Annotated in this window: 96 protein-coding genes and 2 pseudogenes (1 of these 98 only partly in view); 76 read left to right on the top strand and 22 right to left on the bottom strand. The window is 62.3% G+C overall.

The annotated features are described in order from the left end of the window. The 20 genes from tssL to ACA062_RS12540 all read left to right on the top strand — a co-directional run. A protein-coding gene (tssL, locus tag ACA062_RS12445) for a type VI secretion system protein TssL, short form (protein ID WP_497456627.1) crosses the window boundary here: on the top strand, positions 1 to 535 show its 3' portion. The gene continues 149 nt to the left of window position 1, outside the view; only the last 535 of its 684 coding nucleotides appear in the window; its start codon lies beyond the left edge, outside the window; its stop codon occupies positions 533 to 535. Positions 536 to 545: 10 nt separating this feature from the next. Beyond that, entirely contained in the window at positions 546 to 2333 is a 1788-nt protein-coding gene (locus tag ACA062_RS12450; protein WP_497456628.1) for an OmpA family protein, read from the top strand. Beyond that, positions 2299 to 2790: an Hcp family type VI secretion system effector gene (locus tag ACA062_RS12455; RefSeq protein ID WP_497456629.1), complete on the top strand. Its 492-nt coding sequence runs from the start codon at positions 2299 to 2301 to the stop codon at positions 2788 to 2790. The genes ACA062_RS12450 and ACA062_RS12455 overlap by 35 nt, the downstream gene beginning before the upstream one ends. Before the next feature lie 152 nt (positions 2791 to 2942). After that, positions 2943 to 5609: a type VI secretion system ATPase TssH gene (gene tssH, locus ACA062_RS12460; RefSeq protein ID WP_497456630.1), complete on the top strand. Its 2667-nt coding sequence runs from the start codon at positions 2943 to 2945 to the stop codon at positions 5607 to 5609. 2 nt (positions 5610 to 5611) lie between these two features. Then, positions 5612 to 7990: a type VI secretion system Vgr family protein gene (locus ACA062_RS12465; protein WP_497456631.1), complete on the top strand. Its 2379-nt coding sequence runs from the start codon at positions 5612 to 5614 to the stop codon at positions 7988 to 7990. 34 nt (positions 7991 to 8024) lie between these two features. Continuing rightward, positions 8025 to 10736: a glycoside hydrolase family 19 protein gene (locus tag ACA062_RS12470; RefSeq protein ID WP_497456632.1), complete on the top strand. Its 2712-nt coding sequence runs from the start codon at positions 8025 to 8027 to the stop codon at positions 10734 to 10736. Further along, positions 10733 to 11521: a hypothetical protein gene (locus ACA062_RS12475; protein ID WP_497456633.1), complete on the top strand. Its 789-nt coding sequence runs from the start codon at positions 10733 to 10735 to the stop codon at positions 11519 to 11521. Before ACA062_RS12470 ends, ACA062_RS12475 begins: the two co-directional genes overlap by 4 nt. Before the next feature lie 187 nt (positions 11522 to 11708). Next, positions 11709 to 11927 (top strand): DUF8812 domain-containing protein, encoded by a 219-nt coding sequence (locus ACA062_RS12480; protein ID WP_497457535.1) that lies wholly within the window; start codon positions 11709 to 11711, stop codon positions 11925 to 11927. Beyond that, on the top strand, positions 11876 to 12037 hold the full coding sequence (locus ACA062_RS12485) for a DUF8812 domain-containing protein (RefSeq protein ID WP_497456634.1): 162 nt from the start codon (positions 11876 to 11878) through the stop codon (positions 12035 to 12037). The genes ACA062_RS12480 and ACA062_RS12485 overlap by 52 nt, the downstream gene beginning before the upstream one ends. Before the next feature lie 18 nt (positions 12038 to 12055). Next, positions 12056 to 12448, top strand: coding sequence for a hypothetical protein (locus tag ACA062_RS12490; protein ID WP_497456635.1), 393 nt, complete (start codon positions 12056 to 12058; stop codon positions 12446 to 12448). A gap of 73 nt (positions 12449 to 12521) precedes the next feature. Beyond that, the gene (locus tag ACA062_RS12495; RefSeq protein ID WP_497456636.1) at positions 12522 to 12695 is read left to right on the top strand and encodes a hypothetical protein; all 174 of its coding nucleotides are present in this window, start codon (positions 12522 to 12524) and stop codon (positions 12693 to 12695) included. Between the two features lie 93 nt (positions 12696 to 12788). Next, positions 12789 to 14015 (top strand): KPHS_23130 family T6SS system protein, encoded by a 1227-nt coding sequence (locus tag ACA062_RS12500; RefSeq protein WP_497456637.1) that lies wholly within the window; start codon positions 12789 to 12791, stop codon positions 14013 to 14015. Between the two features lie 9 nt (positions 14016 to 14024). Next, positions 14025 to 17396: an ImcF-related family protein gene (locus tag ACA062_RS12505; protein ID WP_497456638.1), complete on the top strand. Its 3372-nt coding sequence runs from the start codon at positions 14025 to 14027 to the stop codon at positions 17394 to 17396. Continuing rightward, on the top strand, positions 17393 to 18979 hold the full coding sequence (gene tssA, locus ACA062_RS12510) for a type VI secretion system protein TssA (RefSeq protein ID WP_497456639.1): 1587 nt from the start codon (positions 17393 to 17395) through the stop codon (positions 18977 to 18979). Before ACA062_RS12505 ends, tssA begins: the two co-directional genes overlap by 4 nt. A 23-nt stretch (positions 18980 to 19002) precedes the next feature. Further along, entirely contained in the window at positions 19003 to 20772 is a 1770-nt protein-coding gene (gene tssF, locus ACA062_RS12515) for a type VI secretion system baseplate subunit TssF (protein ID WP_497456640.1), read from the top strand. After that, positions 20736 to 21833 (top strand): type VI secretion system baseplate subunit TssG, encoded by a 1098-nt coding sequence (gene tssG, locus ACA062_RS12520; protein ID WP_497456641.1) that lies wholly within the window; start codon positions 20736 to 20738, stop codon positions 21831 to 21833. The genes tssF and tssG overlap by 37 nt, the downstream gene beginning before the upstream one ends. Then, positions 21814 to 22350 (top strand): type VI secretion system lipoprotein TssJ, encoded by a 537-nt coding sequence (gene tssJ / locus ACA062_RS12525; RefSeq protein WP_497456642.1) that lies wholly within the window; start codon positions 21814 to 21816, stop codon positions 22348 to 22350. The genes tssG and tssJ overlap by 20 nt, the downstream gene beginning before the upstream one ends. 3 nt (positions 22351 to 22353) lie before the next feature. Further along, positions 22354 to 22800, top strand: coding sequence for a type VI secretion system baseplate subunit TssE (gene tssE / locus ACA062_RS12530; protein WP_497456643.1), 447 nt, complete (start codon positions 22354 to 22356; stop codon positions 22798 to 22800). Between the two features lie 15 nt (positions 22801 to 22815). Beyond that, complete coding sequence (locus ACA062_RS12535; RefSeq protein WP_497456644.1) at positions 22816 to 23934, top strand: OmpA family protein; 1119 nt, start codon at positions 22816 to 22818, stop codon at positions 23932 to 23934. 261 nt (positions 23935 to 24195) lie between these two features. Further along, entirely contained in the window at positions 24196 to 24594 is a 399-nt protein-coding gene (locus ACA062_RS12540) for a DUF6124 family protein (RefSeq protein WP_497456645.1), read from the top strand. Here ACA062_RS12540 and ACA062_RS12545 read toward each other — a convergent pair. Continuing rightward, on the bottom strand, positions 24573 to 25610 hold the full coding sequence (locus tag ACA062_RS12545) for an AraC family transcriptional regulator ligand-binding domain-containing protein (protein WP_497456646.1): 1038 nt from the start codon (positions 25608 to 25610) through the stop codon (positions 24573 to 24575). The two genes, ACA062_RS12540 and ACA062_RS12545, sit on opposite strands and share 22 nt — an antisense overlap. 9 nt (positions 25611 to 25619) lie before the next feature. Beyond that, entirely contained in the window at positions 25620 to 26534 is a 915-nt protein-coding gene (locus tag ACA062_RS12550; RefSeq protein WP_497456647.1) for a GGDEF domain-containing protein, read from the bottom strand. A gap of 572 nt (positions 26535 to 27106) precedes the next feature. Here ACA062_RS12550 and ACA062_RS12555 point away from each other — a divergent pair. The 5 genes from ACA062_RS12555 to ACA062_RS12575 all read left to right on the top strand — a co-directional run bounded on the left by ACA062_RS12555 (position 27107) and on the right by ACA062_RS12575 (position 33685). Then, a complete protein-coding gene (locus tag ACA062_RS12555) occupies positions 27107 to 29635 on the top strand; it encodes a TonB-dependent receptor (RefSeq protein WP_497456648.1) in 2529 nt (842 codons plus the stop codon). Between the two features lie 63 nt (positions 29636 to 29698). Then, positions 29699 to 31612, top strand: a complete 1914-nt coding sequence (locus tag ACA062_RS12560) for a phytase (protein ID WP_497456649.1) — start codon at positions 29699 to 29701, stop codon at positions 31610 to 31612. Between the two features lie 96 nt (positions 31613 to 31708). Next, positions 31709 to 32410: a protein TolQ gene (gene tolQ / locus ACA062_RS12565; protein WP_497456650.1), complete on the top strand. Its 702-nt coding sequence runs from the start codon at positions 31709 to 31711 to the stop codon at positions 32408 to 32410. Between the two features lie 13 nt (positions 32411 to 32423). Then, a complete protein-coding gene (gene tolR, locus ACA062_RS12570) occupies positions 32424 to 32870 on the top strand; it encodes a protein TolR (RefSeq protein ID WP_497456651.1) in 447 nt (148 codons plus the stop codon). After that, a complete protein-coding gene (locus ACA062_RS12575; RefSeq protein WP_497456652.1) occupies positions 32867 to 33685 on the top strand; it encodes an energy transducer TonB in 819 nt (272 codons plus the stop codon). The genes tolR and ACA062_RS12575 overlap by 4 nt, the downstream gene beginning before the upstream one ends. 9 nt (positions 33686 to 33694) lie before the next feature. Here the strand turns inward: ACA062_RS12575 and ACA062_RS12580 are convergent, their stop codons facing one another. Both ACA062_RS12580 and ACA062_RS12585 read right to left on the bottom strand, forming a co-directional pair. Then, positions 33695 to 34408, bottom strand: coding sequence for a cupin domain-containing protein (locus ACA062_RS12580; RefSeq protein WP_497456653.1), 714 nt, complete (start codon positions 34406 to 34408; stop codon positions 33695 to 33697). Between the two features lie 55 nt (positions 34409 to 34463). Next, the gene (locus ACA062_RS12585; protein ID WP_497456654.1) at positions 34464 to 35321 is read right to left on the bottom strand and encodes a GNAT family N-acetyltransferase; all 858 of its coding nucleotides are present in this window, start codon (positions 35319 to 35321) and stop codon (positions 34464 to 34466) included. A 242-nt stretch (positions 35322 to 35563) separates the two neighbouring features. On the opposite strand from ACA062_RS12585, the gene ACA062_RS12590 reads away from it, so the two are divergent. From ACA062_RS12590 to ACA062_RS12650, 13 genes are all read left to right on the top strand, one after another. Next, entirely contained in the window at positions 35564 to 37036 is a 1473-nt protein-coding gene (locus ACA062_RS12590) for an aldehyde dehydrogenase family protein (RefSeq protein ID WP_497456655.1), read from the top strand. Between the two features lie 496 nt (positions 37037 to 37532). Beyond that, entirely contained in the window at positions 37533 to 38201 is a 669-nt protein-coding gene (locus ACA062_RS12595; RefSeq protein ID WP_497456656.1) for a haloacid dehalogenase type II, read from the top strand. A gap of 42 nt (positions 38202 to 38243) precedes the next feature. Further along, positions 38244 to 39518, top strand: coding sequence for an NAD(P)/FAD-dependent oxidoreductase (locus ACA062_RS12600; protein ID WP_497456657.1), 1275 nt, complete (start codon positions 38244 to 38246; stop codon positions 39516 to 39518). A 95-nt stretch (positions 39519 to 39613) separates the two neighbouring features. Next, positions 39614 to 41251, top strand: coding sequence for an ABC transporter substrate-binding protein (locus ACA062_RS12605; RefSeq protein ID WP_497456658.1), 1638 nt, complete (start codon positions 39614 to 39616; stop codon positions 41249 to 41251). A 46-nt stretch (positions 41252 to 41297) separates the two neighbouring features. Next, the gene (locus ACA062_RS12610; RefSeq protein ID WP_497456659.1) at positions 41298 to 42254 is read left to right on the top strand and encodes an ABC transporter permease; all 957 of its coding nucleotides are present in this window, start codon (positions 41298 to 41300) and stop codon (positions 42252 to 42254) included. Beyond that, the gene (locus ACA062_RS12615) at positions 42251 to 43126 is read left to right on the top strand and encodes an ABC transporter permease (protein WP_497456660.1); all 876 of its coding nucleotides are present in this window, start codon (positions 42251 to 42253) and stop codon (positions 43124 to 43126) included. Before ACA062_RS12610 ends, ACA062_RS12615 begins: the two co-directional genes overlap by 4 nt. 1 nt (position 43127) lies before the next feature. Continuing rightward, a complete protein-coding gene (locus ACA062_RS12620) occupies positions 43128 to 44969 on the top strand; it encodes an ABC transporter ATP-binding protein (RefSeq protein ID WP_497456661.1) in 1842 nt (613 codons plus the stop codon). After that, positions 44966 to 45274, top strand: coding sequence for a (2Fe-2S)-binding protein (locus ACA062_RS12625; protein ID WP_128870408.1), 309 nt, complete (start codon positions 44966 to 44968; stop codon positions 45272 to 45274). The genes ACA062_RS12620 and ACA062_RS12625 overlap by 4 nt, the downstream gene beginning before the upstream one ends. Continuing rightward, complete coding sequence (locus tag ACA062_RS12630; RefSeq protein ID WP_497456662.1) at positions 45256 to 46647, top strand: FAD/NAD(P)-dependent oxidoreductase; 1392 nt, start codon at positions 45256 to 45258, stop codon at positions 46645 to 46647. Before ACA062_RS12625 ends, ACA062_RS12630 begins: the two co-directional genes overlap by 19 nt. Continuing rightward, positions 46644 to 47798: an NAD(P)/FAD-dependent oxidoreductase gene (locus ACA062_RS12635; RefSeq protein WP_497456663.1), complete on the top strand. Its 1155-nt coding sequence runs from the start codon at positions 46644 to 46646 to the stop codon at positions 47796 to 47798. Before ACA062_RS12630 ends, ACA062_RS12635 begins: the two co-directional genes overlap by 4 nt. Next, entirely contained in the window at positions 47795 to 48952 is a 1158-nt protein-coding gene (gene argE / locus ACA062_RS12640) for an acetylornithine deacetylase (protein WP_497456664.1), read from the top strand. The genes ACA062_RS12635 and argE overlap by 4 nt, the downstream gene beginning before the upstream one ends. Positions 48953 to 49227: 275 nt before the next feature. Continuing rightward, on the top strand, positions 49228 to 50685 hold the full coding sequence (locus ACA062_RS12645) for an NAD-dependent succinate-semialdehyde dehydrogenase (protein ID WP_497456665.1): 1458 nt from the start codon (positions 49228 to 49230) through the stop codon (positions 50683 to 50685). Positions 50686 to 50711: 26 nt separating this feature from the next. Further along, positions 50712 to 51791, top strand: coding sequence for a tartrate dehydrogenase (locus ACA062_RS12650; RefSeq protein WP_497456666.1), 1080 nt, complete (start codon positions 50712 to 50714; stop codon positions 51789 to 51791). A gap of 120 nt (positions 51792 to 51911) precedes the next feature. Here ACA062_RS12650 and ACA062_RS12655 read toward each other — a convergent pair whose 3' ends face one another. Next, entirely contained in the window at positions 51912 to 52838 is a 927-nt protein-coding gene (locus ACA062_RS12655) for a 2-hydroxyacid dehydrogenase (RefSeq protein WP_497456667.1), read from the bottom strand. 274 nt (positions 52839 to 53112) lie between these two features. On the opposite strand from ACA062_RS12655, the gene gabT reads away from it, so the two are divergent. The 6 genes from gabT (at position 53113) to ACA062_RS12685 (ending at position 59598) form a co-directional block, all read left to right on the top strand. Continuing rightward, positions 53113 to 54405 carry a 4-aminobutyrate--2-oxoglutarate transaminase gene (gene gabT, locus ACA062_RS12660; protein ID WP_497456668.1) on the top strand — a complete coding sequence of 431 codons (1293 nt, stop codon included), beginning with the start codon at positions 53113 to 53115 and terminating at the stop codon, positions 54403 to 54405. A 98-nt stretch (positions 54406 to 54503) separates the two neighbouring features. Then, the gene (locus ACA062_RS12665; protein ID WP_497457407.1) at positions 54504 to 55160 is read left to right on the top strand and encodes an HAD family hydrolase; all 657 of its coding nucleotides are present in this window, start codon (positions 54504 to 54506) and stop codon (positions 55158 to 55160) included. A 44-nt stretch (positions 55161 to 55204) separates the two neighbouring features. Then, positions 55205 to 55693, top strand: coding sequence for an Lrp/AsnC family transcriptional regulator (locus ACA062_RS12670; protein ID WP_003174918.1), 489 nt, complete (start codon positions 55205 to 55207; stop codon positions 55691 to 55693). Between the two features lie 481 nt (positions 55694 to 56174). Then, positions 56175 to 56942: a DUF4198 domain-containing protein gene (locus ACA062_RS12675; RefSeq protein ID WP_497456669.1), complete on the top strand. Its 768-nt coding sequence runs from the start codon at positions 56175 to 56177 to the stop codon at positions 56940 to 56942. Between the two features lie 39 nt (positions 56943 to 56981). After that, on the top strand, positions 56982 to 58187 hold the full coding sequence (locus tag ACA062_RS12680) for an acetyltransferase domain-containing protein (RefSeq protein WP_497456670.1): 1206 nt from the start codon (positions 56982 to 56984) through the stop codon (positions 58185 to 58187). 67 nt (positions 58188 to 58254) lie between these two features. Further along, positions 58255 to 59598, top strand: coding sequence for an OprD family porin (locus tag ACA062_RS12685; protein ID WP_497456671.1), 1344 nt, complete (start codon positions 58255 to 58257; stop codon positions 59596 to 59598). A 53-nt stretch (positions 59599 to 59651) separates the two neighbouring features. On the opposite strand, the gene ACA062_RS12690 is transcribed toward ACA062_RS12685, so the two are convergent. The 3 genes from ACA062_RS12690 to ACA062_RS12700 all read right to left on the bottom strand — a co-directional run bounded on the left by ACA062_RS12690 (position 59652) and on the right by ACA062_RS12700 (position 61653). Continuing rightward, positions 59652 to 60065: a VOC family protein gene (locus ACA062_RS12690; RefSeq protein WP_497456672.1), complete on the bottom strand. Its 414-nt coding sequence runs from the start codon at positions 60063 to 60065 to the stop codon at positions 59652 to 59654. Positions 60066 to 60155: 90 nt separating this feature from the next. Beyond that, positions 60156 to 60815, bottom strand: a complete 660-nt coding sequence (locus ACA062_RS12695) for a TetR/AcrR family transcriptional regulator (protein WP_497456673.1) — start codon at positions 60813 to 60815, stop codon at positions 60156 to 60158. After that, positions 60802 to 61653: a 3-hydroxybutyryl-CoA dehydrogenase gene (locus ACA062_RS12700; protein ID WP_497456674.1), complete on the bottom strand. Its 852-nt coding sequence runs from the start codon at positions 61651 to 61653 to the stop codon at positions 60802 to 60804. The genes ACA062_RS12695 and ACA062_RS12700 overlap by 14 nt, the downstream gene beginning before the upstream one ends. Positions 61654 to 61820: 167 nt before the next feature. On the opposite strand from ACA062_RS12700, the gene ACA062_RS12705 reads away from it, so the two are divergent. The 3 genes from ACA062_RS12705 (at position 61821) to ACA062_RS12715 (ending at position 65965) form a co-directional block, all read left to right on the top strand. After that, positions 61821 to 62858, top strand: a complete 1038-nt coding sequence (locus tag ACA062_RS12705; protein ID WP_497456675.1) for an AraC family transcriptional regulator — start codon at positions 61821 to 61823, stop codon at positions 62856 to 62858. A gap of 114 nt (positions 62859 to 62972) precedes the next feature. Beyond that, the gene (locus ACA062_RS12710; protein WP_497456676.1) at positions 62973 to 64103 is read left to right on the top strand and encodes a hypothetical protein; all 1131 of its coding nucleotides are present in this window, start codon (positions 62973 to 62975) and stop codon (positions 64101 to 64103) included. Between the two features lie 47 nt (positions 64104 to 64150). Next, a complete protein-coding gene (locus ACA062_RS12715) occupies positions 64151 to 65965 on the top strand; it encodes an ABC transporter ATP-binding protein (RefSeq protein WP_497456677.1) in 1815 nt (604 codons plus the stop codon). A gap of 3 nt (positions 65966 to 65968) precedes the next feature. Here the strand turns inward: ACA062_RS12715 and ACA062_RS12720 are convergent, their stop codons facing one another. From ACA062_RS12720 to ACA062_RS12735, 4 genes and pseudogenes are all read right to left on the bottom strand, one after another. Next, on the bottom strand, positions 65969 to 66913 hold the full coding sequence (locus tag ACA062_RS12720) for an alpha/beta hydrolase (RefSeq protein ID WP_497456678.1): 945 nt from the start codon (positions 66911 to 66913) through the stop codon (positions 65969 to 65971). Between the two features lie 217 nt (positions 66914 to 67130). Continuing rightward, positions 67131 to 68129: an NAD(P)H-quinone oxidoreductase gene (locus tag ACA062_RS12725; RefSeq protein ID WP_497456679.1), complete on the bottom strand. Its 999-nt coding sequence runs from the start codon at positions 68127 to 68129 to the stop codon at positions 67131 to 67133. Positions 68130 to 68183: 54 nt separating this feature from the next. Continuing rightward, a pseudogene (locus tag ACA062_RS12730) lies at positions 68184 to 68456 on the bottom strand (YbfB/YjiJ family MFS transporter); the annotation flags it as partial. A 69-nt stretch (positions 68457 to 68525) separates the two neighbouring features. Beyond that, positions 68526 to 69248, bottom strand: coding sequence for a pirin family protein (locus ACA062_RS12735; protein WP_497456680.1), 723 nt, complete (start codon positions 69246 to 69248; stop codon positions 68526 to 68528). A gap of 325 nt (positions 69249 to 69573) precedes the next feature. On the opposite strand from ACA062_RS12735, the gene ACA062_RS12740 reads away from it, so the two are divergent. Next, complete coding sequence (locus tag ACA062_RS12740; protein ID WP_497456681.1) at positions 69574 to 70524, top strand: GlxA family transcriptional regulator; 951 nt, start codon at positions 69574 to 69576, stop codon at positions 70522 to 70524. A gap of 182 nt (positions 70525 to 70706) precedes the next feature. Then, positions 70707 to 72191, top strand: coding sequence for an ATP-binding protein (locus tag ACA062_RS12745; RefSeq protein ID WP_497456682.1), 1485 nt, complete (start codon positions 70707 to 70709; stop codon positions 72189 to 72191). Here ACA062_RS12745 and ACA062_RS12750 read toward each other — a convergent pair. Both ACA062_RS12750 and ACA062_RS12755 read right to left on the bottom strand, forming a co-directional pair. Further along, positions 72156 to 74960 carry an ATP-binding protein gene (locus ACA062_RS12750; protein WP_497456683.1) on the bottom strand — a complete coding sequence of 935 codons (2805 nt, stop codon included), beginning with the start codon at positions 74958 to 74960 and terminating at the stop codon, positions 72156 to 72158. The two genes, ACA062_RS12745 and ACA062_RS12750, sit on opposite strands and share 36 nt — an antisense overlap. A gap of 266 nt (positions 74961 to 75226) precedes the next feature. After that, complete coding sequence (locus tag ACA062_RS12755) at positions 75227 to 75640, bottom strand: helix-turn-helix domain-containing protein (RefSeq protein WP_497456684.1); 414 nt, start codon at positions 75638 to 75640, stop codon at positions 75227 to 75229. 158 nt (positions 75641 to 75798) lie between these two features. Here ACA062_RS12755 and ACA062_RS12760 point away from each other — a divergent pair, with 158 nt between their 5' ends. The 5 genes from ACA062_RS12760 (at position 75799) to ycaC (ending at position 80582) form a co-directional block, all read left to right on the top strand. Continuing rightward, the gene (locus ACA062_RS12760; protein WP_497456685.1) at positions 75799 to 76728 is read left to right on the top strand and encodes a LysR family transcriptional regulator; all 930 of its coding nucleotides are present in this window, start codon (positions 75799 to 75801) and stop codon (positions 76726 to 76728) included. Between the two features lie 323 nt (positions 76729 to 77051). Further along, complete coding sequence (locus ACA062_RS12765; protein WP_497456686.1) at positions 77052 to 77468, top strand: DoxX family protein; 417 nt, start codon at positions 77052 to 77054, stop codon at positions 77466 to 77468. Beyond that, on the top strand, positions 77461 to 78051 hold the full coding sequence (locus ACA062_RS12770) for an antibiotic biosynthesis monooxygenase (RefSeq protein WP_497456687.1): 591 nt from the start codon (positions 77461 to 77463) through the stop codon (positions 78049 to 78051). Before ACA062_RS12765 ends, ACA062_RS12770 begins: the two co-directional genes overlap by 8 nt. Next, positions 78048 to 79886, top strand: a complete 1839-nt coding sequence (locus tag ACA062_RS12775; RefSeq protein WP_497456688.1) for an amidohydrolase — start codon at positions 78048 to 78050, stop codon at positions 79884 to 79886. Before ACA062_RS12770 ends, ACA062_RS12775 begins: the two co-directional genes overlap by 4 nt. 69 nt (positions 79887 to 79955) lie before the next feature. Continuing rightward, entirely contained in the window at positions 79956 to 80582 is a 627-nt protein-coding gene (ycaC, locus tag ACA062_RS12780; protein WP_497456689.1) for an isochorismate family cysteine hydrolase YcaC, read from the top strand. A gap of 130 nt (positions 80583 to 80712) precedes the next feature. On the opposite strand, the gene ACA062_RS12785 is transcribed toward ycaC, so the two are convergent. After that, on the bottom strand, positions 80713 to 82140 hold the full coding sequence (locus ACA062_RS12785; RefSeq protein ID WP_497456690.1) for a mechanosensitive ion channel domain-containing protein: 1428 nt from the start codon (positions 82138 to 82140) through the stop codon (positions 80713 to 80715). A 180-nt stretch (positions 82141 to 82320) separates the two neighbouring features. Here ACA062_RS12785 and ACA062_RS12790 point away from each other — a divergent pair, with 180 nt between their 5' ends. Beyond that, entirely contained in the window at positions 82321 to 83217 is an 897-nt protein-coding gene (locus ACA062_RS12790) for a LysR family transcriptional regulator (RefSeq protein WP_497456691.1), read from the top strand. Between the two features lie 149 nt (positions 83218 to 83366). Here the strand turns inward: ACA062_RS12790 and ACA062_RS12795 are convergent, their stop codons facing one another. From ACA062_RS12795 to gspG, 3 genes are read right to left on the bottom strand one after another with little or no spacing between them, the layout of a single operon-like run. Next, a complete protein-coding gene (locus ACA062_RS12795; protein ID WP_497456692.1) occupies positions 83367 to 83882 on the bottom strand; it encodes a hypothetical protein in 516 nt (171 codons plus the stop codon). Between the two features lie 28 nt (positions 83883 to 83910). Then, positions 83911 to 85098 (bottom strand): type II secretion system F family protein, encoded by a 1188-nt coding sequence (locus tag ACA062_RS12800; protein ID WP_497456693.1) that lies wholly within the window; start codon positions 85096 to 85098, stop codon positions 83911 to 83913. 12 nt (positions 85099 to 85110) lie between these two features. Further along, on the bottom strand, positions 85111 to 85545 hold the full coding sequence (gspG, locus tag ACA062_RS12805) for a type II secretion system major pseudopilin GspG (protein WP_497456694.1): 435 nt from the start codon (positions 85543 to 85545) through the stop codon (positions 85111 to 85113). Between the two features lie 197 nt (positions 85546 to 85742). Here gspG and ACA062_RS12810 point away from each other — a divergent pair, with 197 nt between their 5' ends. From ACA062_RS12810 to ACA062_RS12910, 21 genes and pseudogenes are all read left to right on the top strand, one after another. Beyond that, entirely contained in the window at positions 85743 to 86351 is a 609-nt protein-coding gene (locus ACA062_RS12810) for a lytic transglycosylase domain-containing protein (protein WP_497456695.1), read from the top strand. Between the two features lie 308 nt (positions 86352 to 86659). Next, positions 86660 to 92482, top strand: coding sequence for a manganese-oxidizing multicopper oxidase MnxG (gene mnxG, locus ACA062_RS12815; RefSeq protein WP_497456696.1), 5823 nt, complete (start codon positions 86660 to 86662; stop codon positions 92480 to 92482). A gap of 172 nt (positions 92483 to 92654) precedes the next feature. Further along, positions 92655 to 94607, top strand: a complete 1953-nt coding sequence (locus ACA062_RS12820) for a YncE family protein (RefSeq protein WP_497456697.1) — start codon at positions 92655 to 92657, stop codon at positions 94605 to 94607. 12 nt (positions 94608 to 94619) lie between these two features. Further along, complete coding sequence (locus ACA062_RS12825; protein ID WP_497456698.1) at positions 94620 to 95276, top strand: SCO family protein; 657 nt, start codon at positions 94620 to 94622, stop codon at positions 95274 to 95276. Beyond that, the gene (locus tag ACA062_RS12830) at positions 95273 to 95893 is read left to right on the top strand and encodes an SCO family protein (RefSeq protein ID WP_497456699.1); all 621 of its coding nucleotides are present in this window, start codon (positions 95273 to 95275) and stop codon (positions 95891 to 95893) included. Before ACA062_RS12825 ends, ACA062_RS12830 begins: the two co-directional genes overlap by 4 nt. Positions 95894 to 95902: 9 nt before the next feature. Then, the gene (locus ACA062_RS12835) at positions 95903 to 97450 is read left to right on the top strand and encodes a cytochrome c/ABC transporter substrate-binding protein (protein WP_497456700.1); all 1548 of its coding nucleotides are present in this window, start codon (positions 95903 to 95905) and stop codon (positions 97448 to 97450) included. Positions 97451 to 97463: 13 nt separating this feature from the next. Next, a complete protein-coding gene (locus ACA062_RS12840; protein WP_497456701.1) occupies positions 97464 to 98417 on the top strand; it encodes a peptidylprolyl isomerase in 954 nt (317 codons plus the stop codon). 222 nt (positions 98418 to 98639) lie between these two features. After that, positions 98640 to 99173, top strand: coding sequence for a response regulator (locus ACA062_RS12845; RefSeq protein WP_497456702.1), 534 nt, complete (start codon positions 98640 to 98642; stop codon positions 99171 to 99173). 69 nt (positions 99174 to 99242) lie between these two features. Continuing rightward, a complete protein-coding gene (locus tag ACA062_RS12850) occupies positions 99243 to 100949 on the top strand; it encodes a GspE/PulE family protein (protein WP_497456703.1) in 1707 nt (568 codons plus the stop codon). Beyond that, positions 100930 to 101733: a hypothetical protein gene (locus ACA062_RS12855; RefSeq protein ID WP_497456704.1), complete on the top strand. Its 804-nt coding sequence runs from the start codon at positions 100930 to 100932 to the stop codon at positions 101731 to 101733. The genes ACA062_RS12850 and ACA062_RS12855 overlap by 20 nt, the downstream gene beginning before the upstream one ends. A 1-nt stretch (position 101734) precedes the next feature. Continuing rightward, positions 101735 to 102280, top strand: coding sequence for a PilN domain-containing protein (locus tag ACA062_RS12860; protein WP_497456705.1), 546 nt, complete (start codon positions 101735 to 101737; stop codon positions 102278 to 102280). Beyond that, a complete protein-coding gene (locus ACA062_RS12865) occupies positions 102267 to 102815 on the top strand; it encodes a GspMb/PilO family protein (protein WP_497456706.1) in 549 nt (182 codons plus the stop codon). The genes ACA062_RS12860 and ACA062_RS12865 overlap by 14 nt, the downstream gene beginning before the upstream one ends. Then, positions 102815 to 103333, top strand: a complete 519-nt coding sequence (locus tag ACA062_RS12870) for a hypothetical protein (protein WP_497456707.1) — start codon at positions 102815 to 102817, stop codon at positions 103331 to 103333. The genes ACA062_RS12865 and ACA062_RS12870 overlap by 1 nt, the downstream gene beginning before the upstream one ends. After that, positions 103330 to 105177 (top strand): secretin GspD/PilQ domain-containing protein, encoded by a 1848-nt coding sequence (locus ACA062_RS12875; RefSeq protein WP_497456708.1) that lies wholly within the window; start codon positions 103330 to 103332, stop codon positions 105175 to 105177. Before ACA062_RS12870 ends, ACA062_RS12875 begins: the two co-directional genes overlap by 4 nt. A gap of 2 nt (positions 105178 to 105179) precedes the next feature. Continuing rightward, entirely contained in the window at positions 105180 to 105653 is a 474-nt protein-coding gene (locus tag ACA062_RS12880) for a type II secretion system protein (RefSeq protein WP_497456709.1), read from the top strand. 3 nt (positions 105654 to 105656) lie between these two features. Further along, positions 105657 to 106031: a type II secretion system protein gene (locus ACA062_RS12885; protein WP_064678369.1), complete on the top strand. Its 375-nt coding sequence runs from the start codon at positions 105657 to 105659 to the stop codon at positions 106029 to 106031. After that, on the top strand, positions 106006 to 106542 hold the full coding sequence (locus ACA062_RS12890) for a type II secretion system protein (RefSeq protein ID WP_497456710.1): 537 nt from the start codon (positions 106006 to 106008) through the stop codon (positions 106540 to 106542). The genes ACA062_RS12885 and ACA062_RS12890 overlap by 26 nt, the downstream gene beginning before the upstream one ends. Continuing rightward, a complete protein-coding gene (gene csgE / locus ACA062_RS12895; protein WP_497456711.1) occupies positions 106539 to 106928 on the top strand; it encodes a curli production assembly/transport protein CsgE in 390 nt (129 codons plus the stop codon). Before ACA062_RS12890 ends, csgE begins: the two co-directional genes overlap by 4 nt. Next, a complete protein-coding gene (locus ACA062_RS12900) occupies positions 106925 to 107359 on the top strand; it encodes a curli assembly protein CsgF (protein ID WP_497456712.1) in 435 nt (144 codons plus the stop codon). Before csgE ends, ACA062_RS12900 begins: the two co-directional genes overlap by 4 nt. A 29-nt stretch (positions 107360 to 107388) precedes the next feature. Beyond that, positions 107389 to 108255, top strand: coding sequence for a CsgG/HfaB family protein (locus ACA062_RS12905; protein WP_497456713.1), 867 nt, complete (start codon positions 107389 to 107391; stop codon positions 108253 to 108255). 721 nt (positions 108256 to 108976) lie between these two features. Next, a pseudogene (locus ACA062_RS12910) lies at positions 108977 to 109156 on the top strand (DUF6124 family protein); the annotation flags it as partial. 245 nt (positions 109157 to 109401) lie between these two features. Here ACA062_RS12910 and ACA062_RS12915 read toward each other — a convergent pair. From ACA062_RS12915 to ACA062_RS12930, 4 genes are read right to left on the bottom strand one after another with little or no spacing between them, the layout of a single operon-like run. Continuing rightward, complete coding sequence (locus ACA062_RS12915; protein WP_497456714.1) at positions 109402 to 110847, bottom strand: curlin; 1446 nt, start codon at positions 110845 to 110847, stop codon at positions 109402 to 109404. A gap of 28 nt (positions 110848 to 110875) precedes the next feature. Beyond that, a complete protein-coding gene (locus tag ACA062_RS12920) occupies positions 110876 to 111337 on the bottom strand; it encodes a curlin (RefSeq protein WP_497456715.1) in 462 nt (153 codons plus the stop codon). A gap of 60 nt (positions 111338 to 111397) precedes the next feature. Further along, the gene (locus ACA062_RS12925) at positions 111398 to 113632 is read right to left on the bottom strand and encodes an Ig-like domain-containing protein (RefSeq protein ID WP_497456716.1); all 2235 of its coding nucleotides are present in this window, start codon (positions 113630 to 113632) and stop codon (positions 111398 to 111400) included. 35 nt (positions 113633 to 113667) lie between these two features. Beyond that, on the bottom strand, positions 113668 to 115014 hold the full coding sequence (locus tag ACA062_RS12930) for a hypothetical protein (RefSeq protein WP_497456717.1): 1347 nt from the start codon (positions 115012 to 115014) through the stop codon (positions 113668 to 113670). Between the last annotated feature and the right edge of the window lie 329 nt (positions 115015 to 115343).

Here is a 115343-nt window from a genome sequence, read left to right on the forward strand (position 1 = left end):
CGAGTTCGTTCGGCAAATGCTCGAGCAGGCCGACCTGAGCCAGCGCAGCATCGACCACATCAGCCATGCCCAATGTGCATTGCTCGACGAAACCGTACTCAACTGTGCCAAAGCCGATGCCCACGCCAAATGGGCCCGCGAACCGCTGCAGGCGAAATTCTTCAATCGTCACCAGGCCGGTGTGTTTTTGTATGAAGACATGCGCGAAGTGCTGCGCGAACCGGCGCCCGATCCGCAGGTGCTGACGGCCTTCCACCGGGTACTGATGCTGGGCTTTCGAGGCCGATATCGCGAACTGAATGATCCTGAACGCGAGCAACTGCTGACAGCCTTGAATGGGCACGTCGCGCCAATGGAACTGGGCCTTGGCATAACGACGCAAGTGAGTGGCGCTAACCGCGTCGGCAGCCTGCGCTGGCTGCGATCACCGTTGCCTCACGTTCTGGCGGCGGGCCTGTTGTTCGTCGCTGTCTGGTGGGGGCTGGATCGCCTGTTGAGCGGTCTGATCACTACGCTCCTGCCCGGGGCCGCCTGAGATGGGGCCGATGGCGCTCAAGCTGACACGGGGTCTTTGGCTGTGGGCGGGTTCGCTCGCCCTTGCGCTGCTGGCGGTTGTTCCATTGACAACCTCGACCCGTGCACTCGCTGTCCTGACCGTCCTATGCTTCGTCGCCCTTGCCTGGCGTCTGGCGGGACGACGTGCGGCGGCGCTGAGGGAGTCACTGACGCTGGCCGGCCATACCGCCTTGCCGTCTGCAGCCTACCGTAAGCCGGTGGTCCTGGTGTGCGGTGATGGTCTGGCGAGTCTGTTTGGCGTAACGGCCGTTGACCACCTGGCCTTGCACCTCACTAAAGACGGTTGCTATGTGCGGGTACCCGAGCTGGAGCAGCTACCGTCGGTGACCGCTGGTTTGATGGCCCTGCGTCCGGAATGGGGCGGGCAGCTCAGCGTCATGTTCGTCGTCAACCCCGCCGAGCATACCGACGCCGCAGTGCTGGCTGGACAGATACGAGCCTTCAGTTATCAGGTAGCGCTGGTTCGCAAACGCGGCATAGCGCTGCCGCTACTGCTGGTGAGCTACCTGCAAGCCTCGCGGGGTGATGGTCCCTGGTTCAGCTGGCAGGGAGGCGAGGGCAACCCCAGCGTGCGCGCGGCGGGAGCCTGCGTCAGCCTGGCGGATTGGCAGCGGCAGTCCGCTGACAGCGCCACGCACGCCGGCCGGTTGCACACCAGCGTCCAACTGAGCAGCGTTGCGGCCTGGCTGGATGAAACGGTATTGCCACATTTCGCCCGCTGGGAAACCCGTCATTGCGTCAGCCTGCCGAGGGTCTGCGCCGTTACGCTCGTACCGGTACTGCCTCAATCAGTGGCGGGCAACCTGTGGCAACAATGGCTGCGTAACAAAGTGGCGCTGGTTGACGCCAGGCAGGCGGAGCCTGGGGAGGGCGCGCGCTTGCCGTTCCCTGATGCCTTGCTGCATCTGCTGCCGGTTAATGGACGGCGTTCCCCGTTAGGCCGTGCAAGTGTCATCGCGTCGTGGTTGTTCGCAGTGGCCGGCGTCGTCGCCCTGGCCAGCTCGGCCTGGCAGAACACCTTACTGGTGCGTCAGATCACCGATGACCTGCGGCGGTACACGTCGCTTTCCCCGACAGGCCAACGTGACCGGCCCGAATTCGCCTTGCGCGAGGAAGCGTTGGCGCAGCTGCGTCAGGACGCCACGCGTCTGGATCACTACTACCGACAAGGCGCACCACTGGCGCTGGGCCTGGGCCTGTATCGCGGTGAGCCTTTGCGCGCGCAGGTGCTGGCGACGATTGCCGGTCACCGTCATCCGACGGCTCCGATGCCAGCCGGGAGCCCAAGACCAGTGCGCCTGGACAGCCTGTCGCTGTTCGGTACCGGGAGCGCCCGGCTCAAGTCTGGTTCGACCAAGGTACTGGTCAATGCCCTGGTCGGCATCAAGGCCCAGCCTGGCTGGCTGATCGTTATTGCCGGGCATACCGATGCCACGGGCAACGCCGGGCACAACCTGCAGTTGTCCCGTGCCCGGGCGGCCGCGGTGCACGAGTGGATGCAGCGCATGGGTGACATCCCTGACAGCTGTTTTGCCGTCCAGGGGTTTGGCGCCAGCCAGCCGATTGCCAGCAATGACACCGAGGCCGGGCGCGCGGCCAACCGTCGCGTCGATATCCGTCTGGTGCCGGAAGTGGGGGCCTGCGTGCTTCCCACGCCGGGGCCGGACGTACAACCCCCTGTCGCATTCCGCGACATTCATGTTCTGAGAGAAGGAGTTTCACATGGCAATTCCGGTTTATCTGTGGCTGAAAGATGACGGCGGCGCGGACATCAAAGGTTCGGTGGATGTACAAGGGCGCGAGGGCAGCATCGAGGTGCTTGCCCTGGACCATGAAGTGTCCATCCCCACCAACGACAACACAGGCAAGTTGACAGGCACACGGGTTCACTCCCCGTTTATTTTCACCAAGGACATCGATGCCTCCTCTGTCTACCTGCTCAAGGCTGTGACCATGGGCCAGACGTTCAAGAGTGCCGAGCTCAAGTGGTATCGCATCGACGAAAATGGCCACGAAGTCGAGAACTACAGCACTTTGCTTGAGAACGTCAAGGTGGTGAATGTCGCTTCGAAAATGCACGACATCAAGGACCCCACCAAGGAAAAGCACAATCACCTGGAGGAGGTTGAGTTGCGCTACGAGAAGATCACCTGGACTTTCAAGGAGGGCAATATCAAGCATTCGGATTCCTGGAGCGAGCGCAAATCAGGTTGACCTGAAAAGCCGGCAGACGGGCTTCTGTCTGCCGGCACCCGCTGTGTTTGGCTGAGCGTCTGTTCGCGGGCGTTCATCCAACTACATCGAGTTTCAGGCTCACCACCGGCTCCATCGAACATACCGAGTATCAAGAACAAGGACGCGCCCCCATGGCACACAATTCCACCCGTTTGCTCCGCCGCCTCAACCCCTATTGCGCCCAGGCGCTGAGCGCGGCGGCTTCGCTGTGCCAGAGCCGCGGCCATGGACAGATCAGCATCGAGCACTGGCTGCTCAAGCTACTGGAGCAAGGGGAGGGCGACCTGACCCTCATCGCGCGTCGCTACGAATGGGATATGGACGCGCTCTGGCGTGGGCTGCTCGACCATCTCGACAGCCTGCCACGCAGTGTGCAGGGCAAGCCGCAGCTGTGTGGCAAGTTGCAGCAACTGATCAGGAACGCCTGGCTTCGAGCCTCCCTGGACGACAACCACGAGCATTTGCGTTCCGCGCATCTGCTCGGTGCGTTGCTGGAGACCCCCGGCCTGCTCGCGTGCGACGCCGCGTGGCCGCTGCTCAGCCTCAGTGATGTTCAATTGCAGCGTTTGTCTGTGCTGCTCGATCAACACTCCGAAGAGCGTCCGCAGGTTCAGCAAGAAGCGGCCTTGGACCAGATGGAAGTGTCTGCTGGCCAACCGATTACCCCTCCATCCAGTGCCGTCATGCAGGATGCCCTGCAAGCCGTGCTGGACAAGTTCACCCAGGACATCACCGCCAAGGCCAGGGCAGGGCAGATCGACCCGGTGTTCGGCCGTGACGATGAGATTCGACAGGTCATCGACATCCTCAGTCGCCGGCGCAAGAACAACCCGATGCTGGTCGGCGAACCCGGGGTGGGCAAGACCGCCCTGGTCGAAGGCCTGGCCTTGCGCATTGCCCAGGGCAATGTCCCGGACAGCCTCAAGCCGGTCAGCTTGCGCACCCTGGACCTGGGGCTGTTGCAAGCGGGCGCCGGGGTCAAGGGCGAGTTCGAACAACGCCTGAAAAACATCATCGACGCCGTGCAGCAATCGGCCCACCCGGTGCTGCTGTTTATCGACGAAGCCCACACCCTGATCGGTGCCGGCAATCAGGCGGGCGGTGCCGATGCGGCGAATCTGCTCAAGCCGGCCCTGGCCCGTGGGGAACTGCGCACCATCGCCGCCACCACCTGGAGCGAGTACAAACAATACTTCGAGCGCGATGCCGCCCTGGAGCGGCGCTTCCAGACCGTCAAGGTGGACGAGCCGGACGACGCCAGCGCCTGCCTCATGCTGCGGGGTCTCAAGGCGCGCTACGCCAGTCACCATGGCGTGCACATCCAGGATGCGGCGGTACAGGCCGCGGTCAGCTTGTCGCGGCGCTACCTCACCGGCCGGCAACTGCCCGACAAAGCGGTCGACCTGCTCGACACCGCCAGCGCGCGAGTGCGCATGAGCCTTGACTGTGAACCCCAGGAACTGGTCCGGCTCAAGGCTCGGCAGGCCGCCCTGGAACTGGAGCGCCAGGCCCTCGAAGAGGATCGGCAACTCGTGGGCGGCAGCGCCAGCGAGCGTTTGGCGACGATCGCTGCGCAACAGGCGGATTTGCAAGGTGAACACGCCGAGCTCGAACAGCAATACCGGCATGAACTCGACCTGACACGACAATTGCTCGATGCACGCCAGGCCGAGCCACCCCAGCCGGATATCTGCGAACAGTTGCAACGACGACTGACCGATGCCCAGGGCAACCGTCCGTTGCTGGCCCTCGATGTCTGCGCCCGCAGCGTGGCCGAAGTGATCGCCGACTGGACCGGGGTGCCGCTGGGCAGTCTGCTCAAGGACGAACACGCCAACCTGCTGGCACTGGAGCTGCAATTGAGCGAACGCGTCATTGGCCAGGAGCCTGCGTTGAATGCCCTTGCCCAACGACTGCGGGCCGCCAGGACCGGCCTGACCGAAGAAAAGGCGCCGCTGGGGGTTTTCCTGCTGGTGGGCACCAGTGGCGTCGGCAAGACCGAGACCGCCCTGGCCCTGGCCGACTGCCTGTTCGGTGGCGAGAAATCGCTCATCACCCTCAACCTTTCCGAATACCAGGAAGCCCACACCGTCAGCCAACTCAAAGGCTCGCCTCCGGGCTACGTCGGTTACGGCCAGGGCGGCGTGCTCACCGAAGCGGTGCGCCAACGGCCCTACAGCGTGGTGCTGCTCGATGAAGTGGAGAAGGCCCATCGCGATGTGATCAACCTGTTTTACCAGGTGTTCGACCGAGGCTTCATGCGTGATGGCGAAGGGCGTGAAATCGACTTCCGCAACACCGTCATTCTGATGACCTCCAACCTCGGCAGCGATCCACTGCAGGCCTGCCTGCAGCAACAACCTGACGCGCCGGACAGCACCCTGCAGGAACTGCTGCGGCCGATCCTGCGCGAGCACTTCCAGCCGGCCCTGCTGGCGCGTTTCCAGACCCTGATTTACCGCCCGCTGCAAGCCGACGCCCTCAAGGGCATCGTCGGCCTCAAGCTCGCCCGGGTGGCCAGGCGTCTGCAGCGTCACTACGGCCTGGCCTGCCAGATCGATGAAGCCCTCAACGACGCCCTGGTTGCCGCCTGCCTGCTGCCCGACTCCGGCGCGCGCAACATCGACAGCCTGCTCAACCAGCAGATCCTGCCGGTGCTCAGCCAACAGCTGCTGCAACGCCAGGCGGCCGGACAGACAACCCACGGCGTGAGCCTGGGCTACAGCGACGACTACGGCGTGACCCTGCACTTCACCGACACCCACGACGCCGGGCACCTTGCCGCGATGGAGGTGTGAAGATGTCCAGCCAACTGCCCATCTTCTTCGACCACAGCCGGCACAAACTCAGCGTCCATAACTTCGACGCGACCCTCGACGTCCTGGCCTTCCACGGCGAAGAACAGCTGAGCCAGCCATTCCACTACGTCGTCGAATTCACCTGCAGCGAACAGGACATCGCCGCCGACCAACTGCTCAACCGCGAGGCCCAGTTCAGCCTGCACCCCGTGCCGCGCAAGCTCACCTTCCTGACCAAGGACCTCAAGGTCAAACCGCTGCGCACCTTCAACGGCGTGATCACCGGCTTCAAACGCCTGTCCGGCTCCGTCGACGAAGCCCGCTACGAAATCACCCTGCAACCGCGCCTGGCACTGCTCGCCCGCGGCCAGCAATTCCGCCTCTACCAGCACCAGTCGGTGCCGCAAATCGTCGAACAGATCCTGCGCAGCCGCCACGATTTCCGGGGCGAGGATTTTTTCTTCAAGCTCACGCGGGACTACCCCAAACGCCTGCAAGTCATGCAATACGGCGAAAGCGACCTGGCTTTCATCGCCCGCCTGCTGGCCGACGTCGGCATCTGGTACCGCTTCACCAGCGACGAACGCCTGAACATCGACGTCGTCGAATTCCGTGACGATCAGCTGCATTACCAATCCGGCATCGAGCTGCCGTACCACCCACCCGCCGGACTGAGCAGCAGCGAGCAGGACGGCGTCTGGGCCTTGCAAACCCAACACCAGGTGGTGGAACGCCAGGTCAACATCCGCACCTACCAGCACCGTGACGCCCGCGCCCATCTGGACGGCGAGATCGACCACACCCGCGGCGCAACCACCACCTACGGCGAGGCCTACCACTACGCCGAACCCTACACCGCCCTCGGCGACCGCTACCAGTTCTACGAAGACCTGCCGCCGGAAACCGGCTACTTCTACGCCCGCCTGCAACACGAACGCTACCTCAACGAGCAGACCCGCCTCAGCGGCACCAGCAGCAGCGCCACCCTGGCCCCCGGCCAGAAGCTGATGATCTCCGGCGGCGCGCCCCAGGCCTTCGCCCCCGGTACGGTGATCACCCACCTCAGCACCCGCGCCGCCCGCGATGCCAGCTTCGAAGCCCGGTTCCAGGCCATCCCCTATTCGGAAAGCGTGTGCTTCCGCCCGCCGCTGCAGCCCAAGCCGCAGATCGCCGGCACCGTCCCGGCCCGGGTCAGCAACCCGCAAAAACACGACCCCTACGCCGAGATCGACGTCGAAGGGCGCTACCGCGTGCAGTTCCTGTTCGACCGCGACACCTGGAAACCCGGCCAGGAAAGCATGTGGCTACGCCTGGCCCGGCCCTACGCCGGCGACACCCACGGCCTGCATTTGCCGCTGATCGCCGGCACCGAAGTGGCGGTGGCCTTCGAACAGGGCGATCCGGATCGGCCGTATATCGCCCATGCCCTGCACGACAGCCAGCACCCGGACCACGTCACCCTGCGTGCGCGCAATTACAAACGCAATGTGCTGCGCACGCCGGCCAATAACAAGCTGCGGATGGAGGACACTCGCGGGGAAGAGCACGTCAAGCTCAGTACCGAGCACAGTGGCAAGAGCCAGCTCAATCTCGGGCATTTGGTCGATGCCGAGCAGAAAAAACGTGGTGAAGGGTTTGAATTGCGCAGCGATGGTTGGGGTGCGATTCGGGCGGGGAAGGGGTTGTTTATCAGTGCTGATGAACAGGCCCTGGCGCAGGGGCAAGTCCTGGAAATGAGCGCGGCCATCGGTCGTCTGCAACAGGCGGGTGAGCAACTGCAATCGCTCTCTGTCGATGCCCAGGCCGCCAACGCAGATCCCGCGGATGTGCAGGCACAAATGGCACTCGTGCGCGAACAACTCGACGAGCTCAAAGCCGCCGTAGTACTCCTCAGCGCTCCCAAGGGCATCGCCCTCACCAGCGGCAAACACCTGCAACTGGCGGCGCAAAAAAACCTGATGCTCAACGCGGGGGGCGAAGCCGACCTCAGTGTGGTCAAGCGCCTGTTCATGGGGGTAGGGCAAGGCCTGAGCGTTTTCGTGCGCAAGCTGGGCATCAAGCTGATCGCCAACCACGGACCGGTAAGCGTGCAAGCGCAAAACGACACGCTCGAACTGATGGCCCGTCACGGCCTGGCAATCACCAGTACCGAAGACGAAATCCACATCACGGCCAAGAAGAAAATCACCCTCAACGCCGGTGGCAGCTACATCACTCTGGACCCCTCCAGCATCGAATGCGGCACGGCAGGTGACTTCAAAATCAAGTCGGCGCAGTTCGACTACAGCGGTGCAGCCAAGCAATCGCTGGAAATACCGCCGTTAGCCCAATTGACCGAGCATAACTCCACGTCTCTGGGGCGTACGGATTTCTCCGGCTGACCCCTTTTTCGCAAAACAAGGAGCGACATTCAACATGGCCAACTTGCTTGCCCGACTTTTTGGATTTCACGACACCCGCAGTGACTCGCAGGTGGATCGACCGGTACCGCCGATCTTGCCGACGCCTGACACCCGGCCAGTTTCATTGTCTCCAGCACCCAGTAGCGACACTCTGCCACCGCTGAAAAACTGGAGCCATCCGTTCAAGGACAAAGATCCGCGCGAGGACAAACGCAACCCGCTGTTACAGCTGACCCACCTGGCCAAGGCCAAAGCAGGCTATTTCCCTTTGGGACGCAGCGGCCTCTGGCACGGTGGCGTACATTTCGACAGCGGCACCGCCGGCCTCCTGGATCAATCCAGCGTGCAGTGTCTGGCCGACGGCGAAGTGGTGGCGTACCGCATCGATACGCAGTCGCCGACCACGGCATATTTCGTCGATAAACAAACGGCTTATCTCGTCAATAAACACACTGTAGAAAAGCCGTTCTCGCGCAATTTCGTGCTGGTCCGCCATCGGCTTCAGCCACCGAAGCTCGAAGGCCGCCCGGACACGCCGCGCAGCCTGGTCTTCTACAGCCTGTACATGCACCTGCGGGATTGGTCGGTGTACCGGAAGGACGCCGCCATCGTTCGTCCGGCGTTTTGGCCCGAGAGCCCGATCCTTCGCGTCAAACAGACGGTGAACGACGTCCGTCCCGGAAACCTTGAAGAGCGTGGCCTGAACGTGCGTATCAAGGCCTGGCCGGGCCAGGTGATCGACTTCCTGCCGCGGGGCGCCGAGGTGACCGTCAGTGGCGAGGGCAGCTATCGCAAGCTGGAGAACAGCCTCGGCCCCGCCAAACTGATCAAGGCCGATGGCTCGATAGCCGGCTACCTTGCCGCCAGCCTTCTGCAACCTGTTGCCGGCAACGAGTACCGCATCACGTCGTCGGAGGAGTGGGTCAATGTTCGCGCTGATCCAAGCGTTACCAACCCGGAACTTTTAAAGCTGCCGGTGGGAGCGGTGGTCAGGGTCAGCGGTGAAGGCGAGTTTCGTAAGCTGGAACGCGTGAATCAGTATGTGCATTTCGACTCGCTGGAAGGTGCGCAGGAACCGCTGGTGTTGGATCGCGTGGTGGTGCTCGACTCGCCTGTTCCCATCAAGGCCGGCGCGTTGATCGGTCACCTCGGCCAGTACCAGGACGGCGGCGCGGATCAGCCAGAGGAAAAGCTGCACCTGGAAGTATTCAGTAACGACGACGTCGATTTATTCATCGAGGCCAGTCGCGCCTGGGCCCAGCACCTGCCGGATAAAGACAGGACCTGGCTCAAGCTCGCCAAAGGCACCGCCGTGGTGCCTCATCAAGAAAATGCCACCGCCGCCCAACTGAAAATATGGAGTGCCGCCAGCCCACGCAGTGCTGCCGACCTGTTGGTCCCCAAGAGTGTGCTGGAGGCTTTGCCGGCCGACAGAAAAATCCAGGTGAGCGCGAGCGAGAGCCATAAAGCCAGCAACTGGTATCGCCTGGATGGGCTGCTGCACGATGCTGACAACAACCTGCTCAAAGGCTGGGTGCGCGAAGAAGTCGGCGTCACGTCTTGGCTCAGTCCCTGGTCGTGGGAGGGCTATGACACTATTTTCGACTACAGCACGCCCAAACACTTGATGGCCTCGTTTCTCAGTGCCGTCGACGGTTTCACCGAAGAGCAACGCGAGCGCTTTCGTCCCTTGGCTGACAAAGACGACCAAGGGCCGATGAAAAGCCGGCTGTACGAGATCATCGACCCTAACCGCGTCGGCAAGATGACCGCCGAAGAACTGCAAGCGGCCCTTCACCTGCCGGCCCACGCGCAAGCGATCTCGCAATTGATCATCCGCAAGGAAAGCGAATGGTTTCACCAGGAGCGGAAGTGGGACGCGTTGGATGAATTGCTCGGCCATAGCGGCTCGACTCCGCACTTGAACTGGCTGGCGGAGAAGCAGCGGATCCAGCAGATGGGTTGGTGGGGTGAGGTGGCGGAGAAAGTGGGGTTGCCGTCGTGGGGGAAGGTCTTTCACTTTCATCCGGTGGGGTTAAAGGAGTGGTTCAACGCTAGTGATCGAAAAATTACTGTTGAGCTATTAGAAAAGGTTACGGGCAAATCTGGTAATTGGTTTACCGGGCGAGGGGGTGGGCGCACCTTTCTTAATGAGTTCAAGTCAAAGTATCCGCTAATATATAGATATGATAAATATGAGTTTGTTGCTCAATTGAATGATGCTCTTGAAAGATATGAAATAACAACTCCGCATCAGCAAGCACATTTTGTTTCTCAATGTTTTCATGAGTCAGCAGCCTTTGAAACGACTGTCGAGTTTGCGTCAGGCGAGCAATACGATCCTGGTAGGCATGTAAATGCTATAGCGAGTGGAAATACGGAAGTCGGTGATGGGCCAAAATATAAAGGAAAGGGGTTGATTCAACTTACTTGGAAAAACAATTATGCATCCTATTCGGATTATAGGGGGGTTGATTTTGTGCGCACTCCAAATTTAATCGCAGAGAATATGTTTGATGCCATAGACGTTTCGTGTTGGTATTGGCGGCGGAATGGGGCCGTCAGCAGGAAGTATAATGCGCGGGGTGATATTAACGTTCTGATAAATAATGAGCCTGACAATGTCGATCTTGTGACGTTGGCAGTAAATGGAGGTGACAATGGCCTGCATGAGAGAGTAAAAATATACGAGGCGATACGAAAAGAGTGGGGCTTACGTAAATGAAAGAAATGAGATCAGTGTCGATAGCTGGCTTGCTTTTGATGTTGTATTTTTTTTCATATGGGGCTAGCGCTGAGTCATCTCTACCTGCATTGCAGGTTGATCGTCTCTCACCCCTTGCCGTGTCAGTTACTTTTCAAGGGGAATCTTATCCCCTAACACTGCCTGATGGTTTTATGAAAGAGGTGGAAGGAGTATATGACGATGTTTATATTGAAGATTTAAATGGGGACGGGGTTGGGGAAGTGGTTTTTCGTATGGGTGGGGGAGGTTTGAATAATTGCTCAAAGGTATTGTATTACAAGGCTGCTGAGCGCTCCTTAGCTGAGATGGACTTTGGTGATGGACCTTTGTGTAATTTTCAGATTCGGCATGATTATATTGTAAGCTCCTTTAAAGATGGTGCGGCTTGGAAAGAAAATGTCTATCGTGTTCAAAATGGTAAAGTAAAATATTATATTTCAGATAGTTGTGTTGGGTGTGGAGAAATTAAACGGAAAACATATAATTCGGATGGCTCGTTTACACGATTGTTAGTGTCCGATGATGTTGATTTTGAGCGCAGGGTGCCATTGACTACTGACGTCTCTGCTCTTCGTGCTGAGATTTTCAATTTTCCAGAACTTTCAAAAAAAACAAGTAAATATTTGATTCAAGGAGACAGTATTACGTTGCTGGATTTTTTTAGGGGTGATGATGAAGATTGGGTTGAGTTCAGGTTTTCTGGAGTTGTTACGACTGAAGGATGGTTGAGGTGTCGGGATCTCCAATATTGCGATGGGCATTAATGTATGAAATCGTTGAGTGAGTTGTTGTCGTTGGTTGTTAATAAATGCGTGAAAAAGTGCGGTCGATCCCTATTCTCAGGTTCGGTTGTGGCAAAGTTTGCAATTGACATTTTGGCTCGTGAAAGAGATCTAGTGTTTTCCCCAATTCCTGGCCATGGCCGCCCGGTAACCGCCAAGAACCCATCCAATGTTTAAAGACAAAAATCGTCCAACCGCATCTGACAGCCCGCTATGTGATTTTATGAAAGCTGAGGTTTTGCTTGTTTCGCGCAAAGAAGATGTCGAGAAACTACATGGCGATGTGAATTGGGAAGCACGGAATGACAAATTAAAAGATATGTCCGTCGGCCTGATATGTCGAGGAGACACACTGGTGAGACGAGAAAAATCATACAGAGATTTATAGCTGAAAATGACTTGGCTGGTTTTGTTGGATCTATTTGTGCTCGTAAAACTTGGGTGTCGGTGCCGGCTAATAGCTTTGACAAACGCGCTCGTTACATGAGGGGTCAATAAGTGATACGAATTGGATTGTTGTTTCTTTTGATTGTAGTGCCGTTTGATCTTGTAAGAGCTCTACCGGCAGACTATTCAAATGCATCAGAGATAAGTTCTGGTAGAAGTGGAGGGGTACTTGCGCGCTACATAAAAACCTTTGGGGGCGACTGCCTGGTAATCGAAGTTGTAAGCGTTCAAGGGAAACTTGAAGTATTGGAAAGCATGAGTCTATGCAGTTTTGAAGGCAAGACTTTTTCAACGGGATTTGCTTACGCTGGATTCCAAGATATTACCTTTGAAAAAGATGGAATTCACTTAATTTTAAGCGTTACGCCGCTGGAGACTACGGGAGAGCTGTTACGTAAATGCTCCATACCAATCGAAAACGGGAAAATGAGACGCCTCCACTGTTCCGAGCCTTTCGAGTAACAATGAGTTAGTAAAAGAGTGTGGGGGCTGTGTAGTTAAACACGGAGTTGAGTTTCTTGAGTAGGGATAAAGCATGAAAGGCATCATTCATGTAGGTGACATAACAACTAGCGGTCGCACCATATTATCAGGTTTGGTTGTGGTGAAGTTTGCAATTGTTCGCGTGGCTCGTGAGGGAGACCCTATGCTGTACCCGATTCCTGAACATCGCCGCACGGTGATCGCCAAGGGGCCATCCAATGTTTAAAGACAAAAGTCTTCCAGTCGCATCTCACGACCAGTTTGGCGCTTGCAGTTGCGCATTGATTTTCTCCCCGATTGAAGCGAGGGCGAGTTAGTCATGCCCATCAGACTGGATAAAGTACCTGCTCCCGCGCTGCGTCCTATCCGACCTCGCTTCTGGCTTTGGTTCATCTTGCTGTTGCTGTGTTCATTGCTCGGAGTGGGAGGGACGTTATTGCTAGGCGATGAACCCTTGCGCCAAAAGCCTGTTGATTTCTGGAGTTTGGCCTTGGGCCTGCCGATCCTGGGCTGGTGTGTGCTGGGTTTCGGGCGAGTGCTATTTCACATCGGCGAACAGTCCGCTGCCGACGGCTGGGATGAGGCCCGCGAAAAAGCCATGATCCGCAAGATTCGTCAGGGTCGACGCTCGCAGCAGGTGTTGGGTGTGAGCTTGCATACCGCCCTGCAAGATTCAGTGGACGAGCCAACCGTCCAACTCGACGCTTTGTTGAGCGGCACCGAGGCGCTGAAGACGCAACCGTCGAGGGTGGACGATGCACCTGTAAGTCACAGCCGCTTTATCGAAGGCTCAGGTGAAGACCTGGAAGCGGTACTGATGAGTGTATTAGAGAAGAGGCTGGCTGACCTGGCACCGATCCTGGCGCAATTGCCTGACGATAAACCTTTGGCCCTGTTACTGGAGATCGACTGCAGGTTACCGGAGGACCAGTGGCGCCCTGCGTGGCAAAAGATATGGCGAGAGTCCGGCATCCGCCAATCGACGGTACCCGTCGAGGGCAGTGGATTGGCTGCGGTGGATCACTGGCTCGACCAGCGCATCGGCGATCAGGCCTTGTTGCTGGTGCTGGCCGTGCAGCTTGCACCGGAACAGCCCGAGGGCACGGCAGAAGTCGCCGTCGGCGTGTTGTTCGGCAATCGCCTGACGCAAACCACCTTGGCGCCGATCGCCTACCTGCACCGTCCTGAGCAGGAGCGCCAGCCTACCGACACTGATCTGCTTTACGCCACGCGTCAAGCCCTCGACTGGGTGCCGCTTGAAGCGAAGTCAATCGAGAAAGCCTGGCAGGTAGGTATCGACCCACAACGTCATGCCGCCATTGCGACCGTGTTGGCTGAAGAACCCATGTTGGTCAAGCAGGCGCCTTGCAACCTCGATGCGTTGCTGGGGCATTCCGGGAAAGCATCCCCTTGGCTGGCCATCGCGGCCGCGACGCAGACGATTGCGCGCGGCGCTGGAGCGCAATTCATTTTCAGTGGTGGTGGCCCTGCCACGGCCGGACTCTGGGGCACGGTCTTGATGCCTGTGTCAGCACTTTCTAAATAGGAATCTCGAATGCAGTTTCGCCACTCTGTAGGAATGGGAGGGCTGGTTGGCCTGCTGTTGCTGACCGGTGTGATCTTGGGCGTGTTGGTTTGGCATTACCCCGAGTCGCTGGGTCTTGCGGCCGGTAGTGACCGGCAAACGATCTCGCTTTGGGGGATATCGGCCACGACTTTGGTCGTCGTGGGACTTCTGGCAGGGTATCGACTGATGGGACGTCAGCTTGGGCATTCGGCTTTTGACCGGCTCGACGCGGATGATGCCCCGCCTGCTCAGCCAGCCTCCACTGAAACCCCCGGTACTCGGGCGCAACCGACCGCTGTCGTTCAAGCGTATTTGCGCGAACACCACGGCCCCTTCTGGCGCCGCAAAATCCGCCTGCTGCTGGTCGTCGGCGAACCGGAACAGATCCACGCCATCGCCCCGCAACTTTCAGAAAAGAACTGGTTGGAAGGGCAAGACACGGTCCTGATCTGGGGCGGCAGCGTACAAGGCAATGCGGAGGATGCACCCTTTGCACAGTACCGCAGCCTGAACCGCTGGCGCGCACTCGACGGGGTGATCTGGGCCCTGAGCAAGGAACAGTCCAGCGACACCGCCGCGATGGGCGCCGGCGTGCGGTACCTGCAAACCCTGGCCCGCCATCTGCAGTGGCAGTTGCCGTTGTACCTGTGGCAAGTCTGCGCCAGTGAGTGGCCGCAGCCCAAGCGCATGACCCAACCCGTCGGCTGCCTGCTACCCGCACGCGCCACCGCCGTGGCCCTGGAAACCTGCCTGGACAACCTGATTCTGCCCTTGCGCCAATCAGGCTGGGCGCAAATCCACGGCGACATGAAGCATGACTTCCTGCTGCGCCTGTCGCACGATCTGCAGGTCGAAGGCATTGCCCGCTGGCGCCAGGCGCTCGCGCCCTTGTTCGGTGAATTCGCCCGCGGTCTGCCGCTGCGCGGGCTGTGGTTCAGCCTGCCGTTGCCTGCACACGAGGGCCATGCGGCGCACCACTGGCCGATTGACCCGGCCTGGCAGGGCGTGCTCGATGACAAGGCCGTGCACAGTCGCCGCTTGGGCGGCCACCCGATCCGCATCGGCTCGGCGTTGGTGCTGGGTTTGGCGCTGGTATGGGGCGCCGGCATGCTGCTGTCCTTCGCCACCCACCGCGTGCAGATCGCCCAGGTGCAAAGCGCACTGGTATCGCTCGAACAAGCCGGGCAGGGCGACGCGCAACTGCTGGCCCTGAACGACCTGATGCGCGAACTGGCGCGCCTGGATTACCGCGCCGAACACGGCACCCCCTGGTACCAGCGCTTCGGCCTGAACCAGAACCAGAATTTGCTGCAGGTGGTATGGCCCGCCTATGTCGAAGCCAACAACCGCCTCCTGCGCGATCCAGCCGCCGCCAACCTGCAGGCGAAACTCACTGCCCTGATCAAGCTGCCCCCGGGGAGCGCCGAGCGCGCCCAACGGGCCCGGGAGGCCTACGACCACCTCAAGGCCTACCTGATGCTGGCGCACCCGGACAAAACCGACGCGACCTTCCTGACCAAGACGCTGATCGACGCCGAACCCGTGCGCGCCGAAATATCACCGGGGCTGTGGCAAGGCCTGTCACCCAGCCTGTGGCAGTTCTACGCCGAGCACCTGGCGGCGCACCCCGAATGGCGCATCAAGGCCGACCCGAAGCTGGTCGCCCAGGCCCGGCAAGTGCTGCTCGGCCAGTTGGGCCAGCGCAATGCCGAAACCAGCCTGTACCAACAGGTGCTCGACGCCGCGGCCAATCACACCCCGGACTTGAGCCTGGCGCAGCTGGTCGGCGACACCGAGGCCGGCGCGTTGTTCGCCACCCGGGCCAGCGTACCGGGGGTGTTCACCCGCCAGGCCTGGGAAGGCCAGGTGCGCCAGGCCATCGAGGCCGTCGCCGAGGCGCGGCGCGAGGAAATCGATTGGGTGCTCAGCGACCACCCCGCCGAGCTCGATGCCGACCTGACCCCGGACGTGCTGCGGGCGCGCCTGACCGAACGCTACTTCGAGGACTACGCCAGCGCCTGGCTGGATTTTCTCAACCGCCTGCGTTGGCAGCCGGCCGATAGCCTCGGCGAGGTGATCGACCAACTGACGCTGATGAGCGACGTGCGCCAGTCGCCGCTGATCGCGCTGATGAACACCCTGGCCTACCAGGGCCAGGCCGGCGTCCGCGGCCAGGCGTTGGCCGAGTCGCTGATGCAGTCCGCCCAAAAGCTGGTCGGCCAGGCCCCGGTGCCGGCGATCGACCAGCAGTTGCAGGGACCGACTGGTCCGCTGGACGCCACCTTCGGCCCGTTGCTGGCCCTGCTGGGCAAAGACGCGGAAGGCAGCGGCGACAGCGACCGGTTGAGCCTGCAGGCCTTCCTCAACCGCGTCACCCGGGTGCGCCTGAAACTGCAGCAAGTGCACAACGCGCCCGACCCGCAAGCCATGACCCAGGCCCTGGCGCAGAGCGTGTTCCAGGGCAAGAACGTCGACCTCACCGACACCCAGTCCTATGGCAGCCTGCTCGCCGCCAGCCTCGGCGCCGAGTGGGTCCAGGTCGGCGAGACACTGTTGGTGCAGCCGCTCGACCAGGCCTGGCAGCGCGTGCTGCAACCCTCGGCGGCGGGGCTCAACCGCCAATGGCAACGCGCGATCGTCAGCGACTGGCACAGCGCTTTCGCCGGCCGCTACCCCTTTGCCGCCACCGCCAGTGACGCGTCCTTGCCGATGCTGGGGCAGATGATCCGCGCCGATTCCGGGCGCATCGACCAGTTTCTGCAGCAGCAACTGGGCGGCGTATTGCGCAAGGAAGGCAGCCGCTGGGTGGCCGATTCCCGGCACAGCCAGGGCTTGCGTTTCAACCCGCAGTTCCTCACGGCGGTCAATCAGCTCAGCCACCTGGCCGACGTGCTCTACACCGATGGCGGCATGGGCCTGAGTTTCGAACTGCGCGGCAAACCGGTGCGCGACGTGGTGCAAACCACCTTCGTCCTCAATGGCGAGAAACACGAGTACTTCAACCAGAAGGAAAGCTGGCAACGCTTCAGCTGGCCCGGCTTCAGCAGTCACCCGGGCACCAGCCTGACCTGGACCAGCGTGCAGGCCAACGAACGGCTGTTCGGTGATTTCCAGGGCACCTGGGGCCTGATCCGCTTGCTGGAGCAAGCCCGAATCACCCCGCTGGACGATGGCGGCAGCCACTACCGCATCGTCCTCAAGGCCCCCGACGGCCTGGGCCTGACCTGGCACCTGCGCACCGAGCTGGATGCGGGGCCGCTAGCGCTGCTCAAGCTGCGCAGCTTCAAGTTGCCGGCGCAGATTTTTTTGAGTGAGGGCGATGAGGCGGTCGCCGATGTGCAGATGAGGAGGATCAAATGAGCCTGCGTACATTAATCGCCCGATGCCTGGGCGAACGCGATGCCCTTTCCCTGGCCCACCTGCAAGCCGAGCGTTGGCAAGCCTGGTTGCAACCGATCAGCACGGACTTGCCCGTGGGTGAGGATCCGGGCTACGACGATGACTTCCAGCGCATGCGTGAAGAGGTCAACAAGCTGTCTGGCGCCGATGTCGATCAGGTGGAGCAACTGGCAGAGAAACTCATCACCCAACGTTGCAAGGACCTGCGCGTCGCCACCTACTACTTGTGGGCGCGCTTGCACAAAGACGGTGAGACCGGGTTGGCAGACGGTCTCGGCCTGCTGGCGGCCCTGGTGGAACGCTATGCCGGCGAGGTGCTGCCCGCGCGTCCCAATAGTCGCAAGGCGGCATTGGAGTGGCTGACCAGCGGCAAAGTGCTGGACAGCCTTTCGCTGTTTCCGGAAGTGGTCAAGGACGAGGCTGAGCGCACCGTGGCGGCGCTGGCCTGGCTGGAACGCGGGCTTGAGGCGTGGCCGCCGGAGCAACGGCCCGCCCTGGGCGCACTGTATGGCGCCTTGTCGGCGCGCCTGGCGCAGTCCGGCGGCGTGGACGCACTGGTGCCGCAGAACAGCGCCAGTCAGGAGTCCAGTGCGCAACCGACGGCGTCCAACGCGGCAACGATCAAATCCGGCCGCGACCTGTTGGACAGTGGTAAAGCCCTGGCCGGTTATCTGCGCGAGCAACCGCTGGGCTGGCTGGCAGCGCACCGCCTGATGAAGAGCCTGCGCTGGGACACCGTGCATCAGGCTCCGCCCCAGGACGCCAATGGCATCACGCGCCTGACTGCGCCTCGTGGCGAATATCGGGCACAGCTCAAGCGACTGTATCTGCAACAGAGCTGGACTGAATTGCTCGATCAGGTCGAGCGCATGTACGCCGAGGGCGTGAACCATTTCTGGCTGGATCTGCAGTGGTATGCGTGTCAGGCGCTGAGCAAACAACCCGCACCCCAGGACAGCTGGGCCGATGTGGCCAAGCGTGATCTGGGCATGTTCCTCGAGCGCCTGCCGGGCGTTGAAGCCTTGTGCTGGAGCGACGGCTCACCCTTCGCCGATGAGACCACCCGGGAGTGGATTGCCCGGCACGTCAGCGGCAATCGCCCCCAGCAGTGGCTACCTGCACCGACCGTCGCAGTGCCCGGCGCGGATACCGAGATCCTGTCACTGGAAGCTGAAGCCCTGGTTCAGGCCGACAGCGACGGCATCGAGCAGGCGTTGGCCTGGCTGGCCGCGCGCCCCGGCATACAGACCGGACGGCAGCGCTGGTTGCTGCGCCTGCTGATGGCGCGGGTGGCCGAGCAGTATGGCAAGAGCGATCTGGCCATCCACCTGCTGGGCGAACTGGACGCCACCGCCCAGCGCCAGGCATTGGCCGAATGGGAGCCCGAGTTGAATTTCGAGGTCAAGGCCCGCCTGCTCAAATTGTTGCGCTTGAAAGCACAGCGCAACGATGCCGACAAACCCACCCTTGCCCGGCGCATGGAGGCGCTGCTGGCGGCGCTGGTGGCCATCGATCCGGTACGTGCCGCAGTGCTCTGCGGCTAACCTCATTCATCAGGATTTTTTCTTTGAGCATGGACAATCTGACACTGCGTTATTTCGACGCCGAGATGCGTTATCTGCGCGAGGCTGGCAAAGAGTTCGCGCAAGCGTTTCCGGACCGGGCGGCGCAACTGAACCTGGACAAGGCGGGCGCACACGATCCCTACGTGGAGCGCCTGTTCGAAGGCTTTGCCTTCCTCATGGGCCGGTTGCGCGAGAAGCTCGACGATGACTTGCCGGAGCTCACTGAGGGCCTGGTCAGTCTGCTGTGGCCGCATTACCTGCGCACCATTCCATCGCTGTCGATCGTAGAGCTGGCGCCCGATCTCAAGGAGATGAAGCGCAGCGAACGGATCGCCACGGGCTTCGAAGTCCTGTCGCAGCCCATTGGCCCGCAGCGCACCCAATGCCGCTACACCACCACCCAGGACCTGATGCTGCAACCACTGGTCGTGGAGTCTGTGCGCCTGGCACATGAGCCCGACGGACGCTCATTGCTGCGGCTGCGCTTTGCCTGCGGCGCGATGGCCGATTGGGGCGAGATCGACCTGAGTCGCCTGCCGCTGTACTTGAATGCCGATGCGCCCTTGGCAAGTGCGCTGCACCAGGCACTGACCCTCAACACCCAGGCGATGTACGCACGAATGCCGGGACAAGCGGACCGTCAGTTACTGGAAGGCCATTTTGTGCCCAAGGGGTTCGCCGATGAGGACCGTCTGTGGCCCAAAGGTGACAGCGCCTTCAGCGGGTATCAGTTGCTGCTGGAGTATTTCACCTTCCGTGAGAAGTTCATGTTCGTGACCCTCTGCGGGCTGGAGCAGTTGGACATCACCCAGGGCACACCCTGGTTCGAACTGGAGGTGGTGCTTGGCCAGCCATGGCCTCAAGCGTTCAATCCGAGCGCCGAGCACATTCGCCTGCATGCGGTGCCGGTGATCAATCTGTTCACCCTGGAGTCCGACCCGCTGGACCTGGCACCTTTGCAAACCGACTACCTGCTTCGCCCCATGCGTCTGCAGGACGGTCATACCGAAATCTATTCGGTGGATCAGGTCACCTCTTCCAGGAGTACCGAGCGCCAGGATTATGTGCCGTTCACCAGCTTTCGCCACAAGGGCGGCATGCTGCGCGACGAGGCGCCCGAACATTACTTCCACACGCGCTTGAAGCGGGGCGCCAATGGCCTGCATGACACCTGGCTGATTCTGGGCGGCGAGGGCTTTGACCAGGATCGGCTGCTCGCGGGCGCCAGCCTGTCGTTGCGCCTGACCGGCACCCACGGCCAGCTGCCGCGCAAGGCCCTGCAAAGCACCCTGCTCGATACCCTGGTGCAATCCACCCAGGCCGGCTTGCGGGTGCGCAACCTGTGTGCGCCGACCTTGCCGTGCTACCCGCCGAACCGCGATCGTTTTCACTGGCGCGTGCTCAGCCACCTGGGCTCGAATTTCCTGCCGATGCTCGACAACGCCGAAGTATTGCGCGGCACCCTGGCGCTGTACGACTGGACGGGCAGCGAGCTGAACCGACGTCGGCTGGCAGCGATCGTCGAGGTGCGTCACCACCTGATCCAGCGTTTTGAAAAAGGCTTTCTGCTGCGCGGTGTGGATATCGAAGTCACCCTGGACGCCAATGGCTTTTCCGGTGAGGGCGACATCAGCCTGTTCGGCGAGATGCTCCATCGCTTCTTCAGCCTGTACGCCGACATTCATTTATTCAACCAGCTCACGCTGATCCTCCAACCTACTGGAAAGTGCCTGCGATGGAACGAGAACCACAGTCAGCGTATTCCCGGCTGAAAGCCAGTGGATTACTGGAAGGACTGCAGGGGCGGGTGGCCGAGGCCAATCTGTATCGCTTCTGCCAGTTGCTGGAACAGGCCTTGCCGGATCATCCGCCATTGGGTAGCACGGCGCACCCGGCGGATGACCCGGTACGCTTTCGGCCCGACCCTGGCATGGGCTTTCCTGCCGGGGAACTGAAGGCGATCGAAACCAGTGACCATCATCCGCAGCGTCCGGCAACGGTGCGCACACGCCTGCTCGGGTTGTACGGGGTCGACTCGCCGATGCCGACGGCTTTTCTCGACGATATCGCCCAGCGTCGGGAAGGGCATGAGGCGGTGGAAGCCTTCCTCGATATATTCAACCACCGGATCTTCACCCAGTTCTACCGTATCTGGCGCAAGTACTCTTATCCGGCCACGTTCGAGGCGGGCGGCACCGATGCAACTTCGCAGTGCCTGCTGGGGTTGATCGGCCTGGGAATTCCCGGCACCGCCCGGCAGATTGCCACGCCGGTATCACGCTTCCTGGCGCTGCTCAGCGTGATGCGCCTGCCCACCCGCAACGCCGAAGGCATTGTCGCGCTGGTCAAGCTGCTGGCCCCCGCGACCCGGGCACGGGTGACGCCCCATTGGCCGCAGAAAATCCCTTTGGCGCATCCGGCGAGTCTGTGCAGCCAGCGCCCGGTAAGCCTGTCCCAGGGCACGCCCTTGGGCAGTGTCGGGCATGACGCCAATAGCCAGTTGCACCTGGCGCTGTTCACCGAGGATGCAGACGAGGCCCGTGGCTGGCTGCCGGGTGGTCAGTTGCACAACGACCTGCGGGTGCTGCTGCGTGTGTACCTGGGCTGGCGTTGCACCGCGAAGCTGCAGTTGTCGCTACCGCTGCGCAGCCTGCCGACGCCAGTGCTGGGGCGAGCCTCGGTACGGCTGGGCATGACCGCTGTGCTGGGCCTGGGCAGTGACGCCTGGCAAGTCGGGGCGCACGACACCATCACCCTCAATCTGGGCCGATACCAGGGCCTTTCGAAAAATTCCCAGGACAGGGAGATACACCATGTCACGTACGGTTTTTAAATCATCGATGGTCGTTGCGCTGGGTGCATGGCTCGCCGGCTGTGGGGTGACCCAGTCAGTGACGGACAGCACCGCGTCCGCCGCCAGTTCGATTTTCTACAAGCAGGTGAAAACGTTGCACCTGGACTTCAGTGGGCGGGCATCGATGAATACTGATGGGGCAGACATGAATGCATTGTCGGTAGCCACGCTGGTTCGGGTGTACCAACTCAGCGACAGCAAGCTGCTGGAAAAAGCCACCTACGACAGTTTGCTGAGCCAGGACGACCGGCTGCTGAGCGCGAATCTGCTGGACAAGCGCACCGTGGTGGTCAAGCCGGGAGAGGGGGCGCAACTGAGCGTACCGCTGGACACTGATGCGCGCTCCGTCGCCGTGGTCGCGTTGTTTCGCCAACCCGACAGCCAAGTGAAAACGTGGCGCCTGACGTTGACCCGTGATGACCTGGATCCGGACCGGGCCCGGGTCATCGAGCTGGCGGACAACCTGCTGACCTTGCGACCGCTGGCCAAGGAATAATCGATGACCGAATTCAATCCTTCGCTCTACGAAATGCTGCTGCAGAATTTCGATGGCGAGCTGGACCTGTATCGCGTCGGCGAAGCGGACCAGCACACCTTGTCGGTACTGGACAACCTGCAACGCATTCTCAACAGCCGGGCGGGCACGCTCAGTCACCTGCCTGATTACGGTCTGCCCGATATGGGCCTGATCCTCCAGGGCTTGCCTGGGATGGCGCATGACCTGATGAGAAGCATGGCCGATACCTTGCTCAAGTACGAACCGCGCCTGGCAGCGGTGAATATCGAACTCCTGCCGCAGGTGCAACCGGGTCATCTGGAATACGCCCTCGATGTGCAGCTCAAAGCGGGGCAGCGAGTAACCTTCGGTACCACCCTGGCGGCCGAGGGCCGAGTGCTGGTGCGTCACCTCAAGCGGCAGAACTATCTGTCGGCCACGAACCTGTAAAAGAAGGGAAGCTGGATGACGGCGTTGTTTGAAATGCGTATACGCACGGGTGGTGATCCGCGCGGCTTGGGCGAGTACATGGCGTTGCGTGATGAACTGGCCAAATTGAGCCATCCAGCCTGTCCGGACGTGAACTGGATCAAGGTCGAGCAGTTGTGCCTGGCCTTGTTCCAGAGCAACGGGGCGGATCTGCAAACCGCGGTCGCTTATGCGCTGGCGCGCAGCCAGCGTCATGGCCTGTCAGGCATGGTGGAAGGGGTGGCATTGATCGAGGCACTGAGCTGCGAATGGCCGCACGTGTGGCCGCCAGTGGAATCGATGCGCCTGGATAGCCTGGGCTGGCTGTTCGCCCAATTGCAGCCCTTGCTGCGCAGCCTGGCGCTGGATACGCGGAGCTTGCCGGCACTGGTCCATCTGGACACCGAGTTGAGCCGTTTGAACCAGCGACTGGACGCTCAGGCTCAAGTGCCGATGGTCACGCTGCAGGCTCTGCGTCAGCAGGTCGATAGCCTGATGCAACGTTTGCAGCAAAGCACGGCTTCGGGCGCAACCGTGCAGCTGTCGGCAAGGGTGCCTGAACCGTCATTCGTGATGCCGGTTGTGATCCTGCCACCGCCTCGCATGCCCGAAGCGGGGACTTCAGACCCGGCCACAAGGAGACGTCGAATAGCCCTGTGGCTGTTCGCCGTGGCGATTGGCATTGCCTTGACCGGCTGGTTTGGGTGGAAGCATTGGCTGGCAGGCCAGGACAGCGCTCGCTTATCCGCCGATCCCGTGCAGCTGGACAGTCTGATGCTGTTCGATGCCGGCAGCGCCGAGCTCAAATCCGGCTCGACCAAAGTGCTGATCAATGCCCTGGCCGACATCAAGGCCCGGCCAGGCTGGCTGATCGTCATCGCCGGGCATTCCGATGCCACGGGCGATGCGGGACAGAACCTGGCGCTGTCACGCGCCCGCGCCTCTGCTGTGCGTGACTGGATGCAACGCATGGGCGACCTCCCGGACAGTTGTTTTGCTGTCCAGGGACTTGCAGCCAGCCAGCCGATCACCGGCAATGACACCGAGTCCGGACGCGCGGCCAACCGGCGTGTCGATATCCGTCTGGTGCCACAAGAGGGGGCCTGTGAAAGCTGAAAAAGGCGTGGCAGCGCGCAGAGAAAGTCGGTGGATTCTGGCGCTACTGTAGGCAACGACACAAAATGTTGTAGGCTGCGCGAAGGTATTTTGCCGCTGATTAAACAAGCTCCGACAAATGCGTGTGTTTTCGGCTGCAGGCTTCCCACAGCCGATTAAAACAAGCTGAAAATACAAGAAATGTCTGACGTATTTTTAGGGTTGGCTGTCGGAAGTGCGGCGGTTAGCGTGGTAGCTCTCATCACTCAGCAGAGAGCCACCATGCCCGACGACACACTCCAAACCCATGAGCCATTTACGGTCCACAGTACCTCCCCGTACGTCTCTGGCGATTCGAAAAAATTTCACCAGGCCGCCGACCGGGCACTCGATCACTACCTCAAACCCGCCGTTCCCGAAGAGGCCCGCAATCCGCGCAAACCGGCGATGATTTTTATCGTCGCCCCCGAAGTCGACAACGAAACGCTACTGGCCCAGGTCTGCGAATTGCTGGCGTCGGCCAATGCCATGGTCAGCGACCTGGCCGGGCTGGTGGACGGAACTCAGCGCAACACGATGCTGGCGGTCCAGCAGGTCATCATGCTGGGTGAACTGGCGGTGAATCGGGTGCTGGATAATGTGGCGCCGCCGCAAAAGGCTCAACCGCTGCTGAACAACTGACGGATCAGGTTCGGTGTACTCCCGGTCCAGCGCTTGAATGATCGCCGAAAGTTCGCCGCATCGTTAAAGCTCAAGTACTGCGCGACTTCTTCGTTGGTGAAGCCCTTGATCTGGTACAGGTACAGCGCGACATGCTTGCGCACCCGATCCACCTGTTGTTGAAACCCGGTGTCGTGCTTTTGCAGTTTACGTTTGAGCGTGGCGGGACTCATGGCGAAGGCCTGGGCAGCCTGTTCGAGGTTGGGAGCCTGGCGCACATGGGTTTGCAGGTAGCGATACACACAGTCGACGAAGCCTGAGGCAAAGCCCAGTTGTTCGATTTGCCCCTGGGCTTCCTGTCGGGCGACCTGGCCAGCGGTGGCCGAGGCGTCGGGCCAGGGGCGGGTGAGATATTCCCGGGGGATGCGCATCAGGTCCAGCGGGCGCTTGAACTGGGTGTTTTCGCCCAGATGCACCCAGTACTGCTCGACATAGCGCGGCTCGGCGTGGCTGAAGCTGCACTCCCACGGCAGGCGCAGGCCGCTCTGTGAGCGGCTCATGGCCACGATCGAGGTCATGCTCGCCTCCAGCAGAAAACGCCATTGCTCGCCGGCGCCGCAGCTGTCCAGCCAGTAGAGCCAGGCATGTCTTTCATCCAGCACCAGGCGCGGCGTGACCAAAGGGCTGAGCAGTGCCTGTAGCTGCACCAGGGTGTCGAGGGCCTGGTGCAGATTTTGTGCATGACGCAGGGCGTGGCTGGCGGGGCCGTAATGCCCCGGCAGCAGGCGCTGGCCGAACAGAAAGCCGCTGTCGTCGGCATCCAGCAAACGCCGGCTATTGCCGATCAGGCCGAGAAACTGCTGCGGGCTGAGGCGGGTCTGGCCGGCCAGGATGTCGTCATGAAACAGGCCGGTGCCGCGTAGCAGGCGATGGCTGTCGATGTCCCGGGACAACGCCAGATCAATCAGGGTCGCCGGCTGGTAGTGCCCGGGAATGAAACGGCTGTCGGTTTCATACCAGGTGTTTTTCAGGGTCATGGCCGCGCCTCAGGCAGTTTTTGCCAAGGGCTGCTTGGCCCGGGCCAGTGCCAGGTTGAGGCGTTTGAGCAGGGCGTCCGGCGCCTCGTCCACGGCCATGACCACCGCGGTGCTGGCCGACAGGTGGATGCGCTCGCCGTGTTGTCGGGTTTTGTGGGCCAGGCCCTGTACCGCCTGTTGCAGCTCCAGCGCCAGCAGCCGTGCCTGGCTCTCGCCGGTGTTGGGCAGCAGCACCACGAATCGGTCGCCGGCCAGCCGGCAGAGCAAGTCCTGGCGGCGCAGGTTGAGCAGCAGCAGGTGACTGAGGGCCTGCAACACGGCATCGCCTTCTGCATGCCCGAAAGCCTGGTTGATAGCCGCGAAGTTGTCGACATCCAGCACCAGCAAGGACAAGGGTTGCGCCTGCCCCTGACTGTCCTCGAGGCTGGCGCTCAACTGGCGCTTGAGGTAATCGGCACCGCCCAGCGGCGTGAGTTTGTCGAACAGCCGGTGCTCGCGGAACAGGCGCTCGCGTTTCTCCATTTGCGCGCTGATCGCCAGTTGTTCGTGGTGCCAGTGATAGATGCCGATGGTCAGCAGGATCATGCCCACCGGCATCGGGCCGGACTCCAGCCAGTGATCCCAGGTGATGCTGTCGGGCAGGCGGATGAACTCGTCGAGGCTGTCGATCCACCAGGAGAAAAAGATCCCGCTCAAACCCAGCGCCAGGTAATTGGTGACACGCCCGGCGGGTCGACTCTTGAGCACCAGGCCGAGCCAGACCAGCGCCAACAGCGCCGAGCCGCCTTCACCGACGATGTCCAGCCAGACCCATTCGCTGACGCTTTTCAGCTCGCCGCAGGCCAGGTGCAGGAGCAGCCCCATGTTCGCGGCCACCAGCAACAGGGCGAGTTTCCAACGATGGGGTTTGAGTACCGAGAACATGGCCGCGATCCTTTGGCGAAGAGGCAATGCGCGTCAGCACAGCAGATGTTTGTGACAGTGGGGTTACTGCGGTGTGGGGGACTGTCGGAGCCGGCTTGCTGGCGATCGGTCTCGAACATTGCGGTGTTCTCAGGTACGCCTTCGCTGCGGTGCGGCGATCCGACAAGCCAGCTCCTACAGGTGATGTGGGTGTGAGGTCGAATCAGCTCATCCGGTTGCGCGATTTTTTGTAGGAGCCGGCTTGCTGGCGATCGGTCTCAAGCGTTGCGGTGTTCTCAGGGACGGTACAGATGCGAGGTGGGTGTGAGGTCTGTAGGAGCCGGCTTGCTGGCGAAAGGTTTCAGGGCATGCGGTGCTCTTGCGGGCGCCTTCGCTGGCAAGCCAGCTCCTACAGGGGGGCATTGTCGGCGAGTCAAATCAGCTCAGTTGTGCCGGCAATCATCGGTGAAACCCCGGTTTTCAGCACCTCCCGTCGACCCCTGTCACAGAACCGTCATCCCGCGAACCTAGCTTGCCCTCCCAGTTGCCGGGCCTCTTGCCTGGCGTTATCGGACTCTTGGGGGAGGACATTCATGTACAAGCGCTGCGGCACCGCCGGACTCGTCGGCTTTACACTCACCACCCTGGCCATGGCGATCGCCAGTGAACGCCTGAACGCCGCTGAATCGGGCGCGAACACGGAACACGTCGAAGTGGTGGGGCAGGCCGCGAGTATCGATCAGGCGCTCAAGGAACAGCGCAGTTCCGACAGCATCAAGAGCGTGGTGCATGCCGACGGCGTGGCGCAGCTGCCAGACGAAAACGTCGCCGAAGCGGTGCAGCGCCTGCCGGGGATCAGCGTCGAGCGCGACCAGGGCGAAGGACGGTTTGTCAGCGTGCGGGGCCTCGGCCCGGACCTCAACAGCGTGACCATCAACGGCACGCTGGTGCCCTCGCCGGAAAGTGAACGCCGCGCCGTGGCCCTGGACGTATTGCCCTCGGAACTGGTGCAGTCGTTGTCGGTGATCAAGACCCTGACCCCGGACATGGACGCCAACTCGCTGGGTGGCACCATCGATGTGCAGAGCCTCTCGGCGTTCGATCACCAGGGCCTGTTCTACACCGGCAGCAGCGAAGCCAGTTACGACAAGAACACCCGCCAGACCAGTCCGAAGTTCTCGGGCGCCATCAGCGACCGGTTCAGCCTGGGCGATGGCATCGACAATTTTGGCGTCGCCGCGGCGCTGAGCTGGCAGAAGCGTGACTTCGGTTCGGACAACGTCGAAACCGGTGGCGCCTGGGACTTCGAGCAGGGCGCCAGACTCGAGGAATTCGAGCAACGGGACTACGACATCCGCCGCGAACGTGCCGGCGGTGGCCTGAACTTCGATTACAAACCCGATGATCTGAGCAGCTATTACCTGCGCACCCTCTACAGCCGCTACAAGGACAGCGAGACACGCAACGCCACCGGTTTCGAATTCGCCGACCCGCAAGCAGCGGGTGAACTGGGCGACTCCGAGGGGGCGCGCAAACTCAAGCAGCGCGAAGAAACCCAGGAAATCCAGTCCTACGTGTTGGGCGGCGAGCGTATGTTCGGCCTCTGGACCCTCAGCGGCCAAGCCGGTTACAGCCGCTCCAGCGAAGACAGCCCGGGCCATATCGCCAACGCCGCTTTCGAGGGCACGGACGACTTCGCCGAGAGTGGGTTCTACGATCAGGACAAGCCACGGCCCATCATCGGTCAGGGCTTCTACAACCCGAGCAATTTCAGCCTCGACAAAGTCGACTGGGAACAGCAGCGAACCACCGACACCGAGAAGAACCTGCGCCTGGACCTGGCCCGCGACTACGACCTCAGCGGCTACGCGTCCCAGGTCAAGTTTGGCGGCAAGGTCAGCCGGCGCAACAAGGACAACAACCTCGATGCCTGGGTCTATGAAGACTTCGACGACCTGGGTTTCAGCGACGAGCAGCTCAACCTGACGCGGTTCCAGAAAGGCAGCGTCGACTATCGTCTCGGCCAGTTCGGCCCCGGCATCAGCGGCAGCGCCATCAAGCAATTGATCGGCGGCCTGGATCCGGCGAACTTCTATGACGAAACCGAATCCCGGGTCAACGACTTCAAGATCAGCGAGGACATCAACGCCGGCTACCTGATGAACACTCTCGATATCGACGACTGGCGCTTCATCGCCGGCCTGCGTTACGAAGGCACCGAGTTCGAAGCCAAGGGCACCGGCGCCACCGACGGCGAATTCCAGGCCACCGACACCAAGCGCCGTTATCACCACTGGTTGCCGGGCCTGCATGCGCGCTATCAGCTGGACAAGAACACTCAGGTCCGCGCGGCCTGGACCAAGTCCGTGGTACGCCCGACCTTCGGCCAACTGACGCCGGGTTTTGTCATCGACGACGACGAGGCGACCTTCGGCAACCCGGACCTCAAGCCCCTGGAATCCAGCAACCTCGACCTCGGTATCGAGCACTACATGGGCCATGCCGGCACCGTCTCGGCGTTCGTGTTCTACAAGGACATCAAGAATTTTGTCTACAATACCGACCTGGCCGGCACTGGTGCCTGGACCGATTTCGCCGAGGCCCACAGCTTCGCCAACGGCGACAGCGCCAAACTCTATGGCCTGGAACTGGCCTACTCGCAGAAATTCGACTGGCTGCCGGCACCCTGGAATGGCCTGCTGCTAGGCGCCAACACCACCTTCAGCCGCTCCGACGCCGAGATCAAGGGCTTCGATACCGCCACGGGTTCCAACCGCACACGCAACATCGACCTGCCCAACCAGTCGGACACTGTCGGCAACCTGATGCTCGGTTGGGAAGACGACAAGCTGAGCCTGCGGCTGTCGGCCAACTACAAGTCCGATTACCTGTTCGAGCTGGCCTCGATCGACGACAAGGCCCACGACCTGCATGTGGACGCCCAGACCTTCGTCGACTTCAGCGCCCGTTACTCGCTGACGAAAAACCTGCAGGTCAGCTTCGAGGCGCAGAACCTCACCGACGAGCCGTACTTCGTCTACACCGGCCACCGTTCCTACAACGGCCAGTACGAAGAATACGGCCCGACCTACAAGCTCGGCCTGACCTTCACCCACTTCTAAAGCCCGGGGTGGCAGCCCGGTGCTGCCGCCGTGATGGATACAAGACAAGGACTTTGCCTGTTCATGAGTATTTCGTGGTTACCCAAGCGCTGCCTGCTGGCCGCACTGATCAGCCTCACCATCGGCCAGACCCTGGCCGCTGCGCCGAACCTGGCCCTCACGCTCTGGGCGCCGGACCTTGCGGTCGATGCCGTGGCGTTTCTGCCCACCAATGGGGGGGCCGAACGCCTGGCCGCCAGCGAGCGTGACGGCTTGCTGTTGCTGGATGCGCAAGGAAAGGAACTGGCACGCCTCAAAGGCTCTTTCAGCCGCCTCGACAGCCGCGCCGCCGGCCAGCAGGTGTTGGTGGCCAGCCTCGACAACAGCCGTCAGCAAGCGCTGCTGGTCAGTGTTGATCCGCAAAAACGCAGCTGGGGTCAGCCGGTGTATCTGCCGACTCGGGACTACCCGGTGAACGGCTTGTGCCTGTACCGCGACGAAGCCAGCAACCTGTTCCTGTTCCTGGTGGGCGAGGAGGGCAAGGGCGAGCAATGGCTGGTGGGCCATGACGCGACGTTGAATCCGCAGCCGCAACGGGTGCGCGGCCTGCCATTGCCACCTTCGGCAACCGATTGCCAGGTCGACGACGGTGCCAGCCAACTAGTGGTCAACGAGGAGAATGTCGGTTGGTGGGCCTACCCGGCGCATCCCGAAGCCGATGTCACGCGCACGCCGGTGGCCCTGCGCGAACCCTTCGGCGAGATCAAACACACGGCGGGTGCCATCGCGCTGGTGCCGGGCGGCATCGTTGCGCTCGACCCGAAAGCGGCGCAGCTGCACCTCTACCAGCAGCAGGACGAACGCTGGATAGCGCAGGCTGCATTGCCGTTGTCGGGATTGAAGAAACCGGAAAACCTGGCACTGCGTCCAACGGACAAAGGCCTGCAAGTGCTGCTGCGCGACGATGACGACGGCCGCCTGTACCAGGGCGAACTGAACTGGCAGGCGACGCCTGTGCCATTGGCGCCGGTGCTGCCGAACGTCAAGGCGCTCAGCCAAAGCGACCCGGTCGGCCGTCAGGGCGATGCGGCGGATGATCCGGCGATCTGGATTCACCCCCGGCAACCGGCCCTGAGCCGGGTGCTGGGCACCAATAAAAAGCAAGGGCTGCTGGTGTATGACCTGCAAGGCACGTTGCTGCAGGAGCTGCCGGTCGGGCGTTTGAACAACGTCGATGTGCGGCCGAACTTCAAGCTGGGCCAGCAGACCGTCGACCTCGCGGTGGCCAGCCATCGCGATCACAACAGCCTCAGCCTGTTCAGCATCGATCGCAGCAGCGGCGAGTTGCGCGAAGCCGGGGAGATCCCCACACCGCTCAAGGACATCTACGGCATTTGCCTGTTCCAGCCCGCCAGTGGCGAGATATACGCGATCGCCAACGACAAGGACGGCACCTTCCTGCAATACCGCCTGAGCGCGCCGAACGGCACTGTGCAGGGTGAGCTGGTGCGTCAGTTCAAGGTCGATAGCCAACCCGAAGGCTGCGTGGCCGACGACCAGCGCCAGCGACTGTTTCTCGGTGAAGAGGATGTCGGTGTCTGGGCGGTGGACGCCCGCGCCGATCAGCCGGCGACCCTGAGCAGCGTGATCAAGGTCGGGCCGAAGTTGCAGGCTGATGTGGAAGGGTTGGCGCTCTATCAAAGTGAAACCCACGACTATCTGGTGATTTCCAGCCAGGGCAACGACAGCTACCTGGTGCTGGACGCCGAACCGCCGTTCACCTCCCGTGGTGCATTGCGCGTCGGATTGAATGCCCAACTCGGCATCGACGGTGCGTCGGAAACCGACGGTCTGGAAGTCACTTCCATGAACCTCGGCGGGCCCTGGAGCAAAGGCATGCTGGTGGTGCAGGACGGCCGCAAACGCATGCCGGAGCAGACCCAGAACTTCAAGTTCGTGCCCTGGGCCGAGGTTGCCCAAGCCCTGAAGCTGCCCTGATCCGGTCAGTCATCAACCTGTCATCAGTTTTTCATCGAATAGCTCAACGGCCGTCGCGCATCGACGGCCCGAGAGCGCCCGACAAGGAGTTTCACCATGCACGCCACGCTTGAACACATGACCATCTGGGGCCTGATCAGCGACGCGAGTCTGCTGGTCAAGGCCGTCATGTTCACCCTGTTGCTGGCGTCGTTGCTCAGCTGGTACCAGATCATCCAGCGCAGCCGCGTGCTGCACCGTCGCGAGCGGCACATGAATGCCTTTGTGCAGCGCTTTCGCAGCACCGCAGATCTGCTGCCGCTGTACCGGGAAACGACCGGCAGCGAACACGGCGTGGAGCCGGTTTTTCATGCCGGGGTTCACGAGTTCAATCACCTCAACCAGCACGCGGGCAACGACGCCGACGTAGTGCTCGAAGGGGTGGAGCGCGCGTTGTATGTGGCCATCAGCGAGCAGGAGGTGCAGCTGGAGAAAGGCTTGCAGTTCCTGGCCACGGTCGGCTCGGTCAGCCCCTATATCGGTCTGTTCGGCACCGTATGGGGGATCATGAATTCCTTCATCGGCCTGTCCCAGGTGCAGCAGGCGACGCTGTCGACCGTGGCGCCGGGCATCGCCGAAGCGCTGATCGCCACGGCCATCGGCCTGTTCGCGGCGATACCGGCGGTGATCGCCTACAACCGCTTTTCCTCCCGCAGCCAGACCTTGCTCACCCGTTACTACGCATTCGGCAATGAGCTTCAGGTGCGCCTGCATCGCCGGTTGCACGGTGTGCCGATGAACCTGGCGGCAGCCGCCTGAGAGGAGCGTGAAGATGTTGGTCAGACCGCAACGCAAACACGGGCCCAAGGCCGAAATGAACGTGGTGCCCTACATCGACGTGATGCTGGTGCTGCTGGTGATTTTCATGGTCACCGCGCCGATGCTGACCCAGGGGGTGAAGATCGAACTGCCCAAGGTCGCCAGTGAAGCCCTGGCCACGGACACTCGCCAGCAGATCCTGACGTTGTCGGTGAAGGCCGAGGGCGGTTACTACTGGAACCTCGGCGGCGAACTCGACACCCGCAACCAGACCGACAGCGCCGTCACCCTCGACGATATGCGGGCCAAGGTGGCGCAGATTGTTGCCGGGCGGCGCGATACCCAGGTCTATATCCGCGCCGACAAGGACGCCAGCTACGGCAGCGTGGTCGCGGCCATGGCGGCGTTGCAGCAGGGCGGGGTCAGCAACCTGGGGCTGGTGACCGAGGCCCCGCAATGACGGCAATGATCATGCACCCACCAATACTGACCTTGCACACTGGAGTGCGGCGCGGACTCTGGCAACACTGCCTGGCGGCGGGCCTCGCCGTGGCGCTGCACGGGATCGTCCTGGCGTTGCTGGTACAGGATTGGACGGTCGAGAAACCACCCGTCGAGCAACCGTCGGTAATGCACACCCAACTGGTGATGCTGCCGCCGGCGCCTCAGCCTCAGCCTCCGCCACAGGTGCTGGAACCGGTGCCCGGCGTGGTGCAGCCGGCACCGGTGGAGCCGGTTGTCGCCGCGCCGGTACAGCCGGTCAAACCCACCGTCGATCCACAGATCCAGGCACAAAAACTTGAGCAGTCCGCCCTGGCGCGTAAACGGGTCGAAGACAAAAAACGCGATCTTCAGGCCGAGCAACAACGCCAGCGCCTGGAAACGGAGAAGCGCAATACCGAGGCCGAACGACAACGCCTCGCCCAGCAGCAGGCACAACAGGCCGAACAGGCGCGCCTGGCCGCTGACCGCAGCCGCCAACAAGCGGCGCAGGCGGCGGCCGACAGCCGTCAGTACCTGCCCTTGAGCAAGGAAGCGCCGGGCTATCCGCAGCGGGCGCTGGACAAGAACATCGAAGGCGATTGCAACGTGGAATACACCGTCGACCCCCAGGGCAAAGTGGAAAACCCCAGGGTGCTCGACGGTTGCCATCCACTGTTCATGCGTCCGTCACTGGCCGCCGCCAACACCTTCCGCTATCAGCCACGGATGATCGATGGCCGGGTGGTTTCAGTGCCAGCAGTGCGTAATACCTTTCACTACCGGATCAAGTGAAAGGTGGTGTCATTTCACGGCGTAAAACTTGCGTACGTAGCGGGTGCTGGTCCATGCGCATGGCGCGCCCCGGGGGACGAACACGCTGTCGCCGGTGTTGACTGTCAGACTGCTTCCGTCCGGGGCCTGCAAAGTCACGCTGCCTTCGATCAGGTGCATCAACTCATGGAGTTTGTGCGGCCGACCATGGCGCTGGTAGGGCGTCGAGTCCCAGACGCCGACGCGCAGTTCGGACGCGTCATCTTCGAAGGCATTGCGTGAGCGGCATTGCGGGGTGGGGCCGATCAGAATCTGGGGCTCCGGTGCCGCCGACGGCGAGAGCAGGGCCAGCGGGTCGAGGGCGGTCAGACCAGGTGCCGGCTTGGCAACGGGAGAGGTGACTGCACAGAAGGCCCAGCGGGTGCCTGGCTGAACCTGCACCTGCAATACCGTGCCGCAGCCGATGACAGCACCGGCGCCGATGTCCAGTTCCAGCGTTTGCCCGTCACTGTGCAGCACGACCTGTCCGGCGTGCACGACCATGACTTCGGTGTGGGGGAATTGATCGATCGATAAGGCGGCGTCGATCTGTACGATGCCCGCCGACACGCCGTCGGCGTCGCTGTAGGCGATCTGGCGAGCGTATCGGAACGGATCGGCGGCACTCAACGGCGCAGGGGTGAATGACGTGGTAACAGGGCTGCCGTCGGCGCGCGCCAACAGCACAAGGGTAGGGTGGGACATGCGGATGACGCTCCATGAAAACAAGCAGTGAACGGGATTGGAGTGTGCGCGGCGTTCAGCCGATGGCTTGGGTGACCACCGCGAATTGCCGCACGTTTGCGCTCGCTTGCGGTGGGGTGCCCTTGGCCATTTGCGCCACGGTGTCGACCTGTTTGAGGCCGGCCTGCTCCAGCCATTGACCCAAGCCACAGTCCGCCGGAATGTCGATGCGCACGAAGGCGTCCGGCACTTGCGCCAGCAGCACGCTGATCAGGTGCCTGACTTGTTCGACATTCTCGGCGATCACCGGGCCGAGGCAGCGACCACGGCCGAAAGGGCGCAGCAGGGCGAAGGCGCGTAACTGGCCGTCACGCTCGATCCCCACTGAATGTTCGACCACCTCGAGCAGGTCCGTGAGCACGGCTTGCCGGTCCAGCCCGCTGCCGGCGTTGGCCAGGGCCAGCAGTTGCGCCCGGTCATCGGCGCGCAACCGGCGGCATTGTTCGTCGTCTGCCAGCGGCTCGGGGACAGGGCCTTGTGCCTGACCTTGATGTTGTTGTATCCGCCCGAACTCGACAAACCCCTGGCTAACGTAAAGCGGCGCCCCGGCCAGCGTGGCATTGAGCACCGGGGTGCGGGACTGGCAGGCATCCAGTGCCTGCTCCATCAACTTGCGCCCGATGCCCTTGCCCTGGTAGTCGTCGCTGACTATCACCAGGCCGATGGTGGCGAACCCGCCCTGGGGGCAAGTGAACGCAGTGCCGATCAGGCGCTCGCCGTCCAGCACCACGAAACCATGGCTGACCCGCTGCAACATCGCCCAGTCTTCCAGGCGATGGGGCCACTTCAATTGCACGGACAACGCATGGGCCGAGGGCAGGTCGGCGGCGGTCATCGGGCGATAGACATAAGCAGGTTGTTGCAAGGCGGACATGGCGAGTCTCCGTTGGACAATGTGCGCGAGCGACCGGATTTCCAGTGCGATGCTGCCTGTATCCCATCTGCGCGAAGGCCTGACAAGGGGGCCCCGAGCATTCGGCAGATTCCGCAAGACAGAGGCGGCAAGACCACACTTCCTACTTAATTGCCCGGCAAGGTCGGCAGCAAATGCTTGGGTTTTTTTTCTACGATGGAGGCCTGGGTTCACGACTCACCGTTCCTCTTCTGGAGTGCTCCATGGATAGCTTCGATCCTCGCCTCATCGCTGTGCGCAGCGCTCATTTCATCGGTGGACAATACCGCGATGCTCAACCCGGCCTGGAGGTGGCGCGACCCTCGGATGGCCAGGTGTATGCCGAGCTGCCTATTGCCGATGCTGCGCGGGTGGACGAGGCGGTCAACGATGCCTGGCAAGCGTTCAACCGCAGCGATTGGGCCAGTCGGCCACCCCGGGAACGGGCGCGAGTGATGCGTCGCTGGGCCGATCTGATCGAAGCCGACGCGGCCGTGCTGGCGCCGCTGGAAGCGCTGGGGTCGACCCGTCCCCATAAAGACGTGATCGCCTGGGACATTCCTTATGTCGCCGAAGGCATTCGTTTTTTTGCCGAGCTGGCGGACAAGCATGGCGGCCAGGTGGCGGCGACCCAGACCGACCGCCTGGGGATGCAGATTGCCGAACCTTACGGCGTCATTGCCGCCATCGCGCCGTGGAATTTCCCGTTGAGCATGGCCTCCTGGAAAGTCGCGCCGGCCTTGGCGGCGGGCAATGCCGTGGTGCTCAAGCCCTCGGAGTTGACGCCGTTCTCCAGCCTGCGCTTTGCCGAGCTGGCGTTGCAGGCGGGCATTCCGGCGGGGATCTTCAACGTGGTGCAGGGCGATGGCCGCACCACCGGTGACGCGCTGTGTCGGCATCCGCGGGTCGCCAAGGTGACCTTTACCGGGTCCACGGCGACCGGCTCGAGCATCATGTCGACCTGCGCGCTGGTGGGGCCGAAACCGGTCACCCTGGAACTGGGCGGCAAGAGCCCGCAACTGGTGTTCGCCGACGTTCCGGACATCGCGAAAACCGCGCGCACCGTGGCGCTGGCGATTACCGGCAACGCCGGGCAGGTGTGCGTGTCCGGCTCGCGGCTGCTGATCCAGCGCTCGATCATGGAACCTTTTGTCGCCCATCTGCAGGCGTATTTCGAAGAACTGCGTCCCGGGCCGACCTGGTCGTCCGAGGCCACGCTGTCACCGATCATTTCCCGCCTGCAGGCCAGCCGTATCGACGGCATCGTTCAGCGTTCGCGCCAGGCCGGTGCCGAAGTGCTGACCGGTGGCGGGTTGTTCGAAGGCCTGGGTGGCGCCTACTACCGACCGACCTTGCTCACCGGCCTGGACAACGACAACCCAGCGATCGGTGAAGAAATTTTCGGCCCGGTACTGACCGTGCAGGCGTTCGATGATGAGGAGCAGGCGTTGAGCCTGGCCGCCCATGACACCTATGGCCTGGCGGCGGGCGTGCATACGGCCGACATCAATCGTGCCCTGCGCCTGGTCCGGCGCCTGGAGGCGGGGACTGTCTGGGTCAACCGCTACGGGCGCAGTAACGACTACATCCTGCCGACCGGAGGCTACAAACGCTCGGGCATCGGCAAGGACCTGGGACGTGAAGCCTTCGAGGCCAACTTGCGCTTCAAGAGTGTGTTGATCGATATCCTCCAATAACAAAAACACTGATACCCCCCTGTAGGAGCTGGCTTGCCAGCGAAGGCGTCATCACAGGCAACAACGATGTTGAATGTGTTGAAGGCGGCATTACAGCCGGCAATGATGTTGAATGTTACGGCCCCTTCGCTGGCAAGCCAGCTCCTACAGGGGGGTGAGTTAGCCGCCAAACGGGCGCTTTCCCACGGAAGCGCCCGTTTTCGTTCCACCCGGCGCAGGTTCTGCGGCAATTGCCCGCACATTCGCTTCCGATGGCCCCGTAAAGTCCCATAAGAGCGCACAAACACAGGCTTTGCCCAAGCCTGGAGCGCGCCGCAAAGTCTGCTGAGGGCGGGTAGCAAAACGGTGGTTTGTATCGAGCCAAGGGCGCTTTTAACGCCATCTGCTGAATTCACGGTGTTGTAATGACGGTGTGCTGCAGGGTTGCATCACGGCTCCCGAAATGGAGCGAATGCTTGTCACGCCATGACCTCAACGAACTTCAGGACCGCACTCAATGAGCTTTCTTCGCCCCAAATTCATTACGTTCGACTGCTACGGTACGCTGACCAATTTCCACATGGGCACCATGACCCGCGAACTGTTCGCCGATCGCGTGAAGCCCGAGCAGATGGATCAGTTCGTCAAGGACTTCTCGGCCTATCGCCTGGACCAGGTCATGGGTGACTGGATGCCCTATGACGAGATCCTCAAGACCGCGCTGGCGCGGACCTGCAAACGCTGGGGCATCGCATACCGCGACGAAGGCCAGCTGTATTACGACGCCGTGCCCACCTGGGGCCCGCACCCTGACGTGCCGGCCGGCCTGTCGAAAATCGCCGACAAGATCCCCCTGGTGATTTTCTCCAACGCCAGCGACAGCCAGATCATGTCCAACGTCGACAAGCTCGGCGCACCGTTCCACAAGGTCTTCACCGCTGAACAGGCCCAGGCCTACAAGCCGCGCCTGGCGGCGTTCGAGTACATGCTCGACAACCTCGGGTGCGGTCCGGAAGACATCTTGCATGTGTCCTCCAGCTTCCGTTACGACCTGATGCCGGCCCACGACATGAAGATCAAAAACAAGGCGTTCGTCGCCCGTGGTCACGAGGTTCCGGCCAATGCCTTCTACGGCTACCAGCAGATCACTGACATCGGTGGCCTGGCAGCGCTGGTCGGGCTCTGAGTCGAACGATAACGGCACTCTTAACCACATAAGGGATTAGACATGGGCAGTGAATCCTACTGGCTCGACACCGCACCGGACTTCACCGGTGCCCAGCCCGGCGCTTTGCCCGGGCAGGTCGACGTGGCCATCGTCGGTGGCGGTTTCACCGGTTTGGCGGCGGCTCGGGCGTTGGCCTTGAAGGGCGCCAGTGTGGTGGTGCTGGAGGCTGGAAGGGTGATCGGCGAAGCCTCCGGGCGCAACGGCGGCCAATGCAACACCGGCGTGGCCCAGGACTACGCCGGGCTCAGCGCCAGCCTCGGTGCCGACAAGGCGCGGGCTTATTACCAGGCTTACGAAAGCGCCGTGCAGAGTGTCGTTTCATTGGTGGAGCAGGAGCAGATTGCCTGCGACCTGATCCGCAACGGCAAGCTCAAGTTGGCCGCCAAGCCGATGCATTACGAAGGCCTGGCGCGCACCTGCGAACTGATTCGCAAGGAAGTCGATGCCGACGTCGAATTGCTGACCGCCGAGCAGACCCGGGCGGAAGTCAATTCGGCGCAGTTCCACGGTGGCTTGTTGCAACGCAACGGCGTGCAGATGCACGTCGGGCGCTTCGGCGTCGGGCTAGCCGAAGCGGCGGCGCGTCACGGTGCCTTGATCCATCAAGGTACCTCGGTGGTGGACTGGCAGGCCAAGGCTGGCGGCTATCAGGTCAACACCAGCAAGGGTTCGCTGCACGCCGGGCAAGTGCTGCTGGCCACCGGCGCCTGTCAGCACGGCGGGTTGGGCTGGTATCGGCGGCGGATCGTGCCGGTGGGCAGTTTCGTGATCGCCACCGAAGTCCTGCCGCAGGCCTTGATCGACCAACTGCTGCCCGGTCGGCGCGCCTACGTCACCAGCCGCATGATCGGTAACTATTTTCGCCTGACCCCGGACAACCGCCTGCTGTTCGGCGGCCGTGCGCGGTTCGCGATGTCCGACAGTGTCAACGACGCCAAGAGCGGCAAAGTGCTGCAAGCGGCGATGGTGCAGATGTTCCCGCAGCTGGCCAACGTCAGGATCGACTACTGCTGGGGCGGCCTGGTAGACATGACCTCCGACCGCTTGCCCCGGGCCGGCCAGCACGGCGGGATTTATCACTCCATGGGCTACAGCGGCCACGGGGTGCAGATGTCGGTGCACATGGGCCAGGTCATGGCTGACGTCATGACCGGCAAGGTTGAGGCCAACCCTTGGCGCGAACTGGAATGGCCGGCGATTCCCGGGCATTTTGGCAAACCCTGGTTCCTGCCGTTTGTAGGTGCCTATTACCGATTCCAGGATTATTTGCATTGAGTTGATGTTGTGGCGTCACCGTCGTTTGCGTTTCCAGGACGCTCCGGACATCCGCGAGCACTCGAATCTACTGATTATCGACAGGTACAACTGATATGACTGACAACAAGATCGACTCCCAACTGATCTCCGGCCAGGACAGCCTGCGGGTGTTCGAAGGCCTCAATCGCGGCATGTCGCGCCGCAATGCCTTGCAGATGCTCGGCGTGGCCGGCGTCGCGGCGGTGGGTGCCGGCAGCCTGTTCGGTGCCGCCGGCAAACTGTTCGCCGAAGAAGCCGCCACCCCGGGCAAAGGCAAGCCGGGCGGGCGCATCCGCGTCGCCGGTATGTCCAGTTCCACCGCTGATACCCTGGATCCGGCCAAGGGCGCGCTGTCCACCGACTACGTGCGTCACTTCATGTTCTATAACGGCCTGACCCGTTTCGACAGCCACCTGGTGCCACAACTGGAACTGGCCGAGCGCATCGACAACACCGATGCGACGCTGTGGACCATCACCCTGCGCAAGGACGTGACCTTCCACAACGGCAAGACCCTGGGCGCCGCCGACGTGGTGTTTTCGCTGTCACGCCACAAGGACCCGCTGACCGGCTCCAAGGTCATGCCGCTGATGGCGCAGTTCGAGGAGATCAAGGCCACCGGCCCCAACGAAGTACAGATCCGTCTCAGCGCGCCGAACGCCGAGCTGCCGTCGATCCTCGCCGTGTCGCACCTGATGATCGTTCCGGAAGGCACCACCGACTTCAACCAGGGCATCGGCACCGGGCCGTTCAAGGTCAAGGAGTTCAAACCCGGCGTGCGTTCGATTGCCGCGCGCAATACCGGCTACTGGAAACCGGGCCTGCCGTACCTGGACGAAATAGAGTTCATCGCGATTGCCGACGAACCGTCGCGAATCAACGCGCTGCTGTCGGGCGATGTGCACCTGATCAACGAGGTCAATCCGCGCTCCACCGCACGGATCAAGGCCAGCGCCAAGCATCGGGTGGTCGATGCGCCGTCGGGCAACTACACCGACCTGATCATCCGCCAGGACCAGATGCCGGGTAAAAGCGCCGAATTCACCCAGGCGATGAAGCATCTGCTGGACCGTGAACAGGTCAAATCCGCGGTGTTCCGTGGCTATGCCGTGGTCGGTAACGACCATCCGATTTCCCCCGGTTCGCGTTATTACAACGCCGACCTGCCGCAAAGAGTCTACGACCCGGAAAAAGCCAAATTCCTGCTGAAAAAGGCCGGCATGGAAAGCATCACCATGCCGCTGGTCGCATCGCCCGCCGCCACCGGTTCGGTGGACATCGCGGTACTGCTGCAGCAATCGGCGAAGCAGGCCGGGCTCAAGCTCGACGTCAACCGTCTGCCGAGCGATGGCTACTGGTCCAACCACTGGATGAAGCACCCGTTGAGTTTCGGCAACATCAACCCGCGGCCGAACGCCGACGTGATGTTCTCGCAGTTCTTCCAGTCCAAGGCGCCGTGGAACGAATCCGGCTGGCAGAACGATCAGTTCGACCAGTTGCTGATGCTCGCCCGGGGTGAAACCGACGACGCCAAGCGCAGCAAGATGTACGCCGACATGCAGACCCTGGTGCATGACCACAGCGGCATCGGCGTGCCGGTGTTCATCAGCAACATCGACGGCGTCGACCAGCGCATCAAAGGTTATGGCAGCAACCCGCTGGGCGGCTTCATGGGCTACATGTTCGCCGAGCAGGTCTGGCTGGACGCTTGATCCGCGATGGGTTTGCGCTACGAGGACATTGCATGAGGGCAGGGCGATGAATAGCAACACACTGTGGTTGATCGGCCGGCGCCTGGGCGCCGCGATCGTGACCTTGTTGATCGTGTCCATGGTCGTGTTCGCGATCACGGCGGTACTGCCGGGGGACGCGGCGCAACAGGCGCTTGGGCAGTTCGCCACGCCGGAGCAAGTGGCAGCCTTGCGCCTGAAACTGGGGCTCGACCAGCCCGGTGTGTTGCGTTACCTGCACTGGTTGATGAACCTGCTCAGCGGTGACCTCGGCCAGTCGGTATCCAACGCCATGCCGGTCAGCGACCTGATGGCCGGGCGGGTGCCCAACACCCTGATGCTGGCGGCCGCCACGGCGCTGGTGTCGGTGCCGGTGGCACTGATCCTCGGCATTGGTTCGGCGATGGGCCGCGGTGGGCGCATCGACAGCTTCCTGAGCTTCTTCACCCTGGCCATGGTCGCCGTGCCGGAGTTTCTGGTGGCGACCCTGGCGGTGCTGATTTTCGCGGTGAACCTGGGCTGGTTGTCGGCGCTGTCCTACGCCAGCGACATCACTTCGCCCTGGCAATTCATGCGCACCTACGCCTTGCCGGTGATGACGCTGTGCTGCGTGATCGTCGCGCAAATGGCGCGCATGACCCGGGCCGCGGTGATCGATCAGCTCGACAGCCCCTACGTGGAGATGGCGCGGCTCAAGGGCGTGAGCCCGATGCGCATCGTGCTGCGCCACGCCTTGCCCAACGCCATCGGGCCGATCGCCAACGCCATCGCCCTGAGCCTGTCCTACCTGTTGGGCGGGGTGGTGATCGTCGAGACGATCTTCAACTACCCCGGCATCGCCAGCCTGATGGTCGATGCCGTGACCAACCGCGACATGGCGCTGGTCCAGGCCTGCACCATGCTGTTTTGCACGGCGTACCTGGGGTTGGTGCTGATTGCCGACCTGTGCGCGATTCTGTCCAATCCGAGGCTGAGAAACCAATGAACAATCTCATTGTGAAATCGACGCCTGCTGCGCCTGAACTGGCAGCCGGCAAGGTGTCCGCCGGCCCCTCCTGGCTGGGGCTGGTCGGGGCGGTGATGTGTGTCCTGTGGCTGCTGGTGGCGATCTTCGGCCCATGGCTGGCACCGCACCCGGTGGGGGAGGTGGTCTCCGACAACGTCTTCGACAGCATGAGTGCGGTCTATCCGTTCGGCACCGACTACCTGGGCCGCGACATGCTCAGCCGCATCCTCGTCGGCGCCCGGTTTACCGTGGGCCTGGCGTTGGTGGCGGCGGTGCTGGCCAGCGGCCTGGGTACCGGTTGTGCGTTGCTGTCGGTGGTGTCACCGAAGTGGCTGGATGAAGTGATCAGTCGCCTGATGGACGCCTTCATTTCGATCCCGAGCAAGATGCTCGCCCTGATCATGGTCTCGGCCTTCGGCTCCTCGGTCACCTTGCTGATTTGCACCGCGGTGTTGAGCTTTACCCCGGGCGCATTCCGGATCGCCCGCAGCATGGCGGTGAACATCGAAGCCCTGGAGTACGTGCAGGTGGCCCGTACCCGCGGCGAGCGCCGGCTGTACATCGCCTGCGTGGAAATCCTGCCGAACATGCTCAATCCGGTGCTGACGGACCTGGGCTTGCGCTTCGGCTTCATCGTGCTGCTGCTCAGCGGCATGAGCTTTCTCGGCCTGGGCGTGCAACCGCCGGACGCCGACCTCGGCTCGCTGGTGCGCGAGAACATCGGCGGCCTCAACCAGGGCGCGCCGGCCATCGTGATTCCGGCCCTGGCCATCGGCACCCTGACCATCGGGGTGAATCTGTTTATCGACCGGCTGTCGTCGCGACGTAGTCGACGTTCGGGAGGTCATTGATATGAGCCAATTGATACGCGTCGAAAACCTGCGGGTGGTCGCCTGTGGCGAGCGCGGCGAGGTGGAAATCGTCAAGGGCGTGAGCTTCGCCCTGGCAAAAGGGGAAGTGCTGGCGCTGATCGGCGAGTCCGGCTCCGGCAAGACCACCATCGCCCTGGCGCTGCTCGGCTACGCCCGGCGTGGCTGCCGGTTGGCGGGCGGGGTGGTGCAGGTCGGCGAGCATGACATGCTGGCATTGAGTGAACGCGAGCTGCAGGGCTTGCGCGGCAACCGGGTGTCGTACATCGCGCAAAGCGCGGCGGCGGCGTTTAACCCGGCGAAAAAACTCATCGACCAGGTGGTGGAGGGTGCCTTGATCCATGGCCTGGGCAGCCGCGCTGTGCTCGAATCCAAGGCCATCGAATTGTTCCGCGACCTGGCACTGCCGGACCCGGAACGCATCGGCCAGCGCTACCCCCATCAGGTTTCCGGCGGGCAACTGCAGCGGGTGATGGCGGCCATGGCGCTGATCAGCGATCCACTGCTGGTGGTGCTCGACGAACCGACCACGGCCCTCGACGTGACCACCCAGATCGACGTGCTGCGCGCCTTCAAGCGGGTGGTGCGCGAACGGGGCGCGACAGCGGTCTATGTGTCCCACGACCTGGCCGTGGTAGCGCAGATGGCCGATCAGATCGTGGTACTCAACGGCGGCCAGATTTTCGAACAGAACGCCACCGCGCCCTTGCTTAAAGGCCCGGCCCACGAATACACCCGCAGCCTGCTGGCGGCGGCGCGGCCGGACACCACCATCCGCCCACCCTGTGGTGTCGCCGAAGACACGCCGTTGCTGACGATCCAGGGCCTGACCGCCGGCTACGGCAACAAGAACACGCACGGCATGCCGGCGATTCGTGTGCTGGAAGACATCGACCTGACGGTGCGCAGGGGCCAGGCCATCGGCGTGATCGGTGAGTCGGGCTCGGGTAAATCGACCCTGGCGCGGGTGGTGGCGGGGTTGTTGACTCCGGCGTTGGGCAGTTTGACCTTCGATGGCCAGCCACTGGGTGGCAGTCTCTCTGAGCGCACTGACGAACAGTTCCGACGGATTCAAATGGTGTTCCAGAATGCCGACACCGCGCTCAACCCGATGCACAGTGTCAGTACTATTCTGGGCCGCCCCTTGAAAATGTATTTCGGCCTCAAGGGCGCCGCGCTGCGCGAGCGCATCGGCGAATTGCTGGACCTGGTGCGCCTGCCGCGAGCCATGGCCGAACGCCGGCCGAACGAACTGTCCGGCGGACAAAAACAGCGGGTCAACCTGGCGCGGGCCCTGGCGGCCAAGCCGGACCTGATTCTCTGCGACGAGGTAACCTCGGCGCTGGATACTGTGGTCGGTGCGGCGATTCTCGAACTGCTGCGCGACCTGCGCCAGCAACTGGGGGTGTCCTACCTGTTCATCAGCCACGACATTTCCACGGTGCGGGCGCTGTGCGACGACATCGTGGTGATGTACAGCGGGCACAAGGTGCAGGCCGGCACCCGGCAAGCGTTCGCCCAGGCACCGTTCCATCCGTACACCGACCTGTTGATTCATTCGGTGCCGGAACTGCGCCAGGGCTGGCTGGAGAGCTGCGGCACCACCTGTGGCGAGCTGCCGCCGATCGGCGCCAAGGCCAACGTGCCAGAGCTCTGCACCTTCCTCAGCCGGTGCCCGGTGCGGATCGACGGTGTGTGCAATCGCACGGCACCGAACCGGCGCATCGTCGCCGGCGGCAGTGAAATCCTCTGTCACCACGACAGCGCCGAGTTGCTGAAAACCCAGCAGGATTTGAACATCATGACCCAGGGAGCCTATGCATGAAGGGGCGATTTGTGAGACTGGCCGAGCAGGGCCGGCCAACCGTCAGTTTGACCGTGGACGGCGCACCCATCGAGGCGTTGCGTGGCGACACCCTGATGGTCGCGTTGCTGACCCAGGGATCGGCGTTGCGCCAGTCGGAGTTCGACTCGGGACGGCGCGCCGGTTTTTGCCTGATGGGCGCCTGCCAGGATTGCTGGGTCTGGACCCGCGGCGGCGAACGTCTGCGCGCCTGTTCCAACGAGGTCCGTGAAGGGCTGGACATCGTCACCACACAACCGGAGGCGAAATGGCCACTGCACGGCTGAGCTCTAAAAAAGTCGTTATCGTTGGCGCCGGGCCGGCGGGTATCCGTTGCGCCGAAACCCTGATGTCGGCGGGATTCAAGCCGATCCTGATCGATGAAAACCGTCGCGATGGCGGGCAGATCTACCGCCGCCAGCCCGAAGGGTTTACCCGGGATTACGCCACCCTTTACGGCACCGAGGCCACCAAGGCCCGGCACCTGCACCAAAGTTTCGACCGCTTGCGCGGGCAGATCGACTATCGCCCGGACACCCTGGTGTGGAACCTGACGCCGGGGCAATTGTGCTGTGTCAGTCAGGGCCAACATTCGACGGTGGATTACGATGCATTGATCCTCTGCACCGGCGCCACCGACCGTTTGATGCCAATCGAAGGCTGGCAACTGGCGGGGACCTACAGCCTCGGCGGGGCGCAAATCGCGCTCAAGTCCCAGGCGGTATCCATCGGCCACAGCGTGGTATTCATGGGCAGCGGGCCGTTGCTGTACCTGGTGGCCAGCCAGTACGTCAAGGCCGGCGCCAGCGTGGCGGCGGTGCTCGACACCTCGCCGCTGCGCAAACGCATCCTGGCGATGCCCAAACTGCTGGCGCGCCCCGGGTTGCTGTTCACCGGGATGAAACTGCTGGCGCAGCTGTATCAGGCGAAGATCCCGGTGCACCTGGGGGTCCAGCCGCTGCAAGTGGTGGGCGACGCCGCGAGCGGTGTCAGCGGTGTGCGGGTGCGTACCGCCAAAGGCGAGACCCTGGGGGTGGATTGTGACGCCGTGGCCTTGGGGTATCACCTGCGCCCGGAAACCCAGCTGGCCGATCTGGCCGGTTGCCGCATGCGCTTTGATGACGCCTCCGGCCAATGGTGGCTGGCGGTGGATGAGGATGGCCGGACTTCAGTCGATGGCGTGTATGCCGCCGGGGATGGTTCGAAGATTCGCGGCGCGGATGCGGCGGAACACGCCGGACGCCTGGTGGCCATGGCGCTGCTGGAAGACCTGCATCAGCCAGTGAATGCCGGTGTGCGCGACAAGCAACGCCACGCACTGGCAGTGATGGACCAGTTTCGCCTCGGCCTGGCCCAGGCGTTTCCCTGGCCTGCCGAACACGCCAGGGCGCTGCCGGATGCAGCCATCGTCTGCCGCTGCGAAATGATCAGCGCCGGCGAGTTGCGCCGCACCGTCAGCGAAAAAGGTGCTTGTGAAGTCAATCGGGCCAAGGCGTTCAGCCGGGTCGGCATGGGCCGTTGCCAGGGCCGTTATTGCTCCCAGGCCGGGGCCGAGGTGATTGCCGCGGCGGCCGGCGTCAAGGTGCAACAGGTCGGCCGTCAACGCGGCCAGGCGCCGGTCAAACCGCTTTCGATGCTCACCACTGAGGTGTCGCCATGACGGTACAAAAAGCCGATGTCGTGATTGTCGGCGGCGGCCTGATGGGCTCGGCGGCGGCGTTTTTCCTGCGCCGGCGGGGGCAGTCGGTGATCCTGCTGGAGCGCGACCAGATTGGTCAGTACGCCAGTGGCGTGAACTTCGGCAACGTGCGGCGCCAAGGGCGGTACCTCGGCCAGCTGGCGTTGGCCAACCGTTCCTGGGCGCTGTGGAAGCGTCTGCCGGAGCTGATCGATGACGACCTCGAATTCATCGCCAGTGGCCACATGCGGGTGTGTTACCGCGAAGACGAAATCCCCGAGCTTGAGGCTTACGCGGCAGCGCCCGAAGCGGCGCAGCTGGACCTGCAGATCTTTCGTGGCGCCGAGCTGCACGCGCGTTTTCCGTTCCTCGGGCGGGACGTGAAGGGCGGTTCCTATGCGCCCCACGATGGGCACGCCAATCCGCGCCTGGCAGCCCCGGCCTTTGCCCGTGCCGCACGCCGCCTCGGCGCGCGGATCGAGGAGCAGACCGAAGTCGCCGAGGTGCAGAAGGTCGGCGGCGAGTTCAGCATCAGCACCACCGACGGCCGCCGGTTCAGTGCCGCGCAGTTGCTGATCACCGCGGGTGCCTGGGGGCAGAAGCTCTCTGCCCAGTTCGGCGAACCGGTGCCGCTGGACACCCACGGCCCGCAAATGGCCGTGACCGAGCCGGTGCCCTACGCGTTGCCGACGGTGATCGGCGTGTACACCAAAATTCCCGAGGAAGTGATCTATTTCCGGCAGATTCCTCGGGGCAACATTGTCATCGGCGGCGGCTACCGCAGCAAACCGGACATGCTCAATCGCCGGGCCCAGGTCGAGCCGCGCAGCATCCTCAATCAGCTCGAACAAATGCGCCGCCTGCTGCCGGGAGTCGGCAACCTCAACATCATCCGGGTCTGGAGCGGCATCGAGGGTTACCTGCCCGATTCCCTGCCGGTGATGGGCCCGAGCGGCACTGTCGATGGCTTGTTCTATGCCTTCGGCTTCTGCGGCCATGGCTTCCAGCTCGGTCCGGGCGTCGGCGACGTGATGGCCGAACTGATCAGCACCGGCAGCACCAGCACTTCAATTGAGCCGTTCTCCATCAACCGGTTCGCCCTTTCCGCCGAGCAACGGAGCAAGGCCTCATGAAACCTCGTGTACTGGACATTCTCAAACGCCTGATGGCCTTCGACACCGTCTCTTGCGAGTCGAACATGGCGCTCATCGAATACGTGCGCGACCTGCTGCTGAGCAAAGGCATCGAGTCGCTGATCGTCAAGGACGAAAGCGGCCAAAAGGCCAATCTGTTTGCCAGCACCGGCCCCCGGGAGTTGCCGGGGATTCTGCTGTCCGGCCATACCGACGTGGTGCCGGCGGCGGGGCAGGCCTGGACCTTCCCGGCATTCCAGGCGACGGTGCAGGACGGGCGGATCTATGGCCGTGGCAGTTGCGACATGAAGGGCTTCATCGCCCTGGCCCTCGACGCCATGCTCGACGCGGCGGACAGCCCGTTGAGCCGGCCACTGCAACTGGCGCTGTCCCACGACGAGGAAACCGGCTGCGTCGGTGTGCGTCGTTTACTCGACGTGCTGCACCTGGCGCCGGTGCGGCCGTTCCTGTGCCTGATCGGCGAGCCGACCAACATGCAGTTCGTGCTCGGGCACAAGGGCAAGGGGTCTTACCGCACGTACTGCCGTGGCCTGGAGGCACATTCCTCGCTGGCCCCGCGTTCGGTCAACGCAATTCACGTGGCCTGCGATTTCATCGCCGCGCTGCGTCAGAGCCAGCAGCAGTTGCAGGAGCAGGGCGCTCAGGATGGCGACTATGACGTGCCTTACAGCACCGTGCATGTCGGGCAGATTGTCGGCGGCAAGGCGCTGAACATCGTGCCCAACCTGTGCACCCTGGATTTCGAAGTGCGCAACTTGCCGGCGGACGATCTGGATCAGTTCCTGGAGCAGATGCGCGAGCGCGCCGAAGTGATTGTGCGCGAGGCGAAAAAGCTGTCCAGCGTCGCGGCCATCGAGATTGAAACCATCAATGTGTATCCCGGCCTGGACACGCATCCGAGCGTCGAAGCGGTGCGCTTTCTGAAAAACTTCGCCGCGCCGGACACCGGCACCGCCAAGGTCTCCTTCGGCACCGAGGGCGGGCTGTTCAAGCAGCGCCTGGATGTGCCGGTGGTGGTCTGCGGCCCGGGGTCGATCGAACAGGCGCACAAGCCGGACGAGTTCATCGAGATCAGCCAGATGGAGGCGGGGGAGCGGTTTCTGGAAGGGTTGCTGGAGTCCCTGAAACTGTAATCAGGTCCCAAGGCCAGCACCGATCAACTGTAGGAGCTGGCTTGCCAGCGAAGGGGCCGTCACATTCAACATCATTGTTGCCTGTAACACCGCCTTCGCGAGTAAGCTCGCTCCCACAGGGTTCTGTGTTTACCTGGACAGACCCTATGTCCCCTCGGTAGAGCCTGCCGTCCCATCGCAAATTTCAGCATCCGACGCTGCCCATCAGACGCTTTCAGCATCCTCCTCCGCAGCCCCTCCCTAGACTGGAACCTGTCTCGGATCAGGACTCGACCATGCTCAAAAATCGTTTGAAAGACCCCAGCCTTCTGGTAGAACTCGCCTACATTGACGGCCAGTGGACCGGCGCCGACAACGCCGCGACCCTGGACGTCATCGACCCCGCCAGCGGCCAGGTGCTCGCCCAAGTACCGGCGATGCGCGACAGCGAAACCCGTCGCGCCGTCGAAGCGGCCGAGCGTGCCTGGCCCGCGTGGCGTGCGCGCCCGGCGGGGGAGCGGGCAGCGCTGCTGGAGCGTTGGTATCAGGCCATGATCGACAACCTCGACGACCTGGCATTGATCATGACCTGCGAACAGGGCAAACCGCTCAACGAAGCCAAGGGCGAAATCCGCTACGGTGCCGGCTTCGTCAAATGGTTCGCTGAAGAAGCCCGGCGGGTCTACGGCGAAACCATGCCGGCCCCCAGCGGCGATCGCCGGCTGCTGACCCTCAAGCAACCGGTCGGCGTGTGCGCCGCGATCACTCCGTGGAACTTCCCCAACGCGATGATCACCCGCAAGTGCGCACCGGCCTTGGCGGCCGGGTGCCCGATCATCGTCAAACCCTCGGAGCTGACACCACTGTCGGCCCTGGCCCTGGCGGTGCTGGCCGAACGGGTCGGCATTCCGGCCGGGGTGTTCAACGTGGTCACCGGCCTGCCCGCCGGCATCGGCGAAGAGCTCACCGGCAACCCGACCGTGCGCAAGATTTCCTTCACCGGTTCCACCGCCGTGGGCCGCCTGCTTATGCGCCAGAGCGCCGAACACATCAAGCGTCTGAGCCTGGAACTGGGCGGCAATGCGCCGTTCATTGTGTTCGACGACGCTGACCTGGAGCAGGCAGTGGCCGGCCTCATGCTCAGCAAGTTTCGCAACGCCGGCCAGACCTGCGTCTGCGCCAATCGCATCCTGGTGCAGGACGGCATCTACGAACGTTTCGCTGCGCGCCTGGTGGAGGAGGTGGGCAAGCTCAAGGTCGGCAACGGGCTGGACGCCGACGTCAGCATCGGCCCGCTGATCAACCCGGCGGCGGTGAGCAAGGTCGCCCGGCACATCGACGATGCCCTGAGCCAGGGTGCGCGCGTGCTCTGCGGCGGCATGCCCGCGGGCGACAGCCAGTTTGTCCAGCCGACGGTCCTTGGCGAAGCCCACGCCGGCATGCTGCTGGCCAACGAAGAAACCTTTGGCCCGGTAGCGCCTTTGATGCGCTTTACCGATGAAGCCGAAGCCCTCGCGCTGGCCAATGCCACGCCTTATGGTTTAGGCGCCTACTATTTCACCCAGGACTTGCGCCGTTCATGGCGTTTTGGCGAAGCGCTGGAGTTTGGCATGGTCGGGCTCAACACCGGGATCATTTCCATGGAAGTCGCGCCGTTCGGCGGCATCAAGCAATCGGGCCTGGGCCGTGAAGGCAGCAAGTACGGCCTGGATGAATACCTTGAAGTCAAAGCCTTCCACATCGGCGGGCTGTAACGCACAGACACGGGGAGCCATGATTGATGAGCAAGACATTCAGAATCGCCGCGATTGCCGGCGATGGCATTGGCAAGGAAGTGCTGCCGGAGGGGTTGCGGGTACTGGAGCAGGCTGCGAAGAAGTGGCAACTGGACCTGAGCATCGAGGTGCTCGACTGGGCCCACTGCGATTACTACCTGGAACACGGGCAGATGATGCCCGATGACTGGTTCGAACAGCTCAAGGGCTTCGATGCGATTTACTTCGGCGCGGTGGGCTGGCCGGACAAGGTCCCGGACCATATTTCGCTGTGGGGTTCGCTGCTCAAGTTCCGCCGCGACTTCGACCAGTACGTGAACATCCGCCCGGTGCGGCTGTTCCCCGGGGTGCCGTGCCCGCTGGCGGGACGCAAGCCGGGGGACATCGATTTCGTGGTAATCCGCGAGAACACCGAGGGCGAGTATTCGTCGGTCGGCGGCAAGATGTTCGAAGGCACCGACCATGAATTCGTGCTGCAAGAGTCGGTGTTCACCCGTCGTGGCGTCGACCGGATTCTCAAGTTCGCCTTCGAGCTGGCCCAGACCCGGCCGCGCAAGCGCCTGACGGCGGCCACCAAGTCCAACGGCATCTCCATCAGCATGCCGTATTGGGACGAACGCACGGCGTTGATGGCCGCGCAGTATCCGGACATTACCTGGGACAAACAGCACATCGATATTCTGTGCGCGCGTTTCGTGTTGCAGCCGGACCGCTTTGATGTGGTGGTGGCGTCGAACCTGTTCGGCGACATCCTCTCCGACCTCGGCCCGGCCTGCGCCGGCACCATCGGTATCGCGCCGTCGGCCAACCTCGATCCCGAGCGGCGTTTTCCGTCGCTGTTCGAGCCGGTGCACGGCTCGGCACCGGACATCTATGGGCAGAACATTGCTAACCCGATTGCGATGATCTGGTCCGGGGCGTTGATGCTCGATTTCCTGGGTAACGGTGACGAGCGGTATCGCGCGGCTCATGACGGGATACTGCAGGCGATCGAGCGGGTGATTGCCGAAGGGCCGATTACGCCGGATCTGGGGGGGAAGGGGTCGACGCAAGACGTCGGCAAAGCCATCGCCGACAATCTCTGAATCCACCCCTAACCACTGTAGGAGCTGGCTTGCCAGCGAAGGCGTCCGTCCAGTCGATATTGATGTCGACTGACACTACGCCTTCGCTGGCAAGCCAGCTCCTACAGGGGATCTGTGTGTTCAGTAACCCTGGGAGCGATCGATCTGGCCCTCCATCGGTTCACCCCGTTGATACCGGCGAATATTCTCCAGCAACACCCCAAACGCACTTTCCGGCTGAGTCATCGCGGCAATATGCGGTGTCAGCAGAATCTGCGGATGATCCCAGAACGGATGATCCTGCGGCGCCGGTTCCTGCTGCAGCACATCGATCACCGCGCCGCTGAGGTGCCCGCTGTCCAGCGCCTCCAGCAGATCGCCTTCCACCAGATGCCCGCCACGGCCCATGTTGATCAGCGCCGCACCCTGGGGCAGTTGCCGGAACAGTTGACGATCGAGAATGCCCTGAGTCTGCCCGGTCAGCGGCAGTACGCATAACAGGATGTCGCACTGGCTGAGGAACGCCGGCAGTTGTTCGTTGCCGGCATAACACGCCACGCCCGGTACCTGGTGGGCGCTGCGGGCCCAGCCCGATAGCGCAAAACCCAGTGGCTGCAACGTTGCCAGAATTTCCCTGGCCTGGGCGCCGAGGCCCATGACCCCGACTCGACGCGAGGCCGCAGGTTGCAGCAAGTGCGCCTGCCAGCAGCGCGCCATTTGCTGCTGGCGGTAACGCAGCATGTCCCGGTGCAGGCTGAGCACGGCGAAACTGGCGTATTCGCACATGCCGCGGGTGATGCCCGGGTCCAGCAGGCGCACCACTGGCAGGCTCGCCGGCAAGCGAGCGAGGTCCAGTTGATCGACCCCGGCAGACAAGGCGAACAGCACCTTCAAATTCGGCAGCAGCGCTTGCAGATCATCGGGCGCCTGCCACGCAGCGAGGTACTCGATGTCCTCGGGATCACCGATGTCCGGCCAGGCGCGCCATTCGATATCCGGGGCGTGTTCGGCAAACAGCGCTTGCCACTGTTCGCCGCGCACTGGGTCAGCTATATAAAGCAGGGCCATGGGTATTTCCTGAAAAGGATGAGGGGGTTGTCCATCATCGCGCAATGTCGGCGCAGGATCTGTCGAAAGGGCCGGGTTAAACGGCTTGCGCGAGGTGCTATCGGTAAGTGGCCGGCAGATTCGGCGGGCTGAAGGAATCTGCCGTTTGGCGGGGTGAAAACAGTCGATCCGAATTTCTCAGGGGTCAAGTTCGGCGTAGATCGTTTCGCGCAAGCCTTAACCTGAACACCATCGCAACCACCTCCCGGTTGCCGGACTCACGATGGGAAATGCCATGAACAGCAAAGTCGACGAAACCCCTCATTTGCTCCGTCAGCGCGATCAATTCGTGCCGCGTGGCCTGGTTACCGCTCACCCCCTGGTGATCGATCGCGCACAGGGGGCCGAGTTGTGGGACGTGGATGGCAAGCGCTACCTGGACTTCGTCGGCGGCATCGGCGTATTGAACATCGGCCACAACCATTCGAAGGTGGTCGCCGCGGTACAGGCCCAGTTGCAGAAAGTCACCCACGCCTGTTTCCAGGTGGTGGCCTATCAACCGTATCTGGACCTGGCCCAGCGCCTGTGCGAAATGATCGGGGGCAAAGAAGCTTATAAAGCGGCGTTCTTCACCTCCGGCGCCGAAGCGGTGGAAAACGCGGTGAAGATTGCCCGTGCCCACACCAACCGCTCGGCGGTGATCGCCTTTCGCGGCGGCTTCCACGGCCGTACGTTGCTTGGCACCACGCTGACCGGCATGAGCCAGCCTTACAAACAGAACTTCGGCCCCTTCGCTCCGGAGGTGTTCCATACGCCGTATCCGAATGCTTATCGAGGGGTCAGCAGCGACATGGCCCTCAAGGCCCTCGACGAGCTGCTGGCGACCCAGGTTGCCCCTGAGCGCGTGGCCGCGATCATCATCGAACCGGTGCAGGGCGATGGTGGTTTCCTCTCGGCACCGGCGGAGTTTCTCCAGGCCCTGCGTGCCCTGACCGAGAAGCACGGCATTGTGTTGATCCTCGATGAAATCCAGACCGGCTTCGGCCGTACCGGCAAGTGGTTCGGTTTCCAACACGCTGGCATCCAGCCGGATCTGGTCACCGTGGCCAAGAGCCTGGCCGGTGGTTTGCCCTTGTCCGGCGTGGTCGGCAAGGCGGCGATCATGGATGCGCCGCTGCCGGGTGGTCTGGGCGGCACCTATGGCGGAAATGCCCTGTCCTGCGCGGCGGCCCTGGCGGTGATCGAGGCTTACGAGGAAGAACAGCTGCTGGCCCGCGGCGAAGCACTGGGCGAGCGGCTGCGCCAGGGGTTGTTGCGGCTGCAGGCCCTTCACGGGCAAATCGGCGACGTGCGCGGCACCGGTTTCATGCTGGCGATCGAACTGATCAAGGATGACGAAGCCCGCACGCCGGACGCCGACCTCAACCAGCGCCTGATCGATGAAGCCCGGGTCGGTGGCCTGCTGGTGATCAAGTGTGGGGTGTACCGCAACGTGTTGCGTTTCCTCGCACCCTTGGTGGCCACCGAAGCGCAGGTCGACGAAGCTTTGCAGATTCTGCAAGCGGCATTGGCACGGGTCTTGAAGTAAGCCCATGCCCGCGCTCGGGGCGGTGCCGCAAGGCATCGCCCGTGAGCGTTTATGGAGCATGGATGGAATGGAATGCATCATCGGAGGCTTTGCGCACCATGGGGCTGACTGATTATCGAGCACTGCTCATCGATTGCGATGAAGTCCTGGTCGATCGGGATTCGGGGGTCTGGACCGCACTGCAACCGCTGCTCGACAGCCGGGGCGGACGTCCTGAAAAGGATCAGGTGCTGGCCGAATACGCCGAGGTGATTCGGGGGCTTTACCCGCGTTTCGAGGAGCTGGGGTTCAGTGGTTTATTGTGTTTCGCCCATCGGCAACTGGCCGAGCGCTGGGGGCTGAAGGCGAGCTGGGAGGAGGGCATGAGCTTTGCCCGTTCGGTGGCCGGTTGGTCGTTGTTCGAGGATGCGCCGGGTGCAATGTTGTACCTGCGCAAGTTCTACCGCCTGCTGGTGCAGGGCGACCGGGACGCCGAAGATCGCGGTCTGCTCTGTGAGCGCCTGGGGATCAGTCCTGAGGATTTCATTTCACTGGCGAGTGATCCCTTGCTCGATCCGCAGTGGCTGCAAGCCAACGAACTGCACGCCGCTGACATCCTCCAGGTGACCCGACCTTCGGTCGGTCGACAGGCGGTCAGGGCCCTGTGCCTGATCTGTCGCGGGCGGGCAAAACAGCCGACTCCCTGTGCTGCGGATTATTGCATCAACAGCATGGCGGATCTGGTGGCGCAGCATCAGCTGTCTTTACGGCGCTGATTTTGCTAGAAGATTGTCCTACAAATGGCAGTCAGAGGTAGGCAATGGAAGGGTTAGTAAAACTGGACCGGATCGATATCAGTATTCTGGTCGAGCTGCAGAAGGACGGGCGCATGACCAACGTCAGCCTGGCCGATGCCGTAGGACTGTCGGCCAGTCCCTGTCTGCAACGGGTCAAGCGGCTGGAATCGGCGGGGTATATTTCCAGCTACAAGGCGCACCTGAACCTGGCGAAGATCACCGACTCGGTCACGGTCTTCACTGAAATTACCTTGAGCGACCACAAGCGTGAAGACTTCGCCAAATTCGAATCCAACATCCGTCTGGTCGATGAGGTACTGGAGTGCCATCTGATCAGTGGTGGTTACGATTACCTGGTGCGTTTCATGACCCGCAGCATCCAGCATTATCAGGAAGTGGTCGAAAGCCTGCTGGACAAGAACATCGGCATCTCCAAGTACTTCAGTTACATCGTCATCAAGTCCCCGGTGCTCAAGGACGGCGTGCCGTTGCGCAAGCTTCTGCGTCACTGAAACATCCCTCATTCCCCTTCCCGTGCAGTCCGCCGCGACCTTGAGAGAGGTGCGCGGCGTCCTGCTGCCGGTCACTCAAGCGCATGCACACAGGCAATTAATGTGGGAGCGGGCTTGCTCGCGAAAGCGGTGCGTCAATCGACATCAATATCGACTGGCAGGACGCCTTCGCGAGCAAGCTCGTTCCCACATTGATTGCGTGCGATAGAGGAGGCGGTGAATCTGAAATGCACCGCGTTTGGACATCGGACCGACAGCACCGCCCCGAGGCGCCTCGTACTGGCGCAGTCCGCATAAACGGCTGTTTTCGAGCCGAAAACAGTTGCCGGTAGCGTTGTAAGCGATGAATTCGGAGCACAGCGCAAAAGTGCCTGCGTTGTAATGCGCTCAGAGAGGGCGTGGATTGTGGCGTGGCTGTCGACCCGGCCAGGGCGGTTGCCACGATCCGCTGAATGACACCAATCGGAGCGAAAAAATGCGAATGAGCAACGCAAAGGCACTATTGGGTTTCGGCGTCTTCATGCTGGCGAGCAGCAGCGAGGCGCATCAGATCTGGTATGAACAACCACCCGGCCAGCCACTGGCGCTGTACTACGGGGAATACGAGAAGAACATCCTGGAAGTCACGCCGGGCGGGATGGACCGCTTCCAGCAACTCAAGGGCTGGTTGGTGAGCAACCCGCAACCGCTGACCCTGACTTTGCAGCGCCAGGCTTTTAAGGTGGCCCACCAGACGAAAGCCGATGACTCGCTGCTGGCCCAGGACCCGCACTATCCGATCTTCGACCTGCATGAGGCCGAAAAAACCCTGAAGACCCACTGGACGCCGGCCACCCGTTGGGTCGGCGATTTGCGCGCGCGGACTCCCGAACTGACGCTCGATATTGTCCCCACCGGCCTGATTGAGGGAAATAAAGCGCAGTTTCAGGTGTACTATTCCGAAAAACCTATTCCAGATCAGGATGTTATGCTGGAAACGGGCTCCGGTGAGGTCTTTACCCGGCGCACCGATGCGACCGGCAAGGTCAGCTTCGATTTGCCATGGCAGGGCACGTACGTGGTGGCCGTCGAATACAAGGACCGCACCCCCGGCGAGCGCGTCAGCCCCCAGGGCAAGACCGAGCCGTTCGACCTGAAGAGCTTCAGTTCGACCTTGTCATTCTATCGAACACAGGGCCAGGCACCGTTGCCGCGGGCACCGTCGCAACTGCCGGCCTCGGAAGTCGCCCGGCTGAAGAAGCAGGCCTGACCCGGCTGTCGTCCATCGACCTTTACATGAGTGACTGATATGTCCCTATCTTCAGGATTGGCAGGGCAGGCGGGAACCGTTTCCCCTGCACTTGCAACCAGTGCCGTCAAGGCCAACACCCGGATGCTGGCGATCGACGCCCTGCGCGGTTTCGTCATGCTGCTGATGCTGATCGACCACGTGCGCGAAACCTTTCTGCTGCACCTGCAGGTGACCGATCCGATCGATGCCTTGAGCGTCACGCCGGACCTGTACTTTACCCGCATGCTCAGCGAAATCTGCGCCCCGGCATTCATCTTCCTCACCGGTCTGTCGGCCTGGCTCTACAGTCAGAAACACACGGCTAAGGAAACCTCGGTATTCCTGCTCAAGCGCGGGCTGTTCCTGGTGTTTCTCGAAGTCACCTTCGTCTGCTTCGCCTGGAACGCCGAATTCCCGCCCAAGACCCTGTGGCTGCAGGTGATCTGGTGCATCGGCATCTGCATGATCGTGCTTGCCGGACTGCTGCACTTCAAACGCGGCTGGCTGATCGTGCTCGGGGTGGCCATCGTCGCCGGGCACAACTTGCTCGATGGCGTGACCGTGGGGCCTGAGTCGCCGTTCTTCGTGCCCTGGTCGATCCTGCATCAACGGGTATTCATCGACATCACCGAGTTCACCCGGGCGCGCACCACGTACCCGGTATTGCCCTGGATCGGTGTGATCCTGCTGGGTTGGGGCATCGGCCCGTGGTTTGGCAAGGACATGCCGTCGGCCGAGCGCAATTCCCGGCTGCTGAAACTCGGCTTCGGCCTGCTGGTGGCGTTCGTGTTCATTCGTTATCTGAACGTCTACGGCGAGAAACCCTGGGTGCAGACCGGTGATTCGCTACGCACCTTCATGAGCTTCATGAGTGCGAAGAAGTACCCGCCGTCGCTGATGTTCCTGATGCCGACGCTGGGCCTCTCGCTGATTCTGCTGGCGTGGTTCGAGAAGCTGCAGGAACGCTGGTCCATCGCCACCCTGGCGATCTACGGCGGCGCGCCGATGTTCTTCTACTTGCTGCACCTGTATGTGCTCAAGGCCATGTACCTGGTGGCCGTTGCGATCTGGGGCGCCAATCAGGGCGCTTACTACGGCTTCGACAATTTGCCGACGGTGTGGCTGTGGAGCGTGATCCTCGGGGTGTTGCTGTTCTTCCCGACGCGCTGGTTCGCCAACCTCAAGCAGCGCCGCCGCGACATCGCGATCCTCAAATACCTCTGACGTGCCCAAAGGGTGTCCCCCGATCGGCGGGACACCTTGCCAACCCCGATTTTCCTGGAGTTGCACTGTGAAAACCCTATCGACGCATACCCTGCTTCTGGCATTGGGCGGGCAGTCCCTGCTCGCCCTGGCCTCGGAGCAAGACACCGCCAAAGGCTTTGTCGAGGACAGCCAATGGAGCCTGCTCAACCGCAGCCTCTATGATCGGCGCGACTATCAGCACGGCTCGCTGAGCAATGGCGCACGCAATGCCTTCAAACCCCGAAGCGAACGCAGTGACCTGGCCGAGGAGTGGGGGTATGGCCTGATGGCCGATTTCACCTCCGGCTATACGACCGGCACCCTGGGGGTGGGCCTGGATGCCCATGTATATTCCGGTTGGCAACTGGACAGCGGCGGTGGTCGGGCCGGCAAGGCGCGGGTGCTGGGCGTGGACAATGACGGGCATCCCAAGGATGAATTCAGTCGGGGCGGCGCGGTGGCCAAGCTGCGCTGGTCGTCGACGGAGTTGCGCTACGGCGAGCAGCGGGTGAAGACCCCGGTGTTCGGCTCATCCGACAGTCGCCTGCTGCCGGAAACCGCCACGGGCTGGCTGCTGACCACCCGCGAACTGCCCGCCACCACCCTCTATGGCGGGCATTTCAACGAGAGCACCGACCGCAACGCCAGCAGCCACGACCAAGGCTTTGTGGTCAATTATTCCAACGGCAGGCAGGGCAACAGCTTCGATCTGGTGGGCGTGCGCAACACTGCAGTCAAAGGTCTCAGCGCCAGCCTGTTCAGCGCAGTCTACGATGACACCTGGCGCCAGCATTATCTGGGAGCGCTCTACACCCTGCCATTGGTGCCAGGCCAGGAGCTGGTCTTCGACCTCAACCTGTACCGCACCCAGGACACCGGCCAAGCCCTGTCCGGCCGCATCGACAACACCACCTGGAGTTTGCTGTCGACCTACAAGATCGGTTCCCACAGTGTTGGGCTGGGTTATCAGAAAGTCGATGGCGACACGCCCTTCGACTACGTGACCCGTGGTGCGATCTACCTGAGCAATGCCGTGGCATTGTCCGACTTCAACGCCCCCGAAGAAGCGTCCTGGCTGGCCCGCTACGATCTGAACCTGACCGGCTATGGCATTCCCGGGCTGAGCTTCAGTGCACTGTACGTTCGCGGCAGCGGCATCGACGGCAGTCACATGGACCCCAACGGGGGTTACAAGTGGCTGGGTTACGGGCAGGGCGGCAAGCACTGGGAGCGCGATCTGCAGGCCCGGTACGTGGTGCAGTCGGGGGTGGCGAAGAACCTGGCGTTTTCCCTGAGGCATGCGGTGCATCGCGGGAACACGGCCCAGGCCGAACTGGATGCCAATCAGATTCGTCTGGCGGTCGAGTATCCGTTGGGCGGAAAGTTCTAAAGCGCGGATCCCCGGTGGGAAAGGGCCCAACCTTTTCAGGTCGGGCCCTTTGATCACTGATCCTTTTCGCAATTGACCATCCACGACACGCCAAACCGGTCGACCAGCATGCCGAAGCGCGCTGCCCAGAACGTGGCTTCCAGTGGCATTTGCACCTTGCCGTCTTCGGCCAGTGCCGTGAACACGCGCTCCGCCTCGGCGATGCTGTCGACATTCAGCGAGACCGAGCAGCCGGCCATTTCATCCGTGGGGCGATCCGGCGTGGTGTCCGAGCCCATGATCGCCTGATCGCCCACTGACAGGCGGGTGTGGATGATCAGGTTGTGCAGATCCGCGGGAAGGTGTTCGCGCGCCGGGCTTTCACCGAAGGTCATCATCATTTCGATCTGGCCTTGCAGGGCTTGGGCATAGAACGTGAAGGCGGCTTTGCAGTCGCCGTTGAAGATGAGGTAGGGATTGATTTTCATGTTACAGCTCCCGGTCAATGAGGGTACACATCGGTTGATCCTGTGCCTGGCCAGTGAATTCCGATGTGCTTCGACTCGGGTAGCAAAACCCTAAAACGCGGCGGGCGGGTGGGTTTTTTTAGATGTTTTTTCCATGGACGAGGCCAGGCTTATTGCCTCGGGTACCCGTCGCGGCGCGAGCACACGCTCGATGGCGCCACGCACCAGGCTTTCGAGCATTTCATCGCGCTCCGGTTCATCCAGCGCAGGCTGCGCCAGCCAGCTGGGCGCGCTGTTGAGCAAGGCGGCAATCGCATGCCCGGCGGCCAGCCGGCCCTCTTCACTGAACCGTGTCCGGGTGCCGAGCATCAGCAGCAGTTTGCGTTCGTACTGCTCGCGCAGTTGCCGGACCCGTTGCTGTTGCTCTTCGTTCAGGCAGCCGCTGTCGCGCTCCACCAGACGAAAATGCCAGGGCATCTCCTGATGCAGGTTCACATGCGCGCGGATCAGCGCCTGCAGTTTGTCGCGCTTGGCCGGCGCCTGTTGAGCGATGCGCCCCAGGGTGGCCAGCAGCTCTTCGTAGAACTCTTCGATCAGATCAAGCAGCAAGTGCTGTTTGCTGGGGTAATGGTGATACAACGAACCCGGCGAGAGCCCCAGGCAGGTCGCGAGCTCTCGCATGCCGACCTGGCCAAAACCCTTGCTGGCGAACAGCTCCAGTACTTTGTCCCGGTACTCGGCGAAACGTGTACAACGCTCAGGCATAGGCATGGAAGCCGCGCCCCGTTTTGCGTCCCAGGTAGCCGGCGGCGACCATTTCCTTGAGCAGCGGAGCAGGGCGGTATTTGCTGTCGTTGAAGCCATCGTAGAAGGCTTCGAGAATTGCCAGCACGGTGTCCAGGCCGATCAGGTCCGCCAGGGCCAGCGGGCCGATGGGCTGGTTGCAACCCAGGCGCATGCCGGCGTCGATCTCTTCGGCACTGGCCAGGCCTTCCTGCAACACCAGGATCGCTTCGTTGATCATCGGCACCAGGATCCGGTTGACCACGAAGCCCGGACGGTTGCCGGCGGTGATCGCGGTCTTGCCCAGGGTGGTGGCCATGTCCAGTGCCAGGGCGTGGGTCGCATCGCTGGTTTGCAGACCGCGGATCACCTCGATCAGGCCCATCACCGGCACCGGGTTGAAGAAGTGCAGGCCGATGAAACGTTCAGGCTGGCTGACGCTGGCGGCGAGTTGGGTAATGGACAGCGACGAGGTGTTGGAGGCGATCACGCAGTCGGGGCTGACCTGCGCGGCGATTTGTTGCAGCACGCGCAGTTTCAGCTCGAGGTTTTCCGTGGCGGCTTCGATCACCAGTTGCACGTTCTGCAGGCTGCTGTAGTCGGTGCTGGTGCGGATCCTGTCGAGGGTGGCCAGTTTTTGCTCCTGGCTCAGCGTATCCTTGGCGATTTGCCGATCAAGGTTTTTGCCGACCGTCGCAATGGCCTTTTGCAGGGCGCTGTCGCAAATGTCGATCAAGGTCACCTTGAAGCCGGCCAGGGCGCAGACTTGCGCAATGCCGTTGCCCATGGTGCCCGCGCCGATCACGCCAATGTCTTGCAGATTCATGTTCTGTGTCCTTGCGCTCAAACCTTGCGATACCTTGGCCGCCGCAACGGCCGAAAGCGTACTATTGGCCACGAGTCTAGATCCGGCAGGGCGGTTGTCCTATGCCGAAACTGTTCAACGGAACTGGTGTTTTTTGCCAGTCGGGCAATGGGGAGAGAAGCGTTAACATGCGGGAAAAAGACTCGGTGGCCGCCTACTTCGTGCAGGCCATGGTCCAGAAAATGGGGAACGATCCGCAGCGCCTGGGGACTGCGCTGGAACAGGCGGGCATTGACCCGGTATTGATGGAACAACCCACGGCACGGATCCCGGCCAGTGCATTTGCCGCCCTGTGGCTGATCCAGATCCGCGAATTCGACGACGAATTCTTCGGCCTCGACTCCCATGGCATGCCACCGGGCAGCTTCGCCCTGATTTGCCGGGCGCTGATTCAGGAGCCTGACCTGCACAAAGCCATGCGCCAGTGCCTGGTCAACTTCGCCCTGTTCCTGCGGGACTTTCGCGGCACCCTGACCGTGCGCGGCAAACGGGCGGTCATCAGCCTGGAAACCCGCGCGCAAAACGATGACCTCGCCCGTTTGGGCGAAGAGACGTTCCTGGTGTTGATGATCAGCCTGCTGTGTTGGCTGGGCGGTCGACGCATCCCCATTGATCGTGCGGACTTCCGCCATCAGCGCGTTCCCCTCAGCGATGACCGTTTGCTCTGGGGCCCCAACCTGACCTTCGGCGCCGAACGCACCGAGATCGAATTTGCCAGTCATTACCTGCGCTTGCCGGTGATTCAGGACCTGGCCTCGTTGAAAGTATTCCTGCGCACCGCACCGCAATGGCTGGTGATCCGCTTCCGCAACCAGCACGGCCTGGCGTCGCAGGTGCATCAGCGCCTGCGCCACAGCCATTACAGCGAATGGCCGACCTTGCAGGCCTTCGCCCTGGAACAGCACCTGAGCTCCAGCACCTTCCGCCGCAAACTGGAGCGCGAAGGCTGTTCGTACCAGGAGATCAAGGATGAAGTGCGGCGCGGGGTGGCATTCGAGCAGTTACGCCAGAGCAAGGCGAGCATCGGCGATATTGCCGAGCGTCTGGGGTTTCAGGAGCCGAGTGCGTTTCATCGGGCGTTCAAGAAATGGACGGGGGAGAGTCCGGGGCGGTATCGGGCGCGGTTTCAGGGTGAATTGTCGGAAGGCTCTGACAGACCCGTCTGATTAAGCGCGACCCCGATGTTTTTGGCGGTTTCGGGTTGTACAGTCCCAGCTCCTAGTCTCTGTTCAACGCTGTTTGCAACAAGGACGCTGACCCCAAGGAACTGGAGCTTGTCGATGACCGATATTGAAAACATTCCCCCGCGAACCGTAAACCCGACACCCGATCGCTATGGCCAATTGAGTAAAAGCCTGTTGTGGCTCAATGAGCGCGCCTGGCCATTGACCCTGGTCATACTGCTCACTGCCGGGGCGTACCTGTATCAATACATTCAGGAAGAAAAGATCCCGCTGAGTATCACCTCTTCAGCCGTCATCTCTGCACTGCCGGTCATGTCCGCGATACTCATTTTCATCATTTCGATCCTGTTGGCTTTCGTCCTGTTGCCGATTTTCGTCCTGTTTCATCGACTGAATGATTCTGGCAAGCGGCTGAGCGATGAGCTCAGCCTTGAACAAACCACTCCAGAGAACAGGGCACGCCACAGTCGAATGCTAAGACGCTGGGGCGGTAGCCTGTTGATCCTCGGCACCTTCTGCGCGGTGCTGTGCGTGATCGGCTCCCAAGTGACGGGCAACTGGTACTGGGGCACCGCGGCGGTAGTGGGTACCGGGTTGACGATTGCCTGCTACTACTGGCTGATGACGCGCGGTGTGGAAGGCCCGGTGTCGATGGATTTTCGCATTGCCTGCGTCATGTCCGCCTTTGTTCAGGTGTGCGTGATTCTCAATGTCACGATTGTGGCGATCGACATCGCCGGCCGATACGTCAGCAATCTGTGGTGGCTGGTGCCGCTGATGCTGGTGGAATTGCTGGTGGTCTGGATCATCCAGCTGCTGGGTGCGTTGTTCGTGGTGAAGATGCGCAGCCATGACAACCCGGTGGCCCTGATAGCGTCCGCCGTCATGGTCCTGGTCATCGTTCTGGGTTTGTATCCACCCACAGGCGCCAAACTGGGCGGGTTTGCCTTTCAAGTCTCGGCCTCCGGCGCACGCAATTGCACCCTCATGAATTTCGCCCCCGAGAGCAAAGGGCTCGAGGCGCTCACGGATCCCGACAGGCCCGGCTTCAGTCGCCCGTTACGCGTCATTGCCGAGGCAGACGGTACTTATTTTGTGCGCCTGTGGAAGACAGACTCAAAGGCGGTGCAGTTTGTACCTCGTGCCAGTCTGGTGGGCGTTGATGTCTGCCCGGCCGCCAAACCCAAGACTGCTTCCTCTGGAGAACCCGCGCCGATCCCTGGCTGAAGTACCATGGCGCATTGTTGTTCTCACCAAGCCGGGTCCAGCGCCGTATGCCAGTTGCTCTTAACCGCTTCACTGCCTTGCTCGACCAGGCCAGGCGCGCCTTGCTGCTGGTCTGGGGAACCTCCCGCGGCTTATTCCTCGGTCTGGTGCTGGCAACCCTGATCGCGGGCGTCCTGCCCGCGCTGGCCGCCTGGTTGGGCCAGCGCATCGTCGATGCGGTGGTCTTTGCCATGCAGTTGCACGCGCAGCAGGGCAGTGCGCCGTTGTGGCCGGTGGTGCGTTATGTGCTGTTTGAGGCCGGTGTGCTGGCGTTGCTGTCCGGGGCCCAGCGGGCGCTGTCGGTGCAGCAGTCGCTGTTGCGGGTGCAGCTGGGGCAGAAGGTCAATACGATGATTCTGGAAAAGGCCCAGACGTTATCGCTGGTGCAGTTCGAGAATTCCGAGTTCTACGACAAGCTGGTGCGGGTGCGGCGCGAGGCTTCGACCCGGCCGTTGGCGCTGGTGATGAAGTCGTTGGGGCTGATCCAGAACCTGATCGTGTTGATCAGCTTCGGCGTATTGCTGGTGCATTTTTCGCCGTGGGCCCTGGTGCTGCTGGTGGTCGGCGCGTTGCCGGTGTTCTTTGCCGAAGCGCATTTTTCCGGGGATGCCTTCCGCCTGTTCACCCGCCGCGCACCGGAGAGTCGCCAGCAAAACTACATCGAGACGCTGCTGTCCCACGAAGGCTATATCAAAGAGGTCAAGCTGTTCGGTTTTGCGCCGCTGTTGTTGAAGCGTTATCGCGAGACGTTCGCCCGTCTCTATGCCGAAGACCGGCGGTTGACGCTGCGGCGTGATGGCTGGGGTTTCGGGTTGGGGCTGCTGGGCACCGCTGCGTTTTATCTGGCGTATGCCTGGGTGGTGGTCGATGCGGTCCATGGCAACATCAGCCTCGGCCAGATGACCATGTACCTGGTGTTGTTCAAGCAGGGGCAGACGGCGGTGAGCAACAGTCTCAGCGCCATCAGTGGTCTTTATGAGGATGGCCTCTATCTGTCGAGTCTTTATGAATACCTGGCGGAACCGGTGGTGGTCGATACCGGCAGCCTGACGGTAGGCGCACTGCCCGGCGATGGTTTGCGTTTCGAGAACGTCGGTTTCCGTTATCCGGGTGCCAGTCGCGCCGCGCTGGAAGGCATCGATCTGCACCTGGTGCCTGGACACAGCGTGGCGCTGGTGGGGGAGAACGGTTCCGGCAAGACCACGCTGATCAAACTGCTGACCCGCCTGTACCGTCCCGATCAGGGCCGCATACTGCTGGACGGCAGTGATCTGCAGGCGTGGGAAGAAGACGCGCTGCGTCGCCGCATCGGCGTGATTTTTCAGGACTACATCCGTTACCAGTTCTCGGTCGGCGAGAACATCGGCGTCGGCGACACCCTGGCGTTCAACGATGAACAGCGTTGGCAGGAGGCCGCCGCCGAGGGCATGGCTGCGCCCTTTATCGAGCGTCTGGATCGCGGTTATGCCACACAACTCGGGCGCTGGTTCGCCGGTGGGCAGGAACTGTCCGGCGGTCAATGGCAGAAGATCGCCTTGTCCCGCGCCTACATGCGCCGCGAGGCCGACATCCTGATTCTCGATGAGCCGACCTCGGCGCTCGACCCGGCGGCGGAAGCGGCGGTGTTCGAGCATTTCAGCGAGCACACCGAAGGCCGCATGACGTTACTGATTTCCCACCGCTTTTCCAGCGTGCGCAATGCCGATCACATCATCGTGCTGGATCAGGGTTCGATTCTGGAGCGGGGGGACCACGACAGTCTGGTGGCGGCTGGCGGGCGCTATGCGCAGTTGTTCAACTTGCAGGCCAAGGGTTATCGCTGAGCCTCAGGAATCCTGAGCGCGCCGAGTCACTGCCGGCCCCGCGACCTGGGCCGGCGGCTTCGACTGCATCAAGCTGTCCAGGGCCTTGCGATAGGTCTGCCCACCCAGGCTCATGCTGTTGTTGTGCGTCGCGCCGGGCACCAGCAACAGACGCTTGGGTTCCAGGGCTGCATTGAATAATTGCTCGCTGAAGCGCGGCGGCACGTAGCGGTCGTCCAGCCCGTGGACCACCAGCAGCGGCATGTTGATCTCGGCGATCTTGTCGATGGAATCGAATTTCTGCGACAGCAGCCAGCGCACCGGCAGGGAAGTATTGGCCATCGCCGTGGCGACGTCGGCCAGAGAAGTGAACGTAGACTCGATGATCAGCCCGCGAGCCGGCACCGGGGCCTGCTCTTTTGCGGCTGTCTGGCCCAGCTCGGCCGCCAGGTCGATGGCCACGGCGCCGCCCAGTGAATGACCATAGATCAGCCGTTTGTTCGCATCCGGTTGCAGCAGCTTGAAGCGTTCCCAGGCAATCCGTGCATCTTCGTACACCGTGGTTTCCGACGGCAGGTCGCCGTGACTCTGACCGAAACCGCGGTAGTCGATGGCCAGCACCGAATAGCCCAGTGCCTGCAGTTGCTGGATGCGAAACAACTGCCCGGTGAGGTTCCAGCGTACGCCATGCAGGTAAAGGATCGCCGGCGCATTCGCCCGCTCCGCCGGCCACCACCAGCCATGGATACTTTGCCCGGCCTTGAAGCTTTTGGGCTGCAGCTCGAATTCCTCGACGCTGCTCGGCAACCCGCTGTACCAACTGGCATTCCCCGGTTCGATGCGGAACAACAGCTCCCGCTCCTTATGCTCCAGCACCGCGCAACCCACAGGCAGGCCGACGAGCAGCGCGGCCATGCATAGCAGCGGTAGCCAGCGTTGGCGCAAGCGTGGGAGGAGGGGAGCGGGCATTGGGCGGTCCACGGTAAAAAACTGAAGTTCGGGTTTTAGCAGAAGCGTGCGCAGGGCGGGAAAAATTTCGACAGCCGTTCACCGACCCCTTGTAGGAGCGAGCTTGCTCGCGAAGAACGCAAGGACGCCCCGGGCAGTCTGATGCCACGCATTATCGTTGACGTTCTTCGCGAGCAAGCCCGCTCCTACAGGGGGCGACGTCGCTCGATATCGTGGCTCAATCCACCTGCAACACAATCTTGCCAATGTGCTCGCCCGCTTCCATCCGCTCATGCGCCTGGGCGGCCTGCTCCAGCGGATAGACCTTGTCGATCATCGGCAAGCAACGCCCGGCGGCGAGGACGGGCCAGACGTACTCGCGCAACTGCTCGGCAATCGAGGCTTTTTCTTCGCGGGTGCGCGCGCGCATCAGGGACCCGGTGATCGTCGCGCGTTTGCCCAGGATCGCCATCAAATCGACCTCTTTGGCGTGGGCGCCGCCGAGAAAGCCCAGCATCACCAGGCGGCCGTCCATGCCCAGCGCCGCGATATTCGGATTCAGGTACGAGCCGCCCATGATGTCGAGGATCACATTGACCCCTTTGCCAGCAGTTTTCTCCTGGATGACCTGGACGAAATCCTGCTCGCGATAGTTGATCGCCTCGGCCCCCAGCTTACGAATCGCCGCACACTTTTCTTCACTGCCCGCCGTGGCGAAGGCCTTGATCCCGAATTCGCGACACAACATCAGCGCGGTGGTGCCGATGCCGCTGGTGCCGCCATGAATCAATGCGCGCTGGCCCTTGCTGGCGCCACCGATGTCGAACAGGTTGGCCCACACGGTGAAGAAGGTTTCCGGGGTCGCTGCTGCTTGCACCCAGTCCATGCCTTCGGGAATCGGCAGCGCCTGACTGGCCGGTGCGACGCAATACTGCGCATACCCGCCGCCATTGGTCAGCGCACACACGCTATCGCCCGGGATAAATTCACTGACGCCCTGACCGATCGCCACCACTTCACCGGCCACTTCCAGCCCGGGGATCGGGCTCATGCCGGGTTTCATCGGGTACTTGCCGGCGCGCTGGATCACGTCGGGGCGGTTGACGCCGGCGGCGTGGACGCGGATCAGTATTTCGCCGGCCGCTACGGTGGGGACGGGGACCTGGCGCGGTTGCAGGACGTCGGGGCCGCCGGGTTGGGTGATTTCAATCTGGGTCATGGTTTGGGGCAAAGTCATGGCGAATACCTGTGTGGAAGGTGATCTGTAGATGGGATCACCTGAATGTACAAATCATTCAGTGTGGGAGCGGCACAGGGCTCCAGTCGCTGGCCGGTACAGCAACCGCATACCCAATTCCAACATCAGTGCCACAACAATAGCCCCCGCCGCAATGACAAACATCACTGTATGCTGCCCACCGCTGGCGTTGAACAACGCCGAATAGGCAAACCCTGCGATCGCCTGGAACGTGGCGAATGAGACCGTGGCACGGCTCCAGGCGATCTGCTGCTGATGATGGTTCAGGATCAGTTCATGCACCCGAGCCAGCGCCAGCGGGACGACAGCTTATACCGGGGTATTGGTGTTCCCAGTAGGCGCCGCCCCGCGGAGCTAGGCTGCGATCTTTTGATCTTATGGCATTTCCGGCAGTTCCTGCGGGCGCAGGTCAAACACCAGCACTTCGGCATCCACACCCTTGCTCAAGTTCAGCACCTGCTCATCGCGAACCCTGACGCCATCACCTTCCTGTAACGGCACCCCATTAAGTTCGACACTGCCGCGAGCAACATGCACATAAGCAAAGCGATTCGCTCCCAGTTCCAGGCTGGCGCTTTCCTTGCCATCGATCAGGCCGGCATACACCCGCGCATCCTGGCGCACCTTCAGCGAACCATTCGTCCCATCAGGGGAAATGATCAGTTGCAGACGCCCGCGTTTTTTCTGCGTGCTGAAGTGTTCCTGCTGATAACGCGGTTTGGCGCCGCTGACTTCCGGCACGATCCAGATTTGCAGGAAATGCACCGGCCGCGTAGCCGAATGGTTGAACTCGCTGTGAGCGACACCGCTGCCGGCGCTCATCAGTTGCACATCGCCGGGGCGGATCACCGAACCGGTGCCCAGGGTGTCCTTGTGTTCCAGGGCGCCTTCGAGCACATAGGAGAAAATCTCCATGTCGCGGTGCGGGTGCTGGCCAAAGCCTTTACCGGCCGCCACGCGGTCATCGTTGATCACCAGCAGGTCGGAAAATCCCTGCTCTTTGGGGTTGCGGTAGTTGGCGAAGGAAAAGGTATGGAACGACTTCAACCAACCGTGATTGGCGGCGCCGCGATCAGAAGCTTTGCGTAGGGTCAGCATGATGAAGTTCTCCTGTGGGGACGTTGATTCGTCCAAGTGAGGAGAAGATTAATGGTTACTGGTGGATGCAATAAGTAGGTAAAAATTGAAATACTGTCGTGTACAGGTTGACAGTTATAGGCGGCTTTTCAAGTATGCTTGTTCGATGTCTCGCGTGGTCATAACCCTAGGCGGGACGCTTTCCTGTGGGAGCGGGCTTGCCCGCGAAGGCGTCGGCACATTCAACATGACCGGTGACTGACACACCGCTTTCGCGGGCAAGCCCGCTCCCACAGGGGGCGGTGTTTATTCAGTATTATTTTTTTACCTCAGTGATTTTGAACCCATGAAAACCGTGGCAATGGTGCTGTTCCCCGACTTTCTCCTGCTCGACATGGCCGGGCCCATGGAAGTGTTTTCCATCGCCAACCGTTATCTGCCGAAGGCCGAGCGTTATGAGCTGTCGACCATCGGTACCGAACCCGGTGCGCTGCGGGCCTCCAACGGCGTCAGCGTCCAGGCCGACCGGCACATCGATCAGGCAAGTAAAGCCTATGACTTATTGCTGGTGCCGGGCGGTCCCGGTGCCTATAACGAAAAACATCCGCCGTTGCTCGGCTGGCTGCAAGGCGCTGTCAGCCGCGCAGGCCGTTATGGTTCGATCTGCACCGGCGCCTTCGTGCTGGGCCATGCCGGTCTGCTCGACGGCTACCGCGTCACCACCCACTGGCACTACACCGAACGGCTGATCAAGGGTTTTCCCAAGGCGACGGTGGAGACCGACCAGATCTACGTGTTGGACCGCAACCTCATCACGTCCGGCGGTGTCACTGCCGGCATCGACCTGGCACTGGCGGTGGTTGCCGAAGACCATGGCAAGAAAGTCGCCCAGGACGTGGCCAAGGTGTTGCTGGTGGTGATGAAACGCCAGGGCGGGCAGGCGCAATTCAGCCCGTTGACGGCCGCCGTCGCCCCCCAGGAAACGCCGGTGACCCGCGTGCAGAACTATATGCTCGAGCATCTCGATGAAACCTTCAGCATCGAGCGTATGGCCGGCTTGGCCACCATGAGCCCACGCCATTTCGCCAGGGTCTTTGCCAGGGAAGTGAACATGACGCCCATGGAGTTTTTGCAAAGTGCGCGCATCGATTGTGCCAGGAACCTGCTGGAAACCAGCGACCTGCCACTCAAGACCGTAGCCTTTAAAAGTGGCTTTGGCAGCGTGCGGCACATGCGTTTCCTGTTCAGTGAAAAGCTCGGCCTGACCCCGAGCCAGTACCGCGAACAGTTCAGCTAGAGCGTTCTTGTCCGTTGTGCGCACCCTGATGGCCGTGACGCTCCCATCTTGGCCGTTTTACCGTCACCGAGGCCTGCCAAGATACCGTTGAACTCTTTGCTTTGGAGGTGCGGAAACCTGGATGGGCGTGCGATGGCGTTGCGCACCGTGAGCCGGACCAGGTTTTCAGCACAAGAACGTGCATGAACAGCCTCAGAGATTTGAACAGCGAAGCGCTGCTGCGATTCGGTCCCTATACGTTTCACCTGCGCCAGCGGCTGATCCTGCAGGGTGATCGGCCGCTGCGCATGGGTGGACGAGCCCTGGATATTTTGCAGGTGCTGGTGGAGCATGCCGGCACAGTGGTCAGCAAGGACGAGCTGATCGCGCGGGTCTGGCCGACGTCGGTGGTCGAGGACATCAACCTGCGGGTGCACATTGCCGCGTTGCGCCGGGCGTTGGCCGACGGCCAGGACGGGCAGCGCTATATCGTCAATATTCCGCAGCGCGGCTATAGCTTCATCGCGCCGGTACAGCATGAACCGGAAGGTGCACCGGTCTCGCTCCAGACGCTGCAGAAAACCCGGCACAACCTGCCTGCGCGGCTCTCGCCGGTGACCGGTCGGGACTCGATTGTCGGCAGCCTGGTGCGGCAGTTGCCGGTTCGTCGGCTGATGACCCTGGTCGGTCCCGCCGGCATCGGCAAGACCACCGTGGCATTGCGCGTGGCCGAGTTGCTGCTGCAGCACTATCAGGATGGCGTCTGGCTGATCGATCTGGCGGTGATCGATGACCCGGCGCAACTGGTCGATCATCTAACCCGTGCCCTTGAACTGGAGATCGGCACCACCCTGGCGGCATTGGCGCAACGGCATACATTGCTGCTGCTCGATAACTGCGAACACCTGCTCGAACCCTGCCGGACATTGGTCGAGGATCTGCTGATGGCAGCGCCCCGGTTGTCGATCCTGGTCACCAGTCGCGAACCGCTGCAAGCGCTGGGGGAGACGGTCCAGCGTTTACCGCCCCTGGCGGTGCCGCCGGCTTCGGCGTTGCACAGCGTGTCCGAGGTCATGGGCTATTCAGCGGTGCAGTTGTTCGTCAGTCGTGCGCGGGCCCGCCAGCAAGGTTTTGCCCTACGCGAACAGGACCTCAAGTCGGTACGCGAAATCTGTCGGCGGCTCGATGGTTTGCCCCTGGCCATTGAACTGGCGGCAGCGCAAATCGACGCGTTGGCACTGGTCGGGTTGCAAGCCCAGCTCGACAACTGTTTTCAGCTGCTGACCCAAGGCCGGCGCACTGCCGTCCCCCGGCATCAAACCCTGAAAGCGGCGCTGGACTGGAGCTATGAACAGCTGAGTCCGCTGGAGCAAACCGTATTGCAGCGCCTGGCGGTATTCAAAATGGCCTTCACCCTGGAAGCGGCAATCGGCGTGATCAGTTGCGCGCAGCTGCTGCCCGGCCCTCTGGTGGAAGTGATCGATCACCTGGCGCTCAAGTCGTTGCTGTCGCTGGAGCAGGGCCGCGGCGTGACCCGTTACCGTTTCCTCAACACCACCCGCAGCTACGCCCTGGAGAAACTCGACCACAGTGGCGACTTGCGTGCTTTCGAAATGCGTTACGCCCGCTACATCAGCCGGGCGCGCTGGACTTCAGGTGGACAGATGGCGCTGCAAGCGGTCGAGTAAGCGCCGGACTGTCGTCAGGTCCGGTGTGGTAAAGCCTTCGGTGAAGCGCTGGTAGATCGGTGCCAGTAGCCCATGGGCTGGTTGATAACGGCCCTGACGCTGCCACAGCTGTGCCAGCGAGGCGGCGCTGCGCAGTTCCCAGGCCAGGGCGCCCTGGGTTTTTGCCACGTTGAGCGCCCTGATCAATATCACCTCGGCCGCTGCGGTGTTCAGCGCGCAGTCTTTGCTCAGCAGCGCTTGCGCCCTGGCCCGCAGGATCTCCGCCGTGCTCCAGCCTGCGGTGCCGGTATCGGCCCGGTGCAGCAACGCGTCATCGACGCAGCCACTGTCCAGCGTGACCATGATGTCCTTGATCAGCCCGCTGCCCGGTTGTGGCAGCGGCTGCGCTTCAGCTCGGTCGATTACCTGCGCATAATGTCGGGCCCAGGTGTAGAACAGCAGCACCGAATGTTTCTGTGCCTGCTCCAGCAGCAGCCGCAAGAGTTCGCGGGCGGTACGGGTGTCACCGTTGTAATGGGCGATCGGGCAGCCGGCTAGCGCCAGGGTGTAGCAGATGGACGTGCCGTGGTTGATCTGGCACGCGATGTCCAGCGCCTGGCGGGCGGTGCGCCAGGCCTGTTCCGGCTGCCCCTGGAGCCAAAGAATCCGCGCCAGGATGGTCAGGGCGGCAACGCTCTGGTCGTATTGCACGCCGAAACCATGAGTGAAGCGGTTAAGGTGCCCGCTCTGGGCCATGCGCTGCAAAACCTGTTCGGCATTCACCCGTGCCGCTTGTTGGTCCCCGGCGAAGTGCAGGGCCAGCACCCGCAAGCGGTGCGCGCTGAGGGATAAGACCACGTCGCCCTGCAGCTCGAGCCGGTCGAACTGCCGGCTCTGCTCCAAGGCCATTTGATAGTTGGCACAACCGAGGTTGACTGCCATGTGCCCGGACACCGCCCGCAGCTCACCGGTCAGGTCGTTGCACGCTCTGGCCAGGGCCCGGGCGCTGACGAAGGCCTCGACCGTTTCCGCGGTACCGCCCTGGGTGTGATAGCAGGAACTGCCGAGGGCCAGCTTGAGGGTCATTTTCAGTTGAGCGCAGGGCTCGGGTGCTGCATCGAGCAGCGCCAAGGCCTTGCGCACATAGGCGCCGTGTTCCTTGAGCAGCGACAGCTCCTGCCACAGCGGTGTCGACGTCGCGGTCAGGCGGATCGCCAATGCCTGCGGTCCCTGCGCGTTCAACCCCCAGTCCAGGGCTGAACGGATGTCTTCAAGGCTGCGGGCATGGCGCTCGATCCACAGCCCGGTCGGGATCAGCTCCCAGTCGTGCCGGGCCTGATGCATCAGGGCCAGGCAGCGTTCGGCGTGGCGTTCCCGGGTATCGGGCAGATCGGCGGCCTGGTCGAGTTTTTCCAGGGCATAGCTGCGGGTGGTGTCGAGCAGACGGTAGAACACTTCTTCATCGCCCACTTCCACGTTCAGCAGCGACTTGGCCACCAGTTGCGTGATCGAGCCGAACACCACCCGGGGTTCGATGTGCTCGCCGACAATCACCGCCGCCGCTGACTCCAGGGTGAAGCCGCCCCTGAACACTCCCAGTCGGCGCAGGCAGGCCTGTTCGCACGGGCTGAGCAGTTGGAAGCTCCAGTCCAGCGTGGCGCGCAGGGTCTGATGGCGCCCCGGCGTCGAATCACAGCCCTGGATGAACAGGCGAAAACTGCCTTGCAGTTGCGCCAGCAATCCACTCAGTCCGAGGCTGCCGACTTGCGCAGCCGCCAGTTCGATCGCCAATGGAATCCCGTCCAGCCGGCGGCAGATTTCAATCGCCAGCGGCAGTTCGTCATCGGTCAGTTCGAAGCTGTCGTGGCTGGCCATTGCCCGCTCGACGAACAATTGCAGCGCGGAAAAACTCAGGGCCTGGGTGCGGTCGAGCACGGTATTCGACGCAGGGCAGTCCAGCGATTCCAGGCGCTGGACGTATTCACCTTCGGCTCGCAGGCTCTCGCGGCTGGTGGCCAGGATATGCACCTCGGGTGCACCGCGCAGGATGCTTTCGCTGAGCAGCGCGATGGCGTCGATCAGGTGTTCACAGTTGTCGATCACCAGCAACATCTGCCGCTCGCGCAGGAACGCCGCGAGGCCGCTCACGGGTTCGGCATCGTGCAGGGACAGGTCCAGCAGCGTCGCCAGGTGGTTGGAGATCATCGACGGGTCGTTGATCGGCGCCAGGTCCAGCAGGCGAATGCCGTCCCGGTAGCGCCCGATCAGCTGTTCGGCGACGCGCAACGCCACGGTGGTCTTGCCGATGCCGCCGGGGCCGACCAGGGTGATGAAGCGCTGGCGCGCCAGTTGCAGCACCACACTGTCGACCAGTGACTGGCGACCGATCGGGCGGGTTCGGCGCACGGGCAGGTTGTGCCCGCTCGGTGGGAGGGCTTCGCTCGCGGGATGTGGCTCGACCTGTTCCAGGGAATAGGGCGCGACAAAACTATAGCCACGCTGGGCGACGGTGACGATGTAGCGCTGGCCGGCCTGACCGTCGCCGAGGGCTTTGCGCAGTGCAGCCATGTGCACACGCAGGTTGATATCTTCCACGATGCTTTTTGGCCAGACCCGGGCGATCAGCGCTTGTTTGCTGACCACATTCCCGGCGTGTTCCAGCAGGATCAACAGAATGTCCAGGGCTCGCCGGCCCAGGCGCAGTGGCTGGTCGGCCTCCATCACCAGGCGTTGGCCAGGATAAATCCGGTAGGGGCCGAAATGGATGGCTTGTTCGGGGGAAAGGGGCAACGGGTCACTCCGCGGAAATTAACAACGATTAACTCGTACTGCGTCAGGTCTGCGCCCAAAACTCTCTTATAAGGACTGTAGCGTCAAGAGCATGCCGAAGACCGAGTGGCGCGTCTGGCAGAGCGCATGGGCCACTGCATCGCGACGCGGATCAGCTGCGTACCGATAAATTGTGGGCAACGCCAAGCCCTGTAGCCGGCTTGCCGGCGAAGGCGTCTTCAAGGGCGCAGCAGGACTCAAGGCCGCCTTCGCTGGCAAGCCAGCTCCTACAGGTTGGTGCGCGGGAGGGCACGCAGGGTCTGACAGCGCCAGGCAAACGGATTGATGCCTTCGCTGCGGGTGAAGAGGTGACAGAAGTGCGCCTGATCGCAGAAACCGCATTCCAGGCTGATTTGCGTCAGCGTCAGGTCGGTGTTCTGGATCAGCTGCTTGGCCCGTGCAATGCGTTGATGACGAATCCAGTCCTGGGGTGAAAGCCCGGTGCTGCACTTGAACGCGCGGGAAAAGTGGCTGCGCGAGAGCGCGCAGGCCTGTGCCAGTTCGGTGACTTCCAGCGTTTCACCGAGGCGTTCGAGGATCAGCCGCTTGACCAGGCTCTCGCGCCACGGGGTCAGGCCACCGGTGTTTTTCTTCGTTTCAGTGACTGCCGCGCGAGCGGCGTTTTGCTGAAAGTGAGCCATGGCGAATGTCCGTGTCGGTGGCAATCATTCTTGGTGGCGAGGGCTCTGGCAGGCGAGTTAAACGTTGTTAATTCTTCATTTGCTGTGGGCGGTCTTGAGTAAAGTCAGACACAATCACGACCCTCGTGCCTGGCTGAACACACAAGGGAACCGTGCTGATGAACCGTAACGATCTGCGTCGCGTCGACATGAACCTGCTGGTGATTTTCGAGGCCTTGATGTTCGAAAAGAACCTGACCCGGGTGGCGGAAAAGCTGTTCATGGGGCAACCGGCGGTGAGTGCGGCGTTGGGGCGGTTGCGGGATTTGTTCGATGATCCGTTGTTGCTGCGTAACGGTCGCGGGATGGAGCCGACGGCGCGGGCGCTGGCGATTCTCAAGGAGTTGCAGCCGGCGATGGACACTATTTCCGGTGCGGTGAGCCGGGCCAAGGAGTTTGATCCGGCGACTGGTTGCGATGTGTTTCGCATCGGGCTTTCGGACGATGCCGAGTTCGGTCTGTTTCCGCCGTTGTTGACGCAGCTGCGGAAGGAGGCGCCGGGGATCATTGTTGTCGTGCGTCGGGCCAACTACCTGTTGATGCCGGCGTTGCTGGCGTCCGGGGAGATTTCGGTGGGGGTCAGTTACACCACGGATCTGCCGGCCAATGCCAAGCGCAAGAAGCTGCGGGACATTCCTTGCAAAGTGCTGCGTGGTGATAAGCGAGCGGGGACGCTGACGCTGGATGAGTATTGTGAACGGCCGCATGCGATGGTGTCGTTTTCTGGCGATTTGAGCGGCAACATCGATCTTGATCTGGCGAAGATCGGGCGTAGTCGGCGTGTGGTGTTGGGGGTGCCGCAGTTCAGTGGGTTGCGGGCGTTGCTGGCCGGGACCGAGATGATTGCGACGGTGCCGGATTATGCTGCGTGTGCCTTGGTCGAGGGTTGTGCGTTGCGCGCCGAGGAGCCGCCGTTTCCGATAGAGGCGGCGCAGCTGTCGATGGCCTGGAGCGGGGTGCATGATAATGATCCGGCGGAGAAGTGGTTGCGGTCGCGGATCAGTCAGTTTATGTCAGAGCCGCTGAATGCCCCGTTGGCGGCCTCGTAGCCGACCAAGCTCCTGCTGATAGTGTACATACCCATTTCTGCGGCCTGACAACCCACCTGATTTCCCGGATGTACCCCGACCCTTGTAGGCGCTGGCTTGTCGGATCGCCGCACCGCAGCGAAGACGGCCTCAAGCCTTGCACCGCCCATGAAAACGCCTTCGCCAGCAAGCCGGCTCCTACCGGGATCTGCGGTGGGTCGTAGTTCCAGCTCAACCTGAAAAAAGAGCACGTACATCCAATTTTCCTCGCTTCCACCCCGGCACTATCAAACCCGGTCCCGGCGCGTCGACGCCGGTAGTTTTTGATTTGTGCAAGGTAGCCCATGAACGCTTTGCGATGGGATGAACGCGCCCAGGACTTCGGGCTGTTTTTCTTGCGGGTCAGCGCTGGCTTGTTTTTATTGTGGGTGCACGGCCTGCCAAAGCTGCTTGACTACAGTGCGCAACTGCAAGTCATCGAAGACCCGTTTCACCTGGGTGCGAACGTCACGCTGATGCTGGCGATTTTTGCCGAGGTGTTGTGTCCGCTGCTGATCATAGTCGGGGTATTGGTGCGTCTGGCGTGCCTGCCGATTCTGGCTGTGTTGTTGATCGCGCTGCTGTTCGTGCACCCGCAATGGAGCCTTGATGAAGGGCAGTTCGGCTGGCTGCTGTTGATACTGTTCACCAGCCTTTTTATCGCCGGGCCTGGACGGCTGGCGCTCAATGTCCGATTTGCCGGAGCTTTGCGTTATGCCTGAATCCAATCGTTTCGAAGAAGTCGTGACCCTGGTCATCAAACACCGGATCAAGGCGGGTTTTGAAGCGCCCTACGAAGCCTGGTTGCGCAACATCGTCAGTATCGCCGGGCAGCAAGACGGGCACTTGGGCGTCGATGTGATTCGCGGCAAAAGCGCCGGGCTCGATTTGTACACCTGCGTGTTGCGCTTTTGCTCCACCGAGGCGATGCAGCGCTGGCTCGACTCGCCGCAGCGGCTTGAGTTGGTCAACGAAGCCACGCCGATGCTCGCCGACGGCGACCAGACCGAGGTCAATCCGGTCAACGAATTCTGGTTTGCGCCGCAGGCTGAAACCAACACGCCCCCGCCGCGCTGGAAGCAGGCCGTGGTGACGCTGTTGGTTATTTTGCCGCACACCTTGCTGGTGCCGCTGATCTGGGGTCCGCTGCTGCAGCTTAACGCCTTCCTGTCCAATTACGTGGTTGCCACGTTCCTGATCACGCTGACCATCGTCGTCTCGGTGGTGTACCTGTTCATGCCGATGGCGACGCGCTTGTTCGCGCCCTGGCTTTCCTCCTCCACTCAGCCTAAGGAAACGCGATGAGCGCCGATCTGATTTTATTCAATGGCCAATTTCATACCGTTGACCGGGAAAACCCGCGTGCCAGCGCCGTAGCGATCAGCGAGGGTCGCTTCGTCGTGGTCGGCACCGATGCCGAAGCCATGGCCCTGCGCGGTTCTGGCACTCAGGTTGTTGACCTCAAGGGCCGCTGCGTCATCCCCGGTCTCAACGACTCGCACCTGCACCTGATCCGGGGCGGTTTGAACTACAACCTCGAACTGCGCTGGGAAGGCGTGCCTTCCCTGGCCGATGCCCTGCGCATGCTCAAGGACCAGGCCGACCGCACGCCGACGCCGCAGTGGGTGCGGGTGGTGGGTGGCTGGAACGAGTTCCAGTTCGCCGAAAAACGCATGCCGACCCTGGAAGAACTTAACCAGGCGGCGCCCGACACGCCGGTGTTCGTGCTGCATTTGTACGACCGCGCCTTGCTCAACCGTGCGGCATTGCGCGTTGCCGGCTACACCCGCAACACGCCGAACCCGCCTGGGGGCGAGATTGTGCGCGATGCCAACGGTGATCCGACCGGCATGCTGGTGGCGCGGCCCAACGCGATGATTCTGTACTCGACGCTGGCCAAGGGGCCGAAGTTGCCGCTGGAGTATCAGGTCAACTCGACCCGCCAGTTCATGCGCGAGCTCAACCGTCTCGGCCTGACCAGCGCCATCGATGCCGGCGGTGGTTTCCAGAACTATCCCGACGATTACCAGGTGATCGAACAACTGGCCAAAGACCAGCTACTGACCATCCGCATCGCCTACAACCTGTTCACTCAGAAGCCCAAGGAAGAGCTCACCGACTTCAAGAATTGGACCAGCAGCGTGACGCTGCACCAGGGTGACGATTATCTGCGGCACAACGGCGCCGGGGAAATGCTGGTGTTCTCGGCGGCGGACTTCGAAGACTTCCTCGAGCCGCGCCCGGACTTGCCACAAACCATGGAAGACGAGCTGGAGCCGGTGGTTCGCCATTTGGTCGAGCAGCGCTGGCCATTCCGTTTGCATGCAACGTATGACGAGTCCATCAGCCGCATGCTCGACGTGTTCGAGAAGGTCAACCGCGATATTCCGTTCAATGGCTTGCCCTGGTTTTTCGACCACGCCGAAACCATCACCCCGCAGAACATCGAGCGGGTGAGGGCGCTGGGTGGCGGGATTGCGATCCAGGACCGCATGGCGTTCCAAGGCGAATATTTCGTCGAGCGCTACGGCAGCAAGGCCGCCGAAGCCACGCCGCCGATCCAGCGCATGCTGGCCGAAGGAGTACCGGTTGGCGCCGGCACTGATGCCACGCGGGTGTCCAGCTACAATCCCTGGACCTCGTTGTACTGGATGGTCAGCGGCCGCACCGTCGGTGGCCTGCAATTGCACAGCGAAGGGCTTTCCCGGCAGACCGCGCTGGAGTTGTTCACCCACGGCAGCGCCTGGTTTTCTTCCGAACAGGGCAAGAAAGGCATGATCAAGGTCGGCCAACTGGCTGACCTGGCGGCGCTGAGCGCGGACTTTTTCAGTGTCGACGAAGAGGCGATCAAGTGGATCGAGTCGGTGTTGACCGTGGTCGGCGGCAAGGTGGTGTACGCCGCCGGTGATTTCGAAAAACTGGGCCCCGCCAGCGTGCCGGTGCTGCCGGACTGGTCGCCGGTGGTCAAGGTGCCGGGTCACTGGCGCCCGACTTCGCCGATGCAGGCCCAGGTTCACCATTGCAGCGGGCCGTGCGCGGTGCATTCCCACAGTCATGAACGGGCGCGGTTGTCCAACGCGCCGGTCAGCGATTTTGCCGGTTTCTGGGGCGCCTTTGGCTGCTCGTGTTTTGCCTTCTGACGATCACAACAAAGCGTCGGTCCACTGGGCCGGCACTCCTAGCGATAACTATCCACCGAGGAGTTACCCATGAGCAACGTTCCCTACAAACGCCTGAACAAAGATGATGCCGTTGTGCTGCTGGTCGACCACCAGACCGGCCTGATTTCGCTGGTCCAGGATTTCTCGCCGAATGAATTCAAGAATAACGTGCTGGCCCTGGGCGACGTGGCCAAGTTCTTCAAGCTGCCGACCATCCTGACCACCAGCTTCGAAAACGGCCCGAACGGCCCGATCGTGCCTGAGTTGAAAGAGCAGTTCCCGGATGCGCCGTATATTCCGCGTCCAGGCCAGATCAATGCCTGGGACAACGAAGATTTCGTCAAGGCCGTGAAAGCCACCGGCCGCAAGCAGCTGATCATCGCCGGTGTGGTGACTGATGTTTGCGTGACCTTCCCGACCCTGTCGGCGCTGGCCGAAGGTTTTGAAGTGTTCGTGGTCACCGACGCTTCCGGCACCTTCAACGAAACCGTGCAGCAGGCGGCCTGGGCGCGCATGTCGGCCGCCGGTGCTCAACTGGTGAACTGGTTTTCGGTGGCGTGTGAACTGCAGGGCGACTGGCGCAACGACATGGAAGGCCTGGCGAATCTGCTGTCGCCGCGTATCCCCAACTATCGCAATTTGATGAACAGCTATTCGGTGCTCACCTCGAAGTAAGTAGTCAACGCACATCCTTGTAGGAGCTGGCTTGCCAGCGAAGGCGGTGTGTCAGTTAATATATGTGTCGACTGACCCACCGCTTTCGCTGGCAAGCCAGCTCCTACAGGGGAATGCGTGCACCCGTCATTCAACGCTTGTGCAACCACCCCAGAAACCCACCTTTCTTGATCGGCACCGGCTTGGCCAACAACGCCAACCGACTGTTCTGTTGCCGAACCGCCTGTAACTTGTTCAATGCCCGGTCGACTTCAGCGCGCTGTTCCATGCAGTTGCGAGTCAGCGTTTTATCGATCCGGTAAATGATGCACGAGGTCAACGTCGTGAACGTCGCCTGCGACGGTGTATCGGCCAGGATGCTCTGTTCGCCCATGACCTCGCTCGGCCCCATGCGGCCGGCTTCAGCGTGCCCGCTGCCATCGGGCACGGTCGCGCTGACCACGCCGGTGGCGATGACCATCAGGCTGTCCGGCACTTCGCCCAGTTCCAGCACCACCTGACCGGCCGCGTATTGCTGCGCAACCATCGATCGAGCCATTTGATCGCGTTCATCTTCGCTCAGGGAACGGAGGACTTTCACTTCATCGAGCAATGCCCGTGCGCGGGTCGAAGGCTCGATCACGCCATCGAGCTGCCGGGAAATGCCCGCCGCTTCCAGATGCCTATGGGCCAGATCAAACAGTTGATTGCGCACTTCGCTTTTCCTGCCCAACTCGGCGATAAACCCGCTGGCCACGTATTCGGACATGCTTTCGCCGGCCTCTTTCAATACCGCTTTGGGTGCCGGGTTGAGCAGCAAACTGCTGCTGCCCTGCAGCGTGCGATCCAGCGCATCCAGCACCCGACGTGGACGAATGTGGTTGGGCACCTGAATGCTGATCGACACGCCGTGCATATTGCTTGGCCGACTCAAGTTGACGATCTTCGCCTTGGCCGCCACTGAGTTCGGCACCACCGCCGTGCTGCCGGCACTGGTCAGCAGGTGGGTGGCGCGCCAGTCGATGTCCAGCACCTTGCCTTCCACGCCGTCGATCATGATCCAGTCATCGACCTGATAGGGCTTGGTGGTGTTGAGCACGATGCCGGAAAACACATCGCTCAACGTGCTCTGCAGCGCCAGGCCGACCACGATCGCCACTACCCCGGAAGTCGCCAGCAAACCTTTCACCGGCAGCTCAAGTACGTAACCGGCGGCCGCGACGATGGCGATCAGAAACACCAGTGCGCCGATCACGTCCTGAAGCAGTCGGCCGCTGTGACCGATACGGCGCATCAGCACCATGCCGATGACTTCGGTCAACACCCGCGCGGCGTACAGCCACCAGAGAATCCCCAACGCCGTGGCGCCCAGCTGCGCCACGGGATCGTCGGCAACCAGCGGCGCCTGCAACGGGCTGACGCCGGCGTTGATGATCAGCGCACTGAAGATCAGGAACAACGCCAGACGCACACCGACGCGCACGACGCGATGCTTGAACGGGGCGAGGTGCCAGAGCAGGGCGTCGATCACCAGCAGCAGGGCGCTCCAGGACAACAGGTGAGCAAGGAGGAAGGGCATGGCAAACTCCGACGGTAATGTGGTGGCTTATCAGGTGGAAGCGCTTTCGTGGCGAGGGAGCTTGCTCCCGCTTGAGTGCGCAGCACTCAAAAATCTGCATCGGCCAGCACACAGATTAATAGGGTGATGAAAAGGGAAAAAGCGGCTATAAAGTGTTTTACTGTCAACCAGAGCGTGACAATGAACCCGTTCGAAGATATGCGCATTTTTTGCCAGGTCATGGACTCCGGCAGCTTCACTGCTGCCGCCGATCAATTGGGCCTGTCCAAGCAATTCGTCAGCCGGCGGCTGATGCAGCTCGAAGAACGCCTGGGCGTGCGCTTGCTCAACCGGTCTACCCGGCGCCTGGACGTCACTCCCCTGGGACAGAGTTACTACGAGTCGGCCTTGCGCCTGCTCGGTGAAGTGGAGCAAGTCGAGCAGGGCATCGCCGGCCAGACCACCGAGCCGCGGGGCACTATTCGCGTGAGTGCGCCATTGTCCTTCGCATTGGCGCACCTGGGCTGTCTGCTGCCGCTGTTCTTGCAGCGCTACCAGGACGTCACGGTGGAAGTGGACTTGAGCGACAGGCCAGTGGACTTGCTCGGTGAGGGCTACGACCTGGCCCTGCGCATCGGCATTCTGGAAGACTCGACGCTGATCGCCCGTCGCATCGCTTCCATCCAGCGCGTGTACTGCGCAAGCCCTGCTTACCTGGTCGAACGCGGCACGCCACGCAAGCCCGAAGACCTGCACAACCATGACTGCCTGCCCTATGGCCATGGTCGCCAGGTGCAGTGGCGTTTCGCAGGGCAGGGCAAGCCGCTGGCGGTCAACGTCACCGGGCGGATGCGGGTCAACAACGGGGAGTTGCTCAGGGATGCGGCGATCGCCGGGATGGGGATTACCTACTTGCCTACGTTTATTGTCGGTTCGGCGTTGAAGGATGGCAGGCTGGTGCCGGTGCTGGATGACTTTCGCCCGGAGCCGCTGACGTTGTCGGCGGTGTATCCGCAGCATCGCCAGGGGGCGAGGCCGGTGCAGGCGTTGATCGAGTTCTTGCGCGAGCGGCTGGATCGGGCGGACGATATTTTATAGAACAAAGCACTTTCCAATGTGGGAGCGAGACCGGCTTGCCGGCGAAGGCGGAGTGTCATCCGGCATTGATGTTGTCTGACACTGCGCTTTCGCCGGCAAGCCGGTCTCGCTCCCACAGGGTGCTGTGGGGCCTATGTGATTAGTGGGTGTCAGGACCTTTTGTCATCGCCTGGCTCGCCACCGACATGCACACCGTGATCGTCGCCAACTTCGCCGGAACGATGAACGCCGTGGTCATCGCCAACTTCTCCTGAACGATGAACCCCATGATCATCCCCCCGTTCGGTATGCGTGCCACTGCGACCGGAAGATGAGGCGGAGTTGCCCGAATGCCCCGAGCCATGGTCGCTGCCGCTGTGGTCGCCGCCACTGTGACCGCTGCCGCTATTGCCGCCGCTGCCGCTTCCCCCGTGGCCACCGCCATTGCCGCTTCCACTGCTGCCACCACCACCTCCTCCATGGCCGCCACCGCCACCGCCGCCGCCGCCACCACCGCCACCACCACCGCCACCACCGCCACCACCCCCACCCCCACCCCCACCCCCACCCCCACCATCCTTGGCCTGAGCACTCGATACACCGGACAACCCATCCGGCATCAATACGGTGGACGCAGACAGAACTGCGCCAATAGCCACCGCAAGCAACAGCTTTTTCATGTGCATATCGATCTCCGTCTTGTTGTCGGGTGTATCAGTGAATGCTCGAGGCCAATTCGAAAATCGGGATGTACATCAGGATCACGATGACCCCGATCAGCAGGCCGATGAAGGTCATGAGCAGGGGTTCGAACAGCCGCACGAACCATTCGATCCAGCGGCTGATTTCTTCGTCGTAGAAATCGGCGCTGCGTTCCATCATTTGCCCGAGGTTGCCGGACTGTTCGCCGGCGCGCAGCAGGCGCAGGGATACGGGTGTGACCAGGTGATTGAGTTCCAGCGCGGCTGACAGCGATTGCCCTTCGCGCACCCGTTCACAGGCCTGGTCCAGGCGGGCGCGCGAGGCGACGGTGAGCAGGCCGCGGACCATGCCCATGGCGGTGACTAGGGGGATGCCGCCTTGCAGCAGGATGCCCAGGGAGCGGTAAAAGCGCGCCAGTTCGTACATGAAGATGCGTTGATGGACCGCCGGGAGTTTTTCGATGACCCGGTCCACGCCTCGGCGAAAGGCCGGTTGGCGCCGGAGGAAGGCGAGGGCGACGATGATCGCCGCCAAGGCGCCGAAGAATTCACCCTGGTGCGCGTGCAGGAACATTCCGCCGCTCATCAGGATCTGCGACAGCCACGGCAGGTTCGAGCCCAGGCCTTCGAACACCAGGCTGAAACGCGGCACCACGTAGCCCATCAGGAACAGCACCACGCCGCCGCCTACCACCAGCAACAGCAGGGGGTAGATCGACGCGCTGACGATCTTCTGTCGAACCTCGTCCATGCGCTGGCGATAGCTGACATAGCGGCCAAGGGCATCGCCCACGGCGCCGGTCTTTTCACTCGATTGCACCAGCGCGACATAGAGCGGCGGGAACACCGCCGACAATTGCCCGAGGGCCTGGGAGAACGACTTGCCTTCATAAAGCAGGCGCACCAGTTCGCTCAAGGTCTTGCGGGCCTGGGGCGCATGCTCTTTTTCCGCCAGGCTTTCCAGCGCATCGATCAACGGCAGGCCGGCGTTGAGCAAGGTGGTCAGTTCCTGGCTGAACAGCACCAGGTTGAACGTCTCGCGCTTGTGCAGGCGCAACGCCCGCCAATGCCGTTCGACGTGCAGGCTTACCACCCGCAAGCCCTGGTCTTCGACGATGCGTCGGGCTTCGCTGTGGCCGGCGGCCTCGACTGTCATCGAGACCACGCCAGCCTTGCCCACGGCCTTGAGGTGAAAGCGCATGTTCGTCCCTCGTCATTGCCAGCTGGTGATTTCGGCGTTTTCGCCTTCGCCGCCGGGTTGGCCGTCCTTGCCCATGGACAGCAGGTCGTACTCGCCATTCTCGCCGGGGTGGCGGTAGGTGTAGTTACGGCCCCACGGATCCTGCGGCAGTTTTTTCTGCAAATAAGGGCCGGTCCAGCGGGTCTCATCGCTCGGCGCGGTGACCAGCGCCTGCAAGCCCTGTTCGGTCGACGGGTAATGGCCGACCTCCAGCCGGTACAGATCCAGGGCCTTGCCCAGGCCCTCGATTTGCGCCTTGGCCACCTTCACTTCGGAACGCCCCAGCTGGGCGAAATACTTCGGCGCGACGATGCCGGCCAACAGCCCGAGCACCACCAGCACCACCAACAGTTCGAGCAGAGTGAACCCGCTTTGCGTACGGGGGGGACAACACAGACGCTGATTCATGATGACCTCACACAGTGGGCAGAAGAGTCGCCATGCAGGCTTATGCAATTGCCATGCTCACGCCCGTGCAGCCTGCTGCAACCCCCAGAATCACGGGCCTTCGCGCACTCGGCACAGTGCTTGCGTATGGCAGGTGTATGACCGGTCATTGGGGCATTACCCCCATTTGTCGGGGCCGGTCAGGGGGAGGTAGAACAATGAAAACACTCACCATGGGACTGCTCGGGCTGCTGATGCAGACCGGCGTCGTACAGGCCGATGTGTTCGTGTCGGTGGACGCCAAGGGCAGCTACGTTTTGTCCAATGTCTACCGTCCCGGTCGCACCTACGAGCGGGTGATTCATGAGCCTGAATCCGCCCAGGTCAGCACTGGCGGGCAACCGCAGATGATTGCCCGGCAACCCTATGCCGAGCTGGTCACGGCGGCGGCCACGGCCAATCAGCTGCCGGCGGCGTTGTTGCATGCCGTGATCCAGACCGAGTCCAGCTACAACGCCGGCGCGACCTCACCCAAGGGCGCCGGCGGGCTGATGCAACTGATGCCCGACACCGCCCGGGAAATGGGCGTGATTGACGTCTACGACCCCAAGGCCAACATCCAGGGCGGCGCCCGTTATCTCAAGCGCCTGATGACCCTCTTCGGCAATGACATCAGCCTCGCTGTAGCGGCCTACAACGCCGGGCCGCAAGCGGTGCTCAGCCATGGCGGGGTGATCCCGCCGTTCGCCGAAACCCAGCGTTATGTGCCGAGCGTATTACGCCAGTACCGACGCTTGCAGGGCCTGGCCGTGGATGCGCCGTTGTGATTGGGGGTTGCCCCATTAGTGGGGCAACGCTCTCAGGATCAAAAGATCAAAGATCAAAAGATCGCAGCCTTCGGCAGCTCCTACAGGGAGTACACCGATCGAAATGTAGGAGCTGCCGAAGGCTGCGATCTTTTGATCCTGGGAACCATCCCCGGGAAAGTGGGGAATGGGTGGGGAATATCCCCCGGCTTATCAAATGCTATCTTTAAGCTATTGATAAACAACAATAATATTTATGGCATGCGGATTGCTCCAAGGGACTTGTCGAGAAATATTCCCTGTGAGCACCCACAGCGAGGCCCGTGATCATGACCGGCATACCCCAGGCTCAGTCCCTTTTCAAATTGCTGCTGTTGGTAGCGTCGATGCTCGGCATCGGGGTGGCCGAAGCGGCGCTACGCTGTGAACGCAATCTGGTGGCCAACGTCGTGGCCCTGGATCAGCCATTGATGTTCAACCGCCTCGGCGCGCAGAACGTCAACGGCATGATGTTCGCCCTGCGCCGCGACGTGGTCGACGACCATGACCGGTCCCTGGCCCAGGGCGGGGCGGCGGTGCCGGGCAAGGTCTCGCTGCGGCCGGACAAGCGTCCGCGGCCGTTGGTGCTGCGGGTCGCGGCGGGTGACTGCCTGACCATCAACCTGCAGAACCTGCTGGCCTACCAGGCCAACCCCGGTTCGCACGAGGACGGCGAGGAAGAAGAGGGCGAGGAAGGCGAGGTTGAAATCGGTAACGAAGCCAACTTCAAGGTCGACGAACAGGTCAAGGACCGTCACGTCGGCTTCCAGGTCAACGGCATGCAGGCAGTCAATAGTATCGACGACATTGCGTCCTATACCGGGCGCAACGCCAATACCTTGATTGCCCCGGGTGCCAGCCGTTCCTACACCCTGTACGCCGAGCGCGAAGGCGCATTCGCCGCCAGCAGCCGCGGCGCGACCTTCGGTGGTGAAGGGGATGCGGGCAACGTGGCCAACGGTCTGTTCGGCCAGGTGGTGGTGGTGCCCAAGGGTGGCCGCACTTATCGCAACACCGTGACCGAAGAAGAAATGCGCCTGGCCGGCGCCGGCCGCACCCCGGCCGGCCAGCCGATCGTCGATTACCAGGCACGGTACCCGCAGCGCGAGCCCTGGATCCGTGAAGGCAAGGCCGGCACGCCGATCATCGGTATGGTCGACGGCAACGAAATCATTTCCAGCGAGAGCGACGCGATCGTGATGGGCAGCAACGCCGACGGCAGCTTCCCGCCTTCGACCTACCCGCTGGAAGCCATCGGCAAACGCAACCCGGCGATCCCCAATCGTCTGGAACCGTTCCGCGATTTCGCCTCGCAGTTCCAGGATGAAACCGCCGCGACCCAGGCGTTCCCCGCTTACTTTGCAGACCCGGTCATGGCCCATGTGCTGGAGCCGACCCGCGACTCGTTCATGATCAACTATGGCTCCGGCGGCATGGGGGCCGAGGTGGTGGCCAACCGTCTGGGGGTGGGGCCGATGCACGATTGCCTGTCCTGCGCCTACGAAGAGTTCTTCCTCAGCTCCCACACCGTCGGCGACGTGGCGATGCTGGTGGACGTGCCGGCCAACGCCGGCCTGGAAGGCATTCTCCCGGGGCAGGTGCCGCGCGCCGATCAGATCGGGGTCAAGGCGACCACGGCCCTGTATCCGTCGGAGCCGTCCAACGTCAACCACAGTTACATCGGTGACTTCGTCAAATTCCGCAATACCCACAACGGCCACGAGCAGCATATTTTCCACTTGCACGGGCACCAATGGCTGTTCAACCCCAACGACGATAACTCCGACTATGTGGACGCCCAGGGCATCGGTCCGGGCGCCGGCTACACCTATGAAATCGCCAACGGTGGTTCGGGCAACCGCAACCGCGTTTCCGGCGATGCAATCTATCACTGCCACTTCTACCCGCACTTCGCCCAGGGCATGTGGAGCATGTGGCGGGTGCATGACGTATTCGAAGAAGGCACCCGCCTGGAAGTTTCGCAACAGGGCCAGGACGGTTATCACCGCGAACCCTATGCATTGCGTAGCGGTAAACCGGCGGCGGGTGCACGGGCTTTGCCCGATGGCGAGATCATTGCCGGCACACCGATTCCCGCGGTCGTGCCGCTGCCGGGCAAAGCCATGGCGCCAATGCCGGGCAAAGTCGTGGTGGTGCCGAAAATCGGCGAAACCCTGATAGCCGGTGGTGGTGACGACGATGACGACGACGGCGAGCAACACGGTGGTAGCGGCGGCGCTCAAGCCATCGGTTCCCTGGCCCTGGTCGATCGCAGTGCAGCCAACCGTAATGCCGACGGCAGCCTGAAAAACCCTGGCTATCCGTTCTGGATCGGCGGCATGGAAAGTTCGGTCGGCCAACGCCCACCGACTCCACCGCTGGACATGCTCGACGCTGCCAAGGCTCAGTCCTTGAAGGCCAGCGGCAATGCCTTGTGGGCCAATCTCGACCCGGCTCAGTCCGGCGGCTGGGACGGCGGCCTGGGGCGGCATTCCCTGGACGGCTTCTCCTCCGGTGGCCAGGCGCACACCATCACCACGTCCCTGGATTTCTCCAAGGAAGTGACCCGCGCCAAACCCATCTACATGCCGGAAGAGGGCACCGAAGTCGAACAGGCGGCCATGGCGTTCCACGCCAAAAAAGACCACCCGAGTTTCGCCGTGCTGCCGGGCAAGCAGGTGGTGGCGCGCAACTTCCGCACCAACGGCGCCTTGCCGATCGCGGGCGCACCGTATTACGAACCGTGCATGGATGACCGGCAAAAACGCCTGACCACCAGCGCCGGCACCGGCGAGTTCAATAGCGGTGAACGGGTTGACGGCATGTCCTACACCGGCTCCTCGACCTTCACTGCCGACCGTCCACGGGTTTATAAAGCCGCAAACATCCAGTTCGACGCGGTGTACAACAAGGTCGGCTACCACTTCCCGCAAGCGCGCATCCTCGCCCTGTGGGAAGACGCCTGGCCGGTGATCACCAAGCAGCGCCCGCCAGAGCCCCTGGTGATGCGCATGAATACCTTCGACTGCGTGCAGTACCAGCAAACAAACCTGGTACCGGCCACCTATGAGATGGACGACTATCAGGTGCGTACGCCGACGGACGTGATCGGCCAGCACATTCACCTGCCCAAATGGGACCTGACCGCCGCCGATGGTTCAGCCAACGGCTGGAACTACGAAGACGGCGTACTGTCCCCAGGCGCGGTGCAAGAACGCATCCACGCCATTCGCGCGTTCAACCAGTGCACAGGCACCGACCCGCGCGACGGCACACCGGCCTGCCCGAAAGCCAAGGCTCACCCATTCTTCGGCCAATATGGCCGGGCCGACTGGGTCGGCGCGCGTACGGCGATGCAGCGTTGGTTTGTCGATCCGGTGGTGAACACCAAAGGCATCGACCGTGGGCTGGGGACCATTTTTACCCACGACCACTTAGGCCCATCGACTCACCAACAGATTGGTCTGTACGCCACCGTGCTGGCTGAACCTGCCGGTTCCACCTGGTTCCACGCCGAAACCGGCGAGCCGTTGTACAGCGGCGCGAGGCAGGACGGCGGACCGACCTCGTGGCAAGCGGTGGTGTCCACCGGCGACGTGGACGGCGACGGCAAGAACGACAGTTTCCGTGAGTTCTTCCTTGAGTACAGCGACTTCCAGCACGCCTATGAAGCCGGTGTGTATGTAGGCGCCGGCCCCAATGGCGTGCCTAACCCGCAAGCCTTCCCGGCCACCGCGGACAGCTTCCGCTACGCGATCAACCCGCCGGTGCGCAATAACGCCAGCACCCTGCTGGAAGGGATTGTCGAAGTGCAAGGCGGGCAGGTTCCCGGTTGCCCAAGCCGGCCATGCCCACAGGCGATCTCGGTCGATGACCCTGGCATGTTTGTGGTCAATTACCGCAACGAACCGCTGGCCCTGCGGGTGTACGACCCGAACAAGGTCGGCCCGGACGGCAAGCGCGGCATGCAGGCCAACGGCCTCGGCGGCGACCTGGCGTACGCCATGCAAAGCCGTACCGACCGTGCGATCCCGGCGATGAACCTGGCGCCGAACCTGGTCACCTCGGCCACCGGCCCTACCGGCGGCACCACACTGTTCCCGCCGCACATCAACCGTGGCGGCGCGGAGCCGGGTGACCCGTTCACCCCGATGCTGCGCACCTACACCGGTGACAACGTGCGGCTGCGGGTGCATGCCGGCGGTCACGAAGAAGAGCACAACGTGACCCTGCACGGTGTGAAATGGCTGCAGAGCGGTTCCGGGTTCGGCAACAGCTCCAACTCGGGCTGGCGCTCGTCGCAGATGATCGGGATTTCCGAGCAGATGGGCTTCAATGCGCCGGTGTCGATGATGTCCAGCTCGGCCGCGACCACCGGGGACTACCTGTACTCGATGGACGCCTCCCTGGAAGGTTACTGGAGCGGGATCTGGGGTGTGATGCGCAACTACACGGCCCAGCGCAGCGATCTGTTTGCACTGCCGAACAACGCGAAACCGGCCGGTATGCGCAACACCGTGGCGTTCGACGGCATCTGCCCACGGATCGGTGCCAACCCCAATGGCATCGGTACCCGGCCGACCGTGCAACGCAACTATGAAGTGGTCGCGGCGCTGGCCAACGACATTCTGCGCAACCCGCTGAACCTGACCATCGGCGATCCGGCCGGGCTCGGGCAACATGTCGGCGGGCCGTTGAATCCGGCGGGCGGCACCCTGGTGTTCAACTCACGAACGGTGAGCATTCCTCAGGTCACCGTGACCGATCCCGAAGACGGCGAGACCTTCACCATCGGCGGGCAAAGCGGGCCACTGCATGACCCAACGGCGATCCTGTATGTGCGCAAGGGCGACCTCGATCCGATCACCGGCAAGCTCAAACCCGGTGTACCTGTCGAACCGCTGGTGCTGCGCGCGGCAGCCGGTGATTGCATCAACATCACCCTGGAAAACCGTCTGCCCCTGATCATGCCGGACCTGACCCAGACCGCGGTGATGCAAGGCATGGTCAAGCGCGATCGCAACAGCGGCCTGGGTGCGACCACCTTCAGCAACAACCTGATGCGGCCGTCGAGCCACGTTGGCCTGCACGCGCAACTGCTGGCGTACGACATCACCAAGTCCGACGGCACCAACGTCGGCGCCAACCCGATCCAGACCGTGCCACCACGGGTCGGTAACGTCGGTGCGTACCCGACGCGTACCTATCAGTACTACGCAGGGCACCTGGAGCGTGAAGGCAAGCCGGTCACGCAACTGGGCCGCAATGTCGACAACATCAACGCCACGGCGGTGGAGTTCGGCGGGCTGAATTTCACCCCGGCGGACGTCATCAAACAGCCGCAGAAAGGCCTGGGCGGGGCGATGAGCATCCTGCCGATCGGCGCCACCTGGGTTGACGATGCGCGCAAAGTGACGGCCACGGTCACCGCACCGGGGCAAACCACCTACCGCGACTTCGCGATGGTCTGGCAGAAAGCCCTGAACATCCGCTGGGCCAACGGTCGGCCGGTGGAAGGCATTGCCGCCGAAGGCCTGGGTGTACCGACCGATCCGCAGGACAACTCGAGCATGGCCATCAACTACAAGGCCGAACCGCTGTGGTTCCGCTTCGGGCTGGCACCGGATGCGCCGTTCGGTCATGCCGATGGCCATGGTTACGGTGACGTGCCCAATGCCCACATGGCCTACAGCAACGCGCTGGTGGGAGGCGATCCGCAAACGCCGGTGCTGTATGTGAAACCGGGCCAACCGTTCCGCACCCACATCATGATGCCCACCGGTGGCAGCCGCGGTACGACCTTCCAGCTCGACGGTCACGTCTGGTCGGTCAACCCGTTCCAGTCGGAGAAGAGCGATCCCGGTGGCTATCCGATGAGTGCACCAGGGGTGGGGTCGGTGCGGTTTGGCTACAACCCGATGTCGATGTACATCGGCGCCCACGAAAGCATCCTGCCGGCGGCGCACTTCAGCTTCATGCACCCGAGCGCCGGGGGCAGCAATGCGATACCGGGCGACTACCTGTTCCGCGACTACGGCGCCTACGGCAACACCGCCGGGCTTTGGGGGCTGTTGCGGGTGACCAACGAGCCTGAACCGGCGCCCGCACCGTAGGGGCATTGGGAGGGGGGGCGGATGTCCCCCCTGTAGGAGCGAGCTTGCTCGCGATGGACGCCAACGATAACGCGCTCAACCTGACACCCCGCGGTGTTCTCAGGCTTTTCGCGAGCAAGCTCGCTCCTACAGGGGCGGTCAGGCAGGCACAGATCTGTAAGGGGAGAACGATATGAACAGGACCATCATAGTCGCCGTTTGGGCGCTGCTTGTCGGGTTGGCGCTGATCTGGCTGGGCGTATGGCGAGCGTGGCAGCCGGTGATGCTCAGCGAGGTGGCGGTGCCGAAGACCTGGAGCAAAAACACGCTGGTGCGTGACGGGGTGACGGTGGCATATGAGCTGAAGCCGCTGGCCGGAAGCGGTGTGCTGCGCGAGGGTGAGTTCGCCGACGTACGCTTTCGGATCACTGACAGCGCGTCGGGTCAGCCACTGTCAGGCGTCGCCCCCGGTGCCTGGCTGGACCCGGAAGCCGTCGCCGCCGACCAGGCCCAGGGGCGCGAAAAAAGCTGCAAATCCCGGGTCGGGGTGTTTCTGAAATCGAGCATCGGTGCACGGCCGCTGCTCGACCTGAACAGTTACTTCCTGCTGGTGATGAACCGCGATGCCAGCGTCTCGGTGGTCGACCCTTCGGTGTCAGTGGGCGGGATCACCAGCACCATGTCCCGGATCGATATCAAGCAGCCGCCGATGGACTGGGTGACGCCCCGGGACAACAAACGCGTATTCGTGTCGATGCCCACTGCCGGGGAGGTGGCGGTGATCGACAGCGAGCAATTCAAGCTGATCGACTCGGTAGCCGCCGGCAGCAACCCGGTGCGGGTGGCGTTGCAGCCGGACGAACGCCTGCTGTGGGTCGGCAACAACGCAAAGGCCGCCGGGGACTCCGGGGTCACGGTGATCGACACCCAGAGCCTCAAAGCCCTCAAACACCTGCCTACCGGTGCCGGGCATCACGAAATTACGTTCAGCAAGGACAGCCGTCATGCCTTCGTCACCAACCGCGACGACGGCACGCTGAGCATCATCGACATTGCCAGCCTGACCATCAGCAAACAATTGAAGACCGGTTCGCACCCGTTATCGGCTGCGTACTCCTCGCTGTCCCAGGCGGTGTATGTCAGCGATGGCGAGGACGGCACGGTGACCGTGGTCGATAGCGCCAGCCTGGCGGTGCGCCGGGTGATCAAGATCAAACAGGGGCTAGGCCCGATGGGCTTCAGCGCCGACGGACGTTTCGGCATCGTGCTCAACACCCTGGAGAACCAGGCCGCGGTAATAGACGCTGCCACCGATTCATTGATCCATGAACTGGACGTGTCCGCCGAACCCTATCAAGTGGTGTTCACCAAGGCCTATGCCTACATCCGCGGACTGGCCTCGGCCAAGGTGACGATGATCAACCTGGCGTCCCTGGGTGAAGGCCGCAAGCCGATCAGCCAGGGTTTCGAAGCGGGGCCGCAGGCACCGCGCCTGGCCGGTGACTTGCCGCTGGCATCGAGCCTGGCGGTATCGCGGGATGACAACGCGGTGTTCGTGGTCAACCCGGTGGATAACACCACCTACTTCTACGCCGAAGGCATGAACGCGCCGATGTCCGGTTACCCCAATCGCGGCCAGGTGGCCCGTGCGGCGCTGGTCATCGACCGCAGCCTGCGTGAAGTCGAGCCGGGGTTGTACAGCTCGCGGATCAAGCTACCAGGCGCCGGGCGCTTTGACGTGGCTTTCCTGCTCAACCAGCCGAACATCATCCATTGCTTCACGGCGCTGGTCGAGCCGGACAAAACCCTCAGCCAGCAACCGGGCATACCGAAGGTGGAGTTCATGCTCGACAAAACCACGACCGCTCTCGGCAGCCCTTATGTGGTGCGCTTTCGCATTGTCCAAGGCAAACAGAAGACCCAACGCAGTGGCGTGAAGGACGTACAGGTGCGCTACTTCCGCGCCCCGACGTCCCGCGCCCAGGAGGTCGCTGCCCTGGAGGTGGGTAACGGGATTTATGAAGCGCCGGTGACCCTCGACCAGAACGGCGCCTGGTACCTGCATGTGCGCGCAGCCTCCCTCGGCGCGAGTTTCGACGACAAGACATTTGCCAGCGTTCGGGTCCTGCCCGGCGATACCCACTAAGAGGAAACTGACATGAACCGATTCGCACACTGTGGACTGTTGACGTTCTGCCTGTTGGCCGTGGGTATCGCTCAGGCCCAGGCCCACTCGACGGATGAGCACGCCGGCCATGACATGCCGGCCAGCAGCGCCAGTTCGGAAAGCGCCCAGGTCAAGTTCGCCGACGTGGCACTGGAGGACCAGAACGGTAAGGCAGTGCGTCTGGAAAAGGATCTGGTGACCGACAAGATCGTGGTCATGAGCTTCATCTACACCAGTTGCACCACGGTCTGCCCGGTGGTGTCCTCGATCATGGCCAAGGTGCAGAAACAGCTCGGCGCCCGGGTCGGCACCGAAGTGCAGCTGGTCTCCATCAGCATCGACCCGCAACGCGATGACGCCAAACGCCTGAACGACTATGCCCGCACCTTCCAGAACGGTCCGGGCTGGAGCTGGCTCACCGGCAGCCCGCAGTCGGTCAATGAAACCCTCAAGGGCCTCGGCAGCTTCAGCGGTGACCTCAAAAGCCATCAGCCATTGATCCTGGTAGGTGACGGCAATAGCCGCAACTGGACCCGTTACTACGGTTTTACCGACCCGGCCGTGTTGAGCCGTGAAGTGGAAAAACTCAGCGGCCAGCGCAACGGACGTACCAAACACACTGCCATTGCCATGGAGCCTCGGCCATGAAAGCGCTCGCCTTGATTCTCCTGACGATCGGCCTTTGCGTAAGCAGCGACAGGGCGTTCTCCCACGAAGGGCAGGCGAGCGCCGCGCCGGCGGTGGCCACTGCGCAACCGGCTGGCGGCACGCGCGATGCGCAAACCTGGTTCACCGACACGCCGCTGCAGGACCAGAACGGCAACACCCTGCGCTTCTACAGCGACGCGTTGCAGAACCGCGTGGTGCTGCTGAACGTGATTTTCACCAGTTGCAACGATGCCTGCCCGCTGATCACCCGCAAGCTCAAGGAAGTTCGCGAGGTGCTGGGTGACAAGGCCGATGGCATCACCTTTATCTCCCTTACCAGTGATCCGCTACGGGACACCCCGGCGGTGCTCAAGGCTTATACCTTGAAGCAGGGCGTCGATGGGCCCCACTGGCTTTTTCTCACGGGCGACAAGGCGCAGATCGACCTTGTACTGAGCCGCATCGGCCAGATCCTGCCGAGCCCCGAGCAGCATTCCACCCAATTGATCGTGGGGGACGTGGCCAACAAGCGCTGGAGCAAGATCCGTCCCGATGCCCCGGCCGCCGCCATTGCCCAGCGCTTGCAGTTGCTGACAATGCCCGTGGCCGGTCGTTGAGCCCGCGCCATGAAGACCTCACTCATCCTCGGCCTGCTACTGCTCGGCATCAGCCTCGCCGCCCATGGGCAGCCCCTGAACCCCAGCGAAAGCGCCGGTAAACGGTTGTATCGCGAGGGAGTGTCGGCCAGCGGTGAGCCGGTCATGGCCCGGGTCGGCGCGGCGAACATGCTGCTGCCGGCCAGCAGCCTGCCGTGCGCCAACTGCCATGGCAACGACGGCCAGGGGCGACCGGAAGGCGGAGTGCGGCCGCCGGACTTGAGCTGGTCGCGACTCACCAGCCGCTATGGCCAGCAGCAAATCAACGGCCGTGACTATCCGGCGTATACCGAAGGCCTGTTGGCGCGGGCGATTCAGGAAGGACTCGATCCTGGCAACAATCGGCTTGATCCGGCGATGCCGCGCTTCGTGCTGTCGATGAATGATCAGCGCAACCTCACGGCCTACCTCAAACGCCTGGCCGACGACCGCGACCCGGGCCTGACCGACGAAACGCTGCACCTGGGGACCTTGTTGCCAAGCCAAGGACCGTTGAGCGAGGAGGGTGCCACGGTGGCCGCAGTGCTCAAGGGCAGCGTGGCGTGGATCAACCGGGCCGGCGGGATTCATGGCCGGCAGTTGCGCCTGACCATTGTCGATCCGGGTCCGGACCACGCCAGTGCCGAGCAGGCGCTGGACCGCTTGATCGAGCAGGAGCAGGTGTTCGCCCTGATCGCGCCGCTGGTACCGGCACTGGACTCGGACCTGGCCGCGCGTCTGGAACGGGCCGGTATGCCGCTGATCGGCCCGCTGTCGCTGCTGGGAACGGCCCAGGCCAGTCGGCAGATCTTCGAGCCGCTGCCGGGTTTGCGTGAGCAACTGATCGCCTTGGCCGATTACGCCACCAACAGTTTGCGAGTGCTTCAGGGACCGACACTGATCACTTACCCGGACGAGCCCGGGCAACGGCTCGCGGCGCAGAACCTTGGCCAGTACCTGCAGGATCACGCTTGGCAAAAGGTGAGTCTGCAAGCCTATGACCCGGCACGGGACGATTTGCCACTGGGCTCGCGCTCGGTGTTCTACCTGGGCAGCGGCGGCGGTTTCAGTCGCCTCGCCGCACGCTTGCAGACTGCGGGGCAGGTGCCTTACCTGTTCGCCGCCTCGAACCAGGTGGCCGGCGATCTGTTGCAAGTGCCCAGTGGTTTTTCCCGGCGGGTGTTTCTCGCCTACCCGTTCGTGCCCAGTGACTGGACGCTGGCCGGCCGCCTGGCGCTAACCCAAATGCGCGAGTACCAAGGGCTCGGCGGCCAGCACGCGGTGCTGCAAGTCGGCGCGTTCAGTTCGATGCTGCTGTTCAGCGAAGGCATGAAGCAGGCCGGGCGCGATGCCAGCCGCGAGAAGCTCATCAGCGCCCTGGAAGGCCTACATGACTTCGAAACCGGGCTGACCCCACGGATCAGCTTCGGTCCCGGTCGCCGCCTGGGCCTGAGCGGCGCACACATTGTCAGCGTCGAGCTGCCCGACCAGCGCTTCTATCTGGTGGCCCCCTACAAACCCATTGCAGCTACGCCCTGACCGGAGGTCGATGATGAAACTCAACACTGTGCTGATCCTGCTGGCGATGTGGGTACCCGTGGCGTTTGGCGGCAACGGCCCGGCTGCCGCACGAGTCAACGGCGAGGAAATTTCCGAAGGGCGCCTGGAGCGTTATTTCGCCGAGTACCTGGAGGACCAGGGCCGGGCAGTGGCCAGCATTCGCAATCCCAAGGCCTACAAGCAATTGCGTCAGGCCGCCCTCGACGCGCTGATCGACCGCGAGCTGCTGTGGCAGGAAGCGGTCAAGCGCGGGGTGGTGATCAGCGACGCCATGGTGCATAGCCAGGTCGACCAGACCCGGCAGGCCATAGGCGATGCCAATAAGTTCGCCCGGCGCCTGGAAGACGCCGGCTTCGACGAAGCCGGTTATATCGAGTACACCCGCCGTGAGCTCGCCGCCCGTCAGGTGTTTGCCGACCTGACCAAGGCCGCCGAGCCGGATGAAAAGCAGATCCGCGCCTTCTATGAAGCGCATCGCGCCGAGATGAGCCGGCCCGAGGAAGTCCAGGCCCGGCACATCCTGATCAAGGTGGCGCAGGATGCCGCCCCTTCCACAGTTGAAGCCGCGCGGCTACGCTTGGAGCAGTTGCGTGTGAAAATCACTCAGGGCGAGGACTTTGCCAGCGTGGCCCGGGCCGGTTCCGAAGATGCATCCGCCAGCGAAGGCGGGGACCTGGGCTATTTTCCACGGGGGCGCATGTTGCCGGAGTTCGAAGCGGTGGCGTTCACCCTGGCGCCGGGAGCCGTCAGTACGCCTGTGCGTACGGCGGTCGGCTGGCATTTGATCCATGTGCAGAACCGCCTGGAGGCGACCGATGTTTCAGAGGAGCAAGGGCTTGAGATGGTCCGGGTGTACCTCGCCCGGCAACACCAGGCCCAGGCTCGTCGAGACGTTCTGGCGCAGTTACGTTCCAGTAATCGAATCGAGCGAATTGACGATGAATGAAGGTTTACCCCCCACTAGTGGGGAAAGAGCTTCAGTGCCAATCCATGCACTTCCCCGCCTTTGGGGGAAAGGGGACTTGGACGATAGGGCATTGTCTTTAAATTCAAGGACATGAAGAGATAATAATACCGGCGCCCAGCCTGGCATGAAGTGTGCGTTAGTCCTGTAAAGGGCGCACTCCCAGGGCTGGAACATCGGACCTGCGGTTTCAAGGAGTCGACCTTGTTAAACAAAGTACTGGTTGTCGAAGACGAACAGCTCCTTGCCGAAAACCTCAAGGATTACCTTCAGGCGCAAGGGCTGGACGTCCGGATTGCACATGACGGTGCGACGGGTATCGGTGAAGCCGAACGGTTTGCACCCGATGTGATGGTGTTCGATTACCGCTTGCCCGATATGGAAGGCTTTGAGGTGCTCGATGCTGTCCGCCGGAACAGGAATTGTCATTTTGTACTGATCACAGGGCACCCGACCGCTGAAGTCTGTGAGCGGGCCCGGCAACTCGGAGTCAGTCATATCCTGTTCAAACCCTTTCCATTGGCGGAATTGGCCCGGGCAGTCTGCGATCTTCTGGGCATGCAGCGCGAACCCAAAACAGGCATGAGCAACGCCGAAGGTTTTGTCGAACGACGCCAGAGCAGGACCGAAAGTTTCCCGCTGCAGTTGTACGACGGCAGTTGGGTGCTGGCAGATCGTCGACGAATTCCATCGACGTCCGAGGCACCAGACGACGGACAATTGCTCACCGGGGATTAGGGGCGCGACAAGCTGTAATGGCTCGCCGCGTCGACAGGGCTCAAAGCCCCCGGCGTTGGAGAGCATGCCATGGACCGTCTATCCCTTGTCGTCGAACCGACGCTGCTGGGTTGTGTACCGTCACGTTTTTCCAGTGAGCAACTGGCCCAGGCTCGGGCCCGGGCCACCAGTTCCGGCGAGCGGGTACTGGACGCCCTCGGGGTGCTGTGCGAACTGGCCCCCATGCCCTTCATCCAATGCCTGGGCGCGACCCTGCATTATCCGGTGCTCGACACCGACAGCCTGTTTCAAGCCACCCCGGTGTTCGACCGGGTCACCCTGGCCCAATGCCTCAAGCGCGAATTCATCCTGCTGCGTCACGCCGATGCGGTCATCGGCGTGTTTGCCGACCCCTTCGACCCCTCGCGCCTGGCCTGGATCGACGACTGCCTGCATGGCGCGCCGCTGTACCTGGTGCACGCCGACGACCTGAAAGCCTACCTGGCGCGCCACGAAGAGAGCTTCCACGCGGTGGAATCGCTCAACGCCCAGGCCGACGCCAACATCGAAATCGATACCCTGCAAAGCCTGTCCCTGACCAGCATCAGCGAAGACGCCAGCGTGGTGGTCAAGCTGGTCAACTCGACCCTGTACGACGCGCTGAAAATGCACGCCAGCGACATCCACCTGGGCACTACCGGCAGCGGCCTGGTGATCAAGTACCGCATCGATGGCGTGCTGAACAACATCAGCAAGATCCAGGGCAGCGAGTTCGCCGAACAGGTGATTTCCCGGGTCAAGGTCATGGCCGAACTGGACATCGGCGAAAAACGCGTGCCCCAGGACGGTCGTTTCAAGATCGGCATCAGCGGCCGGCAGATCGACTTCCGGGTCTCGATCATGCCGAGCATTTTCGGCGAAGACGCGGTGCTGCGGGTGCTGGACAAACAGGACCTGGCGGACAAGGTCAGCGGCGTGCAGTTGCAGGCCCTGGGGTTTGAAGAACACACCCTGCGCCAGCTGCGCCGGCTGGCCGCCGAACCCTACGGCATGGTGCTGGTCACCGGTCCCACCGGCAGCGGCAAAACCACCACCCTCTACGCGATGATCACCGAGATCAACCACGGCGTGGACAAGATCATCACCATCGAAGACCCGGTGGAATATCAACTGCCCGGCGTGCTGCAAATCCCGGTCAACGAAAAGAAAGGCCTGACCTTCGCCCGCGGCCTGCGCTCGATCCTGCGCCATGACCCGGACAAGATCATGGTCGGTGAAATCCGTGACCCCGACACGGCGCAGATCGCCGTGCAGTCGGCGCTCACCGGGCACCTGGTGTTCACCACCATCCACGCCAACAACGTATTCGACGTGATCGGCCGCTTCACCCAGATGGAAATCGACCCCTACAGCCTGGTCTCGGCGCTCAACGCGGTGCTGGCCCAGCGCCTGATCCGCCTGGTGTGCGCCAGTTGCAGCGCGCCGAGCTATCCGACCGAGGAGGAACTGCGCCTCTCCGGACTCGATCCGCAACAGGTCGACCACTTCCAGTTTGTCCACGGCAAGGGCTGCGGCCATTGCCGGGGCACCGGTTACCGCGGGCGTACGGCGATCGCCGAGCTGCTGCACCTCGACGACGAGCTGCGGCAGATGATCGTCGAGCGCCAACCGGTTTCGAAAATCAAGGCACACGCTTGCAAACGTGGCTTGCGCCTGTTGCGCGAGTCGGCGCTGGAACTGGTTGCAGAGGGGCGGACCACGCTCGAGGAGATCAATCGTGTCACTTTTGTCTCGTGATCATTTTGTCGCCGTGCTCGGCGCCAGCAGCGTCGGCCTGGGCCAGCGCAAGGGCAACGAAACCCTGTGGCTGGGCAGCGTCGGCTTTATCGACGAAGGCTTCCATGCCTGGACCGTGGCCCTGGACACCCTCGACCATCTGCTGGCTGAACACACCCGGGCCGGTGCCGAATTGAGCGTGGTGATTTCCGGGCACTTCAGCCGTTTTTGCCTGGTGCCCTGGAGCGACCAGATCAGCAGCCCTGATGAACTGCAGGGGTTCGCGCAGCTGTGTTTCGAAGACCTCTACGGCGTACCGACTCAACCCTGGAGCCTGGTGCTGTCGGCCGAACCTGCGGGTTACGACCGTATCGCCAGCGCGCTGCCGCACGACCTGCTGGCGCGCCTGCGCAGTCTGGTGAGCGGGCGTGGCCTGCGCTTGCGTTCGGTGCAGCCGTACCTGATGGCCGCTTTCAACCACTTTGATAAAAGCCTCGACGCCGGCGACTTCCTGTTCGTGGTCGCCGAGCCGGTGCGCAGTGTGTTGCTGCTGGCCCGGGAAGGGCGCTGGGCCGCGGTGCGCTCGGTCGGCACCGGCGACAGCGATGCCGCACTGACCGCGCTGATCGGTCGCGAAAGCCAATTGCAAGCTTCGACCAGCGAGCGGCCATTGAGCGTCTACCTGCATGCGCCGGCGCGTATCGAAGTGCAGCCCGACGTACCCGGTGTGCAGCTTTGCTCCCTCGTAGAAGACCGGACCGGCGTACGCGATGCGTTGTACGTCATGTCCCGGGCGGTGGCCTGACATGCGCGCCCTGATGCTCGACTTCCAGCCGCGCCGCCGCTCGGGCCCATTGGGCTGGAGCCTGCTGGCCGGCGGCCTGGTGCTGACCCTGGGCTGCTTCTTCATCCAGCAGCACCTCAGTGAACAGGCCGCGCAACAGCAAGGCCATCTGCAGACCGCCCAGCGGGTCCTCACCGGCGACACCGGCAGCAAGACCAGCCTGACCCCGGCCGAGACCCGCGAACAGGCGCAGAACCTGGCCGAGATGCGCAAGGTTTCGCAGCAACTGCGTCGGCCCTGGGAACGGCTGTTCGCCATGCTCGAAGCCATGCCCCGGGATGACATCGCCTTGCTGACCCTGACCCCGGATGCGCGTAAAGGCCAGGTGCGGATCAGTGCCGAGGCACGGGATCTGGAAGCCATGCTCGCGTTCCACCAGCGCCTCGAAGCCAGCGATGAGCTGTCCGACGTGTCGCTGCTCAGCCACGAAATCGTCGTCAAATCGCCGGAGCAACCGGTGCAATTCAACCTGTCGGCCAGCTGGGAGATCGGTGATGCAAATCTCTAGATTGATCGTCCACGAATACTTGCAAGGCCTGGGCGTGCCCGGCCTGGCCGGGCTGGCCATGCTGCTGCTGGCGCTGATGTATGGCCTGGGCGGCCTGATGCCGGACTGGCAGGCGCTGCAAACCCTCAGCCAGCAGACCCGCGAAGCCGGCGAGTACCTGGCCAGGGTCGAAGACGGCAGCGTCGCCGCCCCGGTGGTGCCGCAACGTCAACTCGACGATTTTCGCAGCAAGCTGCCGTCCCAGCCCCAGGCCACGGTCGCCATCGACAAGATCTATGCGCTGGCGGCCCAGGAGCACATCACCCTGGCCCGCGGTGAATATTCCCTGGGCATCGACCCCAAGACCCATCTGGCCCGCTATCAGATCCTGCTGCCGGTGCGCGGCAGCTACCCGCAACTGCGGCGCTTCCTGCATGCCTTGCTCGGCCAGCTGCCCGCAGTGGTGGTCGAGGACGTGGAGTTCCAGCGCAAAAAAATCGCCGACACCGACCTGACCGGGCGGATCCGCATGACCCTTTACCTGTCGAGGTCATGATGAATACCAAGCGAGTAGTGGGTTGGGTGGGGTTCTTCGGCGTGGCGGCGGCGCTGACCTGGTTGCCCGATTACTTCATGCCGTCGGAGGAGGTCGAGGTCACGGTCGCCACCGCGTCCACCTCGAGTACCGGCAAAGCCCGCGGTGCACAGCCAGCGGCGTCGGCCGCTAAAACACCGGCGGTGGTCAAGGACCTGACCCCGGCTGGCGACCTGTTCGCCGCCCGCAGCTGGAAGGCTGCCCCGACGCTTGCCAGCGTCACCGAACAACCCGTCATCGTCACCCCGGTGGTGCAAGCCGCCAGCGCACCGCCGATGCCATTCCAGTTCATCGGCAGGCTGGATGACCGTTCCGACCTGCAAGTGTTTTTGCAGAACGGCGAAAAAATATACGTCGTGCGCAAAGGAGATGTGATCGACGAAACCTGGCGGATCGAGGGCATTTCCGATGTGGAACTGAGCTTCATCTACCTGCCGCTGCATTTGTCCCAGACCTTGTCTGTGGGGAGCACGCAATGAACAGATCATGCCGTCATACGATCGGAGCGCTGATAAGCCTTGGCCTGTGCGCTGGGCTGGTCGCGTGCAGTACGGCGCAAGTGGCCAACAAGGAAGCGTCCGAGCTGATCGAACAGGGCCAGTACGAAGCCGGCCTGGCCCGGGTCGAGGAAGGGCTGCGGGAGAACCCGCGCGATACCGAGTTGCATCTGCTGCGCAACAGCGGTCGGGCCAAGGCGATCACGGCGCTGCTGACCCAGGCCGACACCGATCGCGCACGCCGGGATTTCGCCTCGGCACGCATGGCCTACAGCCGGGTGTTGACCATTGAACCGAACAACCGCCGCGCCCAGGACGCCCTGCGCCAGCTCGACTACCTGCGCAGCATGGAAGACAAGCTCGAACTGGCCCGTGGCGACTTGCGTCGCGGTGACATCTACGGCGCCGACCGCCAGGTGAAACAGATCCTCGAACTCGACCCGAAGAATGAAGGCGCGCTGGAACTGCAAGGCAACATCCGCCTGGTGCAGAGCCGCAACGTGATCCCCTATCCGCAGCTGCGCACCCGCCTGGACCGGCCGGTGACCCTGGAGTTTCGCGACGCCAACCTGAAGGTGATTTTCGAAGTGCTGTCCCAGGTCGCCGGTTTGAATTTCATCTTCGACAAGGACCTGCGCCCGGACATGAAAGCCACCATCTTCGTGCGCGACGTGCGCATCGAAGACGCCGTGGAACTGCTGCTGCAACAGAACCAGCTGCACCAGAAAGTGGTGAACGAAAACACCTTGCTGATCTACCCGGACTCGCCGCAGAAGGTCAAGGATTACCAGGAGTTGGTGATGCGCACCTTCTACCTGACCAGCATCGATGCCAACACCGCGCTGAACATGATCAAGACCATGCTCAAGACCCGCGACGTGTTCGTCGACGAACGCCTCAACACCCTGACCATGCGCGACAGCGAAGACGCCGTGCGCATGGCGGAAAAACTCCTGCAATCCCAGGACCAGTCCAACCCGGAAGTGGTGCTGGAAGTGGAGGTGATGGAAGTCGCGACCCAGCGGATTCTCGACCTCGGTCTGCAATGGCCCAACACCTTCGGCGTGGTCAACAGCGACGGTTCGGCGGTGACCTTGCTCGATCAGCTCAAGGGCATCAACTCCGGCCGGATCAGCATCTCGCCATCGCCCCAGGCCAAGATCAACGCCCAGGACAACGACATCAACACCCTGGCCAGCCCGGTGATCCGCGTCAGCAACCGCGAACAGGCACGCATCCACATAGGGCAGCGCGTGCCGATCATCAGCGCCACCTCGGTGCCGTCGACCCAGGGCCCGGTGATCACCGAAAGCGTTACCTACCTGGATGTCGGTCTTAAACTTGAAGTGCAGCCGACCGTGCACCTGAACAACGAAGTGGCGATCAAGATCGCCCTGGAAGTCAGTAACGCCACCCCGCTGGAGCCGACCCGCCAGGGCACGATTCCGGTTCAGGTCGACACCCGCAACGCCCAGACCACCCTGCGCCTGCATGACGGCGAAACCCAGATACTCGCCGGCCTGATGCGCAACGACCATGGCGCCACCGGCAACAAGATTCCCGGCCTTGGCGACATTCCCGGATTGGGCCGTTTGTTCGGCAGCAACAAGGACACTGTCGGCAAGTCGGAACTGGTGCTGTCGATCACCCCGCGGATCGTGCGCAACCTGCCGTACCAGAGCCCGTCGGACATGGAATTCCCTACCGGCACCGAAACCAGCATGCATATCCAGGCGCCGGACCGGCGGCTGGAGTCGGCTGTTGCGCCTGCGGCCATCGATCGGCCGGTCGCGGTCACCACCCAAGTCGTTATCGAGAAGCCTTGATCATGAACGCCTCGCAACGTGGTTTTACCCTGATCGAAGTCGTGGTGACGCTGGCCCTGATCGGCTTGCTGGCCGGTATGGCCGCGCCGCTGACCGAGACGGTAGTGCGCCGGGGCAAGGAACAGGAACTGCGCACGGCGTTGTACCAGATTCGCGACGCCATCGACGCCTACAAACGCGCCTTCGACGCCGGCTATATCGAGAAGTCGCTGAACAGCAGCGGCTATCCACCCGATCTGCAAGTGCTGGTGGACGGCGTGCGCGATGTGCGCAGCGCCAAGGGCGCCAAGTTCTATTTCCTGCGCCGTGTGCCCCGTGACCCACTGGCCCCGGTCAAGCGCGACGACGAAGGCGGCTGGGGTTTGCGCACCTATGACAGTACGGCTCAAAGCCCGCGGGAGGGCGAAGATGTCTTTGACGTCTACTCCCAGGCGCGCGGCAAGGGTCTCAACGGCATCGCCTACCGGGAGTGGTGACTTATGCGCCGGGAAAAGGGTTTTACCCTGCTGGAACTGATGGTGGTCATGGCAATCATCGCGACCCTGATGACCATCGCCTTGCCACGCTATTTCAACAGCCTCGAGGCCTCGAAGGAGACCACCCTGCGCCAGAGCCTGTCGGCAATGCGCGAGGCACTGGACCACTACTACGGCGACACCGGGCGCTACCCCGATTCCATCGAACAACTGGTGGAGCAGCGTTACCTGCGCAACCCGCCGATGGACCCGATTGCCGAACGCAAGGACCTGTGGGTCCTGGTGGCACCGCCGGACGGAGTGCCGGGCGGGGTCGCCGATATCAAGAGCGGTGCTACAGGGAGGGCGCGTGATGGCAGCCTTTATGCCGAGTGGTAGGCCCTCGAACCAGGCGGGTTTCACCTACCTGGGCGTGCTGTTCCTGATCATGCTGATGGGCATGGGCCTGGCCAGCGCTGGCGAATTGTGGTCGAGCGCCTCGCGCCGTGACCGTGAACGCCAGTTGCTCTGGGTCGGTACCCAGTATGCCCAGGCCTTGCGCAGCTATTACCGCAGTTCGCCGGGCCTGGCGCAGTACCCCAAAGAACTGGCGGACCTGGTGCAGGACGAACGTTTTCCCAACGCCAAACACCATATTCGCCAGCTGTACCCGGACCCGATCGGGGGCGGCGAATGGACCCTGATGCGCGGTTTCGACGGGCGCATCACCGGCCTCTACAGCCCCTCCACGGACACACCGCTCAAACAGGCGGATTTCCCCAGTCAATGGTCGGACTTCACCGGCATGGCCAGTTACAAGGACTGGCAGTTCGTGGCCGAGAAGGCGTTCCTCGAGGGCGCGTCGGGGCCGAAAAGTCCATCCAGGTCTGCACAAGGAGTGATGCCATGAACAGATTCTGCCTGGCCCTGATCCTGCTGCTGGCGACGCCTGTTGCCGCGGTCGCCGAAGAGGACGAAATGATGGGCTTTATCGTCGATGACACCATCTCGCACATCGGTCACGAGTTTTATTACGCATTCAGTGAACGCCTGCGGGCCACCAGTCCCATGGATTTCAACCTGGTGGTACGCGAACGACCTTCCGCACGCTGGGGCAGCCTGGTGACGGTGGAGTATCAACAGCGTTTGGTTTATCGGCGCTTCCTGCCGCCGAACACCGTGGAGCTCAAGGAGGAGGCGTCCGACGCCGCCGACTGGGTGCGCGGGCAGATCGTCAAACGCAAGCTGGAAGCCTTGTTGCAGGACACCACGGACCTTGAGAGGGACGAACTATGAAAACCAAAACGTTGTTGCACCGCCCCGGACTTTCATTGGCCGCAATCTGCTTGCTCGGGTTGGCCAGTGGCGGCCTGGTCCAGGCCACGGAGCTGGTCTACACGCCGATCAACCCGTCGTTCGGCGGCAATCCGTTGAACGGAACCTGGCTGCTCAACAATGCCCAGGCGCAAAACGACTACGACGATCCGGACTTGAAAGACCGGGCTGCGCTGGCCGGGACCTCAGCCCTCGAACGCTTCAGCAGTCAGTTGCAATCGCGGTTGCTGGGACAGTTGCTGGACAATATCTCCACCGGCAACACGGGGAGCCTGTCCACCGACGCTTTTATCGTCAACGTCATCGACGACTCCGGCGCACTGACTATTGAAGTGACCGACCGAGCGACCGGTGAAATTTCGGAAATCCAGGTGAATGGCCTGGCCCCTTGAGGGGACTCGGGCAATGGGGAGACAAGGACATGAAAAAGATAATTGCGCTAGGGCTGATGTTGGCGGCATTACAAGGGTGCAGTCTGCGCGACACGATGCCGGCCGAGCAGGACACCGAAACCCCGACCCTGACACCTCGGGCGTCGACCTATTACGACTTGCTGAACATGCCACGGCCCAAGGGCCGGTTGATGGCGGTGGTGTACGGCTTCCGGGATCAGACCGGGCAGTACAAACCGACCCCGGCCAGTTCCTTTTCCACCAGCGTGACCCAGGGCGCGGCGAGCATGTTGATGGACGCGATGCAGGCCAGTGGCTGGTTCGTGGTGCTGGAACGCGAGGGGCTGCAGAACCTGCTGACCGAACGCAAGATCATCCGCGCCTCACAGAAAAAGCCGAATACGCCGATGAATATCCAGGGTGAGTTGCCGCCGTTGCAGGCGGCGAACATGATGCTCGAGGGCGGGATCATTGCGTACGACACCAACGTGCGCAGCGGCGGGGAAGGGGCACGTTACCTGGGCATCGATATTTCCCGCGAGTATCGGGTAGATCAAGTCACGGTGAACCTGCGGGCGGTGGATGTGCGCAGCGGGCAGATCCTGGCCAACGTGATGACCAGCAAGACCATCTACTCCGTGGCCCGCAGTGCCGGGGTGTTCAAGTTCATCGAGTTCAAGAAGTTGCTCGAGGCTGAGGTCGGTTACACCACGAACGAACCGGCGCAGTTGTGTGTGTTGTCGGCGATCGAGGCGGCGGTGGGGCATCTGCTGGCCCAGGGGATTGATCGCAAGATGTGGCAGGTGGCGGGGGATATGACTGCGCCGCTGCAGGATGAGACGCTGGATCGGTATTTGACCCAGGCCAAGGTGGTGCCTGAGGGTGAGGATGAGTGAACGTGGCGGCCTTCGGGCCGACCAGGTTCTTGGCGGCCGGGTACATATCCATTGCTTTGGTAACGGCTGCTTATGGTTTCGCCCTTACGGCGAGTCCCTTTTGTCAAACGCCACAAAAGGAACCAAAAAGTCTTGCCCCAGCGTCCGGCCCCTCGCTAGGGCTCGGCGTTCCTTCGCTCCGGCATCCATCCGGGGACACTGCCCTCCGGTCTGCTTCGCGACGACCTACATGCAGCGTGTTCGACTGCGTCGAACGGCGCTGCGCGCCACTCCCCGGATGCACACCTCCACTCAGCCTCCCGAAGGGGCGGGTGGATCAAGATCAAAAGCTGCAGGCGAGCTAACGCTCGGCCTGATGAGTGGTGAGAGGCTACGGGTGTACGCCGATCATTGTAGGAGCTGGCTTGCCAGCGAAGGCGGCCTGACAGCCGACCAATCTCTCGCGGATGTACGCTGACCCCCTGTAGGAGCTGCCGCAGGCTGCGATCTTTTGATCTTGATCTTGGCGGCCTGACAGCCAACCTGATTTCACGGATACACCCGGATATTGTGGGAGCGGGCTTGCCCGCGAAAGCGGTGGTTCAGCTTGCATAAATGTTGACTATGACGCCGTCTTCGCGAGCAAGCTCGCTCCCACAGGGGATCTGCGGCGCCCACAGAGTCTTCATACACGACAACGATCAAAAATGTGGGAGATTCTATGTTGCAGGGCAACCCTGCAACCTCAAGCCTGTTGGCCCACGCCTGTGAATCGCTGGCTTCCGCGAGTGTCATGGCCAGTGATTTCGCGACATTCGTGGATGGGCCGCAGCGCAGCATGGTGTTGGGCATCCAGCAGGTGATCATGCTGGCTGATCTGGCAGTAAACCGGGCATTGGATAACCTTGATCCCCAAGGTTAAACCCTCAAGCACAAGAATCGTCAGGTGGACCGCGTTGCGATGACATCCTGACAGCCGTCAATCAATGTCGACCGTACTCGATTCCACTGTAGGAGCTGCCGAAGGCTGCGATCTTTAGATCTTTGACGTCAGTTCAATGGCTGAAGATCAAAAGATCGCAGCCTTCGGCAGCTCCTACAGGGGGATGTGTCAGGCGAGAAAAAACCGCGACCCAGAGAAGGGCCGCGGTTCTTTTTATTGCGCAATTATTGCTGCAACACCGTCGCCTGGTTCCCCGTCCCATACTGCTGAACAGTCGCCATCTGCGTCATCCCACTCTGATCAACTCGGGCAATGTTCCCCGCTCCCTCCTGGGTTACATACGCCACGTTCAGGCTGTCAGCCTGTTTCACAGTGATCTGGTTATCACTCCCGTACTGTGTAGTGAACGCCTGGTTGTCCATACCCGACTGGTCGTACTCGGTGCTGTTGCCAGTGCCGTTGCTGGTGCCCTGGGCCAGGTTGGTGGTGCCGCGTTGCGAGGCGATGAGGATGTTGTCGCTGCCGTTCTGGTCGAAGTACAGCTCGTTGTAGTCGTCGGCCTGGCTGACGGTGGTTTTGTTGCCGGTACCGGCCTGGTTGGTGGTCATGATGTGGCCGGTGCCGGCCTGGGTGAAGCTGGCGGTGTTGTTGCTGCCGGTCTGGTTGATGGTCGCACGCTGGTTTCTGCCGAACTGGCCACCGGCTTGCGGACCTTTCCAGTTGCTGGCGTAGACCTTGTTGTCATTACCCACCGAGTTGGCATTGAGCACTTGGCTGTCGCCGCTCTGGTAGGTGAAGTGCACGTTGCCGCTGCCCTGTTGGTACAGCGCCAGGGTCGAGCTGGTGGACTCGAACTGGTCGGCGTAGATCGCGTTGGCGCCGCCGACTTGCAGGATCTGGGCGACGTTGTTTTCGCCGAAGCTCTGGTCGACGATGGTTTCGTTGGTCAGGCCTATCTGGTCGATGGTGGCTTGGCTGGCGAGTTGGGTGTCTTGCCAGACTTCGCTGCCGTTCATGTCGCCCAGCTGGTTGATGGTCACGGTGCCGGCGTTACCAAAGCTCTGGTCACCGTAGGCATAGTTGCCTTCGCCCGCCTGGTTGATATTGATCTGCCCGGCCACGTGCCCGACATGTTCGCCGGTGCCGGAGTTGGCGGTGCCGTACTGGATGACTGTCGCGTTGTTGCCGGTGCCGTACTGGAGTTGCTCGATGTTGGCTTCGTTGCTGTCACCGAGCTGCAAGGTGGTGGCGGTATTGCCGTCCTGCCCTTCCTGGTAGATGAAGGAGAAGTTGCCGGTGCCTTGCTGTTGCTGCAGCGATTCGTTGCCGCCCAGGCCGATCGACTGGCTGGCATGGCTTCCGTTGAAGGCGCCGACCTGTTGCTGGACGATGGTACTGCCGTTTTCGTACAACTGCTCGCCATAGCCTGCGTTGAAGCTACCGAGCTGATCCTGGGTAATGGTGCCGGTGGCGTTGTCGTGCTTGGCGGCCACGTCGTTGCCTTCGCCCAGTTGTGTCTGGGTGACGGTACTGAAAGGGGCCACGATCTGTTTCACGTCAGCGATGTTGGCGGTCCCAACCTGGTTCTGGGTGGAAAGGCTGTCATCGGCCATCGCCTGGGCACTGACAATGACCAGAATGGCGGCGGTGAGGGGCGTCAGTTTGAACATGATGAAACCTCCAAAGTGGTGCAATGCTTTAGCGATACTGTTTGACCGAAACGCTCATGCCGTTTCCCGACTGGGTCACGGCACTCGAGAGCCCCGTGCCGGCCTGGTCGATGCTGGCGTCGTTGTTGTTGCCGTTCTGGGAAATCTGCGCGCGGTTGTGGCTGCCGTTTTGCGTGATTTCGGCGTTGTTGCCCGAACCTTGCTGGGTGATCAGGGCCATCAGGTCGCTGCCTTGCTGCAGGATGAATGCTTCCTGATTGCTCCCCGACTGGACAATGCGACCGAGCAGCGACTGGCCGTTCTGTTGCACCAGCGCGACGTTGGCCTGGCCGTTCTGGTCGATCAGCGCTTGCTGGCCGATCGGCGCTGGCCACTCGCCGAGGTCGGCACCGGGCGCCAGGTCGTCGTTCTCCATCAGATCATCGGCCCGCACGCCCACACTGCTGCAAAGCAGAAGCAGGCAGAGCAGGGTGGCGGTCGATATGTTCATGGCGGTGTCCTGTGGGAAGAGGCCTGCCCCACCGATCGGCCAGATCGGTGGGGCGAGGGCTTACTGCACGGTAACGGCGACCGTGCGCACGGTGCCTTGGGACGAGCGGATGGTCGCTGTCGGGTTCGCCGACGGGATCACCGTGGTGCTGTTGCTCACCGTCAGCCGCCAGCGTCCGGTCACCGGTACCGTGGTGGTCCCCAGGGTTACCAGCCCGGTCGGGGTGGTCACCTGGACGGTGATGGTGTTGCCGGTGGTTACCGATGAGGTGCCCGTGAAGTCCCAGTTGAAGCGGTTGTTGGAACGGGCCGTCACCGTGGCCGCGGTCACCGCGAAGGTTTCCGCTGCTGGCCTTGGCGAGACTTGCACCGTGACCGTGGCCGGCGCCGACAGGGCGCCGAAGCTGTCCCTGGCGATGTAGGTGAAGGTCGTGGTGAAGGCCGTCGTGACCGTGGCCGGTGGGGTGTAGGTGATCACGGTGCCGTCAGTGCTGACGGTGCCGCGACCGGCCGCTGGCTGGGTCAGGCTGGCGACGGCCAAGGGCACGTTGCCTTCCGGATCGGTGTCGTTGGCCAGCACGTTGATCGGTATCGCCACGCCCAGGGTCGCGATGCTGTCGACCACGGCCACCGGAGACCGGTTAGGCGCCACGGTAATGGTCACGGTCGCCGGAGCGGTCGAGGCCAGGCCTTTGACGTCTTGAGCCTTGTAGGTGAAGGTCGTGGTCAGCGGTGCGTTGACTACGGCCGGCGGGGTGTAGACCACTGCTGCCGTGCCGCTCAAGGCGACGGTGCCCTGGCCGGCGGCCGGTTGGGTCAATGCGGTGATGCTCAGCGGCGTGTTGCCGTCCGGGTCGCTGTCGTTGCCCAGCAGGTTGAGGGTGATCGGCACCCCGAAGCTGGTACTGCCGGTGTCGGCCACCGCCAATGGCGCCTGGTTTTCACCGGTATCCGGGGCCGAGCCGACCACCACGACCGGCTCGGTATCGCTGCCGCCCGCAGCGGATTTGACCGTGACGGTGGCCGGTGGCTGCGGCAGATCGGCGACGGTCAGGCGTTGCAGGGTGCCCGTCTTCGACAGGCGTCCGTACCCCTGGGCGACCATGTCCGGCACCGCCACTTCGTCAGTCGATGTCGCTTCGATCAGCAGGCTGTGATTGCTCCAGTTGTAGCGCGCGGTCTGGACTTTCACCACGTCGGTGAGCTTGCTGGATACCGCCGTCGGCCGGGTTGTGCCCGTCGGGTGGGTGGCAGTGACCACCACGACCGCAGGCACGTTGCCGGTGAACTGACGCTGGCCGAAGAACAGGCCATTGTTGTCGCCGGTCATGGTGATCAGACACGGCGAAAGCGGTGGGCCGGGTACCAGGGCAACGCTTTCGCGAAAGCACAGGCTCGAACTGTTGCCCGATTTACCAAAGACTTCGACCCGCGTGCCGGTGCCGGTGCGCCGGTACGTGGCGCGGTCGATTTCCACCGGGGTCTGGGCACGGTTGTCGAGGACTTTGCCGGACACCGTGAACCGGTCGGTAAAGAGGGTGCCGGCCGGTCCCTGGATGCGTACGAAGTTGGTGCTGTTGGGGCTGCCGGTGACCAGCTCGGTGAGGTTCGGATCACCGACGAACGTGTCGACGGTCCCGGTGTCCGGGTTCATCTCGGTGTAGGGACCATTCACGCTGCGCAGGAACGGACCGATGCTGCCGTTCAACACCCCGCTGAAATTGCCGGGGGCGCCGATACCGATGTCGCGGGTGATGTTGATGGCACGCCTGCCAGGCGCGGTGACGTTGACCGTTTCCACGCCGTAAGGGTGGGTGATGGTGTAGATCCCGGCGGTCGGCACCGAGACGCGCAGGCGAATCCGCGCGAAGCTTTGCTGATCGCCATCGACCGGGTTTTCCGAGGCGAATGCGGCCTCGACCGCGGCCACATACACCTCCAGTTCATACCCGCTGTTACCGACTTGCGGGATCGCGGTCTCCGCCGCGAACCAGAAGGCTTCCGCTGGCCAGTTGTCCGGGAAGATCATCGGCTGGGCGTCGTCGTAGACCCCTGGTTCCGCCGCGAGGATGCACATGAAGGATGGTGGAGTGGTGACCGGCACCCGCGAGCTTACGGCTCGGGACTGGCACAGTTCCATCTTCAATTGATTGTTGTCCTGATACCACATGGGGAATTTCCCCGTGGCAAAGGTGTAGGGGCCGGGGTCGACGGCGGCGAGTTGCGCGAACGCGCTGCCGGACAGCGATAAAGTCAGTCCCAGGGCGTTGAGCGCCAGGCGTGGCCAATTGTTCATGATGCCTCCTGATGAGGATCTGGGCATGTGAGCGTTCATTGCACGATGACCACTTCTTCGGTGTCGCTGCCGCCATTGGATGACGTCACGCGAACCCTGGCCGGCGGAATCGGCGAGATCCCGGTGGCCAGGGTTTTCACCGCGCCTTCGCCACTGAGGGCGCCGATGGCGGCACCGCTGGCGGAGGCGGCGGTGAGCACCGGCGGCGAGGTTTCGTCGCTGGTCGAGGCCACGAGGGTCAGTTGCCCGCTGCTGAGGCTGTACTCCGCACGCTGGATCACCACCAGGTCGGTCAACACCATGGACAAGGTGGTCGGTGTGCTGGTGGGGATCGCCAGGTGATTGTCGGCGGTCACCTGCACCGTGCTTGGCAAGCTCGGATTGGCCGCGGACTGCGCGTACCAGTTGCCGGCGGTGTTGGCTTCGCTCATGTTCAGCACCGGGCTGTTGCTGGTCACGGCGACAGTCGCCGGCGGCGGGGGCGCCATGACGAACACGTCCTGCTGGGCGATCGGCGCGCTGGCACCGGCTTTTCGCGAGTAGGTGCTGCGCTGGGTGATCATCGGCGTCGGCCGCACGACCGTCGACAACTTGCCGGAGATGCTGAACAGCGTGGTGCGCAGATCCAGGCCATTGGGCCCTTCGATGCGCACGAAGTTGGTGTTGAACGGGCTGCCGGTGATGGCCTCTTCGAGGTTCGGATCGCCGATGAATTTCTCGGCCGCACCGGTCAGCGGATTGGTCTCGGTGTAGGGGCCGTTGACGCTGCGCAGGAAGGGGCCGACGTCACCCTTGAGGGCGCCGTCATAGGTTTTCGGCGAGCCGATGCCGATGTCGCGGGTCATGTTGATCGCCCGCCGCCCGGGCACGTCGACGTTGAACACATCGACGCCATAGGGGTGGGTGACGACGTAGGTGCCGGCGGTGGGCACATCGATGCGAATGCGCACCCGGGCGAAGCTGAGCTGGTCGCCCTCGACCGGTTCTTCCGCAGCGAAAGCCGCTTCGATGGCGGTGCCAAACGACAGGTCGATGCCTCTGGCGGCGTCGACGATGGCCGCATCGGCGGTGAACCAGAACGCCTCGTCAGGGAAATTGGTCGGGAAGACGATCGGCTGTGCGTCGTCGAACACGCCGGGGGTCGGCAGCAACGTACACATGTACGACGGCGCACCGGGTGCACCGGGAGCCCTGGAGCTGACGGCCTTGGACAGGCACAGGTCGAGGGTTCGACCGTGGGTGTCCTGATACCAGGCGGCGAACGAGCCGTTGGCTGGAAGGTAAGGTCCGGGGTCGACGGCATACAGCGTCGCCTGAGCGATGCCTTGGGCCAGAGCACTCACGACCAGGGCGGCCGCGGTTTTGGACAGTAAAGGGTGCATGAGTTAAGCCCTCTATCAGAGTACCTGTCCCTTGGGGATGGGTCAGTTGAGAGGGCTTCGGCAACTTCCGTACCAAGCGGCGAAAACGTTCCTGAGAGGTCCGGGGCGCGGGCCTGTAGCGGTCAATCGCCGTCAGGCCTTCGCTCGAGCGAGCGGGCCATTGTCCCCAGCATTGGGGGCAGGTGGGGATAGCGGGGAGGTGGTAGCGTAAGGAATATGTAAAAGATTCAAGAAATCGAGAAACGTCTGACATTCTTTTAGGGTTGGCTGTCGGACGCGAGACGTTTAGTGTGGTCGCTCCTGACAGAAAGTCTGGTCAGCCCGGCGCA

This window comes from Pseudomonas sp. LBUM1679 (assembly GCF_059695565.1).

Excerpts from the sequence above, each read along its gene's own strand:
- ACA062_RS12450 (WP_497456628.1), top strand. The coding sequence starts at position 546 with ATGGCGCTCAAGCTGACACGGGGTCTTTGGCTGTGGGCGGGTTCGCTC.
- ACA062_RS12455 (WP_497456629.1), top strand. The coding sequence starts at position 2,299 with ATGGCAATTCCGGTTTATCTGTGGCTGAAAGATGACGGCGGCGCGGAC.
- tssH (WP_497456630.1), top strand. The coding sequence starts at position 2,943 with ATGGCACACAATTCCACCCGTTTGCTCCGCCGCCTCAACCCCTATTGC.
- ACA062_RS12465 (WP_497456631.1), top strand. The coding sequence starts at position 5,612 with ATGTCCAGCCAACTGCCCATCTTCTTCGACCACAGCCGGCACAAACTC.
- ACA062_RS12470 (WP_497456632.1), top strand. The coding sequence starts at position 8,025 with ATGGCCAACTTGCTTGCCCGACTTTTTGGATTTCACGACACCCGCAGT.
- ACA062_RS12475 (WP_497456633.1), top strand. The coding sequence starts at position 10,733 with ATGAAAGAAATGAGATCAGTGTCGATAGCTGGCTTGCTTTTGATGTTG.
- ACA062_RS12480 (WP_497457535.1), top strand. The coding sequence starts at position 11,709 with ATGTTTAAAGACAAAAATCGTCCAACCGCATCTGACAGCCCGCTATGT.
- ACA062_RS12485 (WP_497456634.1), top strand. The coding sequence starts at position 11,876 with ATGTCGAGGAGACACACTGGTGAGACGAGAAAAATCATACAGAGATTT.
- ACA062_RS12495 (WP_497456636.1), top strand. The coding sequence starts at position 12,522 with ATGAAAGGCATCATTCATGTAGGTGACATAACAACTAGCGGTCGCACC.
- ACA062_RS12500 (WP_497456637.1), top strand. The coding sequence starts at position 12,789 with ATGCCCATCAGACTGGATAAAGTACCTGCTCCCGCGCTGCGTCCTATC.
- ACA062_RS12505 (WP_497456638.1), top strand. The coding sequence starts at position 14,025 with ATGCAGTTTCGCCACTCTGTAGGAATGGGAGGGCTGGTTGGCCTGCTG.
- tssA (WP_497456639.1), top strand. The coding sequence starts at position 17,393 with ATGAGCCTGCGTACATTAATCGCCCGATGCCTGGGCGAACGCGATGCC.
- tssG (WP_497456641.1), top strand. The coding sequence starts at position 20,736 with ATGGAACGAGAACCACAGTCAGCGTATTCCCGGCTGAAAGCCAGTGGA.
- tssJ (WP_497456642.1), top strand. The coding sequence starts at position 21,814 with ATGTCACGTACGGTTTTTAAATCATCGATGGTCGTTGCGCTGGGTGCA.
- tssE (WP_497456643.1), top strand. The coding sequence starts at position 22,354 with ATGACCGAATTCAATCCTTCGCTCTACGAAATGCTGCTGCAGAATTTC.
- ACA062_RS12535 (WP_497456644.1), top strand. The coding sequence starts at position 22,816 with ATGACGGCGTTGTTTGAAATGCGTATACGCACGGGTGGTGATCCGCGC.
- ACA062_RS12540 (WP_497456645.1), top strand. The coding sequence starts at position 24,196 with ATGCCCGACGACACACTCCAAACCCATGAGCCATTTACGGTCCACAGT.
- ACA062_RS12545 (WP_497456646.1), bottom strand. The coding sequence starts at position 25,610 with ATGACCCTGAAAAACACCTGGTATGAAACCGACAGCCGTTTCATTCCC.
- ACA062_RS12550 (WP_497456647.1), bottom strand. The coding sequence starts at position 26,534 with ATGTTCTCGGTACTCAAACCCCATCGTTGGAAACTCGCCCTGTTGCTG.
- ACA062_RS12555 (WP_497456648.1), top strand. The coding sequence starts at position 27,107 with ATGTACAAGCGCTGCGGCACCGCCGGACTCGTCGGCTTTACACTCACC.
- ACA062_RS12560 (WP_497456649.1), top strand. The coding sequence starts at position 29,699 with ATGAGTATTTCGTGGTTACCCAAGCGCTGCCTGCTGGCCGCACTGATC.
- tolQ (WP_497456650.1), top strand. The coding sequence starts at position 31,709 with ATGCACGCCACGCTTGAACACATGACCATCTGGGGCCTGATCAGCGAC.
- tolR (WP_497456651.1), top strand. The coding sequence starts at position 32,424 with ATGTTGGTCAGACCGCAACGCAAACACGGGCCCAAGGCCGAAATGAAC.
- ACA062_RS12575 (WP_497456652.1), top strand. The coding sequence starts at position 32,867 with ATGACGGCAATGATCATGCACCCACCAATACTGACCTTGCACACTGGA.
- ACA062_RS12580 (WP_497456653.1), bottom strand. The coding sequence starts at position 34,408 with ATGTCCCACCCTACCCTTGTGCTGTTGGCGCGCGCCGACGGCAGCCCT.
- ACA062_RS12585 (WP_497456654.1), bottom strand. The coding sequence starts at position 35,321 with ATGTCCGCCTTGCAACAACCTGCTTATGTCTATCGCCCGATGACCGCC.
- ACA062_RS12590 (WP_497456655.1), top strand. The coding sequence starts at position 35,564 with ATGGATAGCTTCGATCCTCGCCTCATCGCTGTGCGCAGCGCTCATTTC.
- ACA062_RS12595 (WP_497456656.1), top strand. The coding sequence starts at position 37,533 with ATGAGCTTTCTTCGCCCCAAATTCATTACGTTCGACTGCTACGGTACG.
- ACA062_RS12600 (WP_497456657.1), top strand. The coding sequence starts at position 38,244 with ATGGGCAGTGAATCCTACTGGCTCGACACCGCACCGGACTTCACCGGT.
- ACA062_RS12605 (WP_497456658.1), top strand. The coding sequence starts at position 39,614 with ATGACTGACAACAAGATCGACTCCCAACTGATCTCCGGCCAGGACAGC.
- ACA062_RS12610 (WP_497456659.1), top strand. The coding sequence starts at position 41,298 with ATGAATAGCAACACACTGTGGTTGATCGGCCGGCGCCTGGGCGCCGCG.
- ACA062_RS12615 (WP_497456660.1), top strand. The coding sequence starts at position 42,251 with ATGAACAATCTCATTGTGAAATCGACGCCTGCTGCGCCTGAACTGGCA.
- ACA062_RS12620 (WP_497456661.1), top strand. The coding sequence starts at position 43,128 with ATGAGCCAATTGATACGCGTCGAAAACCTGCGGGTGGTCGCCTGTGGC.
- ACA062_RS12625 (WP_128870408.1), top strand. The coding sequence starts at position 44,966 with ATGAAGGGGCGATTTGTGAGACTGGCCGAGCAGGGCCGGCCAACCGTC.
- ACA062_RS12630 (WP_497456662.1), top strand. The coding sequence starts at position 45,256 with ATGGCCACTGCACGGCTGAGCTCTAAAAAAGTCGTTATCGTTGGCGCC.
- ACA062_RS12635 (WP_497456663.1), top strand. The coding sequence starts at position 46,644 with ATGACGGTACAAAAAGCCGATGTCGTGATTGTCGGCGGCGGCCTGATG.
- argE (WP_497456664.1), top strand. The coding sequence starts at position 47,795 with ATGAAACCTCGTGTACTGGACATTCTCAAACGCCTGATGGCCTTCGAC.
- ACA062_RS12645 (WP_497456665.1), top strand. The coding sequence starts at position 49,228 with ATGCTCAAAAATCGTTTGAAAGACCCCAGCCTTCTGGTAGAACTCGCC.
- ACA062_RS12650 (WP_497456666.1), top strand. The coding sequence starts at position 50,712 with ATGAGCAAGACATTCAGAATCGCCGCGATTGCCGGCGATGGCATTGGC.
- ACA062_RS12655 (WP_497456667.1), bottom strand. The coding sequence starts at position 52,838 with ATGGCCCTGCTTTATATAGCTGACCCAGTGCGCGGCGAACAGTGGCAA.
- gabT (WP_497456668.1), top strand. The coding sequence starts at position 53,113 with ATGAACAGCAAAGTCGACGAAACCCCTCATTTGCTCCGTCAGCGCGAT.
- ACA062_RS12665 (WP_497457407.1), top strand. The coding sequence starts at position 54,504 with ATGGGGCTGACTGATTATCGAGCACTGCTCATCGATTGCGATGAAGTC.
- ACA062_RS12670 (WP_003174918.1), top strand. The coding sequence starts at position 55,205 with ATGGAAGGGTTAGTAAAACTGGACCGGATCGATATCAGTATTCTGGTC.
- ACA062_RS12675 (WP_497456669.1), top strand. The coding sequence starts at position 56,175 with ATGAGCAACGCAAAGGCACTATTGGGTTTCGGCGTCTTCATGCTGGCG.
- ACA062_RS12680 (WP_497456670.1), top strand. The coding sequence starts at position 56,982 with ATGTCCCTATCTTCAGGATTGGCAGGGCAGGCGGGAACCGTTTCCCCT.
- ACA062_RS12690 (WP_497456672.1), bottom strand. The coding sequence starts at position 60,065 with ATGAAAATCAATCCCTACCTCATCTTCAACGGCGACTGCAAAGCCGCC.
- ACA062_RS12695 (WP_497456673.1), bottom strand. The coding sequence starts at position 60,815 with ATGCCTATGCCTGAGCGTTGTACACGTTTCGCCGAGTACCGGGACAAA.
- ACA062_RS12700 (WP_497456674.1), bottom strand. The coding sequence starts at position 61,653 with ATGAATCTGCAAGACATTGGCGTGATCGGCGCGGGCACCATGGGCAAC.
- ACA062_RS12705 (WP_497456675.1), top strand. The coding sequence starts at position 61,821 with ATGCGGGAAAAAGACTCGGTGGCCGCCTACTTCGTGCAGGCCATGGTC.
- ACA062_RS12710 (WP_497456676.1), top strand. The coding sequence starts at position 62,973 with ATGACCGATATTGAAAACATTCCCCCGCGAACCGTAAACCCGACACCC.
- ACA062_RS12715 (WP_497456677.1), top strand. The coding sequence starts at position 64,151 with ATGCCAGTTGCTCTTAACCGCTTCACTGCCTTGCTCGACCAGGCCAGG.
- ACA062_RS12720 (WP_497456678.1), bottom strand. The coding sequence starts at position 66,913 with ATGCCCGCTCCCCTCCTCCCACGCTTGCGCCAACGCTGGCTACCGCTG.
- ACA062_RS12725 (WP_497456679.1), bottom strand. The coding sequence starts at position 68,129 with ATGACTTTGCCCCAAACCATGACCCAGATTGAAATCACCCAACCCGGC.
- ACA062_RS12735 (WP_497456680.1), bottom strand. The coding sequence starts at position 69,248 with ATGCTGACCCTACGCAAAGCTTCTGATCGCGGCGCCGCCAATCACGGT.
- ACA062_RS12740 (WP_497456681.1), top strand. The coding sequence starts at position 69,574 with ATGAAAACCGTGGCAATGGTGCTGTTCCCCGACTTTCTCCTGCTCGAC.
- ACA062_RS12745 (WP_497456682.1), top strand. The coding sequence starts at position 70,707 with ATGAACAGCCTCAGAGATTTGAACAGCGAAGCGCTGCTGCGATTCGGT.
- ACA062_RS12755 (WP_497456684.1), bottom strand. The coding sequence starts at position 75,640 with ATGGCTCACTTTCAGCAAAACGCCGCTCGCGCGGCAGTCACTGAAACG.
- ACA062_RS12760 (WP_497456685.1), top strand. The coding sequence starts at position 75,799 with ATGAACCGTAACGATCTGCGTCGCGTCGACATGAACCTGCTGGTGATT.
- ACA062_RS12765 (WP_497456686.1), top strand. The coding sequence starts at position 77,052 with ATGAACGCTTTGCGATGGGATGAACGCGCCCAGGACTTCGGGCTGTTT.
- ACA062_RS12770 (WP_497456687.1), top strand. The coding sequence starts at position 77,461 with ATGCCTGAATCCAATCGTTTCGAAGAAGTCGTGACCCTGGTCATCAAA.
- ACA062_RS12775 (WP_497456688.1), top strand. The coding sequence starts at position 78,048 with ATGAGCGCCGATCTGATTTTATTCAATGGCCAATTTCATACCGTTGAC.
- ycaC (WP_497456689.1), top strand. The coding sequence starts at position 79,956 with ATGAGCAACGTTCCCTACAAACGCCTGAACAAAGATGATGCCGTTGTG.
- ACA062_RS12785 (WP_497456690.1), bottom strand. The coding sequence starts at position 82,140 with ATGCCCTTCCTCCTTGCTCACCTGTTGTCCTGGAGCGCCCTGCTGCTG.
- ACA062_RS12790 (WP_497456691.1), top strand. The coding sequence starts at position 82,321 with ATGAACCCGTTCGAAGATATGCGCATTTTTTGCCAGGTCATGGACTCC.
- ACA062_RS12795 (WP_497456692.1), bottom strand. The coding sequence starts at position 83,882 with ATGCACATGAAAAAGCTGTTGCTTGCGGTGGCTATTGGCGCAGTTCTG.
- ACA062_RS12800 (WP_497456693.1), bottom strand. The coding sequence starts at position 85,098 with ATGCGCTTTCACCTCAAGGCCGTGGGCAAGGCTGGCGTGGTCTCGATG.
- gspG (WP_497456694.1), bottom strand. The coding sequence starts at position 85,545 with ATGAATCAGCGTCTGTGTTGTCCCCCCCGTACGCAAAGCGGGTTCACT.
- ACA062_RS12810 (WP_497456695.1), top strand. The coding sequence starts at position 85,743 with ATGAAAACACTCACCATGGGACTGCTCGGGCTGCTGATGCAGACCGGC.
- mnxG (WP_497456696.1), top strand. The coding sequence starts at position 86,660 with ATGACCGGCATACCCCAGGCTCAGTCCCTTTTCAAATTGCTGCTGTTG.
- ACA062_RS12820 (WP_497456697.1), top strand. The coding sequence starts at position 92,655 with ATGAACAGGACCATCATAGTCGCCGTTTGGGCGCTGCTTGTCGGGTTG.
- ACA062_RS12825 (WP_497456698.1), top strand. The coding sequence starts at position 94,620 with ATGAACCGATTCGCACACTGTGGACTGTTGACGTTCTGCCTGTTGGCC.
- ACA062_RS12830 (WP_497456699.1), top strand. The coding sequence starts at position 95,273 with ATGAAAGCGCTCGCCTTGATTCTCCTGACGATCGGCCTTTGCGTAAGC.
- ACA062_RS12835 (WP_497456700.1), top strand. The coding sequence starts at position 95,903 with ATGAAGACCTCACTCATCCTCGGCCTGCTACTGCTCGGCATCAGCCTC.
- ACA062_RS12840 (WP_497456701.1), top strand. The coding sequence starts at position 97,464 with ATGAAACTCAACACTGTGCTGATCCTGCTGGCGATGTGGGTACCCGTG.
- ACA062_RS12850 (WP_497456703.1), top strand. The coding sequence starts at position 99,243 with ATGGACCGTCTATCCCTTGTCGTCGAACCGACGCTGCTGGGTTGTGTA.
- ACA062_RS12860 (WP_497456705.1), top strand. The coding sequence starts at position 101,735 with ATGCGCGCCCTGATGCTCGACTTCCAGCCGCGCCGCCGCTCGGGCCCA.
- ACA062_RS12865 (WP_497456706.1), top strand. The coding sequence starts at position 102,267 with ATGCAAATCTCTAGATTGATCGTCCACGAATACTTGCAAGGCCTGGGC.
- ACA062_RS12870 (WP_497456707.1), top strand. The coding sequence starts at position 102,815 with ATGAATACCAAGCGAGTAGTGGGTTGGGTGGGGTTCTTCGGCGTGGCG.
- ACA062_RS12875 (WP_497456708.1), top strand. The coding sequence starts at position 103,330 with ATGAACAGATCATGCCGTCATACGATCGGAGCGCTGATAAGCCTTGGC.
- ACA062_RS12880 (WP_497456709.1), top strand. The coding sequence starts at position 105,180 with ATGAACGCCTCGCAACGTGGTTTTACCCTGATCGAAGTCGTGGTGACG.
- ACA062_RS12885 (WP_064678369.1), top strand. The coding sequence starts at position 105,657 with ATGCGCCGGGAAAAGGGTTTTACCCTGCTGGAACTGATGGTGGTCATG.
- ACA062_RS12890 (WP_497456710.1), top strand. The coding sequence starts at position 106,006 with ATGGCAGCCTTTATGCCGAGTGGTAGGCCCTCGAACCAGGCGGGTTTC.
- csgE (WP_497456711.1), top strand. The coding sequence starts at position 106,539 with ATGAACAGATTCTGCCTGGCCCTGATCCTGCTGCTGGCGACGCCTGTT.
- ACA062_RS12900 (WP_497456712.1), top strand. The coding sequence starts at position 106,925 with ATGAAAACCAAAACGTTGTTGCACCGCCCCGGACTTTCATTGGCCGCA.
- ACA062_RS12905 (WP_497456713.1), top strand. The coding sequence starts at position 107,389 with ATGAAAAAGATAATTGCGCTAGGGCTGATGTTGGCGGCATTACAAGGG.
- ACA062_RS12915 (WP_497456714.1), bottom strand. The coding sequence starts at position 110,847 with ATGTTCAAACTGACGCCCCTCACCGCCGCCATTCTGGTCATTGTCAGT.
- ACA062_RS12920 (WP_497456715.1), bottom strand. The coding sequence starts at position 111,337 with ATGAACATATCGACCGCCACCCTGCTCTGCCTGCTTCTGCTTTGCAGC.
- ACA062_RS12925 (WP_497456716.1), bottom strand. The coding sequence starts at position 113,632 with ATGAACAATTGGCCACGCCTGGCGCTCAACGCCCTGGGACTGACTTTA.
- ACA062_RS12930 (WP_497456717.1), bottom strand. The coding sequence starts at position 115,014 with ATGCACCCTTTACTGTCCAAAACCGCGGCCGCCCTGGTCGTGAGTGCT.